This window comes from Christensenella intestinihominis, assembly GCF_001678845.1.
Taxonomy (GTDB): Bacteria; Bacillota; Clostridia; order Christensenellales; family Christensenellaceae; genus Christensenella; species Christensenella intestinihominis.
On record NZ_MAIQ01000001.1, the window covers coordinates 484,517 to 568,150 of the forward strand.

The following is an 83,634-nucleotide window of genomic DNA, read 5'->3' on the forward strand; positions in this document are numbered from 1 at the left end:
CCAGTATACCTATGGCACCTTGATGCAGGAAAACAGTGTCAACATTGTTACGCTATCAAAAACTATGCGCCATTCAAGCGTCAAAATAACCAGTGATCAGTATATTGACAGCACCCTCGTGATCAAGCAAAGGGCAACCGCGGCAATGGATAATATCCTTGGTTTTGCTCCGCAAAAGGCAAATTCAGGAGACGAAAACGTCCTCGAAAAATGAATGCTGGAATACGATCCAGTACACCTCTGGAACACTTACCACTAAAACGTTCCAAAAATCAAGTAGTACGCAGATATGAGAAAAGCCCGCGACCTCCATGGTTACGGGCTTTTCCGTGTTTTCATTAATACAAAACAGAGGCAGACAAAACGGGGCCCCGCTGAACTCGAATGGAGCGTTAGCGAAATGAGTTCGGCGGGGAAAAGGAGCGGCAGTGGAGCATGAAAAAGCCCTCGCTTTGCGAGGGCTTTGAAATCGCGGAACTTGCCGCGACGTGGTGACCCACCGGAGACTCGAACTCCGGACACCTTGATTAAAAGTCAAGTGCTCTACCACCTGAGCTAGTGGGTCATTTCACATGAACCGTGAATTATTATATCATAACTGCAGAAATGTGTATAGCTTTTTTTCATCTGCAAATATTTTTTTGGCTGGGGTAGCAGGATTTGAACCTACGAATGCTGGAATCAAAATCCAGTGCCTTACCGCTTGGCGATACCCCAATGACTAAAGATAAAAGAAAAATGGGGTGAGTAGTGGGATTCGAACCCACGACCTCCAGGGCCACAACCTGGCGCTCTAACCAACTGGGCTATACCCACCATGTTCAATTATCTTTATGGCGCGCCTGAAGGGATTCGAACCCCTGACACACGGCTTAGAAGGCCGTTGCTCTATCCAACTGAGCTACAGGCGCATAGCACTTGTGGCGCAACGTCGTTAAAACATTCCAGCCTCGGCTGACAATTAAAAATTATAGCAAACGCCCCTTGAAAAGTCAATCGATTTTCCATATTTCCATGACAGGAAATCTTTATGGGCCGCTGTTTATTCATATTTTAATTATTCTACCTTCGCAAACGGGGTATCAATCTAGAAATATAGGCAAAATACAAATTGTAATGAAATGTTCAGAATTTACACATGGATTTTGACATACTACTGTGCTATAATCTGAACTTGTGTGAAAAAGACGGTTCATTAAAAAATGGCCGTACATGGCGAAGGAGGGCTTAATTTGTTATCGTTTATCACAAACTTCAATTTAGCAATGTTCATACTTTTCACCGCACTCTATTTTTATCAGGCAATCTATGTTGTGGTCGCGCTTTTCAGGAAGCCGAAAAAACCCGTTCCTGCGGGAAAGAATCATCATTTTGCAGTGCTGATCGCGGCCCGCAATGAAAGCGCAGTGATTGGCCAACTCATCAGCAGTATCAAAAAGCAAAAATATCCGCAGGATAAAATCGATATCTTTGTTGTTGCCGATAACTGCACAGACAATACGGCAGCGGTCGCCGAAAAGGCGGGCGCGCATGTCTACGAGCGCTATAACAAAAAATATGTCGGAAAGGGTTACGCCTTAAGCTATGCCCTGAATGCCATTAAGCGTGACTATGGCAAAAATGCTTTTGAAGGATATTTCGTATTCGACGCCGACAACCTTCTCGACGAAAATTACGTAGCGGAGATGAACAAGCTCTTCGACCAGGGCTACCGTGTGCTCACCTGCTACCGCAATTCCAAAAACTACGGCACCAATTGGATTTCCGCCGGTTATTCCCTGTGGTTCCTCCGCGAATCGAAATACCTCAACAACCCGCGTATGATGCTCAAAACGAGCTGTGCGATTTCCGGAACCGGCTTCCTGATCCATAATGACATAATCCAGAAAAACCATGGTTGGAAGCATCATTTGCTTACGGAAGATATTGAATTTTCCGTTGACAGCATCATCGACGGGGAAACCATCGGCTATTGCGGCGATGCAAAGATTTATGATGAACAGCCGTGCACATGGAAGCAATCCTGGACGCAGCGTTTGCGTTGGTCCAAGGGTTTCTACCAGGTTCTGGGGAAATACACAAAAGGGCTCCTGAAAGGCTTTGCCGTCGAGCGGCGGTTTGCCTGCTATGACATGTTCATCACAATTGCCCCGGCAATCTTCGTATCCCTCGCGAGCATTTTGGTGAACGCATGCTTCCTCATAAACGGCATGATGGGAAGCAGCTTCTATATCCAGCATCTTGTGTTTTCCACCACTACCTCGGCTATTTTTTCGTCGCTGTTCAACTTCTACATTATGCTGTTCCTTGTAGGGCTGATTACCACGGTTACGGAATGGAAGGAAATCCACGACACAAGCGCGGTGAAGAAAATCCTGTATACATTTTCTTTTCCGTTCTTCATCCTCACCTATATCCCGATTTCCATTGCCGCCCTGTTCAAGAAGATCGGCTGGGACCCGATCCCGCACAATATCTCAAAATCAATTGAAGATTTCGAACGCTCATAAAAAAGCGGATGAAAAAGAATCCATCATATTTTGTACGATGGATTCTTTTTATTTATCCGTTTTAGCAGACAGCCTTACGCAGGCGCCCTTTATCCCCTTTCGAGATCGATACGGAATTCGTTGAGGTCTCCCCGATATTTTGCAATCGAATATTCTACGGGCGTGCCATCCTTCGTATAGGAAAGCGTATAGACCACATAGATCGGCGACCCTTCCGGTATTGCAAGCAGCTTGGAGAGTTCCCCGTCCGCCAGCCCCACTTGCAGTCTCCTCGAAACCCGGTGTACCACAATCCCGAATTTTTCCTCCATCGTTTTATAAAGGGAGTGCTTTCCGAGGTCTACCTTCAAAAGCTCCTTGAAGGGCCTCGACGGAAGATAGGTGCGCGCATATACCATCGGATCATTGTTTGCATAACGCACGCGGTTGATATACACGCAGGACGAGCGGCCATCAAGCCCCAGTTGCTCGAGCACTTCCCTGTCGTTCATCGTTCCCGAATCCACAACCATAGAGGACGGCTGCAGGCCCTTTTTCCTCATTTCGTCATTAAAGCTTTCAATCACCTGGAAAAAACGGCCTTCCACTTTGGGCTTTGCGATAAAGGTTCCCTTGGCCTTCTGGCGTTTCAAATGCCCCTCCGTCACCAATTCACTGAATGCCTGGCGGATCGTGGCCCTGCTGATATTGAGAATCTCGCAAAGCTCTTCCTCGGTCGGAACGGCGTCGCCTTCTTTGAGCTTCCCATTTTCGATATTTTGAATCATAAACTGTTTCAGCTGATAGTAAAGCGGAACAGGAATATCACGGTCCAATTTCAGCTGATAATATACAGAATTCATGCTTTGTGACCCTTTCAAATACCATATAAATTTCTATGTAGATAATAATTTATTATACAGCATTTATACCGTCATTTCAAACACACTATAAAAAATTCAGGCGGGGTTTTCAGCCTGCCCGGTCCGGGTATGCCGGGCCTTATATTAATTAAAACAGCTTTCCGTTTTCCCTTATTCGGCGTTCCTTCCCACAAATACCGCCCGCAGTTTGTCAAACCATATCTTCTGGCTGGGATAAATCCCGTAGTAGCCCGAAAAAACATAGCTGACCGCACAAGCCAGCAGGAAAAACAGTCCTGCTCCCGATCCAAATACTTCCAGCCCCAGTACGAACGCGGTCAGCGGGCAGTTCACCGCTCCGCAAAATACAGAGACCAGCCCAATCCCCGCGCCCATCGATGGCGAAAGCCCCAGCAGGTTCCCGGCAAAACCGCCGAAGGTCGCTCCAATCACAAAGGTCGGAACGATTTCCCCTCCTTTATATCCGGCGCCGATCGTGAGGGCGGTAAATACAATTTTCCATAAAAAATCCTGCGGCGCGGAGGTCCCGTTCACCGCCGCGCCAATAAGGCCAATACTGTCTCCATTATACAGGTTATTCCCCGCCAGGTAAGTCAGCCCCACAATAATAAGACCACCCGCTATGATGCGCGGCATTTTACCAGGAAAAACATGTTCGTAAAACTGCTTTGATTTCCGAAGCGCAACGCAAAACAAAATGCTGACGAGTCCGCATAATGCCGCCAGGATAACCACCTGTATAATCGATATGGGGCCGAGGGCCGGAATTCCCTCCAGCATATAACGCGGAAAATCGATGCGGAACGCGGAAGCGATTAAAAAACCCGTAACGGACGACAAGGCGCAGGGCAGGAGGGCCGAATAAAAAACCACGCCGATGCCTGCAAGTTCCAGCGCCAAAACAATTGCGGTGACGGGCGTTCCCACCACCGCTGCAAAACCGGCGCTGATTCCGCACATAATCATAATCTTCTTTTCCTTTGCAGTCATACGGAACAGCCTGCCCAGCGTTGATGCAAGCCCACCGCCAAGCTGGATCGCCGCCCCTTCCGTGCCGACCGATCCGCCGAAGGCACGTGTAAGAAGCGTGCTGATAAAGATAAGGGGCACCATAACGGAAGGAATACGGTCCGTTCTCCGTACGGAAAAAATTACGGTGTCCGTTCCATTGTCGTGGCTTTTTTTGCACCATCGGTACAGCAGAACAATACAAATGCCGCCAACCGGCAGCAACCAGACCAGCCAATTATGTTCCGTGAAAAATTGTGAGCTTTGGTTAATCAGGATACAAAAAACAGAGCCGATTGTTCCCGCTGCGGCCCCCACCGCAACCGAACACAGGACCCATCTTAAAAATGATTTCAAATAAGGTGTGGCTTTACTCCAAAATTTATGCATACCAGCCGACCATCCGTTCCTTTTTATGTTACCCGGCGGCGTATGCATATAAACAAAAAACAGGCCCTGTCCCGGCCTGTCTTTTATACTTTTAATGTTTTCAGCTTGGGGACAACGCCCATCTTGCCAATCAGCATGGTCGCATAACAGATATTCCCGTCATGCGAAGCGCCGGCGCTTCCCGGATTCACCATCCAAAGGCCGTCCTCATACTCGCAGTATTGCCTGTGCGTATGCCCGAACAGTGCGGCCGCCGCGGCGCATTCCCGGGCATGGTAAAACAATCGGTCATACGAATATTTCACCTTGTAAAGATGCCCGTGCGCGAGCAATATCTTCTGTCCCATCAAAACGATTGTATCTTCCGTATTGCCCGCATCGCCCACGTCGCAGTTCCCTTTTACACAAACAACCCTGGCGCGCGTGTTCTGGTCGATATAGCGGGCGTCCCGTATATGATCGCCCAGATGAAAAATGTATTCCACATCACGGTTTTGCCCCAAAACCGCGTCGATTGCCCCTTTATTTCCATGCGTATCGCTTAATACAAGGGCATGTATATACTGTTCCACTTACATCTCCCGTACTTTTTCCTGAAGCTTTGCGAGCGCCTTGGCGCGATGGCTGATTTTGTTTTTCACTTCCGGCGGAATCTCCGCAAAGGTTTGTCCATATTCTTCCACATAAAAAAGAGGATCGTAGCCAAATCCGTTTTGTCCGCGCGGCTCGTCAATAATCTTCCCTTCCGCACGCTCTTCCACATACAGTTTTTCTTTTCCGCCGTTTGCAAGCACCAGGGCGCACACAAACCATGCGCGGCGGTTCTCCTTGTCCTTCACCATAGACAGAAGCTTGGCGTTGTTCTTTTCATCGTTTGCGCCTTCGCCCGAAAAACGCGCCGAATAGATGCCCGGCGCCATATCGAGCGCTTCCACGCACAGGCCGGAATCATCCGCCAGCACATCGCCTTCCACCATTTCACTGATTTCTACGGCTTTTTTCCTCGCGTTTGCATGGAAGCTGTCTCCATCCTCCACCACATCGGCCGCAATCCCGGCGTCTTTTAAAGATTTTATCTCATCGTAAAAATTTCCAAGGATCGCTTTGATCTCCCTGACCTTTCCCTGGTTATTGGTCGCGATAATCAGCTGTCTCATATTATAATTCCCTCTTCCTTCAAAATTTCTTTCTGGCTCGTAATAATCTCCCTGATGCCTTTTTTGCACAGGGCCATCAGCTTCATGAATTCCTTTTCCGTAACCGTGCGCTTTTCCCCGCAGATTTGTATTTCCCCAATGTTCCCGTCATCCGCCGCAATCATATTCATATCCGCCTGTGCGCCGCTGTCCTCCGTATAGCATAAATCAAGCATGGGAACATCGCCTACAATCCCTGCAGATACTGCGGCAATATGCTTTTTAAGCGGGGACTTTTTAATTAACCCCCGTTTCATCGCTTTATCGATGCAAAGCGCCGCGGCAACAAATGCGCCGCTGATTGAGGCGGTACGCGTCCCTCCGTCCGCGTTCAGCACGTCGCAGTCAATGTAAACCGTATATTCGCCCATCCCCTTAAAATCACATACGCTGCGCAAGGAACGGCCAATCAGCCGTTGTATTTCCACGCTCCGCCCATCCTGCTTTGCCCCGTCGCGCTTTTTCCGGTGGGGCGTTGAAGCCGGCATCATGGAATACTCCGCCGTCAGCCATCCGTCGCCCGTTTCCGCAAGGAACGGCGGCACGCCATCTTCGAGCATTGCCGTACATAAAACCAGTGTGTTCCCCGTGCTGATTAACGCGCTCCCCTGCGCATTCTTCAGTATATTTACTTCAATGTCCAAAGGGCGCAGTTCATCCGTTTTTCTTCCGTTGTCTCTCATCATTTTCTCCCGCTTATTTGCTGCGTTCATTTTAACACAATTCCTGTGTTCACACAATCAGATGTGGTATAATAATGAGACGGAGGACGCTTTATGACACTGGACGGTTTGACATTACACGCGTGCGTAGCCGAACTGAAGGAACGGTGCGCCGACGCTAAAATACAAAAGGTGCTGATGCCCGGCAAGGAAGAGGTCGTGCTCCAGCTTTATTCCGCCGGGGAAGGAACGCTCCGGCTGGTGCTGAACGCGGACGCGGGCGACTGCGCCCTATACCTTACGCGCAATACAAAAGAAAATCCAAAGGTGCCGCCGGTATTCTGCATGTTCCTGCGCAAATACCTGACCGGCGCACATATTACAGGCATTGAACAGCGGGGGCTCGACCGCGTCGTCGTCTTTACGCTCGAAACAAAGGACGAACTGCTCCACCCCATTACGCTCAGGCTTATAATCGAAATCATGGGGAAATATTCCAATATTATCCTTACGGATGCGGAGGATAAAATCCTCGACAGCATCCGCCGCGTATCCGTGGATATGAGCAGTAAGCGGCAGGTGCTGCCCGGTGCGCGTTATGAAAACCCGCCCCAGACAAAATTTGATCCCCTCACGCTTTCCCCCACGACGCTTATGGAGGCGCTTACAACGCATAGGGATACCAAAATCGTCAACCATATTGTTTCTGTTTTTGACGGTGTTTCGCTGCAAACTGCGCAGGAAATTTTACACCGTTCCGGGATTGGCGTGTTACTCACATCTGAATTATCCCCAAAGCTTGTGGAGCGGCTTGCCGAAAGCATGCGGGATTTTTTGCAGCGGGCCGTTTCCCATCCTGCGCCATGCGTACAATTTAACGCGGACAAAATGCCCGTTTTCTTTTCGTGCATTCCCTATGAAACCTATCCGGCGGAAACGCGCAGGGCCTTTCCTACGGTCAATGAAACGCTGGATTTCTATTACGGCCGGCGCCTGTTGATCTCGCGTCTAAAACAGCAAAGGGAAGCGCTCTATAAAACGGTTCATAAAATTTACGCAAAGCTGCAAAAGCTGATCGGCGTATATGAAGCCACGCTGCGTGACGCCGCCAAAGAGCAAAAGCTGCAAAAGCGCGCCGATCTCATCACGGCAAATATCTATCGCCTGAAAAAGGGCATGAAGGATTTTGAAGCGGTGGATTATGAAACGGGAGAAACGGTCACGGTTCCCCTCGACGTATCGCGTACGCCGCAGGAAACGGCGCAAAAGCTATATAAAAAAATCGGAAAGCTAAAAACCGCGTCCGCGATCAGCGCGCAAAAGCTCGCGGACGCCCGTGAAGAGCAGGACTTCCTAGAAGGGGTGCTGCACTTCACGGAAAATGCGGAAACTCCCGGGGATATTGCGGATATCCGGCATACGCTTGTACGTGCAGGCTACCTTTCCGCTCCGCCTAAAAGCAAAAAGGAACCGGAAACCCAATCCCGGCCCCTCCGTTTCCTGTCTCCCGGCGGCTATGAAATTTACGTCGGCAAGAATGACAGGCAAAACGACCAGCTTACCATGCGCACCGCCGCAAAGGACGACATCTGGTTTCATACGCAAAAAATTCCCGGGTCGCATGTGCTCCTTGTTACAAACGGCGTACCGCTCGATCATATCGACGACGAAACCGTCGTCATGGCGGCCGAGCTTGCGGCGGCCCATTCGCGCGCCCGCCAGTCCGGAAAAACGCCCGTCGATTATACGCAGCGGAAAAACCTCAGGAAACCGCCGTCCGCCCGCCCGGGCAAGGTCATCTATGACGATTATTTTACGGTCTATGTGGACGCGCATAAGGGCTTGCAATACAAACCCGCGGAGGAAGGCTGATGGACGTCCGGACGGAAATCTACGATTTATTTACAAAAGGGATCAACCGGGATGAAAACCGGAATCTTCCCATTCCCGATCAATACATCATCAAGCGGGGGCATTCCCCCAACGGCTGGTACTCCCTGTCCAATAAAGACCGTATCCGCCTCCAGCTTTCCCCGGTGGCGGGAAACTGGGATTATGTCCAGCTCAACGACCTTATGTTCCTGTGGTACAGCGGGGACGTATTGAAAAAGCTGATTGCGTATTCCGATTATCCGGATGGAAGCACGCGCGCCTATTTTGAGGGCGATTTCCATATCACCTCCATCATCCGCCACAGAATCCCGCCTACCGTGCTGACGCGGAAATATTGCAAAATTTGCGCCGACAACCTGTTGGGGCGGGAAATACGCAGTTTTTACGTCAATCTCGGGCAAAAGGGAGCCGGTGAAGGCTTTTATGACGTACGGCTGTATGATAAGGGGCTTTTCTCCCGTGTTCCTATCCCCGGGAAGGTCGACGCGATCTGGCCTTTTAATAAATGGTTCCAGCACAGCCTGCGGCTTCATGCGCCGCAGTATAAACCTTGCGGAAAAAGCCGCGGATAATTTTTAGGCAGGGAATAAAAGCGCCCTGAAACGTAAAGCATAACCTGTGGCGCCATATCCGCACAAATATTATCAGGAGGATTCGCAGATGGATCACTTTATTGAAACTCTGACATACAACGGAAAAAGCAAGGACCTGCCCGAAGAATATAATTACTTTGGAGGACTGATTGGCAGCTGGAAGCTTGATTATACCGACCACAACATATCCTGTTCGGTTAAAGGGGAATGGCATTTTTCATGGATTCTTGAAGGTATGGCAATACAGGATGTTATTATTTTACCTTCCCGCGATACAAAAACTGAAACCCCGCATCCTGTCGCTGAATACGGCACGACGCTTCGTATCTACAATCCCGGTACGCACGCATGGGATGTTGCCTATGGTTACACAGGAAAAATAATTCGGCTTGAGGCAAGAAAACAAAATGGTATGATCGTTCTTACGAACATTGACGATGACAGGAGAAAATGGGTTTTTGTAAAAATAGAAGAGAATCGTTTCCATTGGCAAAATGTTACCGTAAAAGATGACGGCGAATGGCACATAAATGCCGAAATATATGCCGAGCGTCAATAACAGCCGTGTAGCTGCCGGCCTGCAGCGGCATCATTGTAAAAAATGCGTATTTGTCCTGCCTGCAATTAACCCATCGGCGAAAAGAATTCACTCCAAATAAGAAAATGGCATAGCGGAAACCGTTATGCCGTTTCAAATAGCCATATTGTGAAGCCGCCCCAAATCCGCGGCTTCTATTTTGCCGTTTATTTTACCGGAAGCTTCCTGCTTCCCGGTTTTACGAGCGGAGCGCCTGTTTTACAGATCGGGCATTCGTCCGGCTCATAGGACTTCACTTCCATGGAAAGCACCGCACGGAAAGGCACGCCGAAATCCACTCCGCCAGCGCTGCGGTCGACGACGCTGCCCACCCCGGCAACCTCGGCTCCCATCTCTTTAAGCAGGGCGATAACCTCTTTCACGGACCCGCCCGTCGTAACGACGTCCTCCGTCACAAGCACCCTCGCCCCTTTTTCCACCGCAAACCCGCGGCGCAGGGTCATTTTCCCATTCTCACGCTCCGCAAAAATATTCTTCACACCAAGCTGGCGCGACATTTCATACGCCATAATAATCCCGCCGATTGCAGGCCCAACCACGAGATCGATTTTCATATCGGAAAACTGTTCCGCAAGCTGCGCGCAGATTTTTTCCGATACGTCGGGATATTGAAACAGTTTCGCACACTGCATATACTTATCGGAATGCCTTCCCGACGTCAGCAGGAAATGGCCCTCCAGCATCACTTCTTTTTCCTTGAAAATCGCAATAATTTCTTCTTGTGTCATCATCTCAGGATTCCCCTTTTCATTCTATATTCAGCGAACCGGTCAGCTCGCTCACCCGGTTCAGTCCGGCCTTCTGCGCAAACTGTTCCAGTTCAAAGCCAATTTCTTCCGCTGCCGATGGATTGCGCATCGTCGCGGTCCCTACCATCACGGCGTCCGCCCCGGCAATCATGAATTCCGCAGCGTCCGCCCCCGTCATGATGCCGCCCATGCCAATAATCGGCAGCCCAAGGTTCGCCCGGTAAACTTCCCACACCATCCGCAGTGCAACGGGCTTTACCGCCGGGCCTGAAAGCCCTCCCGTCACATTGGCGAGAAGCGGCCGCCTCGTGACCGCATGAATCGACATCCCGGTGATGGTGTTAATCAGGGACAGGGCGTCCGCGCCGCCGTCCGCCGCTGCTTTCGCCATATCCGCAATATGGGTCACATTGGGCGTCAATTTCACGATAATCGGTTTCCCCGAAACCTTTTTCACTTCCTCCACCACGCCGCGCAGCGTCTTTTCATCCGTCCCGAAGTTCACGCCGCCATGCTTTACGTTGGGGCAGGAAACGTTGACCTCAAACAGGTCGATTTCCGTGCCGCTTAAGCGCTCGGCGACATAAACGTAATCTTCAACGCACGCACCGGCAATATTGGCAATTTTCACCGTGTCGATTCCCTTCACACGGGGCCATATCGTGCGCAGGAATTCATCGACTCCCGGGTTCTGCAGCCCCACGGAATTCAGGACCCCGCTCGCCGTTTCCGCGATGCGTATGGGCGGATTCCCCATCCGCGGCTCCCTTGTAAGCGCCTTCAGCGTAAAAGCTCCGAGTTTTGAGAGGTCCATGTAAAGCCCATATTCCTCCGCAAATCCAAATGTTCCCGATGCGGTAATAATAGGATTTTTCAGCTCTACGCCTGCAATGTTTACACGCATATCAGTCATAAAACGAATCCACCTCCCTGATATCGAAAACAGGCCCCTGCAGGCATACCTTCCTGTATTGCCCGCCAACCTTGCATACGCACGTTGCGCATCCGCCGGTGCCGCATCCCATATGCTGCTCCAATGAGACAAACGTGGGAATATCCCCCACGACTCCCGCAAGGGATTTAAAGAACACATGCGGCCCGCACGCGAGGATCACATCCGGCGTTTCGTTCGCCGCGAGTTCCGCGTGCAGCACATCCGTGCAAAATCCCCGCGTGCAATAGCTGCCGTCGTCTGTCGTGATATGCGTTTTTGCAAACCCTTCAAAATCGTGCGCCTGATAAACGCATTCCCGGTTGCGGTAACCGAGGAACGCGGTATACTCCCTGTCGGGATATTTGCAGTAAAGCGATTTCAGCGGTGCAATCCCAATTCCGCCGCCCACCAGCCACACCTTTTTCATGCCGTCCGTAAGCTGGAAGCCGTTTCCGAGCGGCATCAAAACGTCGAGCGTATCGCCCGCACGCACAAGGGAAAGAAGCCTCGTGCCCCTGCCAATTGCGTTATAGGCCAGATGTACCTCTTTTTTTTCAAAATCCACATAGTTGATACTGATCGGCCGCCGCAGCAAAAGCTCTTTTGCATGCGGGATTTCAATATGCGCAAACTGTCCCGGACGGTAAAGCCGCAGGAAATCCTCCGTACATGTAAGTTTCATCAGGTAGGTATTCTGCGCAATCAGGTCGTTCGAGAGAACCTGCTCGGTAAAGTGCTTTTTAATCATGACCTTCTCTTCCTGTCAATGATCTCGATAAATTCGTCAAACAAATAAGCCGTATCCTCCGGCCCCGGCGCCGCTTCCGGGTGGAATTGAACCGTAAACATCGGATAACCGATGTATTTTACGCCTTCAATTGTCTGGTCGTTCCAGTTCTTATGCGATACCACCGCGCAGGCGGGAAGGGAGCGGCTCATGATCGTGTAACCGTGGTTCTGCGAGGTAATATATACCTTATTTTTCTGCATATCCTTCACGGGATGGTTCGCCCCCCTGTGGCCATATTTCAGTTTTTCCGTATCCGCCCCCATGGCGAGCGCCACAAGCTGGTGGCCAAGGCAAATCCCAAAAATCGGGAGCTTCCCGATCAGTTGTTTCAGGTTCTCAATGATTTCCGTGTTCACCTTCGGGTCTCCCGGGCCGTTCGTCAGCATCAGGCCGTCAAAGCCGCCCGCAAGAATTTCCTGCGGATTTGTCCTCGCCGGGAAAACGGTAAGCGCGCATCCGCGTTTTTCAAGGCTGCGGAGAATGTTGCGCTTAAGGCCAAAATCGAGCACCGCCACCTTGCGCTCTCCCGTGCAATACTGATACTTTTTCGTACAGGTCGTTTCATCCACCGGGCGTTCCACCTCAAACACCTTCATTTTCTCAATCTGGTGGACGGACGGGGGCACCTGCGTAATAATTCCGTGCATCGTCCCCTTATCGCGCAGCTTCCGCGTCAGTTCGCGCGTATCGATCCCTGCAAGTCCAACGATCTGGTAACGCTCCAGATACTCCTGGAGGGTTTCCTTACAATTCCAGTTGGAAGGTTCTTTGCAGAGCTCGCGCATGACAAATGCGCGTACCTGCGGGCCCGCAGACTCCGAGATTGCTTCGTCAATCCCGTAATTTCCAATCATCGGATAGGTCATCGTCACAATCTGGCCGCAGTAAGAAGGGTCGGTCAGAACCTCCTGATAGCCCGTCATGCCCGTGTTGAACACAACTTCCCCCATAATATCCACTTTTGCCCCAAAGGATTCCCCTTTGAAAATCGTTCCGTCTTCCAGTGTCAGATACGCCATTACTTATATGCTCCCTTATTCGTCGTATGAAATTCCATTTTTATCAAAGGTATCGAGAATATCGCGCCGCATTGCGAGCGTCGCCTCCCGCGCTGCCTTGTCGAAGGGCAGCTTTGCATATGCCTCGCTGCGGTAAGCGGTCAGGATTGCGCGTGAATTGTTTACGATTCCTCCAAGGCCCTTTTTGTCAAAGTTCGGAAGCAGGCCTTCCGCGCTGCCGCCCTGCGCCCCATAACCCGGGATCAGTACAAAAATATGCGGATGCGTTTCCCGGATGCGGGCCGCCTGCTGCGGATATGTCGCCCCGATCACCGCCCCTACGGAGGAATAGCCGCAGGCCCCGATGCACTCCCTGCCCCATTCCTGCACGTAATCCGCCATGCGGTCATAAATCGTTTTATGCTCCAGCTCAAGGTCCTGAATCTCGCCCGAGCTTTTGTTGGATGTTTTTACCAGCACGAATATCCCCTTGCCGTACTTTTTGCAATCGTCCACAAACGGAGCGATCCCGTCCGTGCCAAGATAGCCGTTCACCGTCGCAAAATCCGCATCAAATACCGGAAGCTCCTCTTCCCCTATTTTTGTCCTGCCGATATATGCGCTTGAATATGCCGTCGCCGTGGCGCCGATATCATTGCGTTTTACGTCCGCAATCACGATAAGCCCCGCGCTTTTCGCATAGCGGATCGTATCGCGAAAGGCCTTCATCCCTTCGCAGCCGTACATCTCATAATAGGCCGCCTGTACCTTTACCGCCGGCACAATGTCCGCAATCGCATCCACCAGCGCGCAGTTATACTGGAATATATTGTTCGCCGCATAGGTAAGGGCATCCGTCGAAAACTCACGCGACAGGAACTCCTGCGGGATATAATCAAATTTCGTATCAAGCCCCACGCAAATCGGGCTTTTCTTTTCTACAATTTGCTCAATCAGCCTGTCTATCATAGGTAAACTTCCCTTTCCTGATCGTATGGCACACGCGTCCCTTAAGCTCCATACCTAAAAACGGGCTGTTTTTCGCTTTCGAGACAACCATGTCTTTATTATACACGAATTTCTCATTTATGTCGCATATCGTGATATCTGCAAGCGCATTTTTTTTCAGTTTGCCGCCTTCGATTCCCAAAAGCTCGTGCGGCCGTCCGGATAAGAGCCGGGCAATATCCGTAAGCCCGATCACCCCCGGCTCGAGCAGGTTTGTCACGGTAAGTGGGAACGCCGTCTCAAAGCCGATCATCCCAAAGGGCGCTTCCTCGATTTCCCGCGCCTTTTCTTCTTCGCTGTGCGGCGCGTGGTCTGTGGCAATCGCGTCGATCGTCCCGTCCGCAATCCCTTCCCGCACGGCCAGCATATCTCCCTTTTCCCGGAGCGGAGGGTTCACCTTTGCATTCGGATTCCGGTCCAAAATTTTTTCATCGGTAATGGAAAAATAATGGGGCCCCGTCTCGCACGTCACGGGCGCGCCGTTTGCCTTGGCGCGCCGCACAAGTTCCACGCTGCCCGCCGTCGACACATGGCAAATATGGATCGGCGTACCCAGCTTTTCCGCATAGAAAATATCCCGCGCCGTCATGGTCTCTTCAATGGCGCGCGGTATTCCGGGAATTCCCGCCTTCCGCGCGTTTTCCCCATCGTGCACCGCGCCGTTCCCGCGCTTTGCGAGGTCCTCCTCATGCAGCATCAGCAGCGCGTGGAGCTCCCTGGCGCGTTTCATTGCCGCAATAATCATTTCATCTTCGGCGACGGGCATTCCGTCGTCCGAGAACGCCGCGGCGCCAGCCTTTAAGAGTCCTGCAAAATCGGTCAGCTCTTTTCCCCGCATCCCGCGCGTAATCGCTGCGACGGGCAGCACGTCCGCAAAGCCCGCCTTCCCCGCTTTTTCAATGATATACCTTATAACCTCCGGACTGTCCGCCACCGGCTTCGTATTCGGCATACAGCATACGGCGGTATAGCCGCCCGCCGCCGCGGCACGCGTGCCCGTCACGATATCCTCTTTATGTGTCAGCCCCGGGTCGCGCAGGTGGCAATGCAGCTCCAGGAATCCCGGAAATGCGACAAGCCCGGTCCCGTCGATCGTACGGTCCGCTTTTCCGGCAATTCCCGTCCCAAGCTCCGTTATGCGTTCCCCTTCTATCAGGATATTCGCACCTTTTATGATGTCGTCCGCATTCACGGCTGTGATATTTTGAATCAATATCGACATAAGACTCCTTCATAAGGCAGCGGGCGGGATTGCCCCGCCCGCTCCATAGTTTAAATATTTTTCGGAAGTACGATGTTGAGGATAATCCCCGCAAGCGCGCTCAGGAAGATGTTCGAGAGCGTGAACGACTCCGAAAACTGGATGCCGCCGGAAAGGCCAAGGCCAATGACCAGCATCAACGAAACGATAATCAGGTTGCGGCTGTGCGTGAAATCAAGGTTCGCTTCCGCCAGCGTCCGCAGGCCGATCGTCGCAATCATGCCAAAGAGCAGGATGGATACCCCGCCCATAACCGCACCCGGAATGGAGCCGAGGAACGCCGTGAAAACGCCGAAGAAGCTGATAATGATGGCAAATATTGCCGCAATACGCAGCGTAAGCGGGTTATAATTTTTGGTCACCGCCAGCACGCCCGTGTTTTCTCCGTACGTCGTGTTTGCGGGGCCGCCCAGGAAACCGGCGACCATCGTCGCGATCCCGTCGCCCATCAGGGTCCTGTGCAGGCCCGGGTCCTCAAGGAAATTCTTGCCGACCACCGCGCCGTTTGTCGTGATATCGCCGATGTGCTCCATAAAGGTCACAATGGCGATCGGCGCGATAATACTCACCGACGTCAATACGCCCGCAGGCTCGAGCTCGTGCGTCAGGAAAATGTTAAACGGCGGCACCTGAAAGCCAAGGTTGGCGCCGTTCTGAAAACCGGAAAAATCCACCTGCCCCATCAGCGCGGCACAGACATATCCTACCGCAATGGCAATAATAATCGGCACCAGCTTGAAAAAACCTTTTGCAAAAATGGAGATAACCACCATGGTCACCACTACGATCAGCGCGATGACCCAGCGCATCCATAAAATATCCGCAACTCCCTCCGCGGCCGGGGCGGTAATAATGTTGTTGAACGCGGTCGGCGCAAGGGTAAGGCCGATAACCATAATCATCGGGCCCGTTACAATCGGCGGAAAAACCGACATAACGCGTTTTACCCCCACGAGCTTTACCACAAGCGCGAGGATCAGGTATAATGCGCCCGCAGACATGATGCCGATGGCCACATACGGCAGGGCCGCCTGATAGGCCGGGGATGCGAGATATCCCTCCACCGACGGGTCAACGCCGCTGATCTGTGTCGCGACGATCACAATCACGCCGATAAACGCAAAACTCGAGCCAAGGAACACCGGCACTTTTCCCTTGGTAATCAGGTGAAAGATCAGCGTGCCGATCCCCGCGCAGCAAATTGCCACCGCAGGATTGAGCCCAGTTAAAAGGGGAACCAGTACCGTTGCGCCAAACATGGCGAACAGGTGCTGGAACCCGAGAATCAGCTTTTTGCCGATTCCCTGCTGTTGGTCAAGTGAATTTTCCATATGATACCTCCCAATATAATATGAATAATAATTGCTTCTCCCTTACCGCCCCCTTCCGGCAGCAGTAAGGATATGAAAAAACCTTATCGGCAGGATAAGGTTCCGTCACTGTTTTTAAGGTCGCAAATATCGACGCTCTCTTCCCCGTCAAAATCCGTTACCTTGACCGAAATCAGTTCGTGCGCCGCCGTCGGGACATTTTTCCCAACGAAATCGGCCCGGATCGGGAGCTCGCGGTGTCCCCGGTCAACCAGCACCGCAAACTTGATAAAATTCGGCCGCCCCATATCCATAATCGCGTCCATTGCCGCACGCGCCGTCCGTCCCGTATAGAGCACGTCGTCAAACAAAACAATCCTTTTCCCGTTTACATCGAAACCGAGGTTTGACGCCCCCACCACCGGCTGGTCGGAGCCATGCGTAAGGTCGTCGCGGTAAAACGTAATGTCAAGCGTTCCGATGGGGATGTCGACATTTTCAAATTCATGGATATAGCCCGCGATCCGGTGGGCAATGGTCACGCCCCGCCGCGCAATTCCAATAAAGACAAGGTCCTTTGCGCCGTCCGTATTTTCGATGATCTGGTGGGCGATCCGCCGGAGCGTACGCTGCATCGTCTCCCCGTCCATAATCGTCGTTTTCCTGTTGCCTTCCATCCGTTTTCCCCCATCAAAAAAGCCTTCCCGCATCATTTCCGGACGCAGCAAGGCACACAAAAAGCAAGCTTTGATATGTCACCTTACGGCCTCTCAGCGGACCAGTTTAAAGGTATGGTTTTCTTCTTATCCAGTATAGCAAACTTTATCCTGTGGTTCAATCAGTTTTTATATTTTTTTTAATTTACCAAGCACCGCCGTGAAATATTCGGGCAGGGGGGCTTCAAACGCCATTCTTTCGCCTGTCCCGGGGTGCGTCAGCTCCAGTCTCGCCGCATGCAGAAGCTGCCCTTTGAGACCAAACCCGTCCTTCTGCCTGCTATACACCGGATCGCCCACAACAGGATGCCCGATGTGCTTCATATGCACGCGAATCTGGTGGGTCCGCCCCGTTTCGAGCGCGCATTCCACGAGGGTATATTCCCCATAGCGCTCAAGGACCTTGTAATGCGTAACGGCGGTGCGGCCCCCGGTCCGCAATACCGTCATCCTCTTCCGGTCGCGCGGATCACGCCCGATCAAGGTGTCGATCACCCCGTCGTCCGCTTTAATATTGCCATACACAAGCGCGAGGTAGATGCGTTTTGCTTTTTTTTCTGCAATTTGTTCCGAAAGCGACTTGTGCGCCGCATCGTTTTTTGCAATGACCAGAAGGCCCGACGTATCCTTGTCAAGCCGGTGCACAATTCCCGGGCGCAGTTCCCCGTTGATTCCTGAAAGATCGCCGATATGGTACATAAGCGCGTTCACAAGCGTCCCGCTGTAATTGCCCGGCGCAGGGTGCGTCACCATTCCCTGCGGTTTATTGATTACCGCAATGTCGCCGTCCTGGTAAACGATCTCGAGCGGAATATCCTGCGGCTCCGCAGATATTTCCTCCGCCTCCGGAATTTCAAGGACGATTTCGTCCCCTTCCTTTACTTTAGCGCCTGCTTTTGCCCTGCCGCCATTGAGCAGGATATGTTCCTGCTCAATCAGGTTCTTTAAAAAAGAACGCGAAAACTGCGGATATTCCTCCGCCAGATATGCGTCCAGCCGCTGGTTTTTTGAAAGTTTAACCCTGTTCCTTTGTACTGCCATCTTTTGTTTCCGTTTTTTTGTGCCTGTCCCAGAACCACAGCACCCAAATGCCCAGCATAACCGCGCCGAAGGTCACGAAGCAATCGGCGACATTGAAAACCGCAAAGTTGACAAATGAAAACTGCATCATATCCGTAACATAACCCTGCACGATGCGGTCGATCAGGTTGCCGATTGCGCCGCCCGCAATAAACGCCATCGCAATATTGAACAGCTTCGAGTTCGCCTGTTTTTTATATTTGAATAAAAGGAAAATAACGACAACCGCCATCACCGCCGAAAGAAGGGCCAGCAGCCACGTTCCATTGCTGAACAGGCTGAACGCCGCGCCCGTATTCCGGACGTGCGTAAAATCCATAAATCCTGGAATAAACGTGACGCTCCCGCCCACCGGAAGGTTTGTAACCGTAAAATATTTAGCGATCTGGTCCCCAATCACAATCGCGGCGATCAACAGTACATAAATCATATCATGCGCTCCATTTTTCATAGTCAAGGTGTATTATACCATATCCCGCACAAAAAAAATACCGCCTGCCTAAAACAAGCGGTATCTGAAATTCTGCTTCAGTCGTCAATAATCTCGTTTACAATCTCCTGGAGATTTGCGGTGCTCTGTTTAAAATCGTGTTCCGTTTCTTCCCTGGACTGCTTTAAAATTTCGTTCAGGTGAATCGACGTGTTTTGTGAATCGTGATCGATATCCGCCATCTGGCTGGTCAGGTTGCTGATCGACTGGCTGATCTCCGTCGCCTGGTGCTTCAGGATTTCCTCGTCGTCAAGCTTGGATTCCACAAACGCCATCTGTTCGTCCAGGAACAGACGGAACCGTTTTTTATAATCCGCAACCTGCTTCTCATAACGGCGTATCTCCTGCTTGGCCGCTTCCATGCGAAGCTGCGTGCTTTCAATTACGGTTTTGGCGTTCTGGTTCGCAACGTCCATAATCTTCTGGGCCTGGAGCTCCGCTTTTTCAATATACAGCGTTGCATTCCTCTGCGCCGTAATGACCGTGGCCATAAGCTTTTCTTCCACGTTCTCAAGCTTATCCGCCTTCTGTTTAAGCCGCGCGACCTCGGATTTCAATTCTTCGTTCTTTGCAATGACATTTTCATTTTCTTCCAGCAAAGATTCAAATTGCTTGATGATTTCGTCCAGGAATTCATCAACCTGCTCCTGGTCGTAGCCGTTGAATTTTTTTGAAAATTCTTTTTCCAGTATATCCTTTGGTGTGATATTCATCGGTTTACCTCAATTATATTGGTTTAGTCCCGTTCCAGATAGCCGCCAAAGCCAAAATCATCGACCGATTCCGCAGCGTTCGTCGATACGTCGACATTATATGGCGCTACCACAAAAATATTCCTTGCCGCCTTCCGGATATTTCCGTTCAGCGCGTAAACCGCGCCGCTCACAAAATCCAGAATGCGCTGTGCAACATCGGTATCGAGCTCATCCAGATTGATAATAATCGGCTTCTTTTCCTTCAGATTATCGATAATACTCTGGGTGTCTTCATAAGAAACAGGCTTATAAATCAATACGCGCACCTTGCTGGTGTCGGGTATTCCAACCACCTTGCCCGTATCGCCCCTGTGCTCCCTGCTTTTCTTGGCAAATTTCTTTTCTTCTACCGGGGCCGGTTCATAATCGTCCGGCGGGAAGCTCATATCGTCATCCATCATATCCTGATCCTCATATTCGTCTTCATATTCTTCTTCGTCCGTCGGTTCCAGTCCGATGAAAGAAAGTAATTTGTCTCCAATCTTAGCCATGCATCAAGCCTCCTACTTATTTATAAATTCTGCTGCCGAAAATGGCCGTGCCTACGCGCACCATATTCGATCCTTCCAGAATCGCATCCTCATAATCATTGGACATCCCCATAGACAAATACCGGAATCCGGGAAAATCCTTTTTCTTAGCGTCGTACAGCGCTTTTGCCTGTGCGAAAATCTTCCGCAGGTACGCGCGGTCGTCCGTATACGGCGCCACTGTCATAAAGCCCCGCAGGCGGATTCGGTCAAACCCTGCAATCTGGTCCAAAAAAGCATCCACCTGTTCTAAATATAAACCGGATTTGCTTTCCTCTTTCGCAATATTCACTTCAATTAACGCATCGAGATAAGCGTCCTTTTTAACACATTCCTTTTGCAGCTCCTGCGCCAGCGAAAAACGATCCAGGGAATGTAATAAAGCTACTCCATCATTAATTATATACTTAACTTTATTCGTTTGCAACTGCCCAATCAGGTTCCATTCAATATCCTTGGGCAAAACCTCGCTTTTTTTTACAAATTCCTGCACGCGGTTCTCTCCAAAGCACCTCAAGCCTTCACGGTAAGCCGCTTCCACCACTTCCGCACCCACGGTTTTTGATACGGCGACAAGGGTAATATCCTCCGCCTTGCGCCCCGCGCGCTCTGCCGCGGACGCTATTTTTTCCCGCACACTTGCAATGTTTTCCGAAAGTCCCATTTCACTTACACCTCAACATGTTGACGCTCGGCCAGGGGGCTGTCCGCCTCCAGCGGGGTCACGATTGCGTTTCCATCCTTGATAATATCAACCGTTACGGGAACAAAGGTTTTCTCGCGGCCAACCACGACGTTGACGCCCGTAACGCCATCCTTCTCCTTCAGTGCCTTTTCCGGAATCTTAAGCCCCGTAAATTGGGTAAACACCCTCGCATCTGTCCTGCGCACATTCAGGAGTTCCCCAATATCATCCGAAATTTCTATAATATAAAGATAATCATTCTCTTCCTTTACGGTTCCTGAAACAATTCCCTGATACTGCCGCGCTACATAATCATTAAACGCAACGGAAAATTCCCGGTCGTTGGTAAATTCCGGAATTTCTTCTTCAGACCGGATCACCAGGTACCACTTATAGCTGTTGACCAGGCGGTAAACAGGCTGCTCGGCTTCCTCGTCCACAGGCTCCTGCCCGCTTGTCGTCCCATTCAGGATATCTATGATGTCCGAGGACTTAATATTTTCTATATTGGCCGCATTCAGCGCGTCCTCCGCGCCGTCAAAATAATAGCTCACCACGCCTGCCGCTGGCGCCGTCAGCTGCTGCCGCCAATTATCCACGCGCCCCGCGATCTCCGCTTCCTGCGTATAAAAGTCCTGCAGCTGCTGGTCCGGGGTAACGTTCTCTTTCAAATAGTTTTGCAGGTTCGCCATCAGCGACTTTAATTCGCGCTCCGCCGTAACGACGTCGCCTTCCGCCGTCCCGTTTATAATGCCGCGAAGCTCCGCCGCTTTTGCCGTAATTTGATTTTGCAGGTTCGCCAGGTCTTCGGACTGGAAGCCGTTCTCCTGATATTGTTCAATTTTGGTCTGGTAATCGATCAGGTCGTTCATGACCTTTTCATTATAGCCCCATTTATAAACTTCCATCACAGGGGCCTCCGCTTCCACGCGTTCCCCCTCGGAGGCGATGTAATTGGCCTTGCCGTAGTTTTGTGCGGAAACAACCTGCTCGTCCCTTACCACAACCGCTGCGGCTTCCGCCTCAAAAGGAATGGTTCCCTGTTCTACTTCCACAGTCTGTATATTGAAAATAAAAAAGAGAACGACAACTGCAACCACTGCGATAGCGCCAATAAACAGGTAAAATTTAGGGTTTGCGCGTCTTCTCCGTTTTAATGCCATGTTTTGCATCCTTCTTCAAATTGTCCAAGCTCTACCACATTCGGTAGCTTCGGGCATATTATACCACAATTTGATGAATTATCATAGCTTTAATGTCACATCTACGGTATTTCCGGCCTCACTGTAATGGAAGCTGTCGGTCATCATTTTCACAAGGTAAACGCCGCGGCCATTTTCATGCATCAACAGTTCTTCGGTCGTTACGTTCCGCGAAACAACCGGCCCCGTTTCAAATCCGCTTCCATTATCCGCGAGTATAATGTGCAGCCCATCCTTCCCATATTCCGCCTGGAGCTTGACTTCGTTTGCATCGGAATATTTAAATATATTGACCACCAGTTCGCTTAAAACAAGACGGATACGGTATGCTTGCTCGTCGTCGAGCTTTTTCTCCCGTTCCACTCCCATAATAACCGAACGAATCGCTTCATTTAATTCATTCAGGCTGAATAATTTTTTTCTTACCAACAAGATTCCATACCCCTAATGCTTTTTCTAAGGTATTCATACCCCGCTGAAAAAGCAAGTAACGAAACAAATGTAAATTCATTTTGAACATCGTTTCGCAATGCCTCCGCTCTTTCGCGGAGGAGCCTTCCGTTTGCTTATTTTTTGTATACCATCGCCAGCTTGTTGAGGATTTTCCTCTCCATGCGCGATACCTGCATCTGCGAAACGTTCAGCATATCCGCAACCTGCTTCTGGGTCTTGTTCCCAAGATAGCGCTGCTCGATGATTTTCTTTTCCGTATCGTTCAAAAGGCTCATGCAATAATTAATAAAATCATGGTTTTCAACATGCTCGAAGCTCGCATCTTCCTGCCCGAGAACATTGCCCAGGGAAAAATTCTCACTGTCCGCCGCAAGCGCGCTGTCCAGCGACAAAACGTTATCCGCCTGCTGCATTTCCAGCACCTCGAGCACGCGTTCCACGGAAATATCCATTTCCTCCGCGATTTCCTTCGGCGAGGGCTTTTTCCCGTTGCGCGCCATATATTCCTGCGTATACAGCTTGATTTTTTTCAGCTGCTCCGTATCCCGCCTCGGAAGGCGCATTACCCTCGAGGAATCCCGGAAGTAGTTCTTGATTTCACCAATCAGGGACGGCGTCGCATAGCTGGAAAACTTAATTTCACGCTCCGGCTCAAACCGTTCGATCGCCTTTACAAGCGCGAGGCTTGCAACCTGGAAAAGGTCCTCATAGTCTACGCCCCTGCCGGCAAACTTTTTGGCGGCAATTTCCGCAATATACAGATACCGCTCAATCAATATATTCCTGATGTCCACATCATGGTTCTTTACATATAACTTAAACAGCTCATCGCTGTCCATTTTCGTATAATCCGCCACTGGAAAACTCCTCGTTTTTTTAGACCGCCGGTTTCTTTCCAAAGGAAACAGACTTCAGCATTCCATCTTCCTCTTCAAACTCCGCATCGTCGCTCAGAGACTGAATCATCAGTTTGCTGATTTCTTCGCTGAATCCCGTGCACTCGGCACACTCTTCACACAAAACCTGCCGTCCTTCGCCGCGCACCGTAACATATACGCGGTCGCCGCAATCCACAAGGATTTCAAGCGCTTCGCTTTTCTGCCTGCACAGGAATAAAATGCAGGACTCCGCAACGCAGGTTTTCAAATCCTCGATTTCGTCCACATCATACTCGCTGTTGCACGCAATCCCGGCAACCGCAAGGCGGATTGCTTTTAAATATTCCCGCTTTGCCGGGAACTGCATTTTTACCGTCTCAGCCATTATTCAGCCACCTCAATTTTAAAAACGTTCGTAAGGCCCGTCACATCAAAGATTTTAAACAGATATGGTTTTAATTCCTTGATTTCCATCGTGCCGCCATACTCTTTTACTTTTTTCAGAATGCTGACAAGAACGCCCAGCCCCGTGGAATCAATATACCGGAGCTCGCTGCATCCAATGGAAACATCCGTTTTGTGGCCTTCGATCGCCTCGTCCATCCTGCGTTTAAAAGCGCTTACGCTGTTGAGATCGAGGTCTCCGTCCAGGGTCACTAAAATTTTGTTTTTCTGGTCATCGAAATTCACTTGAATATCCAAAGCTACACCTCCAAGATAATAGGTCATTTCTGTACCCGTTATTGATAAACGTCCATCGGTTTCATTAAACGAAAAAAACAGGGAAAATTACTTTTCCCTGTTTTTTATGCTTTCCCGGCTGTGTCAGACAATGCCCTGCGCCATCATTGCATTCGCAACTTTTTTGAAGCCTGCAATGTTTGCGCCCGCAACGAAATTATCCTTGAAGCCGTATTCCGTGCTGGCCTGCTCGCACTGCTTGTAAATATCAATCATAATCTGGTGCAGCTTTTCATCCACCTCTTCAAACGTCCACGGGAGGCGCATGCTGTTCTGCGTCATTTCAAGCGCCGAGGTTGCAACGCCGCCTGCATTCGCAGCTTTTCCGGGGGCGAAGAGAACGCCCGCGGACTGGAACACATTCGTGCCTTCAATCGTCGTCGGCATATTTGCACCCTCGCCAACCGCATAGACTCCATTCTTTACGAGAGCCTTGGCGGATTCCTCGTCGAGCTCGTTTTGCGTTGCGCACGGAAGCGCAATGTCGCACTGAATCGTCCAGATTCCCTTGCAGCCCTCGTGATATTCTGCGCCCTTTACGAGGTCGGCATATTCCTTAATCCGTCCGCGGCGCACTTCCTTGATTTCCTTGACTACGTCAAGCTGGATACCGTTCGGGTCATATACATATCCCGACGAATCCGAAAGGGCGACGACCTTCGCGCCATATTGCTGCGCCTTTTCCGTCGCATAGATCGCAACATTTCCGGAGCCGGAAACAACTACCGTCGCATCCTTGAAGGATTTCCCCTTGGCTTCAATTACTTCCTTCATGAAGTAGACAAGGCCATAGCCGGTCGCTTCCTTGCGGGCAAGGCTGCCGCCGTATTCAAGGCCCTTCCCCGTCAGGATTCCGCTGTATTCATTCCTGATTTTTTTATACATCCCGAACAAATAACCGATTTCGCGTCCCCCTACGCCGATATCGCCTGCCGGAACGTCCGTATCCGCCCCGATGTGGCGGTAAAGCTCCGCCATGAAAGCCTGGCAGAAGCGCATAACCTCATTATCGCTTTTTCCTTTGGGATCGAAGTCGCAGCCGCCCTTGCCGCCGCCGATCGGCGTACCCGTAAGGCTGTTTTTGAATATCTGTTCAAATCCGAGGAACTTGATAATTCCAAGGTTTACCGAAGGATGAAAACGGAGCCCGCCTTTATACGGCCCGATCGCACTGTTAAACTGTACGCGCATTCCGCGGTTTACATGCACGACGCCATTGTCGTCCACCCACGGCACGCGAAACATCACAACCCGCTCCGGTTCGACAAGCCGCTCCAGGAGCGCAGCCTTCTCATACTCAGGGTGCTTCTCAAACACCGGCTCAAGCGTCCCGAGCACTTCGGTAACCGCCTGTATAAATTCCGGTTGGCCTGCATTTTTTTCTTTCACCTGGCTTAATACATTTTGTACGTAAGACATTTCACAAACCTCCATTGCTTTGCTTATTCTTTAATCATTACTTTGACATTATAACAGTAATAAAATTCAAAAACAAGTGATTGCAGACGATTTACAGCCATTATTTTTCATTTTTTTGCAATTTTTCATTTTTTTCTTTCATTTTTTGTTGCAAAATGTGACAATCTTGCGTTTTCCACTGCAATTTGTTACAATGAACCATATTCCATTTGTTATATTGGTGGGGACCAATAAATTGCGGAGGCAGCACTGCTTTAAGCGGTGTTGCTTTTGTATTCCCGGAAAAATTCCCCACCATTTATTCGTTGTCACACCCGCATACGGTAGTGTATAATGAAAATAATCTTTTTATGGAGCGGCTATGAAGGTAGAATGGAATAAAAAATATACAACGATTGCTGTCTATACGGTTATTGTGGCGACCATCGTCACAATGATTGTTTTGTTCTTCCTGAATATCCAGTTTTTCGGAAACGCAATTGGCGCTTTTTTCAAAATACTGATGCCTTTTATCGTGGGCTTTTGTATCGCCTACCTTTTGGTGCGCCCATGCCGTTTTGCAGAAAAGCATTGGTTTGCCTTTGTCGAGCGAAAGCGCCCGCATCCGCGAATGCGCCGTTCCCTTGCTATCCTTACCATAATCCTGATTGCGTTTGCCATTTTTGCGCTGCTCATTTATTTTATTATCCCACAGGTGGTTGCAAGCCTCACCATGCTGTTCAATAATATTCCCATGTACCTCGACCAGCTTCAGGAATCTATTGTCGGCTTGCTCCGTTCCTGGAACCTGTACACGCCGGAAGTCGGCGAGCAAATCGCGAATTTACGCAATACCGTGCTGAACCTTACGTCCTTCTTCGATAAACTGGTGGACGGCCTGCCCGGCATGATTACAAGCGTAGGCACCGGGCTTTTCAACTTCTTTGTCGGCCTGATTGTCAGTATCTATGTTGTTTTCGCCCGGGAAAAATTCAAGCGCCAGGCAAAAAAGCTGACTTATGCGCTTTTTACGCCCGGCTTTGCAGACAGGTTCCTCGGCGTGCTGCGGTATTCCAATAATGTATTTCTTGGCTTCATCAACGGCACCCTGATCGACGCGGCCTTCGTCGGAATTACTACCTTCATTTTCATGACGGTTTGCCAGTTCCCCTATGCCTTGCTGATTGCGGTCATTATTGGGTGTACGAATATCATCCCGTTTTTCGGGCCGTTTTTGGGCGCAATCCCAAGCGCCGTCATCCTGCTGATTGTAGACCCCTGGTACGCCCTTGCATTCGTCGTTTTTATCCTGATCCTGCAACAGATCGACGGAAATATCGTAATGCCAAAAATCGTGGGGCTCAACATCGGTATGTCCGCCTTTTGGGTGCTGTTTGCATTAATCCTGTTCGGCGGTTTGTTCGGCTTCTGGGGCATGCTTCTTGGGGTGCCGGTCTTTACGATCATCTATTCCCTGGTTAAAACCTGCATCAACCGCTCCCTTGAGAAGAAGGGCGTTTCTCCCAAAAAGTATCGCTACCCCAAGGACGTAATTGAAAAAAGCGCCGGGCGGAAACGCAAAAAGGCTCCGGACGAGCAATAAAACAAAAACAAAGCCCGGCGAGGATAAGCTGCCGGGCTTTATTTTTGTTTTATTGAAATGAATAAATCGGGAATCCCCCTCAGGAAATTTTCACTCCCACGATTTCCTGCCCTCGCGTTCCGACCACCAGCATATCCCCAAATACCGCCGGCGACGCTTCAATATTCGCCCCGAAATTCAGGCGCGAAAGCAGCCTTCCGGTACGTGCGTCAAGCAGGTCCATATCCCCCGCTGAATTGCATACCACCAGATACGCGTTTCCGTCTTTATCATAGACGTCCACAGGCGAGCTCCATACGTATTTACCCGTGTGGTACCGCCACGCCTCTTCCCCGGTCTTTTTGTCCAGGGCGACAAGAATTCCCGCGCGAACCTGCGGCGTACGCGCGACAGGAAATATAACAAGGTCGGAGATATTGTGTTTCCCATTGATGCAGGTTGCCTGCACGCCCCCGGAAATGCCCGCTACCGTATTGCAGAGATATGTATGCTTCCACACATATTCGCCCGTAATGGCATTGATCTTAAAAAGGGGCACGTCTCCCAGCTTCAGCCTGCGGCTCGCTGTCCAGTGCAGCGACGTCGCGATATAAATATACGGAACATCCTCTTCCACGCTGAAAACCGGGGAACCGTTCGTATCGTCCACCACGTCCTGCGCCCATACGATTTTCATGGTATTCATATCGATGCACATCAGGTTGCCGCCGTTGTCCGCAATATAAAGGTAATTATTCCACATCACGCCGCTGTCTTCCATTCCCAGCCAATAACTCTGCTCGCTGGAACGGCAGGTTTTATAGCGCAGCTTCACGATCTCCGAAGGATCAATCGAAAGCTCCCCGGTCTCCCGGTCGAATTTCGTGTTCAGCTTCATCGTATAAAGAATCCCGTTCTCACCGGGGGCAATCAGCGTATCCGTCTCTTCCGCGACAAGCACCGAGCTGTCATAGCCGTGGAACTTGCGCAGGGCAAAAGGATCGTTCGCCCCAAATTCATACAGCTTTTTACAATCGATCAGGCTGTAAATAAAGCCGCGCGCCGGTTCGTCGCCGCACGAATCCCCCGGCCCAAGGTACAGCATCGGAATACCGCGCGGATCAAGCGCCCCCGCTCCCTTGAAGGGCAGGCCGACAAACAGGTCGTCGCGCGTCTTTTCCCCATCCTCGATATCGATAAAATAGACGTTTCCGTCCATCGTCGAGTAAATTGCTTCCGTAAGGCCTTCCTTTTGTTTCTTATGCGGATAAATATTCATCAGCTTCCGAAGCTCCGGGGCCCACCGCACAATCAGGGGCTGGCCCGTCCAGCCGCTGCCCGTCCAAAAGCCTTTTCCGTAGCCCTTTTGCAGCCGCCCGGTGGAAACGGACCACGTTTTCTCCAATTTCCGGGGCTGGGCCGAAAGCGTTCCATATGCCGCCCCGCTCCGCAGGTTGTCGCCGCGGAAGGTAACAATGCCTTCCATATCCGTATAGGGCTTTTCCAGCGGGAAGGTAATCTCCTGCGGCCTTTGATATTCCTGCCGGATTACTCCGTCCACCTCGAGGTCGCATTCAATTCCCAAATCTTCCTGCCTCGTCCCCTTTACCGGATGCGGCTGGTCTTTTATATTGCTTCTCTCCAGCGCTTCATAACGGTACACTTTATCAAACCGCCGGAATATCCGCAGGAAAAAGAGCACGACCGTATCCAGAGCCATCATAAATATCCGAAACCAACGACTTGTTTTCATTTATTCTCCCCCGGTGCAAAACCAGCTTATTTCTGCTCGTTCAGCAGCTTTTTCTTCAGGTTGTAAAGCTCGTCCGACAAATCCACCTTATAAAGATGCGGGCGCTTAATCCTTTTGAATTCATCCCAGAAGCTTGCCATATCTTTCCTGGCGTATTCCTGGATATCCTTCAGCGAGGGAGATTCATACACCTGCTTCCCATCCACAAACACCGGCACAAGCAAATCCCTGATTTCATAATCCGTAAGCGTCATTTTCTTCCACGTTTCAATCGGGTCGAAAATCGTGAGGGGCTTTTCGGGGTCTATCGTCTCATTCTCAAGCATAATCAGGTCGGCAATCGCCATGTGGTCTTCTTTGCCGTAAATACGCGCCACCTTCTTGATCCCGGGGTTGGTGATTTTCCATACGTTCTCGCTGACCTTTAGTTTGGGAACGATCTTTCCGTTCTCCACATTCGCGCTCAGTTTGTACACTCCCCCGAGGGCTGGATGGTCGTGCCCCGTAATCAGGCGCGTCCCCACGCCCCAAACGTCAATTTTGGCTCCTTGCTGCTTGAGGTCCGCAATGGTATATTCATCGAGGTCGCTCGAGGCAAAAATCCGCGCATCCGGGAATCCCGCATCGTCGAGCATCTTGCGCGCCTGCTTGGATAGATATGCCAGGTCTCCCGAATCGAGACGCACGCCCACCGGCTCATATCCTTTTTCCCGCAGTTCCTTAAAGACGGTGATTGCATTGGGAATTCCGCTTTTAAGCGTGTCGTAGGTATCTACAAGCAGCATACAGCCCGAAGGGAACGTATTGGCATAAGCGCGGAATGCAGAAAGCTCGTCCGGAAAGCTCATTACCCAGCTGTGGGCATGCGTCCCGGCGGCCGTCGCGCCAAACATCTGCGCCGTGAGGACATTGGACGTAGAGGTGCATCCGCCGATAATCGCCGCGCGCGCGCCATAGATTCCCGCATCCGGCCCCTGTGCGCGCCGGAGCCCGAATTCAAGCACGGGATCGCCCTGCGCCGCATACACGACCCGGCTCGCCTTGGTGGCAATCAGGGTCTGATGGTTCACAAGGTTCAATAGTGCCGTTTCCACAAGCTGGCCCTGGCTGATGGGCGCGCTCACACGCACCAGCGGCTCCATCGGGAATACCACGGTTCCCTCGGGAATCGCGTATATTTCCCCTGTGAACCGGAACTCCCGCAGGTAATCCATGAATTCTTCGTCGAACAGGTCCAGCGAGCGTAAATACCGGATATCCTCTTCCTCAAACCTCAGGTTGTTAATCAGCTCGATTACCTGCTCGAGGCCCGCGCATACCGCATAGTTGGTTTCGTCTCCCTGCCGACGGAAAAAGAGGTCGTATACCGCTTTTTCGTTGTGCTTCCCTGCCTTGAAGTACCCATACATCATTGTCAATTGATACAGGTCCGTCATCATCGTCAAATTTCTCACAACATAATACCTCTTAAATCAAAATTTAAGGGCGGAAAAATCCGCCCGTTTTCGTCACCTTATGCTTCTGCGTTTTTAAAGTCCTTGCAATACCGTCCCTCATAGAGCACATCCGGCTTGTTCCGCTTACGCATCACCAGGATGTATACCACCCCGATAACAACCAAAACCAGCGAAAGAAGCTGCGACACCGGCATCCCGAAACCGGTCTGCAATGTGGATACGCGAATCCCCTCAATCCAGAACCGGCCGATTCCATATCCGATCAGGTACATCGCAAACACATTCCCGTCGTGCTTTGCCCGGCGCGCATACAAAAGGAGCAGGACCATCACGCCAATATCCCACATGCTTTCATAGAAAAAGGTTGCCTGCACCCACTGGTTGATGACCCATTCCGTACCGGTAAACCGCTCCTCAATATACACCGCATACGGGAAAAACTGCAAATTCGGGTCCGTAACAATATTGCCGAACGCTTCCTGGTTGACAAAATTGCCCCAGCGCCCGATGGCCTGCCCCAAAACAAGTCCCGGCGCACAAATGTCAAGCAGCCTGCCGAGGGGGAATTTCCGCCATTTCGAGAGAATAACCGCCGCCACCACGCCGCCGATAATCGCACCATAAATTGCGATTCCGCCGTTCCACACAGCCACGATTTCCTCCGGATGCTGGGAATAATAATCCCATTCAAACGCAACGTAATAAATGCGTGCGCCCACAATCGCCAGCGGCAGCGCCAGGATCATAAAATCCACCAGAAGCTCCGAGGTATAACCGCGGCGCTTCGCCTCACGAACCGCCAAAAGTACGCCCGCGACAATCCCCACAGCAATCAATATTCCATACCAGGCAATATCCAGCCCTTCGATTCCAAATAAATTGTGAATCGCTATCTTATCCGGAGCACCCATTTATATCTCCTCACGCGGTTTCAATTTTCGCCGCATCTTTCAGGTTCAATTCTTCAATCGCCCATTCGCGCATCTTAAATTTCTGTATCTTCATGCTCGCCGTCATCGGGAATTCCTTGACAAACCGGACATAGCGCGGAGCCTTGAAACGGGATAATCCGTTTTTGACAAATTCAATCATTTCTTCCTCCGTCGCTTCCGCGTCTTCTTTCAGAATGATGCACGCCAATACTTCCTCGCCATAGCGCTTATCCGGCACGCCGATCACCTGTACGTCGCGCACCTTGTCGTTCGTGTACAGGAATTCCTCGATCTCCCGCGGATAAATGTTTTCTCCGCCGCGGATAATCATATCCTTCAGGCGTCCCGTAATTTTGAAATATCCGTCCTTATCCATCGTGCCAAGGTCCCCGGTGTGCAGCCATCCATCCTTGTCGATGGCCTGCGCCGTGGCCTCCGGCATTTTGTAGTATCCCTTCATCAAATTATACCCGCGCGCAACGATTTCTCCCTGCGTGTCAAACGGCACGTCCTCGCCGGTTTCCGGGTCAATGATCTTTGCTTCCACATGCGGGATTTTTTTGCCTACCGTCGCAACACGCACCTCGATCGGATCGTCCGTGCTTGTCATCGTGATTGCCGGGGAAGACTCCGTCTGCCCGTATGTAATCGTAATTTCCTGCATATTCATATCCGACATTGCCCGCTTCATAAACTCGATCGGGCACGGCGAACCCGCCATGATTCCCGTCCGCAGCGTTGAAAAGTCATACTTGCTGAAATCCGGATGGTCCAGCATGGAAATAAACATCGTCGGCACGCCGTGTACCGCCGTACATTTCTCGCTTTGGATGGCCCCCATTACCTTTAAAGGGTTGAAATGATCAATCAGTATCATCGAGGCCGCATGGGTGTAGGATGCCATTACCCCAAGCACGCACCCAAAGCAATGGAACAGCGGAACCGGAATACACAGCCTGTCCTCATGCGTCAGTTTCATGCAGTCCCCGATTGCCATTCCGTTATTGACCAGGTTGTAATGCGTCAGCATAACGCCCTTCGGGAATCCTGTCGTCCCGGAGGTGTACTGCATATTGATTACGTCGTGAATGTCAAGCTCCCGCTTTCTGGCCTCGAGCTCTTCCTGGCTTACCTTATCCGCAAACGCAAGGATATCATTCCACTGGTACATCCCCGCCGGCGTCTCCTGATCGAGGAAAATAACATTTTTTAAATACGGCAGGCGTTCCGAGGAAAGCTTTCCCGGCTCGCATTCCTTGAGCTCCGGGCACAGGCCGTAAATATGGTCCACGTAATTGTTGTCCTTTACGCCTTCCATCATAATCAGCGTCATCGTATCGCTTTGCTTCAAAAGGTATTCAAGCTCGAACTGCTTGTAATTTGTATTGACCGTAACCATGACCGCCCCCATTTTGGCGGTGGCAAACTGCGTAATCATCCATTCGGGATAATTGCTCGCCCAGATAGAGACCTTATCTCCCTTCCCGATTCCCATTCCCATGAACGCGCGGGCAAAGAGATCGGTAAGCTCATTAAATTCCTTATAAGAATAACGGACATTCAGATATGGCGAAACCAGGCAATCCTGGTCCGGGTACAACCCCGCTTGCTTTTCCAGCAAATCGCCAATCGTTATTTCCATCAGTGCAGACATATCGGTGCCTCCTTGAAAATTCATTCAAACTTAACTTTTTTATTTTAACAAAAAAGAATTCTTTACGCAACATGCCGCCCCAAAAGATTTTATGTCCTTTGCGGAAAAACGATGCTTGACAACCCGCCGGAACAATGTTACGCTATTTCATGTAATAAAACATTGTTTCGTTACATCGGGCAACCGGAACCCTGTCCCCCCGAAACGGTTTTATTCCATGCAAAACAGTAAAACAGGAATGGAAGTACGAATATGAATATCGATCATTTGATTTCAAAAAAAGATTTGCTGGCAGTGATGGGAATTTCATACGGGCAGCTTTACCGCTGGAAGCGGCAGCGGCTTATTCCGGAGGAATGGTTTTTAAAGCAATCCGCCTATACGGGGCAGGAAACTTTTTTCCCGCGCGAACAGATTTTGAGCCGCATCCAGTCGATTTTAGAGTTAAAGGACAAATACTCGCTGGACGAACTCGCAAGGCTTCTCTCTCCCCAGGCGCCGGGAACCGAATTTTACCGGGAAGAGCTTACGACTTTCGCCGAAATCGATCAAAAAATCCTGGGCGGCCTTCCCGCGGATAAAAAATACACTTATCCGGAACTCGGCTTCCTGTCCGCGCTTTCCTCCCTTCCCCTTTCCGGGGAAGAATTGGCCCTTCTTGTCCAAAAAGGGTTTGCATACGCGGGAATCCGCGAAGCGAAAGGATGCGTCGTCTTTTCCGCCGGAGGAAAAACTTGCCTCGTTTTCACCGATTCGGCAGGAGCCCTTAATTTTGACAAAGACGTACAGGTTCTCGGCGTATTTTCATTGGATGAAGAAACGGCAAAGCTGAAAATGAAATATGAAAACGAGAAAAGACAAAAAGGTTCGCAGGGATAAACAGGAGGATAAAAAATATGCAGGATTTTTCTTTTGACGGCAAAGGCACAATGAACGGAGGGGAATACTCCACAATCATCATTGACGGAATCGCGGAATGCACGGGCGACCTGAAGGCGGAGCACCTTGATATCGACGGAATTTTCAAATGCGCCGGGGCGGTTGACGCCGGCATCGTCGAATGCGACGGCGTCGCCGAATTTGGCGCAGGGGTATCCGCAAAAAAAGTTATTGCGGACGGCGTGGTGAAGCTAAAACGGCTTGAGGCCGACGAAATCGACTGCGACGGTTACATCAAGGCGGAGGGCGAGGTGTCGGCAGATACGATGCAGGTCGACGGCTGTATCCACGCAAAGGAAATCGTGGGTGATAATATCGATATCAATTCCCGTTCCGGAAAAATTTCGGGCTTCCTTACCCGGAAAACGTCGGCTATCGATCTGATTGAAGCGACAACCGTCAGGCTTCGGGGCGTAACCGCGCAGACCGTAAGCGGAAAAGATATTACAATCGGCCCCCATTGCAAAATCAAAACGGTCGATTGCAGCGGAACGCTTTCTATCGACAAAAAAGCAAAGGTCGAAAACATCACCGGAGAGTATACAATTATTGAATAGGCATACTTTCCCATGAATACACGAATCCCTCCACCGCGTTTTTGCGGCGGAGGGATTTCTGTTTTCGTGCCCTGCGAATCCCCTGTCCTAATCAGACGGCGATCCCTTGTGATAAACCGTGAAGCCCGGTTCAGTAAACTTTAAATGCATCTTTCCCCGCATAGACGGCTGCGTCTCCAAGCGCTTCTTCGATCCGCAAAAGCCGGTTATATTTGGCTACGCGGTCCGTTCGTGCAGGAGCGCCGGTTTTAATTTGCCCTACGCCGGACGCCACTGCGATGTCGGCGATGCTGGTATCCTCCGTCTCCCCCGAGCGATGGGAAACAATTGCTTTATATCCCGCATTTCTCGCCGTTTCAATGGCTTCAAAGGTCTCGGTCAGCGTGCCGATCTGGTTTACTTTGACCAGGATCGAATTTCCGGCATGCTCCCTGATTCCTTTTTTGAGGCGCCCGGTGTTGGTAACAAACAGGTCGTCGCCGACAAGCTGCACCGGCACTTCCCGTGTAAGCCTGGTCCATCCCTGCCAGTCGCGGTCGGCAAGGCCGTCTTCAATCGAAAGGATCGGAAACTCATCCGCCAGCTTTTTCAGGTGGCCGATCAATTCCTCCGTGCTTAGCTGCTGCCTGCGCTTTAAAAGCGTATATTTGCCGTCCGCATACCATTCGCTGGCCGCCGCATCAAGCGCAATGCCGATTTCATCCGTGGTGCGTCCCGCCGCTTTGATCGCCTCGAGAATCGTACGTATTGCGGCCTCGTCACTCTCGAGGTCCGGCGCAAAGCCGCCCTCGTCGCCTACGGCCGTCGACAGTCCCCTGCCCTCGAGAATCGCCCCCAAAGCATGATAGACTTCAACGCCCCAGCGAAGCGCTTCATGGAAGCTCCCCGCCCCAAACGGAACAATCATGAATTCCTGGATGTCAATATTATTGGAAGCATGCTTGCCGCCATTCAGAATATTCATCATCGGCACAGGCAAAACACGCGCCATTGCTCCGCCCAAATAGTGATAAAGCGGAATTTGCATTGCTTCCGCAGCCGCGCGGGCATTGGCAAGCGATATGGCAAGGATTGCATTTGCCCCGAATGCCGATTTCGTATCCGTCCCGTCCGCTTCAATCATGACGCGGTCGATAAGAATCTGCCGGGCGGCGTCCAGGCCCGTGAGTATTCCGGCAATCTTTTCGTCGATGTTGCGCACTGCCGTAAGGACTCCCTTGCCGCCAAAACGGTTTTGATCTCCATCGCGCAGCTCATGCGCTTCAAACATTCCCGTCGAAGCGCCCGACGGAACGCTCGCCGTTCCTTTCGCCCCGCAGGCAAGCGTAACTTCGGCCTCAACCGTGGGGTTCCCCCGCGAGTCAATCACCTCCCGGCCGTGTACGGAAACGATTTCAAATCTTTGTTTCATTTTTACGCACTTCCTTTTCTGGATTCTAAAAATAGATAAACACAGGACGATTTTTTATTCCTTTTTCCTTTTAAAAAGCTGATTTTTAATGAAATAAACCGCCGGGCCAAGCGAAAGAATTTAAAAATAATGTCACAAAAATAGGGTTTACAACCAGGAATGATTATGATATTATAATACACGAAAATCAGATATAGTTTTCCTGGAGTGTGCGTTACGCTTTGTATTTTAAACCCACATTCTAAATTCGGGAATCTGGGTTTTGCAGCGGTGAGCAAGTCTGTTACGTGCGGAAAGCCTGAAGCTGTGAACAGGATACCCACCTGCCGTGAGGCGGGTTTTAGAAGCAAGGCGGACGGCACTTTGGGGTCATTTTAAAGAGATAGCGGAATTGTGTAATGGTAGCACAAACGACTCTGACTCGTTTAGTTAAGGTTCGAGCCCTTATTCCGCTGCCACGTCGCAGCAAACTGCGCTGCACTTCAAAGCCTCGCTTTTAGCGAGGCTTTTGCGTATGCTTCGTTGCCGCTCCTTTTCCCCACGCGACCCGCTATGCTGGGCTCGCATGGGGCCCCTTTTTACCTGCATTTATTTTGCATCAATGGCACGGAAGTTGAAAAAGCCTTTGATGAAAGGCTTTTTCTTTTTATACGGAAAAAAGCGGAAGTGTTGAAAAAGGCGTAAATCGTTTGGTCGGTCTTGGACCGCCCTGCCGCCCCGTCCGTACCACAGCTCTATTCCCTTCCCTTGCAACCGCGCTTTGCAGCAGCGGGTATTTGTGTAAATTACCATCCAATGTATACCTGATTATAATTGTATTATTCAGTGTTATATGATATAGTGTTTACGATTAAACCTATTTATTTCGGAGGCTGTATGAAAAAAATATTCGTTCGATTTATTTCCTTTGTTTTACTTACATTTTTTGCGGTGCCCTTCCTGGCCGGATGCGCGCAGGGCGCACAAATGCCCAAGCTTGATCCCTCCAACCCGGTTTCCCTTGAATTATGGCATTACTACAACGGGCCGCAGAAGGTCGCGTTCGATGAAATGATTGCCGAGTTCAACGATACGGTCGGCCTGGAAAAGGGAATTATCGTGGAAGCCTTTAACCAGGGAAGTACAAACGACCTCTTGACAAAGGTCGTCGATGCGGCCAACAAGAAGGTTGGCGCGGATGATATTCCCGACATTTTTGCCGCCTATTCGGATACCGCCTATGAAATCGACCAGCTCGGCCTTGTCGCCGACCTTGACCCGTATTTTACGGAAGAAGAACTCGCCGAATACGTCCCTTCCTATATTGAAGAGGGCCGCTTCGACCAGAATGGTTCGCTGAAAATTTTCCCGATTGCGAAATCTACGGAAGTATTGATGCTCAATAAAACCGATTGGGATAAATTCGCCCAGGCAACCGGTGCGACAACGGAAGACCTTGCGACCATCGAGGGGGTTACAAAAACCGCCAAAAAATATTATGAGTGGACCGACAGCCTGACCGAAACACCCGATGACGGCAAAACCTTTTTCGGCCGCGACGCGGTGGCTAATTACATGATTAGCGGTATGCAGCAGCTCGGCTCGACAATTTTTGATGTAAACAACGGTGAGGTTTCCTTCAACCTCGACGAAGAAGCGCTGCGGAAGCTGTGGGATAATTACTACATTCCCTACATTAACGGATATTTCGGGGCCTACGGAAAATTCCGCTCCGACGATGCCAAAACGGGCGATCTGATTGCGCTTGTTTGCTCTACGACAGGTTCGACCTACTTCCCTTCCGAAGTAACTGTAAACGACAATGAAAGCTACCCGATCGAATCCCTTTCGCTTCCTGCTCCATGCTTTGAAGGAACCGAACGCTACAGCATCCAGCAGGGCGCCGGAATGGTTGTCACCAAGTCCGATGCCAAAACAGAATATGCGGCTGCGGAATTCCTGAAATGGTTTACCGATACGCAGCGCAACCTTGATTTCACGGTTGGCTCCGGATACCTTCCCGTAAAGAAAGCGGCGAATGACGCCGAGCTTGTGAAAAAAACCTTTGACCAGGCAGACGACGTTTCCGTTGCTTTGAAGGACTCCGTGCTGGTTTCCATTGACGAGGTAAACAACGATACCCTGTACACCAATAAGGCCTTTAAAAATGGCTTTGACGCCAGGAATGTTTTGGAATATTCCCTTTCCGATAAGGCGCAGGCCGATTACCAGGCAATTCAATCCGCTGTCGCAGGCGGAATACCGAAGGCCGACGCCATTGCCAAATATGATACGGATGGAAATTTTGCCGCCTGGGTTTCAGAGCTTACTTTCTCCCTGAATGATACGCAAAAATAATTGGAGCACACCGGCATGCGTAAACGAATCAAGGACAGGTCTATTATGCATAAATTCATGATCCCCATTTTGGCGATCATGTTGGCGCAGACTGTCCTTTTCGCATGTATTTTTTTGTTCAGCGGCGCGGTGAGCCGCCTCAACGACAATTCTTTTGATATCCTGACGGAGCGGACGCAGAGCCGGAAAAATTACCTGCAGAATGAAATGGTACAGAAGTGGTCTAATCTCGGTTCCACCGAAATTGCCATAAATACGGCCGTTGATGACCTGCTTGCTTCCCGGGGGCTTTCCGCCGCGCAAATTGACCAGAAAACCGGAACGGCTATTTTAAGTGCGGTGTCGGATGACCTGATTTCCCTTTTGCGCACAAGCGCTGTCACAGAGGCGTTTGTCATCCTGGACGGTGCGGAAGGCAGCGAAATAAAACAGGGGCTTTATCTCCGGGACCTTGACCCGACAACCAATTCCGGCGATAACTCCGATCTCCAGATCGAGCGCGCTCCTTCCTCCGTAACAAAACAGCTTGGCATCTCGCTCTCCAGCACATGGTCCTCCAATTTTGAACTTCCCGCCGCGGATGAAAACAGCAAATTCTATTATCTCCCCCTCGGCGCCGCCGCCGATTATCCCGAGGCGGAAAATACCGATCTTGGTTATTGGAGCCATCCTTTTTCGACATTTCCGAATTCCGGCAGCCTGATCGTAACCTATACGATCCCCCTGCGTGCTGCGGACGGCACGGTATATGGCGTCCTCGGCACAGGAATTACGACGGATTACCTTGCAAGCACGCTTCCTTACAGTGAAATTGATATCAATAAAAAAGGCTCATACCTGCTTGGAATTCGTGAAGACGGGTCGAACGAACTTGCAACGGTCGCTACCAGCGGGCCAATGGCAAAGATGTATCTCGGGACCTCCGGTTCGGCCTCCCTCGTGCCATATTCTTCTTACGATGATATTTATACCCTGGATAAAAATGACCGTGTAACGCAGGATGTATATGTAAGCGCACAGCCGCTGCGGCTGTACAACACCAATACCCCGTTTGAGAACGAACAGTGGGTTCTCTCCGGCGTCATTGAGAGCAGGTACCTGCTCGATTCCTCTTACCATGTCATTTTTATGATCCTGATTTCGTTTGTAATTTCTATTGTGTTCGGCATTATCTCCGCCGTCATTGTCGGCCGGGTTCTAACCGCGCCGATTACCGGGCTTGGCCATACGCTCCGTTCCAGCACTGCAGAAACGCCGCTTCATTTTTCCAAAACACATATCACGGAGATCGACAGCCTTGCCGATGCCGTCCAGATTTTGAACCGCGACGTCGAGCGGACTGCTTCCCGTTTTTCGCAGATTATCCAGGCGGCGGATATTTCCATGGGGGCCTATGAATATAATCCGGTCACCAACCAGGTACTCATCAGCGGGAAATTCCTGTCCCTCTTCGGGCTGCCCGAGCGCACCCATATGTCCAGCGAAGAATTCTCTGCTGAACTAAAGCGTTTCTCCGCTTCCCGGGAAGAAGGTGTTGAACAGGATACGTACATCTATCAGATTCCATCCCGGGAAGAAGGAATCCGTTGGCTGCGCCTTCGCCTGATCGGCGGCGACAAGCCTTATATGGGCGTCCTTTCCGATGTAACGCGCGAAATCCTTGAAAAACGCAAAATCGAATATGAACGCGATTATGACGCGCTGACAAGCCTTCTCAACCGCCGTGCGTTCCATTCCGCTATGAAGAAGGCTTTCATCTGCCCCGAAAAATTGAAGGTTGCCGCATTTATGATGTGGGACCTTGATAACCTCAAATATATCAACGACACCTACGGCCATGATTACGGCGACGAATATATTCGCAGTACGGCAAATGTGCTGAAGCGTTTTATTCCGTATAATAACGCCATTGTCTCGCGCATATCCGGCGATGAATTTTATGTTTTCCTGTATGGTTATGACAACAAGGACGACGTAATGGACATTATCCATACCATCAAAGCGGAAATGGACGCCTCCCCCTTCCAGCTCACGCAGGCAAAGCAAACGCGGCTGCGCGCATCCGTTGGCGTCGCATGGTACCCGGATGATGCAACGAATTATTTCGATTTGATTAAATATGCGGATTTTGCAATGTACACCGTAAAAAATACCGAAAAAGGGCAAATTGCGGAATTTGACAGCAAGCTTTATCACCGGGATTCTTTCCTGCTGCACAGCAAGGAGGAGCTGAACAAACTCATTGAAGAGGAGGCCGTCCATTATGTATTCCAGCCTATCGTCGATGCGCGTACCGGGGATATCTTTGCCTATGAGGCGCTTATGCGGCCTGTTTCGCTTCATCTTACCTCTCCCGCGGATGTCCTGCGCATTGCGGAAACGCAATCACGGCTGCGCCAGATCGAACGCCTGACGTTATTTAAATCAACGCGGACCTTCCTGCAATATCCCGAGGTGGCAGCAACCCATAAGCTGTTCATCAACACCCTGCCCGGCCAGATGATTTCCGGCCGCGATGCGAATGAGTTTGAATATGAATTCCGCAGTTTCCTGGATCATATTGTGTTTGAGGTTATGGAAACGGAAAAGCTGGACGGCGAATTAACGCGGGATAAATTGGATTACAGCACAAAATGGAATTGCCAGGTTGCGCTCGACGATTATGGCACGGGCTATAACAACGATTCCATCCTACTGCGCCTGCATCCCGATTATGTAAAAATCGATATGTCTATCATACACAATATAGATACCGATCAAAACAGGCAGCTTATGCTCCAGAACCTGCTTTCTTACCTGAAATACCAGCATATCCTGGTGATTGCCGAAGGTGTGGAAACATCAGAGGAAATGAAAACGCTCATTTCCTATGGGATTGATTATTTGCAGGGTTACTATACCGGAAGGCCCGAGGCCACGCCCGCAAAGCTTTGCGTTTGCGCAGAAGAAATCCGTTCCTGCCAGCCGCATCCCGGCCTTTAAACAAGCGCGCAAGGGAATTTTTCCGGCAAAGAAAAACGGAACAAAGCTTACTTTGTTCCGACGTGGTGGGACTGATTGGATTCGAACCAACGACCCCCTCGATGTCAACGAGATACTCTAACCAACTGAGCTACAGTCCCACATTTTCTAATTTCGTTATTGGCAGTCAACCGGCACGCATTGGCCTGAGCGGTCAGGCCATAACCCGATTATTTGTTACCTTTACTATTATACATGAATTCATATAAATTTCAAGCGTTCCTTCCGAAAGATTTCCCCATATGATATAATGGGTAACGGAGGGAGCGTTCCTATGAAAGTAAAACCAAAACAAACCATGGCGCACAACAAATTGCTGCTGCTTTATCTCCTCGAAAAAAGCGGAATGGCGCTTTCGGAATTACAGCTTGTGCGTATTATGACCGAGCTTTCGTTCATGGGATATTTTGATCTCAAGGAATGCATTTTTGAGCTTGAGCAGGGCGGACACATTTATTCCCGGACAACCCCGCAAAATACGGTCTATGGAATTACGGACGCAGGAATTAACATGCTCGACGTGCTTGTGAACGACCTGCGCTTGTCGTTTCGCGAAACAGTCGACGCCTACTTAAAGGAGCACCGCAGCGAACTGGAGCTGGAGTCACAGCTCGTGGGCGAATATATTAAACTGGCCCAAAACGAATACCGGGTCATTTTAAAGGTTTTGGAGCACGACCGTACAATCTTTGAAATCAACAGCATCGTATACTCCAAGCAGGAAGCGCAGAAAATCGTAGACAACTGGCGCAAGAATGCCGTCAGCATTTATAAGGACGTGGTCCTCCGCCTAGGATAACCGGCGAAGCGCATGGGATGCCAGATAAAAAGAGCCGCATACGACAAGTATGCCTTTTTTTTGCCCTGCCAGGCGCTGGGCCTCCTGGAATGCGTAATCCGGGTCTTCTATCGCGACGGCATGGTCAAAATAAGGAGCCAATTCCCTTGCGGGCAGTCCCCTCTTTTTTTCCGCGCAGGTGCACACCACACGGTTTGCAAAGCTGCCGATTCCTTCCGCGATTCCTTCGATATCCTTGTCCCGCATAATTGCGGTAAGCACCGTGATATCCTCGTGCGGGTAATACTTTTTCATGGTCCTGGCAAGCTCGGCAACCGCATCTGTGTTATGCGCGCCGTCAATCACAACGCTTCCGCTCGCCTGGGCGCGCGCGGGAATAATTGCTCCCGAAAGCCCGCTGCGGATAGACGCTTCGTCCATTCCAAGCTCCACGGCGGCCATCAGCGCCACACATGCATTTTCCACCTGCATCGGTGATATGGCCCTTATTTCAAGATTTTTATAGTGCTTCCCTTCATAAGTAAAATCAAACCGCTGCCCCGTAACGGCACTTTCCTTGACGCTGATCTTTTTTTCATCGAGTACAATCAGCCGCGCGTTCCTTCCCTTGCATGTCTGCCGGATCACCCGCATGGCCTCTTCTTTCTGCGGATGCGAAATAACAACCGAATCCCGCTTGATGATTCCGCATTTCTCGCGTGCAATTTCCGTCAGCGTATTTCCAAGAATCTCCATATGGTCATAGCCGATGGGTGTCAGAATCTGCATTTCAGAGGGAACGATGTTCGTCGGATCAAGCCTTCCGCCGAGACCCGTTTCAATCACGGCATATTCCACGCCGCGGTCCTCAAACCATGCAAGCGCGGCATGCGTCCAAACGCAAAAGAGGTGCATTTCCCGTTCACCTCTTATACGCTGCATATATTCATCATATTCTGTTTTGGAAATTTCTTCCCCGTTGATTTTCATTCGCTCGCATGGGGATAAAATATGGGGCGAAGTGAATAAACCGCAGGAATGCTCCTTTGAAATAATATCGGCGATATACTGCGCCGTGGAGCCCTTGGCGTTTGTCCCCGCCAAATGCACATATTGCATCTTATTTCATACCTTCCAGGAACGCAATGCGTTCAGAGAGCTTTCCGCGCATTTCAAGGTATGTATCCAGTTTTGCGCGCTCCTCGTCCACAACCTTCGCAGGCGCTTTTTCAGTAAACCCTTTATTGTTCAGTTTTCCTTCCGCACGCTTGATCTCGCCTTCGTTCTTTTCCGCTTCCTTCTTCAGGCGGGCAAGCTCTTTTTCCACATCGATGAGTTCCGCCAGCGGCATGAACGCCTCGCCCACCGCGCACACCGCGGATACGCTGTTTTGCGGGATATCAGCCTTTTCGCTGATAACCTCCACCTCATTTGCATAAGCAAGCCGTTTCAAATACTCCGCACACGCATGGATTGCATCCGCATGCTTTGTCAGCACGGTAATTTTAACTTTTACGCTCGGCGGAACGTTCATTTCCGCACGTACATTACGGATAGAGCGAATAAGGTCCATCACGCCGTTCATCATATCCGCCTGCTCTTTTCCGCCTTCATACGCGGGCTTCGGCCACGGGCCCAGCATAATTGTCTCCGCCGCATCCGGCAGGCTGGTATAGATATCCTCCGTAATAAAGGGCATAAACGGATGCAGCAGCTTCAATGTGTTTTCCAGCACATACACAAGCACGCTGACGGTCGACGCCTTGACTTCCTCGTCCTCGCCGTACAGGCGCGGCTTTGCCATTTCGATATACCAGTCGCACAGCTCGCTCCACGAAAAATCATAAATTTTCTGCGCCGCAAGCCCAAGGTCGTATTTTTCGATATTATCGGTACACTCGCGGATCGCGTCGTTCAGCTTCGCGAGAATCCAGCGGTCCGCAATATCCAGCTTGTCCTCCTCAATCGGGGCCACCTTCTCCTCGCCGGCATTCATCAGCACAAAGCGGGATGCATTCCAGATTTTGTTTGCAAAGTTGCGCGCGGCTTCCACCTTTTCCCAGTAAAAACGCATATCGTTTCCCGGGCTGTTGCCTACCGCAAGCGAGAAGCGCAGCGCATCCGCACCGTATTTCCCGATCACTTCCAGCGGATCGATGCCGTTGCCAAGGGATTTAGACATCTTGCGCCCCTCGCTGTCGCGCACGATGCCATGGATATCCACCGTGTGAAAGGGCACGTCGCCCATAATCTCGATTCCGAAAATAATCATCCGGGCAACCCAGAAGAAAATAATGTCATATCCTGTCACGAGCACGTCCGTCGGATAGAAATAGTCGAGCTCCGGCTTTTTGTCCGGCCAGCCCAGCGTTGAAAAGGGCCACAGGCCGGAGGAAAACCACGTATCGAGCACGTCCTCGTCCTGTGTGAATTCCGCACATCCGCATTCCGGGCACGCGGACGGTTCTTCCACCGCCACGACGAGCTTTCCGCAGCCTTTGCACGTATAGGCCGGGATACGGTGTCCCCACCAAAGCTGGCGCGAGATGCACCAGTCGCGGATATTATACAGCCAGTTGAAATAGATTTTGGAAAACCGCTCGGGCACAAATTTCACCTTGCCTGTTTCCACCGCTTCGATTGCCGGCTGTGCAAGTTCTTTCATCTTCACAAACCACTGGCGCGAGATAATCGGCTCAATCACCGTATGGCAGCGGTAGCAGTGCCCGACGTTATGCTTATAATCCTCGATTTTCACAAGCGCGCCGCAGGCCTTCAGGTCCTCCACAATTCGCTTGCGGGCCTCGTCCCTGTCCAGTCCCGCATATTTCCCGGCGTTATCCGCCATCGTCCCGTCGTCGTTCATCACCCGCACCATGGGCAGGTTATGACGCTCGCCCACCTCGTAATCGTTCGGATCATGCGCGGGCGTAATTTTCACCGCACCGGTGCCGAATTCCATGTCCACGTATTCATCCGCCACGACGGGAATCGGTTTATTAAGCAGCGGCAGAATCACATTTTTCCCCACCAGGCCTTTATAACGTTCGTCCGCCGGATTCACGGCAACCGCCGTATCGCCGAGCATCGTTTCCGGCCGGGTGGTCGCAACGACGATTCCCTCTCCGCCGTCTTCCGCACGGTAGCGCATATGCCACAGGTGGGAATCCTGCTCCTCATATTCCACCTCCGCATCCGAAAGCGCGGTCATACATTCCGGGCACCAGTTGATAATACGGTTTCCCTGGTAAATCAGGCCTTTTTCATACAGGCGCACAAACACCTCGCGCACCGCGCGGTTACACCCCTCGTCCATCGTAAAACGCTCGCGGTCCCAGTCAAGGGAGGAGCCGAGTTTTTTCAATTGCCGGGTAATCCTTCCGCCAAATTCCTCACGCCACTGCCACGCGCGTTCCAGGAACTTTTCCCGTCCTAATTCTTCCTTGGACGTTCCTTCCCCGCGCAAGGCGTCTACAATTTTGACTTCTGTCGCTATGCTGGCATGATCGGTGCCCGGCATCCATAACGTGGAATAGCCCTGCATCCGTTTGGTACGTATAATCGCATCCTGCATCATATTATCAAGCGCATGCCCCATATGAAGCTGTCCTGTAATATTCGGCGGCGGAATCACGATCGTAAAGGGTTTTTTATCATGATCCACTTCCGCATGGAAATATCCTTTTTCGAGCCATCTCTGGTACAGCTTTTCCTCCGTCTGTTTCGGATCATATGTTTTGCTCAGCTCTTTGCGCATCCTTTTGCCTCCAACCACTCTAAATAAAAATCATCAGGAATCCCGCGATTACAATGCCAAGACCCAGGAGTTTCGTGACAAAATCAGCATTCCGGTAATGAAAATGCTTCGCAATGCGCTTTGCCGTAAAACTCAAAACAGCGCCCGCCGCAAGCAGGGCCAGCCCGATAATCTGTAACGTTGTAATATTCGCAAAAAATTCCATAATTTCTCCCATTTACATACTTTTCTATTATACCGTCAATCCCTCGCATTATCAAGGGAATCGCCTATTGTAAAATTTTTGTATGACTATGTTTTTAGGCTCCATTTAGAGTATAATAGTATATAATATTGTATTTCGGGAGTGCGTTATGGCTGAAAATAAATACAAACATCTGATTAACCGCGATTTGAGCTGGCTGAAATTCAACGAACGGGTATTAGAGGAAGCGGAAGACCCTTCCAATCCCTTATTTGAACGCCTTAATTTTATGGCGATCTATCATAGTAACCTGAGTGAATTCCTTATGGTTCGCGTGGGCAGCCTTCATGACCGGCTTTTGCTCAAAAAGGATGAAATCGATCCGCGGTCGGGTATGACAACGCTCGAGCAGCTTCGTGCCATCAACAGCAAAATCCACGACCTCACTCCCCGCAAGAACCGTGCATTAATCGAAATTTTGAGCGAGCTCGAAGATTACCATATTTTTTACAAAGCCGGCGTACACCTCACCAAATATGAGGAGCGTTTTCTCGAACGTTATTTTGAACGCAACGTACTTCCCCTGCTTTCCCCGCATATCCTGGATAAGCACCATCCTTTTCCGTTTTTGCAGAACAACACCGTGTATATTGCGGTACTGTTAAAATCCAAGGATGGAAAAAACCAGCTTGGCATTATCCCGGCCAGCGGTTATTTTGAACGCCTGCTTCTCCTGCCCAGCAAATATATTAAGTTTACCTTAATCGAAGATTTGATTTACCGCTTTGCTTCGAGGGTATTTCCAAAACACAAGGTGGAAGCGCGCAGTATTTTTTCAATTACGCGCAATGCGGATATCGATGCGGATGAAGCGTTTTTCGACTATGATATGTCATACCGTGACATTATGGAAATTATTGTCAAAAAGCGTAAAAAGCTGGAACCTGTCAGGCTGGATATTTGCCGCAGCCAGAGTGACGAGATTACCAGGCGTTTGATGAAAAATTTAAACTTAACGCAGGATGAGGTATTCTTCAATGAAATGCCCACCGTGCTTTCTTTTGTTTCCGACCTCCGGGACCAGCTCACGGACGAAAAGTATAAGCCCCTCTTTTATCCGCCGCTTGTTTCGCAGCCGTCCGGCAAAGTGAACCTGAATAAAAAGTTGATTCCTCAAATCCAGAAAAAGGATTTGCTGCTTTCCTATCCCTATCAGGATATGAAAACCTTTGTGCGCCTGCTGGAGGAAGCGGCCACGAATCCCAATGTGATGTCCATCAAAATTACGCTGTACCGCGTAGCGCGTAATTCCAAGGTGATTGACGCGTTGATCCGCGCCGCCGAAAACGGCAAGGAGGTCATTACCGTGGTGGAACTCCGCGCGCGTTTCGACGAGGAAAATAATATCGACTGGTCAAAGCGCCTCCAGGAAGCGGGCGCTTCCCTGATTTATGGGATTGAAGACTATAAGGTCCATTCCAAGCTGCTGCTGATTACAATGAAAAAGAAAGACGGGGAACTTGGATTTATCACGCAGGTTGGAACAGGCAATTATAACGAGAGCACCGCGAAGCTGTATACGGACCTGTCGCTCATTACCGCCAACGAGGATATTGCAATCAATGCGCAGGATGTGTTCAAAAACCTCTGCATGGGAAGCCTCGTGGAAAATTCCGATATCCTGATGGTGTCCCCGCTGACGCTCAAGCAATCTGTCCTGCGGTATATTGACCAGGAAATCCTGATGGCAAAATCGGGAGCGCCTGCGGAACTGACGTTCAAGGTCAATTCGCTGAATGATACCGATATCATCAAAAAGCTGATTGCCGCTTCCGACGCAGGCGTGAAAATCCGGATGATTATCCGGGGGATATGCTGCCTCAATGTGGAGGAAACCGGAAAAACACGCAATATTCAAATTTCCAGTATTGTCGGGCGCTACCTCGAGCACTCGCGCGTCTATATATTCGGGCCGAAGGAACGCCAGAAAATCTATATTTCCTCCGCCGATTTTATGTCGCGCAATACGGAGCGCCGGGTGGAGGTTGCCGTTCCGATTCTTGATCCGGATTTGAAACGCGAAATCAACGACCTGATCGATATTCAACTGAGGGACAACGTGAAGGCGCGCCACCAGGTTGGCAAGGGCGTTTACCGCAAGCTACCCGTTCCCAAGGGCGCGCCGCGGCTCGACAGCCAGGTTGAACTATTCAGGCGCGCCTACCTCGAGGCCGGAACTCCGCTCCCCGAATGGCTGCAGGAAAAAAGTTTCCGGTGAATCCGTGATATGCATTGACATCCGCGGTAAAAAAAGAGTAAAGTTATATTACTGATTTGCAATATTTCTCATGCGGCAGTCCCTTACTTCTGCCGCATCCATATTGATGGGAAGAGGCCATTTGCGCCTCTTTCTTTTTTACTTTTTTGGCGGAGTATTTGTCACGCAATACACTTGACAAGTCAACCGTTTTGCATTATCCTATTACTTGACTTATCAATCATCCAGGAGGCTTGTATGCAAAATTCAGAATATGTCGAACGGATTGGGCGCTATATTTCCGTCCTGCACCGTGCGGGGCAAAAATACATCAACAGGAGAATGCAGCCTTTCGGTTTTACGTCCTCCGACCATATGTTCCTGATTCACATTTCCCAAAACGAAGGAATCAACCAGCGCAACCTCGCGCGGATACTGTCCATTGACGAAGCCGCGGTGACGCGGGCCGTAAAAAAACTGATCGACGGCGGCTTTGTACTGCGCAAAAAGGACCTTGGGGATATGCGTTCCTTTTCCCTCTACCTTACGGAGCGCGGCCGCGACGCGATTCCTTCCCTGATCCGGACCTTCCGGGAATGGGATGAAATTTTATCGGAAGGGTTTTCGAGGGAGGAATTGACATCCCTTCGCGGCCAGCTGCAAAAAATGGCCGAAAATACGGCGGCATTAACAGAGGAGGCGCGGTAGTATGGAACAGGCAATGAAGAATCCGCTGGGCGTGGAAAAACCGGGAAAGCTGCTTGTAAGGTTCGCGGTTCCCAGCATTATTGCGATGCTGGTGAGCGCGCTTTACAATATCGTAGACCAGATTTTTATCGGCCAGAGCGTCGGCATGCTCGGCAACGCGGCAACCAATGTCGCCTTTCCGCTGACGACGGTTTGTACGGCTATCGCCCTGCTGCTCGGAATCGGCGGCGCGGCAAACTTTAACCTTTCGATGGGGGCAAGGGAGGAAAAACGGGCTTCCGGCTTTATTGGCAGCGCGATCTTCCTGCTGATTGCGTGCGGAGTCGTGCTGATGATTGTGGTACGCTGCTTCCTCGACCCGATGATGCACGCTTTTGGCGCGACCCCCGATGTCCTTGAATATGCGCTTACCTACACGGGAATTACATCGTTTGGGTTCCCCTTCCTGATTTTTTCAACGGGCGCGAGCAATCTGATCCGCGCGGACGGCAGCCCGAAATTTTCCATGGCCTGCGTCCTTGTCGGGGCGGTGGTCAACACCATACTCGATCCCCTTTTTATCTTTGGATTCCATATGGGGATGGCCGGCGCGGCGCTGGCGACGATCCTCGGCCAGATTGTATCCGCGCTGCTGGCGGCTTATTACCTGATTTTCCGGTTCAAAACCATCAAGCTCCATAAAGACGCATTCCGTGTCACGTGGAAAGGGAGCCGCGCCATCATGGGGCTTGGCGCTGCGGCCTGCTTTAACCAGCTTGCTATGATGGTCGTACAGATTGCCCTCAACAATGTGCTTACCTATTACGGCGCCCTGTCCGTATACGGCAGTGAAATTCCGCTTGCGGTCGTGGGCATTATCATGAAGGTAAACATGATTTTTATGTCCGTTATTATTGGCATTGCGCAGGGGCTCCAGCCAATTTCAAGCTTTAACTACGGCGCCCGGCAGTACGGCCGCGTCCGTGAAACCTACCGGAAAGCAATTACCGCCGCAACGATTATCTCGGTGTGCGCGTTCCTTGCATTCCAGCTGTTCCCGCGCCAGATTATCGGAATATTCGGCACGGGAAGCGAGGAATATTTCCATTTCGCGGAACGCTGTTTCCGCATATTCCTGATGTTTACTTTCGTGAACGGCATCCAGCCCGTGACCTCGAACTTCTTTTCCTCGATCGGGAAAGCGACCAAGGGAATCTGGCTGTCCCTTACGAGGCAGATTATTTTCCTGCTCCCGCTTGTGCTGATCCTGCCCGTTTTCCTCGGGATCGACGGCGTAATGTATGCGGGGCCCGTTGCGGACGGTATGGCGGCGCTGGTTGCAATCCTTCTCGTAACAAAGGAAATAAGAAGCATGCGGCAGCTGGAGCATACGCAAATATCTGCGGAGGCCTGATTCATACCAATCAAACGGCATCAAAAAGCGGTGGAACCCACCGCTTTTGCTTGCCCGTTATTTTCTTACAGCGCTTTCCCCACGCTGCCGAAATCCGTCATTTTTTGTATGGCCACCTTTTTGACCGCTTCCCGCATACGCGGGCTGATTTCATTGATGGTCGGCCCGTACTGCTTTACATATTCATAGGCCGCTTCACTTGCCGCAATGCTGATATCCGTGAAAATGTTGATTTTCTGTATCCCATACCGGATACACGCCTGTAAATCCCCCACCGAAAGGCCCGAGCCGCCGTGCAGCACCAGGTTCGTATCGGTTGCGCCGCGTATTTCCTTTAAGCGCCCGATATCCAGGACCGGCTTCGTTTTATATACGCCATGCTCCGTCCCGATGGCAATCGCCAGCGCGTCTATCCCCGTCCTTTCGACGAATTCCTTTACATCCGTTGGTTCCGTATAGGCATATCCTTTGCCGTCCCCTGCGCCGCCTTCATCGAACGATACATGCCCGAGCTCTCCCTCCACCGAAACGCCTCTCTCGTGTGCGTAGGAGGCCATTTCGGCGCATAAGGCAATATTTTCCCCGAACGGCCTGGTCGAACAGTCGTACATTACGGAGGTGAAGCCTGCCCCGATTGCATGCTTCAGGGTTTCCTCCGTATAGCCATGATCCAGATGAAGCACCACGGGCACGCTTGCGTTCCTTGCCATTGGAATCAAAAAAGAAGCGGCGGTATCGATGTCACAGCAATCGAGCAGCGCCTCCGCCGTCCCGAAAATAACGGGGGATTTTGTTTCTTCGGCTGCTTCCAGCACGCCCAGGGCCAGCTCAATATTAAAGGTGTTGAACATTCCCACCCCGTATTTGCGCGCGCGTGCATCGTCGAGTATTTCTTTCAGGTTTACTAACATGTAAATTCTCCTTTAATCGATTATTTTCCTTAAAATTATTATAAATCGGAGAATTTTTTTTGAACAGGCGTGGCGGAAAACATGCGTTTTGTGCATTTTCAGTCATAATTTGTGCTATAATATGACTGATATCAATCATCGGAGTGTGAATTATGAATCCCCGCCACAATCAATTACTGGAAATTATTAAAAATAAAAAATTTGTTACGGTATCGGCCTTAAGCAAAATGCTTTTTACAAGCGAATCCACAATCCGCAGGGATTTAATCCGGCTGGAAGAAAGCGGCCTGATCCAGCGCACACGCGGCGGCGCAATTTATTTGGAGGCAACACAGCTTGAATGGCCCCTGACCTTCAAACGGCAGGCGAATACGGAAAAAAAGCAAACCATTGCCGACCTGGCAATCGATTTCATAAAAGACCGCCAAACGGTTTTCCTGGACTCGAGCAGCACCTGTATGATGCTGGCAAAACGGCTGGCGGAAAAAAAGAACCTGACGCTCCTGACAAATGGTATTATGACATCCAGCATCCTTTCGGAGACAACCGACGCGGACGTATATTGCGCATGCGGGAAGGTCTATTCGAGGCGTTCCAGCATCAGCGGAACCGATACCTGCGATTATATCTCACATTTTTCAGCCGATGCGGCGTTCGTATCCTGCCGCGGCGTTGCAGCCGATATGGCGGTGACCGATTTCAGCGCGGGAGCCTCGATGGTGAAACGCACGTACCGGAAATATGCGCGTAAACTGATCCTGCTGGTGGACAGCACAAAATTTGGCCAGATATTTTTTCACCGGACCTTCGATTTTCCGGAGGTCGATACCGTAATTTCCGACCGTGCTTTTCCCGCGGATATTTCCGGTAAATTTGCCGCATGCGGCACGGAAATGATATTCCCCGGCCTGTAACGGGCCGGCTTTCCAATATATTATGCCTCCCCGCGCGCCGTATGAAAAAGGAATACGGATTCCTATTCCATGTTGTCCCGCTTAAACTCCCGCAGCCTTTCGTTCATCGCTTTCCATTTTTTGCGGTTTATATTCCAGCATACCAGCCAGATAACAATATAGGCCGCTATGAACCCCGCATAATATATGGCGACCCATCCGCTTGGGGGCAACCAGCCAAACCAGAGCATCAGCAGCGTACAGCCCGTAAGCAATATGACGAAATGGACGATCGTACGCATAATATAGGTCTTATTGTTCCTGTCGGAGCCAATCCATATAAGCTGCACGCAAGCAATAAAGAGGCCGAAAAGGAAATCGTTTCGCAGTTCGACAAGGGGCAGGGCGTCGACGCCGAGGGCAATTGCGATGACCGTACTGATTGCCAGCGCGATCAGGAAAGCGGCGATAAATACCGTTAAAAACAAATTGAATTTTTTCTTCATCTCCATTACCTCCCCAGCCCCAGTTTTTCTTTGAGCATCGGGGCATATTGCCGCGATATTACCTGCTTTTCCCCATTTTCAAGCTCTACCTCTATTTTTCCGTTCAGGATCGGGTTCAGGGCGCGAACCTTAGCCAAATTGATAATTGTCGATTTATTAACGCGCAGGAAATTCGTCCCGCGGAATTTCTCCTCGATTTCATACAGCCGAAGCGCACAGTCGTATACCTTATCATCCGTATAGATAAAAACCTTATCATCCACGCTCTCAAAATAGTATACGTCGCCCGGCTGCAGCAGGAAGGTCTGGCGCCCCAGGCTGCCGACAACCTTTTTCTGCGAGCTGTTTGCAAGGGATACGATTTTCAGCAGGTCGTCGTTCATCTCCGCGCAACGGATGATAATTTCATCCGCTGTGCAGGCCGGATCAATGTCTAGCGTTACCTTCATGGTCCATTTCCCTCCCCGCTTTCCAGTATAGCAAACGAAAAACGCGCGTCAATGCATTTTCCGTAAGATGCATTGCGCGCGCCGCAAGCTGCGTTCCACAGCCGTATTATTTCAATAAAAACCGTTCAAGCGCGGGGACGTCCTGCGCAATGTAACGGCAGGTGAATTGCGCCGCATCCTCCATTTTGTCAAAACCGAACCCCCACAGTACGGCGCAGAAATCGACGCCCGCCCCCTGCGCGCCCTTTGCGTCATAGTCGCTGTCCCCGACCAGCAGGCAATCCGCCGGGGCGGAGTTGGTCCGCGAGACCGCTTCCCTTACAATCGCTTCCTTGCCCTTGATATTGATGTCCTGCGGCGCGCCGCAAATTGCATCGAAATAATCTGTCAGCTTGAAATGCGCAAGCGTTTTGCGCACGATTGTCTCCATTTTTACGGAAGCGACCGCACACGTTACCCCCGCGCCGTCGAGGTCCTGCAGCAGTTTTTCCATTCCGGGATAGATATCCGCTTCCAGCATTCCCTCTTCCGCATACCGTTCCCGGTAATGCTGCACCGCTTTTGTCGCCTGTTCGTCACTCATACCGCATACGCCTACAAAAGACAGCTTCAGCGGCGGACCGATAAATTTCCTGAGCGCCGTATCGTCCGGCAGCGCAAAGCCCATATCCTCTATGGTGCGCTTCGCGCAATATAAAATTCCCCTGCTTGTATCCATCAGTGTTCCATCGAAATCAAACAATACCGTCTTATACTTCATATCCATTCTATCTCCAAAATCCTGATGCTTTCCGGCGGGACTGTCGCCTGAACCAAACCTTCATTGACCGGATAAACCTCATCTGTCAGCCTGCATACCGCCCGTTCAAACTCGAATTCGCGTAAGGAGGACGTGTGCGCCGCAGGCATCAGTTCTTCGTGGGCGAACAGGTCTACAGCGATGTTATGCGGCTCTTTCCCCCGGTTTACAAGCGTCAGGTACATTCCGTCCTGTGCGAGGGTTCCGAAGGCATCCTTCCCGTCGATACAATAGCGCAGGACGCCGAGCACATCTTCTCCCTGCTCGTAAAATACGCAATTTCCCGTTTTGAGGGCGTCCGTATCGCGGCGCAGCAGCGCGAGCTTCTTATAATATTCCCGCATCTCCCGGTCGCGTTCCTTATATGGCCCGCGGTTAAACGGATCGAGCAGTCCGTGCATTCCCGTTTCGTCGCCATAATAGATACACGGCATTCCCGGCAGCGCAAACTGGAGACCCGCGGCGATTTTTTGCAACTTTGCCCCGCAGGCATCCTGTTCATCCGATACAATGAAGTGCGCCTGTTGCTCCCGCGTGAGGGAGTGTGGATCGATCCTGGTTCCAAGCACGGTGCGGATGCGCGCAATGTCGTGGCTCGAAAGCAGGTTCATCAGGCAATAGTACATATCCTTCGGATAGTTCTGGCTTTGCCCGACCAGGAATTGCTTAAGCTTCGCGGCGTTTTTTTTGCCCTGTAAAAAATCCGTCACCGCGGCGGCAAAGGGATAATTCATGACCGAATCAAGTCCGCGCCCCAGCGCATAGGTCCTGTGTTTTCCATAGCTTTGTTTGGTTGTCGCGTCTTCCCACACCTCGCCGAGCAGGAAATTATCCTGCGAAATATGCTTGATTTTCGCCCGCATCTTTTCAATCGTCTCGTCGGGCAGTTCGTCGGCAACATCCAGCCGGAAACCGTTTGCGCCGCGGGAAAGCCAAGTGGAAAGCACGCCCTGCTCCCCTTCAATGACAAAATCCACCCATTCGGGCTGTGTTTCGTCTACCTCCGGCAATGTGGTGAAGCCCCACCAGCTTTGATACTGGTCCGGATATTCGGTAAATCGATACCACTTGTAGTAGGGCGATTCCTGGCTTTGATATGCCCCCAGTGAATCATAGCGCCCATACTTATTGAAATATACGCTGTCGTCTCCCGTGTGGGAATATACCCCGTCAAGGATAATGCGGATGCCGCGTTCCCGCGCCTCACGCATGAGGAGGGCAAAATCCTCTTCCGTCCCGAGGATCGGATCGACGCGCAGGTAATCGCCGGTGTTATAGCGGTGGTTGGACGCCGCCTCCACAATGGGGTTCAGGTACAGCGCCGTGACCCCCATATCGCGCAGGTCGTCGAGCGCACCGATGATTCCCGGCAGCGTACCGCCGTAATAGTCGCACGGTTCATAATGCTCCATACCTTCCGCCGCTTCATAGAGCACGGGCTCGTCCCACGATTCATGCACGAGGATAGTCCTTCCGCGATCCCTATGGTAAGCGACGCCTTTTTCAAAGGTATCGCTGCCGTCCCGGGCGAAGCGGTCGGGAAATATCTGGTAAAGGTTTGCGCCCTTTGCCCACCCCGGCGTGGTAAACGCTTCGTCATATACGGTAAGCTGGAACGGCGGCGGCGGGTCCCAGTGGACCTCTCCTACGCCGCTTGTCTGCCCTGAATGCGCGCCGTAATAAATGCTGGTATCTTCATCCATCCGGATGCAAAACCAATACCACAGGACGCACGGCGTTTTAGGCGTTTCACATTCCGCCCACCAAACGCCGTTTTCGCCTTCCTGCATTTGGATATTCTCTTCCGCTCCATCCGTTACCAGCGTAAGATACATTTTTTTGAAATAGAGATCACGCACCGCAAGCGAAAGCCGCACGCGGGTTCCGGCGGGCACCGCGCCCATAGGGCTCCTGTATTCTTCCTTGGCGGAATCGTGCATCAATTGTTTTGAAAAATCAATCTGCATTTTTATCCTCCGGTCAGGTCATTTCCCGCAAGTGCCAGATTTTATCGTTGTATTCATGTATCGTGCGGTCGGACGAAAAGACACCCGATTTTGCCGTATTGGTCGCGGCCATGCGCTTCCACCGCGCTGCGTCCTGATAGGCGCTTACCGCGCGTTCATACCCCTGTGAATAGGAAGCAAAATCATACAGCAGGTAATATTTATCCGCACGGTCCATATCGCCGAAAAGCAGCGAATGGTAAAGGTCGGAAAACTGCCTGTCGTTCGCAACGGGAAGCGTCCCGTCGATCAGGCGGTTGAGCGCCTGGCGGAGGTCTGTGTTCTGTTCGTAATATTCGCCCGGCTTATACGTTCCGTAACGCTCCATCCTGCTGATCTCACGTTCCGTCGCGCCGAAGATAAAAATGTTATCTTCCCCGACCGCCTCATAAATCTCCACGTTCGCGCCGTCCATTGTTCCAAGCGTCACCGCGCCGTTCATCATAAACTTCATATTGCCCGTGCCGGATGCCTCAAGGCCGGCGGTCGAAATCTGTTCGCTGATATCCGCCGCCGGGATCATGATTTCCGCCTCGGACACGCTGTAGTTTTCAATAAACACAACCTGCAGCACACCCTTTGTGTCGGGATCATTGTTTACGAGGTCCGCCACCGCGAGGATCAGGCGGATAATATTTTTGGCCCTTGCATACCCTGGCGAGGCCTTTGCCGCAAAAATAAACGTACACGGCTCGATCCGTATCGAGGGATTCTCTTTTTTCAGGTTATAAAGATGCAGGATATGAAGCACCTTTAAAAGCTGCCGCTTATATTCGTGCAGCCGTTTGGCATGCACGTCAAAAATCGTATTTTCATTGATTTCGATGCCCTGCGTCTTTTTGAGGTGATCGCGCAGCCTGATTTTATTCCGGTGCTTGACCTCCATGAAGTCATCGAGGAACGCCGGGTCGTCGAGCAGGTCTGCCACCCGGTCAAGCTCTTTATAATCCTTCAAAAAGCCGTCGCCAATGTGGTCCGCCAGCAGCCGTGTAAGCGGCTGGTTGGCCTTGGCAAGCCAGCGCCTGTGCGTAATGCCGTTTGTGATGCCGAGGAACTTATCCGGGAACACCACATAAAAATCCCGGAAGGTACGCGACTTGATGATTTCCCCATGCAGCTTGGAAACGCCGTTTACCTTATGGCATACCGCAATGCACAGGTTTGCCATACGTATTTCCTTATAGGCGATGATTGACATTTTACTGATTTTATCCCACTCGCCCGGATAAACCTCCCAAAGCTGGCTGCAGAATTTATCGTTGATGACTTTGATAATTTCATAAATCCGCGGGAGCAGCTCTTTAAACATATCTTCTTCCCAGCGCTCAAGCGCTTCGGACATGATCGTATGGTTGGTATAGTTGAACATCCTGCCGCAAATGTCGAACGCTTCCTCCCATCCCATGCCTTCTTCATCCATCAGGATACGCATCAGTTCGGGAATCGCGAGCGTTGGATGCGTGTCGTTGATCTGCACCGTGAAATAATTGGGCAGCGTATGCAGGTCGCCGTAATTTTCCTTATGCTTTTTCACCATATGCTGCATGGTCGCGGACGTAAAGAAATAAAACTGCTTCAAACGCAGCTGCCGCCCCTGCTCGTGGTTATCCTCCGGGTACAGCACCTTTGAAATTACCTCCGCGAGTTCCCGCTCCTGCATGGCGCGGGCATAATCCCCCCGGTTGAAATAGTGCATATCAAGACCTGTTTTCGCTTTTGCACTCCACAACCGCAGGGTTGCGGGCATCTTGCTCATGTACCCGATGACCGGATAATCGTACGGAATTGCAAGCACGCTGTAATAATTTTTATGGTTGATTTTCAGCCCCTGGTCTGTCCAGACTTCTTCAAGCTCTCCGCCGTAACGGACCTCCACCTGTTCTTCCGGGCGCGGAATTTCCCACACGTTGCCCGCTTCCAGCCAGTTATCGTCCACTTCCACCTGTTCGCCGTCAAGGATGCGCTGGCGGAATAACCCGAATTCATAGCGGATGCTGCAACCGGTTACGGGCAGGTCGAGCGTGGAAAGGGAGTCAAGGAAGCATGCGGCAAGGCGTCCGAGCCCGCCGTTTCCAAGGCCTGCATCCCGCTCCTGCTCTTCGATATCGTCGAGGCTGATGCCCATATCGGAAAGCACCTCCTGATAATCCTTCAGGAGATGGAGATTTATCATATTGTTTACAAGCGCGCGGCCCATCAGGAATTCCGCGGATAAATAGTAAAGGCGTTTTAAACCCTGGTTTAAAACCTGCTTATTTGCGTCCGTCCATTTTTCTACAATTACGTCCCGAATGGAGAGGGCGCAGGATTTATAAATCTGATCCTTGGTTGCCTCTTCGAGTGTCTTTCCGAAATGCCGTTTCAGCTTTCCAAGGATTTGATCTTTAATTTCTTCTTTTTTCGCGATATTATCGGCCATTGCATGAACCTCCTGTTTGCCCGATTTTCGGCTATATGCCTATTATATCATATCCCCGCCGCACTTTTGCGCTTATTCATAAGAATTTTACTTGACGCCATAAAAAAACTGCCGCACAAAAATGTACGGCAGTTTTGGATTGCTTTACTTATTCAACGCTGAGCGTAAGATCGAGAAGCTTGCCTGCGGCATTCGCTTTGGCAAATACCTCTTCCGTGATTTCCGTCCCCTGCGCGACAAGGATTGCCCCGTCATCGTCCAGGACGTCTGTCACAACCGTGCGGCCAATCAGGAAATCGTGCTGTTCCCGCTCTACTGCGGAAGGCTGGTTTACTTCTTCCGCCTGCACCTCCGGCTCTACAGCCGCCTCGTCCGCCGTTTCCTCTTCTGCGGGTTCCTCTGCGGCTATGGATTCCTCTTCCGCTGCGGCCTCGTCTGCGCCTATTTCATCTACGAATACAAGCTCCCGCGAAAGGGAAGCAATTTTATCTCCCGATATTTCGATTCCGTTTTCAAGGAAAATCATGACAATATCGCCCGTTTTTTCATCGAAAGCAAAGTCTGCGACAGACCCCAGCGCATCGCCGCCGCACGAGACCACATTCGCATCAAGTATGAAAAAACCGTTGTCCCCCATATCCTTCGTATCTTTTGACTGGAACAATTTTTCGCTGTTTGTAATTGTAGAGGTAACAATATAATCGTTACCGATTCCCTTTACCTTTGAAACCGGGAGCGCGGAATAACCGAAATATCCCTGGGAGCCCTGGAATACGATATAACGCACTTTCTTCTCGGCAGCGTCAATGATAAAATCGGATGCGTTGCCAAGCTCCGTTCCTTCCCTGACCCCAATGAGAGGTAATCCGATCACCTGCGATGATTTCTTCATTTGCTTTTTTCCTCCTTAAAAACAGAACAACGTTTTGATCATTTCGCTTTTGCGTTGGAACCTTCCAGTATCACGCCCTGTATTTCATGAAAGTAATCGTCTGAAATAAGCTCACTTTTAATCAATTTATCGTTCTCATAATAATCACGATAAGCTTTCACTTTATAGCTCTTACGCGCGGTTACTTTCACCTGGCGCTCCCCGTTGGGAAGGTCGTCCGTATAAATGATATCCGGCTTGGGCGGATCAATCTCTTCCAGCATTTCTGTCCTTATCTCTAATTCTATCCCTTCTGGGAGCGGTTGTCCATATATTTTTACCACACATTCGCCGGACACCAGTTCCGCCGAAATGTAAATGGGCCATTCCGAAGTGTTTTTAATTTTCAGGTCTTTATCGTCCCAATTGAGCGTCGCATCGAGACCGATTGGCAAATAGGTGGACGGCCATGTGTGATGGACCCGTTCCACAATCTCCATATTCGCCTTGAGCGCGGCGTTATAAAGCGTTCCCGAAAGCTGGCAGATTCCCCCGCCCATATCGTCCACAAGCTTTGTGCCATCCATGATTGCGGGCGCGCTTTTAAAGCCCTTTTCGGCAGTACGCTCTCCGACAAGGTCGTTGATGGACAGCGTCTGGCCCGGGTCAAGCTTCAGGCCGTCCACCGCCTCGCACATCAGCCTGATGTTGGTGTTCCGGTTTTCGTTTGCCGTTATTTTCGTGTTGCATGAGCCGATCAGCGCCGTATTTTCTTTCAGTTCGTCTGTGGAGACCTCCGGCAGGACAACTTTTCCGAGCACGCTGATGTCTGAAAAATCTTCCTCCGCAATTTTCTGCTTCAGCTGTTCATATAAGGACTCCGCATCAATTTTGCGGCCGTTTTCGCTCTGCGTATAAATGAATTTATCCGCATGCTTATCAAATTTTGCGGTTGCCTCCTTTGCGCGAAGCTGCGTATCGTCCGAGTACTTTTTTACCGTATTGTGAAGCTTGGTATCATCCAGCTCAAGCTGAATAGAAAAATCCTTTCCCTCTGTCATTTCGATGATATCGTCATACTTTTGGTCGAGCGGCTTAGCCTGCGCGCCCTCTGTAAAGGCATTTTTCAGGATGCTGTCAAGATTGGTCGAAATTCCGAGTTCTTCCGCATCCATTGTTGTCTTTTGGTCGTCGTAGCTCACGGTAATCCGTGCGTCCATGAGCAATTCCTCTTCCCTGCTGCGAAGCGCATTTTTCGCTTCATCGTAGGTCATGCCGCCAATTACAATTCCATCCACGGATACGCCGTCATAAAAAGTATTGACATGGATTGCCTGGTAAATACCAATTCCCGCCGCCGCGACAACCATCGCAAGCGCGGTAACCAAAATCACGACGAAGCTGACTATTTTGTTTTTTAACGTATATTCCTGCCTTCTTGCCATAGTCCCTTATCTTTCCCTACTTCATTGCCCTTTTCAGCATAGTCATCAGCATCTTCGCCCGTTGCTGTTCCTCGTAGGTAAGCAAATAATTCCCACGAAGGATATCCAGCGATTTTTTCAGCGCAGGTTCATATTCCCGCGCGCGTGCAAGGCATTCCATTGTTTCTATATCAAAACGCTTTTGCTCCCCGATATCGTCCGTATCGGCCCTGCATCTTTCAAACAGCTGCGCGGCGAGCATCCATTTCCCGGCCTTCTTGAATTCGTATGCCCGCTCCTTTGCAAGCGTCTTTTTATCCATGAACTTTGCAAGCTTCGCTTCCTCGGCCAGTCGCGCCTCTTCGGCTAAACGTGCCTCTTCGGCTAAACGTGCTTCTTCGGCCAAACGCGCTTCTTCGGCCAGCCGTGCCTCTTCGGCCAAACGTGCCTCTTCAGCCAAACGTGCTTCTTCAGCCAAACGTGCTTCTTCGGCCAGTCGTGCCTCTTCGGCCAAACGCGCTTCTTCGGCCAGTCGCGCTTCTTCGGCCAGTCGCGCTTCCTCGGCCAAACGTGCCTCTTCAGCCAAACGTGCTTCTTCGGCCAGTCGTGCCTCTTCGGCCAAACGTGCCTCTTCGGCCAAACGCGCTTCTTCGGCCAAACGCGCTTCCTCGGCCAGTCGCGCCTCTTCGGCCAGGCGTGCCTCTTCGGCTAAACGTGCTTCTTCAGCCAGTCGTGCTTCTTCAGCCAGTCGCGCTTCCTCGGCCAGTCGGGCTTCTTCAGCCAAGCGCGCTTCTTCGGCCAAACGTGCTTCCTCAGCCAAACGTGCCTCTTCGGCCAAACGCGCTTCCTCGGCCAAACGCGCTTCCTCGGCCAGTCGCGCCTCTTCGGCCAGGCGTTCTTCTTCCAAGCGTGCTTCTTCAGCTAAGCGTGCCTCTTCAGCCAGACGTGCTTCTTCGGCCAAACGTGCTTCCTCAGCCAAGCGTGCTTCTTCGGCCAGTCGTGCCTCTTCTGCTAAACGTGCCTCTTCAGCCAGACGTGCTTCCTCGGCCAAACGCGCTTCTTCCGCCAGACGTTCCTCTTCGGCCAAACGTGCTTCTTCAGCCAAACGTGCTTCTTCAGCCAGTCGCGCTTCTTCAGCCAGTCGCGCTTCTTCGACCAAGCGTGCTTCTTCAGCCAGTCGTTCTTCTTCCAAGCGCGCTTCTTCGGCTAAGCGTGCTTCCTCAGCTAAGCGTGCCTCTTCGGCCAAACGCGCTTCCTCGGCCAAACGGGCTTCCTCGGCCAGTCGTTCTTCTTCCAAGCGCGCTTCTTCCGCTAAACGGGCTTCTTCCGCCAGGCGGACTTCCTCAGCCAAGCGCTCTTCTTCCAAAATGATCTCTTCATCATCTTTATCAGTATAAGACGCAGCTTCATCATCCCTTAATACAGTAAAGGGCTCTTCTTCCTCCGCCTCCGGTACTTCGTTGGTATCTTCCTCCAGAACCGCAAAAATTTCCTCCGGTTCTTCGGGCATTGCTTCGTTCGCCGGTTCCGGATTCAACTCAGGTTCTTCCGGCACCGTATAATCATCCACATGGATCGCTTCGTCCATGACAACCTCTTCAGGTTGCTGCTCCAGCTCCTGCGCAATTTCTGTGATCGCTTCCTGCCCACTGCGGTTCAAGCCGGATTGAAAAGCAGTTTTCTCTTCGCCGGCAAACGATTCCGCGGACGCCGTTTTTTTTGAGGGCCGAACCCTGCCCGCCGCACGCACGGTTTTTTTCTTTTTTGGCCGCTCGGATTTTTCGGGCTTTTCGGGCCCGGGAAATGCCGTATCTATGCTTCGCAGGCGTTCCGCCGCGCGCTTTCCCTGAACCTTTTCCGCCAAAGTGGCTACGATAAAGTTCGTTAAGAAATAAATGCCGACCAGGGCAGCGATGCCGACGGCGGCAATAATTAGAAGCGTATAGAAATTCGGGAATTTAAGAATATTAAAAAATAAAAAAAGTGCAAAAACGCACCCAATCAGTATCGTTACAATCAGGCCGACACGGTATTGAGGCGCTTTTCTGCTAAACATCAAAGAAGCTACAATTCCTAGAATTGCAATAGCAATAACGATGGCAAACAATCCGCTTCTCCTTTTCCTTTATCCAAACAATTAAATCTACTATCAATTAAGTATAAGTTAGGATCACTCATAAATTGTAGTAGAAAATTTTCGTTTCGTCAACAGCAAAGAGGAAACAAGCACACGGAAGCACACGTTATCCGTTATATTTTTTATACCGCATCAGGCAATTGACCGGTATAAAGAAATATACTCCTTTGCCGATTTTTCAAAGCTGTTATCGAGGGCCATGGCCGCATCGATCAGCCGCGACAGATTGGTTTTGTCCTGGTAAACATTGAGCGCAAACCAGATTGTATTCAGCATATCGTGTGCGTTATAGTTGCTGAACGAAAACCCGTTTCCCTCCTGTGTATAAATATTGTACGGCTGCACGGTATCCCGAAGACCGCCCGTTTCCCGCACAATCGGCAGTGTGCCGTAGCGCTGCGCAATCATCTGGGAAATCCCGCACGGCTCAAACATGGAGGGCATCAGGAAAAAGTCGCTGCCCGCGTAAATCCGGTGTGCAAGCGGGTCGCTGTACCCAAGGCAGACCGCCGTTTTGTCCGGGTATTTATCCGCGATATATTTGAAGAAATTCTCGTACTGCTCTTCCCCGCTTCCGAGGAGCACGAACGCCACGTTTTCATAAAGGAGCTCTTCAAGGACCGCGCGCACGAGGTCGAGTCCTTTCTGCTCCGTCATCCGCGTCACCATGCCGATCAGGGGCGTGCCGGGACGTACGGTAATATCAAGTTCCTGCATCAGCTGCTCTTTATCGTAATATTTTCCGGTAAGGTCTTCCGCCGTATAACCGCATTTCAGGTTCGGGTCTTTCTCCGGATCAAACTCCTTCGTGTCAATTCCGTTGAGGATGCCCACGAGATCGTTTTTGCGCGCGTTCAAAATTCCTTCGAGGCCGCGGCCGTAATACGGGTCAAGAATCTCCTGGGCATAGCTCGGGCTCACCGTTGTGATTTTATCCGCGAACACAAGCCCCGCCTTCATCATGTTGGCGCTGCCGTAGGCCTCCATATATTCCGCGGTGAAATACCTGTCTTCCACACCCAGGATGTCTTTGGCAAATTCAAAGGAGGTTTGCCCCTGGTATTGCAGGTTATGGATGGTGAGCACCGTTTTGGCACGGCCCTGCGGGCGGTCCTGGTACTGCGTGCGCAGCAGGAGCGGAATCATGGCGGTGTGCCAGTCGTTTACATGGATAATATCCGGGTCGAAATCAAGGAACGGAATTGCTTCCAGGACTGCGCGGCAAAAATACGCGTATTGCTCTGTTTCCGCCTCTCCGCCCTTATAGATACACCAGCCGAAATAATATTCGTTGTCGATAAAGTAATAGGTGACGCCGTCGAGCTTCATCGTCTCGATACCCATATACAGGTTCCGCCAGCCCATTTGCAGGTTCATTGTCGCGATCACACGGAGACGATCGCCATAGCGTTCCTTGACCGACTTATGCTTCGGCAGGATGACGCGCGCGTCCACCCCCTGCGCGGCGAGCGCCCGCGGGAGTGCGCCGATTACATCGGCGAGGCCGCCTGTTTTTGCAAACGGGGTCGCTTCCGCGCCCGCAATCAGAACTTTCAGCTTGCTCATACAATTGCCCCCTTGCGGATAATGACAGGAAATACCTCGTCTCCAATGAGCCGCCTTCCCTGCCGGATGTTTACCGATTTATCGAGGATGACATATTCGAGGTCCGAATTATTATAAATCTCACTGTTCTGCATAATGATGCTGTTCTTGATTTTCGCTCCCTTCCCGACATATACGCCGCGGAAAAGGATGCTGTTTTCCACCTCGCCCTCAATGATACAGCCGTTTGCCACCAGGGAATTTTTGACATTGGAGGTTTTGGCGTATTTGGCGGGAACCTCGTCCTTGATTTTCGTATAAATCTGGTTTTCACTGTTGAACAGGTGGTCCTGTACGTCCCTGTTCAGGAAATCCATATTAATTTTGTAGTAGGAAGCAACGGAATGCAGGCGTCCCACATACCCCTTGTGCTCATAGCCCATGATTTTAATGCGGTTCAGGTTCCCCATCAAAAGGTCGCTGACAAAATTATATTTGCCGCGCGACATACAGTCTTCGACCAGATATTCCAGGAGGTCTTTGCGCATGACGTAGGTATCCATGCCCACCTTTTTGGAATCGCTGGTGGTGGCGTTGATCTCGAGGTCTACCACGCGTCCTTCATCATTTGTGTGCAGGCGCACGTCGTTATACCGCTCTCCCTTGAAGAAATTGGCTTCCTCTTCGTCATACAGCATTGTGATATCCGCACCGCTGTCCATATGGTATTCCACCATATCGTCAAAGGTACGGTTATAAATGGTATACGACCCGGAGAGGATGCAGTATTGCTGCTTGGACCGGCTGATGTAGCCCATTACGCCCTTGATCGCATCGACGAGGCCGCGGTAGGTTCCCATATTTTCCGCGCTGGAAAAAGGCGGCAGGATAAACAGGCCGTCATTCTTCCGGGACAAATCCCATTCCTTTCCCGAACCAAGATGATCCATCAGGGAATGGTAGGAACGCTGGGCAATGACCCCGATATTGCGAATGCCCGAGTTTACCATGTTGGATAAAATAAAATCGATCGCGCGGTAGCGCCCTCCCACCGGGAGCGCCCCCACCGTACGGAGGTACACAAGCTCGCGCAGGTTGATATTTTGTTCTCCCGCATAAATCAGTCCGAATGTATTCCTAAGCATTATAAGGCACCTCCCGTCGTGTTCTTTACAATTCGCTTGGCAGGCACGCTTTCCCCGGCCGCAACCGTCGCCCCGGCCCGGATGACAGCCTTATTTCCGATCACGGCAATTTCGCCCTTGCCGCCTACGGCCGCGCCCTGTTCCACGACGACTTCTTCATCCACAATGCTTTTTAACACCTTGCCCTTTTCCCGGATGACCGTATCCTGCATGATAATGCTGTCGCGCACAACCGCGTCCTTTTCCACGGTGACACCCGCCGACAGGATGCTGTTTTCCACAGTCCCGTATATATAGCAGCCTTCCGATACCAGGGAATTCCTGATTTTTGCCCCCCGGTCTACAAAGTGGGGCGGCTTGTTCGGATTGCGGGAAAAAATACGCCACGCATCGTCGTACAGGTTGAGCCCCGGTTCTTCCTGAAGCAGCTCCATATTCGCGTCCCACAGGGAATTGATTGTGCCGACGTCCTTCCAATAGCCTTTATAAGGATAGGCAAACAGCCGCTCTCCGTTCACAAGCATTTCCGGGATAATATTTTTTCCGAAATCATTGCTCGATTTTTCGTTTTTGGAATCCGCGATCAGGTATTCTTTTACCTTTTTCCAGTTGAATACATAAACCCCCATCGAGGCCATATTGCTCTTCGGCCTTTTCGGCTTTTCCTCAAATTCCTCGATGCGGAGCGATTCGTCCGTATTCATGATCCCGAACCGCGGCGCTTCCTCCATGGGAACCTCGATTACCGCGATTGTTGCGTCGGCCTTATTATCCTCGTGCGCTTCGATCATCTGGCTGTAATCCATCTTGTAAATATGGTCGCCCGATAATACGAGAATATAATCCGGATTGTATTGCTCGATAAAGTAAATATTCTGGTAAATGGCATTCGCCGTACCCGTGTACCACTCCCCGCGTTCTCCTTTGACATAAGGCGGGAGCACAAACGCGCCGCCCGTAATTCCGTCAAGGTCCCACGGCGATCCCGTTCCAATATACGCATTCAGTTCAAGCGGTTCGTACTGCGTCAGGACCCCCACCGTATCAATTCCCGAATGAATACAGTTTGAAAGCGGAAAATCAATAATGCGGTATTTTCCACCATAGGTAACAGCCGGCTTCGCACGGTGCTTCGTCAAAACCCCGAGCCGGCTGCCCTGGCCCCCGGCCAGCAGCATCGCTACACATTTTTTCTTTTTAACCATTCTTCCCATCCCCTTTGCTTTTCAAAGTGAATCTATAATACACCGCGCCAAGCGGCGGCAGTGTCATCACTGCACTGTGTTCCATGCCGTTGAGGCCCTTGTGCTGGGTTTTCACCTTTTTTTCCGGCACCACGCCGGAACCGCCGTATTGGGCTTCGTCGCTGCAAAGCAGGCGCTCAAGCGTTCCTTCCTGCGGCATTGCAATCCAATAATCCTCCCGCACGACGGGCGTAAAGTTTACAGCGCAGACAACGGCCTCTTCCCCATTGGTGCGCATAAACGCAAAGACGCTTTGCTCCTTGTCTTCCACATTCAGCCACTGGAACCCGTCCCAGCTGTCGTCTACTTCATATAAGGCGGGGTGCGCCGTATAGACATGGTTGAGGGCTTTCACAAAACGCTGCATCCCGGCGTGGGAATCATATTCCAGAAGGAACCAATCAAGCTGTTTTTTATAATTCCACTCGATAAACTGCGCAAATTCGTCGCCCATAAACATCAGCTTTTTCCCCGGGTGCGCAAACATAAAGGAATACAAAGCCCGCAGGGACGCAAACTTCTGCCAGTAATCCCCGAACATCTTATCAACCATGGACTTTTTCCCATGCACCACCTCGTCATGCGAATAAGCCAGAATATAATTCTCGGAAAACGCATAATACATCGAAAAGCTCATTTTGTTATGCTCAAACTGGCGGAAATAGTGATCCATCTTCATATACGCGAGGGTATCGTGCATAAAGCCCATATTCCATTTGAACGTAAAACCAAGGCCGCCGTCGTACGGCGGTTTGGTAATCATGGGATATGCGGTGCTCTCCTCGGCGATGGTCATTGTGCCCGCATAATTGGTAAGCACGACGCTGTTTACCCGGCGCAGCATTTCCACGGCGTGGTTATCGATATTCCCGCCGTCCTCGTTGGGCACGAAATAGCCGTCGCGCGCATAATCGAGGTACAGGATGGACGTAACGGCATCCACACGCAGCCCGTCGATATGGTAGCGGTCCATAAAAAACATGGCGTTTGAAACAAGGAAGCTGATGACCTCCGGCCGCCCGTAGTTAAAAATCAGCGTGCCCCACTGCGGATGCTCGCGCTGCAGGATATTTTCATGCTCATAGAGGTGGGTTCCGTCGAATTTGGCTAGCCCGTGTTCGTCCTTTGGAAAATGCCCGGGAACCCAGTCCATAATGACGCCGATCCCCCGGGAATGGAGCTTATCCACAAAATACATGAAATCCTGCGGCGTGCCATAACGGGAAGTGACCGCATAAAAGCCTGTGACCTGGTATCCCCAGGAGCCGTCGTACGGATGCTCGGCTATGGGCATGATTTCCACATGCGTATAGCCCATTTCGCTCGCATAATCCGCAAGCTCGTCCGCTACCTCACGGAAGCTGGGAAAACGGTAGCCCTCTTTTGTGCGCCACGAACCGATGTGCATTTCATAGATGGAAACAGCGTCCTTGAGCACATTCCGTTTCATACGGCGCCTCAGGTAGGAATCGTCATGCCATTCATATCCGCCGATATCCCATACCTTGGAAGCGGTTTGCGGCCTGACCTCTGCATGGAAGGCGAACGGGTCGGCCTTCATGACCCTGCTGTCGTCGTAGCCGTGCACAAAATACTTGTAGTTATCGCCATCCGCAAGCCCGGGGACAAAGGCGGCCCATACGCCGTTTTTGTAAAGCTCCATAGGGGTTTTTTCGACATCCCAGCCGTTAAAATCCCCCACGACGCTTACTTCCCGCGCATTCGGCGCCCACACGCAGAAGCGGTGCATTTTCAGTTCCGGAATATAATGGCACCCGAAAAGCTCATAAGCCTTCTGCGCTTCGCCGATATTGTACAGGTAGATGTCATTCTCCGGTAAGTACTTCTGATAAGATTCCTTCATCGTGCCCACCGTCCTTTTTTCAATATCCAAACCGTTTCCTTATACCTGATAAACGAATTTTCCGTCCTTTCCCTGGGCCGCATTGAGTTCCGCTGCCTTTTCCCCGTAGCCTTCGCGCCCCATAAGGGCAAAGGTTGCGATCTTGCCCGCTTCCACACCCGGCTGGCCGAACGCGTCGATCTCGAGGAATTCCCCGGCCGCCGCCGTCGCCATTTCGAGGAAGAAGAAGAGCGCGCCGATTTCCTTGGCATTCATTTCCGGCAGCGTAATGCGCATGTTCATTTTGCCCGCCTGCGTGACGGCATATTCCGTTGCGCGCATTTCGGAGGCGATCAGCTTATTGATTGTCTGCCCCTGCAAATACGCCGCGTCCATCATGTCGATCGGCGCCTGCGGGATTTTAAGCTCCGTATGGAAATTTTCCACATCGATGAAGGAAATGATCTTATCGAAGGGGCCTTCCGTATACAATTGTATCTGCGAATGCTGGTCCGTCACGCCGAGGGCGCGCACCGGCGTCTGGCCTTTATTGACGATGTTGCCGTCGTTGCCATAGCGTTTGCCGAGGGATTCCGCCCACAGCTGCGCATACCATTCGGCCATGTTGAGAAGGCCGTCCGCATAGGGCATCATTACGGAAATATTAGCGCCCATGCCCATTGCCGTGCAATAGAGAAGCGCGTACATATAGGCTGGGTTTTCCCACAGGTCTTCCTTGGTGCAGGCCCCGTCCATCTCCTTCGCGCCCGCGAAAAGGGCGTCGATATCGATATTAAGGACCGCCGCGGAAAGAAGGCCCACCGGGCACAGCACGGAGAAACGGCCGCCTACGCCGTCCGGGACGGTAAAGGTCTTGAACCCGTACTGGTTGGAAATCTTTTTCAGGATTCCCTTCTCCTTATCCGTTGTGAGCACAATATTTTCTTTGAAGTTTTCACCCAGGGCTTCCTTTAGCTTTCCGAGGACGATCATAAACTGGGACATGGTTTCCACGGTGTTGCCGCTCTTCGTAATGACATGGAAGCAGGTTTTTTTCACATCGATTACGTCAAACAGGGCGTTAATTCCGTCCGGGTCAACGTTGTCGACCACGTAAAACCGTGCCCCGCCGCGTTTTTCACGCGGTATTTCGTTATACTTCAGGTGCTTTGTGCCGGTGAAAAGGGCCTTGGAGCCAAGCGCGCTCCCGCCGATTCCCAGCACCACGAAATTTTCAAAGCCGGCATTGATCCGCTCCGCTTCCTTTTTGATATCCGCAACGACCTCCGCCTGGTTATAGGGCAGGCTGCGCCACGCCATCGCATCCTTTTTCGCGCACATGTTTTTGTGCACCTGCGGAATTTTCCGCGCCATTTCCTGTATGTCCTGATCCGAGATGCCGTGCTCTCCGATGCTTTTTTGCAGCATATTGTTAAAATCGATCTTCATATCCTGATCCTCCACTTTGTTATTTTAAATATTATGACCATATATGGCCTGACCTTTCAGCAATTGTTTCCCGCCCTGCCATAAATTTCTGTTTCGGTACGCAGCCACTCGACCTGCTTCCTGCCGAACGCGCCTTTCTTCATACGCCATTTCCAATTTCCAAGCGCCTTTGACGGATAGTTCATACGCGCTTCCCCGCCGAGCCCCAGGAGGTCCTGCATGGGAATGATGGAGATATCCGCGACGCTCATCATGGCGAGACGGATCAGCTTTCCGACCACATCGCCTTCGTTTGTTTTCCCAATATAATCCTCCAGGAACTTTCTCGTTTCCGGCCTGATTGTCTGGAACCAGTGCAGCGTCGTATCGTTATCGTGCGTGCCCGTATAGACCACGCTGTTGCGCGGATAATTATGCGGCAAATAGAAGCTGTCCTGCTCGTCAAACGCAAATTGCAGCACCTTAAGCCCCGGAAAGCCGCAATAATCGAGGAACCCCTTCACGTTATCGTCAATCGCGCCAAGGTCTTCCGCTATGATGGGCGGCATCGGGAGCGCCGTTTTGATGGCGTCGAAAAGCGCCCCGCCCGGGCCCTTTACCCATTCCCCGTCCTTAGGCGACCCGCCCCTGGGAATCCTGAAATATGCTTCAAAGCCACGAAAATGATCGATGCGCAGGATGTCATACAAATGCAGGCTGCGCTGCATGCGCCGCACCCACCATTCATAATCATGCTCGCGCATATAATCCCAATCGTAAAGCGGATTGCCCCAAAGCTGCCCTTCGTCACAAAAATAATCGGGCGGCGTGCCCGCTATGCTCCCGTCTTTCACGAAATATTCGGGGTGCGCCCAGGTTTCCGCGGAGTCGGCCGACACATAGATGGGGATATCGCCGATAAGCTGGATTCCCTTCCCGTTCGCATAATCCTTCAGCGCAAACCATTGCCGTTCATATAAAAACTGCGTAAACTGGACAATCTCTATCTCGCGTTCGTATTTGCGGGTCACTTCCATGATTGCGGCCGGTTCGCGTTCCACAATGCACTGGTCCCACTGCCGGTAGGGTAGGTAGTGAAAATGCTTTTTCAGCACCACAAACAGTGCATAGTCAAACAGCCAGCCCGAATTTTCAAATTTAAAGGCCGCGAACTCATGCGGGTATTTTTCAAGTCCGGCCGGATAAGCTTTTTTCAGCACATCATTTTTGAGATGAAAAAGCGCCTCGTAATCGACGCACGTTTTATCCTGCCCGAAATTCAGATGGGAATAGTCGCTCTTTTTCAGGAGGCCGTCTTCCGTAAGAAGATCAAAATCAATGAAATAAGGATTATAGGCAAAGGCGCTCGTGCCCGAATAGGGGCTGTCGGCATAACCCGTGGGCATACAGGGAAGGACCTGCCAGTAGGACTGCTTTGCCGCGTAAAGACTATCTACGAAATCATACGCCGCCTTTCCAAGCGTCCCGATCCCATAAGGAGATGGTAAGGATGATATATGCAATAGTATCCCGCTTCCCCGTTTCATAGACTTGTCTCCATAATTTTTATTACACCTTCATTATATATTTTTTCTAATGAAAAGTATAGCGCTTTCCAAAATTTGCTTCCCTTTGTTTATCCGTCCTGCAGAGGCAATTGAAACATTTTTATTCTTTTTCCCCTCTTTCGCCGGAATCTGCCGTATACGCGGGGCGCTTCCCCGTTCGCCCGGCCCGTTTGACGCTGCCGCCGTTTGATGCTAAAATTTTAAAAAATGGAAAAGAGCGGTATTATGGCAAAACGGAGCACTGGAGAACGCAGAAAAGAGCTGGCTGAATTTCTTGTAACCGAGGGCAAGGTGAAAGTTGGCGCACTTGCGGAACGCTTCGGCGTTTCGACCGAAACGATCCGCAAAGACCTTATTTTCCTGGACGCCGAAGGGATCGTTCGCAAGCGGCACGGCAGCGCCACGATTGCCAGCGGGCTTGTGGAGCGCTCTTATGCGCAAAAAGCGCAGCACAACCGAAGGGAAAAAAGCGCGGTCGCGAAGGCGGCGGTGCGGATGATTCCCCTGAAAGGCGCCGTGATACTCGATTCGGGCAGCACCACTTATGAGATTGCAAAACTGCTGACGCTCCAAAGCGGCCTCACTATTTTTACCAACTCGATTGCAATCATACAGCTTTTGCACGCATCCCATAACCGCGTCTTTATGTTCGGCGGGGAAATTCGTCCAAGCAGCATGGCGCTTGTCGGCGGATGGACGGTTGACGCGCTGCGCCTGGTGGAAGCCGACATCGCTTTTTTGGGAACAGACGGCTTCGCGGGCCGCGAGGGCCCTTGCTCCGCTTCCTTTGAGGAAGTCGAGGTGAAGCGCGCCATCGTCGGGAGCGGCAGGAAAAAAATACTGGTATGCGACCACTCCAAATTCCTGCGCAGCGATATGTTCCTCTATTGCGGGTTTGATGAAATCGACTGTGTCGTAACCGATGAAAAAGCCCCCGCGCGGGAAATTGCAAACCTGCGTCGGCACACCGAGGTTATAACCGCAGATTTGAAATAGAAAAGGACCCTTGCAGGTCCTTTTTTGTATGCCCCGGAAAATTCCTATGCAAGTTCCTCGAAAATGCCGGTAAGCGCCTCGTAAGTGTGATCGAATATCTCCAGCGCCCGGTTGTATCTTTCGCTGTTTTCCCCACCGGGAACAAAGCCTGCCGCCGGTTTCGTAAAGCGCTTTACCTCGGCAAAGCTTTCCAGAGCGCCAACCGCTACTCCCGCGGCTGCCGCCGCCCCGATGGACGTCGCCTCGTCGGGATGGTCGAGGGGCAGGAGCTCCGTTCCATAGATATCCGCAAGAATTTGGCAGACTTCCTTCGATTTTGCCAGCCCGCCCAGCACAAAAATCCGTTCCACCCGGTAATGGCCGCGCAGTACGTCAAGGATGAGCCTCAGGTTAAGGCCGATTCCTTCCACCACGCTGCGCACCATGTCTTCGTGCGTATGGCTCATTGTGAGCCCCACGAACGCCCCCTTTGCCCTTGGATTCCAGCGCGGCGAGCGCTCTCCCAAAAGATAGGGAAGGTATATCAGGCCCTTCGCCCCTGCGGGCGACTTTCCAATCGCCGTATCAATCAAGCTGTAAATATCCTTTCCCTGCAAGCCTGCCGTTTCCCGCTCATACCCGCAAAGCTGTTCTTTCATCCATTCATAGGAAGCGCCTGCCGCCTGCATCGTCCCGCAGGGGCATATATATCCCGGAATAAGGTGTGCAAAATTGAACGTCCGCATTTGCGCATCCAGTATCTGTTTTTTTGAAGTGGTCGATATCCACGAGGAGGAACCCAGGCAGTTATAAGTCGTTCCCTCTGAAACCGCCCCCGCCCCGACCGTCGCGCAGGCGCCGTCCCCTCCGCCGAGCACAACCAGCGTCTTCCGGGAAAGGCCGCATTCCTCCGCCGCGCCGCGCAGCAGCCCGCCCGCCACATAGGTGGAAGGCCGGACGTCAGGAAGGAGGTCCGGGGCGATTCCGGCGGCGTCGATAATTTCTTCCGACCAGCGAAAGGAATTGAGGTCAAACGCATTGGTTTCCGAAGCGTCCGAATAATCCGTCAGGAATTTTCCCGTCATACGGAGCACAATATAATCTTTTGCGTTCAGCATCTTATAAGTGTTCCGGTAAACCTCCGGACGGTTGTTTTTGATCCATAGCAATTTTTCGAGGGAGCATCCGGCGTTCGCCTGCTGCCCGGTGATCGAATAAATGCGGAACGGCTCTATTTTCTCCTTCAGGAAGCGTTCTTCCGCCACACTGCGCGTATCCGCCCAGATCATGGAATCGTGGAGCGGCAGGCCGTTTTTGTCCACACACAGGCACCCCATCATTTGCCCGCTGAAAGAGACCGCGAGAATATCCTCCTTCCGGACCTCCGCAGCCAGCTCCCGCGTTGTCGTGACAACAGCCTTCCACCAGTCCTCCGGGTTCTGTTCCGCCCTTCCCTGCCCGGCAAACCGGGTGGAATACCGATATGTTTTTGACTTGATGCGCGCGCCCCGCGTCGTAAAAAGCGTCGCTTTATTCCCCGACGTCCCCAAATCATGCGCAAGCAGGTATTTCGGCATTATCCGTTTACCGCACGGTAGTCCGCCGTAAAGCTTTCAATTCCCATTTGCGTAAGCGGATGTTCAAACAATTGGTTGAATACTTCATAGGTTACCGCAACCGCGTCGGCCCCGGCAATAATCGACTGGACCGCGTCATAGCAATTTTTAATGGACGCGGAAATCACCACAGACTTGATGTCATAAAAATCGTATATTTTACGCACCTCCGAAAAAAGCTCCATCCCGTTATGGCCGATTGCATTTACCCGGTTAATAAAGGGACTGATGAAGGGAGAGCCTGCGCGCCCCGCCACGAGCGCCTGCCCCGGGTTGCAGATGAGCGTGCTGTTGGTAACGATTCCCATAGGCACCAGTTTGCTGATTGCCTTGACGCCTTCCTTATTGGTGGGAATTTTGATTACCATATTTTTAGCAAGGTTGGAAAGCCGCTGTGCTTCCTCAATGATATCCTCCGCTTTCGTGGTGACCGCTTCCACCGCGACCGGGCCGTCGAAAAAAGAACGTATATCCCGGATTACCTCTTCGTATTTCCGGCCCACCTGCGCCATTTTGTTGGGATTGGTTGCGATTCCGTCGACAATCCCGGTTTGCACCGCGTCCTCGATTTCTTTTACATCCGCCGTATCCAAAAAAATTCGATAATCCATATTGCATTTCCTTTCATTTTCGCAATTTATAATTGCGTTTATATTCTATATCGCAATATTATCATTGTGGTATATATTTGTCAACGTATGTTCCGCCAAAACACCGGCAGCCGTAAAAATTCCCGGGAAAAGAAAAAACCCTGCCGGAAACCGGCAGGGTGCAAATTCTGATCGGACGGTCAGACGTTCTTTCCGCAGCATTTTTTATATTTTTTCCCGGAACCGCATGGGCACGGATCGTTCCTGCCCACCGTCTTTTCACTGACGGCTTGCTTTGACGCGCGCCATTCGCGGGTAATTTCGTCCCGCCGTTCCGCAGGCAAAACGCCGTCCCACCCCGGAAGCGTATACAGCCATTTCGCCTTTGCCTCATGCATATTGAAATACAGCTTTTCAAAATCAATATCAAGCTTGACGGCGGTATCTTCCTCCAGCGTATCAAGGTCGATCTCTTTTTTGAGGCTGGTGTTGATGCCGTCAATGAAGCCGCAGAATACGACGGGTTCCATCCCCACCTTTTCCGCAACCTCCTTGAGCGTTCCTTCATAGGAGGCAGAGGGATCGGCCAGTATCTGCTCGTAGACATCCGTTTCCATCGAAAAATAATCGTCCCAAAACGCCTGCTGCTGCGCGGGCGTTTGCGCCATCTGCGCAAGGTTTTTCCATTGTTCGTACAGCGCCATCACAGAACCTCCTGAAGCTCTTTATCCAACCGCTTCGCGATTTCGCAAATAAATCCATGGGTATCGACGACCGTTTTATCGCCCTTTTCCCACAAAAGCGCGAGGTCTTTGGTCATTACGCCTTCCTCAATCGTGCGGATCGAGGCCCTTTCGAGGGCTTCCGCAAATTTCACGAGCGCGTCGTTTTTATCCAGCTCTCCGCGTTTTTTGAGCGCCCCCGACCACGCGAAAATCGTCGCCATGGAATTTGTGGAGGTTTCTTCGCCTGCCTGGTGCTTGTAGAAATGGCGCGTTACCGTGCCGTGCGCCGCTTCGTATTCATAATTGCCGTCCGGCGAAACGAGCACGGACGTCATCATGGCGAGGCTGCCGAACGCCGTGGCGACCATATCGCTCATGACGTCGCCGTCGTAATTTTTGCATGCCCAGATATACCCGCCTTCGGAGCGGATCACGCGGGCCACCGCGTCGTCGATCAGCGTATAGAAATATTCGATGCCGAGCTGTTCAAATTTTTCCTTATATTCCGCATCATAGATTTCCTGGAAGATATCCTTGAAGGTATGGTCGTAAATTTTTGAAATCGTGTCCTTGGTTGCAAACCACAGGTCCTGCCTGGTGTCGATCGCGTAATTGAAACAGCTGCGCGCAAAGCTGCCGATGGATTTATCGGTGTTATACATGCCCTGGGCAACGCCGCCGCCCTCGTAGTCAAACACGGGAAGCTTTGTTTCCGTCCCGTCCTGCGCGGTGAACACCATTTCAAATTTTGTATTCGCCGGTACGCGGTATTCCGTATTGCGGTATACGTCGCCATAGGCGTGACGCGCAATTGTAATCGGTTTTTTCCACGTTTTTACCGACGGGGAAATGCCGTCTACGACGATTGGCGCGCGGAACACCGTTCCGTCCAGGATCGCACGGATGGTGCCGTTGGGGCTCTTGTACATCTCTTTGAGGTTGTATTCCTCTACGCGCTGCGCATTCGGTGTGATTGTGGCGCATTTTACGCCGACACCGTATTTCTTGATCGCGTTCGCCGCGTCGTACGTCACCTTGTCGTTTGTTTCATCCCGATAGGGAAGTCCGAGGTCGTAATATTCGGTGTTGAGCTCAATATATGGCAAAAGCAGGTCCTGCTTAATCATGTCCCATATAATCCTCGTCATTTCGTCCCCGTCCATCTCGACAAGGGGCACCGGCATCTTGATTTTCTGCATATCCTTTCCTCCTCAAAGCTTATTCCACGCAAAGCGCGCGATTTTTACAGTGCTTCCAAGCCCGGGCCGCGCTCCGTCCACATCACGTACGCGTCTTCCCCGTTGTTGGAATAATAACGTTTCCTGATCCCGTGGATCGAGAACCCACATTTTTTGTATAGCTTAAGCGCGGCTTTATTGGACACCCGCACCTCGAGCGACATTGCATCCGCCCCGTGCTCTTTGGCGGTTTTGTTCAGCGCCTGCATCAGCGCGTAGGCATAACCCCTGCCGCGGTATGCGGGCAGGATGCACACATTTGTGATATGCGCCTCGTCAAAAATAATCCACATGCCGCCGTAACCAATAATCCGGCCGCCCTTTTCCACGACGAGATACACCGTGTTTTCATTTTCGATAATATCGTCATACAGCATTGCATACGACCACGGAAGATCAAAACTGCTGTTTTCGCAATAATGGATGTCTTCCAGGTCTCCGCGTTCCGCACGCCTGATGACTACATCATTCAAAGTCCTCAACGCTTCTTCAACCTTTCCGCCTGACTTTCCCGCAAATAATGCGGCTCCAGTTCGTCATACCGGAGAAATTCCCCACGGCAATACATTCTTTCCGCAACCGCGCATACCGACGACGCACGCTGCAAAATAAACTGCTGCGGCAGGAACAGGCTGTCCGGCCTGTGTTCCAGTATCCTGTTTTGAAAGCGTTCCGCCGCGTCTCCCGCAAAGACCGCCGGCCCCGCCGGAAGCAGCTCCTTAAGAAGCGTTACGAGCGGCACCGCGCATTCGCGGACGACTGTTTCCCCGCCGCATTTTGCCATTGTATAAACCTCGCCCCGGCGCGCGTCCATAACCGCGCACACGGTGCGTTTTTCAGCGCCCGCATTTTCGATCAGCGCATCCAGCGTGTTCACTGCGACGACCGGTTTTCCCGCCCCGTGCGCCATTGCCGCGCATGCCGCAGTGCCGATACGGATTCCCGTGAACGACCCCGGCCCCGACGCCACCGCCAGCGCGTCCATATCGTCCGGTCTGTATCCGGCCGCCCGGAGTGCCCCGTCCACCGCCAGCATGAGGGTCCGGGAATGCTTTTTCCCGGCATCAAGATAGATTTCCGAAAGCAGCCTCCCATCCTCGCTGACCGCGGCGGAAAGCGTATTTCCCGTCGTATCTATTCCAAGCAGTTTCACTTCAGCACCTCTTGCAGGGTTATTTTCCGGCTGTTTTCGCCCGTGCGCTCAATCGTTACATCGTAGCGCGGCACCGGCAGTGCATCGGGGATGAGGTCCGCCCATTCGCACACGCATATGCCGTCCCCTGCCGCATATTCGTCGAAGCCCGTCTCATAGAGTTCGTCTTCGTCCGCAATGCGGTATACGTCAAAATGATAGAGCGGAAGCCGCCCGCTTTCATAAGCGCGAAGGATGGTATAAGTGGGACTTACGATTCCCTCCGTGACTCCCAGACCCTCCGCAAGGCCCTGCACAAAAGCGGTTTTCCCCGCGCCAAGGTCCCCGTAAACGGCAAGAAAGCTGCCTTGTACCAGACGGGAAGCCAGCTTTTTTGCAAACTCTTTTGTTTTGGATTCATGATCGCTTAAAAATTCCTGCATCTGCGCCCGGTTCCTCATCGCTTATGTGCGTCTGCACATTTTCCTATTATAAAGGAAAAGCGCCGCTTATGCAAGGTTTCATGCGGGAAAGCCAGCCCCGGTGCTTATTTTTCCGCGGGGCATTCCTTAACGCTTTTGACTTCCTTAAGGCCAAACAGGCGGCCGACAGATTTGTATAATGCAAAAGTCAGCACTGAGTTAATACCTGCCTTAATCAGGTTGAAGGGCAAAATCGCCGGGACGACAAGCCCGATGACCTGTTCGCGCGGGACGCCCATGTAGAGCGGCGTTACGATAATATTCCAAACCACCATCGCCGCCGTCCACGCGGCGACCCCGACCGCAAGGGCGACCACCGCATTTTTACGCGTCTTTTTCCTCTTGTAGATATTCCCGGCCACAAGCACAAACACGCCTGTCGCCACGATATGCATCATAATCCCTATGGGGCCTGCGGACGCGCTTACCGTTATTCCCTGGAGAACCGCTACAATAACCGTAAGGATGAAGCCGACCAGCGGCCCGAAGGCAAACGTCGTGATGAAAATCGGGATATCGGCAGGATCGTATTCCAGGAAGGGCAGGAACATCGGGATGTGGATAAAGGCCACCAGGATGACGGACAGGGCCGCCATAACCGCGATGGAAGTGATGTTGCGCGTCGTGAAGCGCGGCTTTGAAAGACTGTTCATGAGATGATACCTCCATATTAAAAAATTTCCGTGAATCGAAATCCCCGGAAATCAATATGTGGCCATATCGCTCTTCTCTCATCCAGACTATACTGTCGGCTGCGGAATTCCACCGCATCGGCCCCGTTTAAGGGGTTCGCAGGCTATACTGCCGGTAGGGAATTTCACCCTGCCCCGAAGACTCATTCACTTTTCTGACATTTATTATAAGCCCCCCGCAATTTTCTGTCAACACCTCCATTTGACAGGAAAATCGTTTTTGTTTAATATAGACAAGTATTCTTCGGGCGTTCCGGCGCTTATTTCCGAGCATTTTTCAATTACAGGGGTATGGTGGTTATGGATTTTGATTTGTTTATGTCCCGGTTTTCCGGGATTCTCAGCAATGTAAATGATTTTGTATGGGGTCCTGTTATGCTCGTCCTGCTGGTCGGCACGGGCGTATTTTTGATGATCCGCCTGAAATTCCGCCCGCTGCGCAATTTGGGGTATGCGCTGCGGCAGGTCTTTTCCAAGCACAGCATCAGGAAAGAACACAACGACGACGCGGGCGATATCTCCCCATTCCAGTCGCTCATGACCGCCCTTGCCGCAACCATCGGCACCGGGAATATCGTGGGCGTGGCGACAGCCATGACGCTGGGCGGCCCGGGCGCGCTTTTTTGGATGTGGGTTTCGGCGGTGTTCGGCCTTGCGACAAAATATGGCGAATCCGTCCTTGCCGTTTATTACCGCGAGAAAGACCAGCGGGGCGAAATGTCGGGCGGGCCCATGTTTTCTATTAAAAACGGATTTAAGGTGAAGTGGCTCGGGACCATCCTTGCGGGCGCGTTTGCGGTATTCGCGGTCATCGCTTCGTTTGGAATCGGTAATTTAACGCAAATCAATTCCATTGCGGACGCCGTTTTGGGCACATTCAATATTCCTACATGGGTCACTGGCCTTGTGATCGCGGTGCTTGTGGGAATTGTGCTTTTGGGCGGGATTCAATCCATCGGAAAGGTTTCTTCCAAAATTGTGCCGGTGATGGCTGTTTTTTACGCGATCGGCTGCCTTATCGTAATTATTATGAATTTCGATTCCCTTCCCTCGGGCGTGGGACAGATTATGAACAGCGCCTTTTCCCCCACCTCCATCCTTGGCGGGGTCGCCGGTTTCACCTTTGCCAGCGCCCTTCGTTTCGGCGTTGCCCGGGGGGTTTTCTCCAACGAGGCCGGGCTTGGAAGCGCGCCGATTGCCGCGGCCGCGGCAAAGACCGACCATCCCTGCCGGCAGGGCTATATCAATATGACGGGCACGTTTTTCGATACGATCATCGTATGCACCCTTACCGGACTCGCCATTGCCGGGTCGGGCGTGCTCGGAAGCCTTGACGCGGGTGGCGAGCTCGTAACCGGCGCATCCCTTACCATTGCCGCTTTTGGCAGCGTTATGGGGCCGGTGGGAAGCTATATCGTAACGATAGGCCTCATTTTGTTCGCGTTTTCCACGATTCTCGGCTGGAGTTATTACGGCGAAAAAAGCCTTGAGTACCTCACCCACTCGATCAGGGCACGGTATATTTACCGCGCAATTTTTGCATGTGTTGTTTTCGTGGGCGCGATTACGTCGCTTAAAATTGTATGGAATTTTTCGGATACGGCAAACGGCCTGATGGCGATTCCCAACCTCATTTGCCTGCTGGTGCTGAGCAAGGTGATTGTCCGGCAAACGGACGACTTCGACGCAAAATTCCTGAAGCGCGAAAAAATGATGCGCAGGCGGGTAAAGCACATTTGAATCCCGCGCAAACGGTATGGCGAAATGCGATACCGTTTTTCTTTTGGCAATTGTAGGCCCCCGGTCCGGATTTCATTGAAAATCTCTTGCTGTTATTATATAATAGCAACAAGCTGCAAGCATGAACGCAACCCAACATAATGGAGGGACTGTTTTGAAAAAGCTGATACCGATCCTTACGTTTATCCTGATAATGTCCGTATCCGTATGCGCATTTGCCCTGCCTTACGCGGACCAGACGTATCATTACAATATCGACCTTCCCGAGGGTGAGGCCGCTTATTATTATACGCAGGAAGGCTCGAACATGCCCGAAGACCTCCTTTCCGTTGCGCAAGGAAAAACGCCTCCCGTATCTTTTTTGGCTGCGGCTTATGAAAACGGAACGACGCTTTCCTATTCGGTCGATATGACGGCAACGCCCATCACAGGACTTTTGCCCGATCTTGCGTCGGGGACAACGGTCATGGATTTATCTATGCTCACAGCGGAGCAGCTGGATTCAATTGCACAGAATAAGAAAGCGGAATATGGTTCTGTTTATGTGTTTGATGCGGATACAACGGAAACGCTTGCGGGAAAAACCGCGCTTGTACTGACCGGCCGCCATGCGGAGGACAACGGTTATACGACAAAGATTTATTTGCTCGCGGACAATAATAATTTATTTGTGGTTACGATGCTCTATAAAAACGACGCGTCGAACGCCTACCTTACCCCGGCCGAGGCCATTTTATCTACGCTGCAATTCGACAGCACCCCCGTTTCCGCCCAGCAAACAGCGGCGCCGACCGTTACGCCCGCGCCCACACCGGCCGCAACCGTTTCGGCAGTCCCCACCGCCACCCCCGCGCCACAGCCATCCGCGACAGCCGGAGCATCCGGTGCGGCGGGAATACAGCAATTTTTTCAAAATACCGGCCAGCGGATTTCCGACGCTTACTATAACGACCCGTATTTCCCGTTATATGTTGCCGGAATTTGTGTTGTTGCGGCTCTTATCATTATAATTATCGTGCTTATCCGGGCAAGCCGGAGAAGGAATATTCCCGATGATGTCTCCGGCGTCCTTGTTGAAACAAAAACGGATTCTGCGGATACCACTTCGGAAAAAACCGGAGAGGATCGCTTGTCCAAGGAACCCGAACCTGCCAAACCTTCAACCGAAACGCCTATGGAACCCGCAGGGAAAACCGGCGCCGCTTACGATCTCAGTAAATATACGCGTTCGCCGCGCGGCTATGACGTAGGCAGCCCTATCACCCGGCCTACCATTGCGGAAGAGTCCCTTTCGCGCCGGAGGTCCTCTGCGCAAAAGACGGCGGCTGACGATGTGCCGAAGCAGGCGGCTCCCGCCAAAAAGGCTGCGCCGCAGCCTGTCCGGGACAGTGCGCGGCCCAAGGTTGGGTCCCGTGTTGAACGGAACAAGGGGAAATACAAAAAAAGAAAATAGTTCCTTTTTTGCAGGAAAAAATAAATCTATTTCTTGACTTCACCTCTTCCGTATAATATAATATTTTGTGTTGCTCGCGGTAGTGCTGGAATCGGCAGACAGGCACGTTTGAGGGGCGTGTGTCCATGACGTATGGGTTCAAGTCCCATCTACCGCACCACGTCGAAAAATCGCTTAACCAATAGGTTTGAGCGATTTTTCTTTTGTATTGCGGTTTGTAAGCATTTCCAACTTTCTGCTCTGTCTCTGCAAATTCTAATATTTCGCATGAAAATACAACACAAAAGAATAAAATGCAACACGAAATTTGCCCACAAACCCACTCCGCTTCGCTTCGTTGGGTTTTGCCGGGGCCCCGCTTTGCCTGCATCTATTTTGTGTTGCGTATGCAATTAAAGGGACTTGAAATTACAATTAAATCCTATTTTCTTCAATCGGAATACGAACTAAAGCCTATATATTTTTCTTGAAACAAACATCGTTACACTATATAATAAATTTAATGAATTATATACATTTCGTGATTAAATCAAATAAGAAAGCGAGCGGCAAATGAAAAAATTCTATTTAATGATTGTGCTTGTTTTGTTACTATTCATATTTGTTGGATGCGTCACTATATACACAACAGGTCCAACAGAGTCGCCTGCTGCTACAGCACCTATGGAGTCTGATGCAGAAACGGATGTTTCAGCCTCTATTGCATCTGTTGTGCCTTCTCAAGGCGAGGTTGATCTTGATCCTGCAGAAATAATATCCTCTGGCATACTTGGAAAAGATGAATCCTTTCTATCCTCTGATGATATGTTAACGAGAAAGGAAGTGGCTTCCAGCACAGAATCAGAACCAATTGTTGCTTATGAGAAACAATTTGAATTTTTGCGGAACAACTGTATATTAAGATATATGATAGATGATGAAAAAATTGTCAGTGGATCATATACAATTTCTGGTGAAATAAATGAATCGAATAAAGAGGATATAGTGAATTTATTTTTTGATATTTCTTCTCAGATGGAATCAAAATATGGTTTGGCGAATGAAGCGTATATTGTTGGTTCTGGTTCAGTTGATACCAATCTGGAATTAAAACCTGATACAGTCAATGAACTAATTGATTTTAATGCTACTGAGAATATAGTATTTAATGGAGTCTTTACATTTCGCAATAGTGATTTCGTTGCACATGATACCTTTACTTATGTTGGAGGAACGAATCAGTATACTATTTCTGTGATGTATACCATGTAAGTAAATAGCGATGAGTATATGATTATTAAATATCACTTCTGTGTTAACCGCTGTTCAACTGCGCAAAAAAAGGCCGCAGCGTAGAATATGGCAGCGTTTCAAATTTTGTGTATTCTCAGAAATGAGAAGTAGAATATCGAA

The 83,634-nt window shown here is 51.1% G+C and carries 74 protein-coding genes, 7 tRNA genes, 1 other RNA gene and 1 riboswitch; of the genes, 21 read left to right on the forward strand and 61 right to left on the reverse strand.

The annotated features are described in order from the left end of the window. Positions 1-489 precede the first annotated feature (489 nt). From BBD38_RS02295 to BBD38_RS02310, 4 genes are all read right to left on the reverse strand, one after another. Positions 490-565 (reverse strand) — tRNA-Lys (locus tag BBD38_RS02295). 77 nt (positions 566-642) lie between these two features. After that, a tRNA-Gln gene (locus BBD38_RS02300) sits at positions 643-717 on the reverse strand. A gap of 22 nt (positions 718-739) precedes the next feature. After that, positions 740-816, reverse strand: a tRNA-His gene (locus BBD38_RS02305). 18 nt (positions 817-834) lie between these two features. Then, a tRNA-Arg gene (locus BBD38_RS02310) sits at positions 835-911 on the reverse strand. 321 nt (positions 912-1,232) lie between these two features. On the opposite strand from BBD38_RS02310, the gene BBD38_RS02315 reads away from it, so the two are divergent. Beyond that, positions 1,233-2,510 (forward strand): glycosyltransferase family 2 protein, encoded by a 1,278-nt coding sequence (locus tag BBD38_RS02315; protein WP_235829077.1) that lies wholly within the window; start codon positions 1,233-1,235, stop codon positions 2,508-2,510. A gap of 89 nt (positions 2,511-2,599) precedes the next feature. Here the strand turns inward: BBD38_RS02315 and BBD38_RS02320 are convergent, their stop codons facing one another. The 5 genes from BBD38_RS02320 to rph form a co-directional block, all read right to left on the reverse strand. Then, positions 2,600-3,352 carry a GntR family transcriptional regulator gene (locus BBD38_RS02320; protein WP_066684023.1) on the reverse strand — a complete coding sequence of 251 codons (753 nt, stop codon included), beginning with the start codon at positions 3,350-3,352 and terminating at the stop codon, positions 2,600-2,602. A gap of 171 nt (positions 3,353-3,523) precedes the next feature. After that, entirely contained in the window at positions 3,524-4,738 is a 1,215-nt protein-coding gene (locus BBD38_RS02325) for a chloride channel protein (RefSeq protein WP_172807735.1), read from the reverse strand. A 116-nt stretch (positions 4,739-4,854) separates the two neighbouring features. Next, positions 4,855-5,343, reverse strand: coding sequence for a metallophosphoesterase family protein (locus BBD38_RS02330; protein WP_066684027.1), 489 nt, complete (start codon positions 5,341-5,343; stop codon positions 4,855-4,857). Then, positions 5,344-5,928: an XTP/dITP diphosphatase gene (locus BBD38_RS02335; protein WP_066684029.1), complete on the reverse strand. Its 585-nt coding sequence runs from the start codon at positions 5,926-5,928 to the stop codon at positions 5,344-5,346. Beyond that, positions 5,925-6,650 carry a ribonuclease PH gene (rph, locus tag BBD38_RS02340; RefSeq protein WP_066684241.1) on the reverse strand — a complete coding sequence of 242 codons (726 nt, stop codon included), beginning with the start codon at positions 6,648-6,650 and terminating at the stop codon, positions 5,925-5,927. The genes BBD38_RS02335 and rph overlap by 4 nt, the downstream gene beginning before the upstream one ends. A gap of 93 nt (positions 6,651-6,743) precedes the next feature. Here rph and BBD38_RS02345 point away from each other — a divergent pair, with 93 nt between their 5' ends. The 3 genes from BBD38_RS02345 to BBD38_RS02355 all read left to right on the forward strand — a co-directional run bounded on the left by BBD38_RS02345 (position 6,744) and on the right by BBD38_RS02355 (position 9,674). After that, entirely contained in the window at positions 6,744-8,501 is a 1,758-nt protein-coding gene (locus tag BBD38_RS02345) for an Rqc2 family fibronectin-binding protein (protein WP_066684031.1), read from the forward strand. After that, the gene (locus tag BBD38_RS02350) at positions 8,501-9,094 is read left to right on the forward strand and encodes a hypothetical protein (protein WP_066684036.1); all 594 of its coding nucleotides are present in this window, start codon (positions 8,501-8,503) and stop codon (positions 9,092-9,094) included. The genes BBD38_RS02345 and BBD38_RS02350 overlap by 1 nt, the downstream gene beginning before the upstream one ends. A gap of 88 nt (positions 9,095-9,182) precedes the next feature. Further along, positions 9,183-9,674, forward strand: coding sequence for a hypothetical protein (locus tag BBD38_RS02355; RefSeq protein WP_066684037.1), 492 nt, complete (start codon positions 9,183-9,185; stop codon positions 9,672-9,674). A 185-nt stretch (positions 9,675-9,859) separates the two neighbouring features. On the opposite strand, the gene pyrE is transcribed toward BBD38_RS02355, so the two are convergent. From pyrE to BBD38_RS14635, 20 genes are all read right to left on the reverse strand, one after another. Then, entirely contained in the window at positions 9,860-10,441 is a 582-nt protein-coding gene (pyrE, locus tag BBD38_RS02360; protein ID WP_172807743.1) for an orotate phosphoribosyltransferase, read from the reverse strand. Between the two features lie 19 nt (positions 10,442-10,460). Then, the gene (locus tag BBD38_RS02365; RefSeq protein ID WP_066684040.1) at positions 10,461-11,375 is read right to left on the reverse strand and encodes a dihydroorotate dehydrogenase; all 915 of its coding nucleotides are present in this window, start codon (positions 11,373-11,375) and stop codon (positions 10,461-10,463) included. Beyond that, positions 11,368-12,144, reverse strand: coding sequence for a dihydroorotate dehydrogenase electron transfer subunit (locus BBD38_RS02370; RefSeq protein ID WP_066684041.1), 777 nt, complete (start codon positions 12,142-12,144; stop codon positions 11,368-11,370). The genes BBD38_RS02365 and BBD38_RS02370 overlap by 8 nt, the downstream gene beginning before the upstream one ends. Then, on the reverse strand, positions 12,141-13,205 hold the full coding sequence (locus BBD38_RS02375) for a carbamoyl phosphate synthase small subunit (RefSeq protein ID WP_066684042.1): 1,065 nt from the start codon (positions 13,203-13,205) through the stop codon (positions 12,141-12,143). The genes BBD38_RS02370 and BBD38_RS02375 overlap by 4 nt, the downstream gene beginning before the upstream one ends. A 15-nt stretch (positions 13,206-13,220) precedes the next feature. Continuing rightward, complete coding sequence (gene pyrF / locus BBD38_RS02380) at positions 13,221-14,153, reverse strand: orotidine-5'-phosphate decarboxylase (protein ID WP_066684043.1); 933 nt, start codon at positions 14,151-14,153, stop codon at positions 13,221-13,223. Continuing rightward, on the reverse strand, positions 14,134-15,414 hold the full coding sequence (locus BBD38_RS02385) for a dihydroorotase (RefSeq protein ID WP_066684044.1): 1,281 nt from the start codon (positions 15,412-15,414) through the stop codon (positions 14,134-14,136). The genes pyrF and BBD38_RS02385 overlap by 20 nt, the downstream gene beginning before the upstream one ends. Positions 15,415-15,464: 50 nt before the next feature. Further along, positions 15,465-16,784: a uracil-xanthine permease family protein gene (locus BBD38_RS02390; protein ID WP_066684046.1), complete on the reverse strand. Its 1,320-nt coding sequence runs from the start codon at positions 16,782-16,784 to the stop codon at positions 15,465-15,467. A gap of 83 nt (positions 16,785-16,867) precedes the next feature. Next, the gene (gene pyrR / locus BBD38_RS02395) at positions 16,868-17,440 is read right to left on the reverse strand and encodes a bifunctional pyr operon transcriptional regulator/uracil phosphoribosyltransferase PyrR (protein WP_066684242.1); all 573 of its coding nucleotides are present in this window, start codon (positions 17,438-17,440) and stop codon (positions 16,868-16,870) included. 168 nt (positions 17,441-17,608) lie between these two features. After that, the gene (locus BBD38_RS02400) at positions 17,609-18,520 is read right to left on the reverse strand and encodes an RluA family pseudouridine synthase (protein WP_066684049.1); all 912 of its coding nucleotides are present in this window, start codon (positions 18,518-18,520) and stop codon (positions 17,609-17,611) included. Beyond that, positions 18,495-18,989, reverse strand: a complete 495-nt coding sequence (lspA, locus tag BBD38_RS02405) for a signal peptidase II (protein WP_066684051.1) — start codon at positions 18,987-18,989, stop codon at positions 18,495-18,497. Before lspA ends, BBD38_RS02400 begins: the two co-directional genes overlap by 26 nt. Before the next feature lie 98 nt (positions 18,990-19,087). Further along, complete coding sequence (locus BBD38_RS02410) at positions 19,088-19,762, reverse strand: DivIVA domain-containing protein (protein ID WP_066684052.1); 675 nt, start codon at positions 19,760-19,762, stop codon at positions 19,088-19,090. A gap of 23 nt (positions 19,763-19,785) precedes the next feature. Next, on the reverse strand, positions 19,786-20,295 hold the full coding sequence (locus BBD38_RS02415) for a cell division protein SepF (RefSeq protein WP_082989425.1): 510 nt from the start codon (positions 20,293-20,295) through the stop codon (positions 19,786-19,788). Positions 20,296-20,311: 16 nt separating this feature from the next. After that, on the reverse strand, positions 20,312-20,998 hold the full coding sequence (locus tag BBD38_RS02420) for a YggS family pyridoxal phosphate-dependent enzyme (protein WP_066684055.1): 687 nt from the start codon (positions 20,996-20,998) through the stop codon (positions 20,312-20,314). 5 nt (positions 20,999-21,003) lie between these two features. Beyond that, the gene (locus BBD38_RS02425; RefSeq protein WP_066684057.1) at positions 21,004-22,182 is read right to left on the reverse strand and encodes an HlyD family efflux transporter periplasmic adaptor subunit; all 1,179 of its coding nucleotides are present in this window, start codon (positions 22,180-22,182) and stop codon (positions 21,004-21,006) included. Positions 22,183-22,263: 81 nt separating this feature from the next. After that, positions 22,264-22,653, reverse strand: a complete 390-nt coding sequence (locus BBD38_RS02430; protein ID WP_066684063.1) for an ATP-binding protein — start codon at positions 22,651-22,653, stop codon at positions 22,264-22,266. 134 nt (positions 22,654-22,787) lie between these two features. Next, positions 22,788-23,531 (reverse strand): sigma-70 family RNA polymerase sigma factor, encoded by a 744-nt coding sequence (locus BBD38_RS02435; RefSeq protein ID WP_082989426.1) that lies wholly within the window; start codon positions 23,529-23,531, stop codon positions 22,788-22,790. Between the two features lie 19 nt (positions 23,532-23,550). Then, positions 23,551-23,937: an ATP-binding protein gene (locus BBD38_RS02440; RefSeq protein ID WP_066684065.1), complete on the reverse strand. Its 387-nt coding sequence runs from the start codon at positions 23,935-23,937 to the stop codon at positions 23,551-23,553. Beyond that, positions 23,937-24,254, reverse strand: coding sequence for an STAS domain-containing protein (locus BBD38_RS02445; RefSeq protein ID WP_172807736.1), 318 nt, complete (start codon positions 24,252-24,254; stop codon positions 23,937-23,939). Before BBD38_RS02445 ends, BBD38_RS02440 begins: the two co-directional genes overlap by 1 nt. A 123-nt stretch (positions 24,255-24,377) precedes the next feature. Further along, a complete protein-coding gene (gene gdhA, locus BBD38_RS02450) occupies positions 24,378-25,712 on the reverse strand; it encodes an NADP-specific glutamate dehydrogenase (RefSeq protein WP_066684071.1) in 1,335 nt (444 codons plus the stop codon). 100 nt (positions 25,713-25,812) lie between these two features. Next, positions 25,813-26,010 (reverse strand): hypothetical protein, encoded by a 198-nt coding sequence (locus BBD38_RS14635; RefSeq protein WP_066684072.1) that lies wholly within the window; start codon positions 26,008-26,010, stop codon positions 25,813-25,815. A gap of 63 nt (positions 26,011-26,073) precedes the next feature. On the opposite strand from BBD38_RS14635, the gene BBD38_RS02460 reads away from it, so the two are divergent. Continuing rightward, positions 26,074-27,294 carry an AI-2E family transporter gene (locus BBD38_RS02460; protein ID WP_066684073.1) on the forward strand — a complete coding sequence of 407 codons (1,221 nt, stop codon included), beginning with the start codon at positions 26,074-26,076 and terminating at the stop codon, positions 27,292-27,294. 79 nt (positions 27,295-27,373) lie between these two features. On the opposite strand, the gene BBD38_RS02465 is transcribed toward BBD38_RS02460, so the two are convergent. The 4 genes from BBD38_RS02465 to BBD38_RS02480 all read right to left on the reverse strand — a co-directional run bounded on the left by BBD38_RS02465 (position 27,374) and on the right by BBD38_RS02480 (position 33,069). Then, positions 27,374-29,026: an outer membrane protein assembly factor BamB family protein gene (locus BBD38_RS02465; protein ID WP_082989427.1), complete on the reverse strand. Its 1,653-nt coding sequence runs from the start codon at positions 29,024-29,026 to the stop codon at positions 27,374-27,376. A gap of 26 nt (positions 29,027-29,052) precedes the next feature. Further along, positions 29,053-30,465, reverse strand: a complete 1,413-nt coding sequence (locus BBD38_RS02470; RefSeq protein WP_066684076.1) for a nicotinate phosphoribosyltransferase — start codon at positions 30,463-30,465, stop codon at positions 29,053-29,055. Between the two features lie 74 nt (positions 30,466-30,539). Next, positions 30,540-31,394 carry a prolipoprotein diacylglyceryl transferase gene (gene lgt, locus BBD38_RS02475; protein ID WP_066684078.1) on the reverse strand — a complete coding sequence of 285 codons (855 nt, stop codon included), beginning with the start codon at positions 31,392-31,394 and terminating at the stop codon, positions 30,540-30,542. A 10-nt stretch (positions 31,395-31,404) separates the two neighbouring features. After that, positions 31,405-33,069, reverse strand: a complete 1,665-nt coding sequence (locus tag BBD38_RS02480) for an AMP-binding protein (RefSeq protein WP_066684079.1) — start codon at positions 33,067-33,069, stop codon at positions 31,405-31,407. A 252-nt stretch (positions 33,070-33,321) separates the two neighbouring features. Here BBD38_RS02480 and BBD38_RS02485 point away from each other — a divergent pair, with 252 nt between their 5' ends. Then, a complete protein-coding gene (locus tag BBD38_RS02485; RefSeq protein ID WP_066684080.1) occupies positions 33,322-33,948 on the forward strand; it encodes a DUF4004 family protein in 627 nt (208 codons plus the stop codon). 17 nt (positions 33,949-33,965) lie between these two features. Further along, the gene (locus tag BBD38_RS02490) at positions 33,966-34,565 is read left to right on the forward strand and encodes a hypothetical protein (protein WP_066684081.1); all 600 of its coding nucleotides are present in this window, start codon (positions 33,966-33,968) and stop codon (positions 34,563-34,565) included. A gap of 130 nt (positions 34,566-34,695) precedes the next feature. Here BBD38_RS02490 and eno read toward each other — a convergent pair whose 3' ends face one another. Beyond that, entirely contained in the window at positions 34,696-35,976 is a 1,281-nt protein-coding gene (gene eno, locus BBD38_RS02495; protein WP_066684082.1) for a phosphopyruvate hydratase, read from the reverse strand. Between the two features lie 196 nt (positions 35,977-36,172). Between eno and ssrS the strand changes: the two genes are divergently transcribed. The 4 genes from ssrS (at position 36,173) to BBD38_RS02515 (ending at position 41,295) form a co-directional block, all read left to right on the forward strand. Further along, a non-coding RNA gene (gene ssrS, locus BBD38_RS02500) (6S RNA) lies at positions 36,173-36,350 on the forward strand. Positions 36,351-36,360: 10 nt separating this feature from the next. After that, positions 36,361-36,434 (forward strand) — tRNA-Gln (locus tag BBD38_RS02505). 418 nt (positions 36,435-36,852) lie between these two features. Beyond that, positions 36,853-38,313, forward strand: a complete 1,461-nt coding sequence (locus BBD38_RS02510) for an extracellular solute-binding protein (RefSeq protein ID WP_066684084.1) — start codon at positions 36,853-36,855, stop codon at positions 38,311-38,313. 15 nt (positions 38,314-38,328) lie between these two features. Then, entirely contained in the window at positions 38,329-41,295 is a 2,967-nt protein-coding gene (locus BBD38_RS02515; protein ID WP_066684086.1) for a bifunctional diguanylate cyclase/phosphodiesterase, read from the forward strand. A gap of 63 nt (positions 41,296-41,358) precedes the next feature. On the opposite strand, the gene BBD38_RS02520 is transcribed toward BBD38_RS02515, so the two are convergent. Next, positions 41,359-41,435: transfer RNA gene (locus tag BBD38_RS02520), tRNA-Val, on the reverse strand. A 173-nt stretch (positions 41,436-41,608) separates the two neighbouring features. On the opposite strand from BBD38_RS02520, the gene BBD38_RS02525 reads away from it, so the two are divergent. Further along, positions 41,609-42,133 carry a DUF4364 family protein gene (locus BBD38_RS02525; RefSeq protein ID WP_066684088.1) on the forward strand — a complete coding sequence of 175 codons (525 nt, stop codon included), beginning with the start codon at positions 41,609-41,611 and terminating at the stop codon, positions 42,131-42,133. On the opposite strand, the gene BBD38_RS02530 is transcribed toward BBD38_RS02525, so the two are convergent. The 3 genes from BBD38_RS02530 to BBD38_RS02540 are packed head-to-tail and all read right to left on the reverse strand — an operon-like array spanning position 42,125 to position 46,086. Next, positions 42,125-43,231, reverse strand: coding sequence for a bifunctional folylpolyglutamate synthase/dihydrofolate synthase (locus tag BBD38_RS02530; protein ID WP_066684090.1), 1,107 nt, complete (start codon positions 43,229-43,231; stop codon positions 42,125-42,127). The genes BBD38_RS02525 and BBD38_RS02530 overlap by 9 nt on opposite strands. A gap of 1 nt (position 43,232) precedes the next feature. Then, positions 43,233-45,869: a valine--tRNA ligase gene (locus BBD38_RS02535; protein WP_066684092.1), complete on the reverse strand. Its 2,637-nt coding sequence runs from the start codon at positions 45,867-45,869 to the stop codon at positions 43,233-43,235. A 19-nt stretch (positions 45,870-45,888) separates the two neighbouring features. Next, positions 45,889-46,086, reverse strand: coding sequence for a hypothetical protein (locus BBD38_RS02540; protein WP_172807737.1), 198 nt, complete (start codon positions 46,084-46,086; stop codon positions 45,889-45,891). 136 nt (positions 46,087-46,222) lie between these two features. Between BBD38_RS02540 and ppk1 the strand changes: the two genes are divergently transcribed. The 3 genes from ppk1 (at position 46,223) to BBD38_RS02555 (ending at position 50,411) form a co-directional block, all read left to right on the forward strand. After that, the gene (gene ppk1 / locus BBD38_RS02545) at positions 46,223-48,331 is read left to right on the forward strand and encodes a polyphosphate kinase 1 (protein ID WP_066684096.1); all 2,109 of its coding nucleotides are present in this window, start codon (positions 46,223-46,225) and stop codon (positions 48,329-48,331) included. Between the two features lie 237 nt (positions 48,332-48,568). Next, positions 48,569-49,018: a MarR family winged helix-turn-helix transcriptional regulator gene (locus BBD38_RS02550; protein ID WP_066684098.1), complete on the forward strand. Its 450-nt coding sequence runs from the start codon at positions 48,569-48,571 to the stop codon at positions 49,016-49,018. A gap of 1 nt (position 49,019) precedes the next feature. Beyond that, entirely contained in the window at positions 49,020-50,411 is a 1,392-nt protein-coding gene (locus BBD38_RS02555; RefSeq protein ID WP_066684100.1) for an MATE family efflux transporter, read from the forward strand. Positions 50,412-50,476: 65 nt separating this feature from the next. Here BBD38_RS02555 and BBD38_RS02560 read toward each other — a convergent pair whose 3' ends face one another. Further along, positions 50,477-51,322: a class II fructose-bisphosphate aldolase gene (locus tag BBD38_RS02560; protein ID WP_066684101.1), complete on the reverse strand. Its 846-nt coding sequence runs from the start codon at positions 51,320-51,322 to the stop codon at positions 50,477-50,479. Positions 51,323-51,474: 152 nt separating this feature from the next. On the opposite strand from BBD38_RS02560, the gene BBD38_RS02565 reads away from it, so the two are divergent. Then, positions 51,475-52,236: a DeoR/GlpR family DNA-binding transcription regulator gene (locus tag BBD38_RS02565; RefSeq protein ID WP_066684103.1), complete on the forward strand. Its 762-nt coding sequence runs from the start codon at positions 51,475-51,477 to the stop codon at positions 52,234-52,236. Positions 52,237-52,298: 62 nt separating this feature from the next. Here the strand turns inward: BBD38_RS02565 and BBD38_RS02570 are convergent, their stop codons facing one another. The 14 genes from BBD38_RS02570 to malQ form a co-directional block, all read right to left on the reverse strand. Beyond that, on the reverse strand, positions 52,299-52,721 hold the full coding sequence (locus BBD38_RS02570; RefSeq protein WP_066684105.1) for a DUF3021 domain-containing protein: 423 nt from the start codon (positions 52,719-52,721) through the stop codon (positions 52,299-52,301). Between the two features lie 5 nt (positions 52,722-52,726). After that, positions 52,727-53,170, reverse strand: a complete 444-nt coding sequence (locus BBD38_RS02575; RefSeq protein ID WP_066684107.1) for a LytTR family DNA-binding domain-containing protein — start codon at positions 53,168-53,170, stop codon at positions 52,727-52,729. A gap of 106 nt (positions 53,171-53,276) precedes the next feature. Then, a complete protein-coding gene (locus BBD38_RS02580; RefSeq protein ID WP_172807738.1) occupies positions 53,277-53,930 on the reverse strand; it encodes an HAD hydrolase-like protein in 654 nt (217 codons plus the stop codon). After that, the gene (locus BBD38_RS02585) at positions 53,927-55,936 is read right to left on the reverse strand and encodes a glycoside hydrolase family 13 protein (RefSeq protein ID WP_066684111.1); all 2,010 of its coding nucleotides are present in this window, start codon (positions 55,934-55,936) and stop codon (positions 53,927-53,929) included. Before BBD38_RS02585 ends, BBD38_RS02580 begins: the two co-directional genes overlap by 4 nt. A gap of 13 nt (positions 55,937-55,949) precedes the next feature. Further along, positions 55,950-58,394, reverse strand: coding sequence for a glycogen/starch/alpha-glucan phosphorylase (locus BBD38_RS02590; RefSeq protein ID WP_066684116.1), 2,445 nt, complete (start codon positions 58,392-58,394; stop codon positions 55,950-55,952). 148 nt (positions 58,395-58,542) lie between these two features. After that, positions 58,543-59,286 (reverse strand): PRC-barrel domain-containing protein, encoded by a 744-nt coding sequence (locus BBD38_RS02595; protein WP_066684117.1) that lies wholly within the window; start codon positions 59,284-59,286, stop codon positions 58,543-58,545. A 38-nt stretch (positions 59,287-59,324) separates the two neighbouring features. Then, a complete protein-coding gene (locus BBD38_RS02600) occupies positions 59,325-60,710 on the reverse strand; it encodes a VanW family protein (protein WP_066684119.1) in 1,386 nt (461 codons plus the stop codon). Between the two features lie 16 nt (positions 60,711-60,726). After that, positions 60,727-62,796 (reverse strand): DUF998 domain-containing protein, encoded by a 2,070-nt coding sequence (locus BBD38_RS14800; protein ID WP_066684121.1) that lies wholly within the window; start codon positions 62,794-62,796, stop codon positions 60,727-60,729. 162 nt (positions 62,797-62,958) lie between these two features. After that, on the reverse strand, positions 62,959-64,383 hold the full coding sequence (glgA, locus tag BBD38_RS02610; protein ID WP_066684248.1) for a glycogen synthase GlgA: 1,425 nt from the start codon (positions 64,381-64,383) through the stop codon (positions 62,959-62,961). 5 nt (positions 64,384-64,388) lie between these two features. After that, a complete protein-coding gene (glgD, locus tag BBD38_RS02615) occupies positions 64,389-65,516 on the reverse strand; it encodes a glucose-1-phosphate adenylyltransferase subunit GlgD (protein ID WP_066684123.1) in 1,128 nt (375 codons plus the stop codon). After that, positions 65,516-66,721: a glucose-1-phosphate adenylyltransferase gene (locus BBD38_RS02620; RefSeq protein ID WP_066684125.1), complete on the reverse strand. Its 1,206-nt coding sequence runs from the start codon at positions 66,719-66,721 to the stop codon at positions 65,516-65,518. The genes glgD and BBD38_RS02620 overlap by 1 nt, the downstream gene beginning before the upstream one ends. Then, on the reverse strand, positions 66,714-68,654 hold the full coding sequence (gene glgB / locus BBD38_RS02625) for a 1,4-alpha-glucan branching protein GlgB (protein ID WP_066684126.1): 1,941 nt from the start codon (positions 68,652-68,654) through the stop codon (positions 66,714-66,716). Before glgB ends, BBD38_RS02620 begins: the two co-directional genes overlap by 8 nt. Positions 68,655-68,663: 9 nt before the next feature. Continuing rightward, a complete protein-coding gene (locus BBD38_RS02630) occupies positions 68,664-70,052 on the reverse strand; it encodes a glucose-6-phosphate isomerase (RefSeq protein WP_235829078.1) in 1,389 nt (462 codons plus the stop codon). A gap of 56 nt (positions 70,053-70,108) precedes the next feature. Continuing rightward, positions 70,109-71,578, reverse strand: coding sequence for a 4-alpha-glucanotransferase (gene malQ, locus BBD38_RS02635; RefSeq protein WP_066684129.1), 1,470 nt, complete (start codon positions 71,576-71,578; stop codon positions 70,109-70,111). Between the two features lie 228 nt (positions 71,579-71,806). Here malQ and BBD38_RS02640 point away from each other — a divergent pair, with 228 nt between their 5' ends. Beyond that, a complete protein-coding gene (locus BBD38_RS02640; RefSeq protein ID WP_082989430.1) occupies positions 71,807-72,595 on the forward strand; it encodes a DeoR/GlpR family DNA-binding transcription regulator in 789 nt (262 codons plus the stop codon). A 44-nt stretch (positions 72,596-72,639) separates the two neighbouring features. Here BBD38_RS02640 and BBD38_RS02645 read toward each other — a convergent pair whose 3' ends face one another. The 8 genes from BBD38_RS02645 to BBD38_RS02680 form a co-directional block, all read right to left on the reverse strand. Further along, positions 72,640-74,151, reverse strand: coding sequence for a xylulokinase (locus BBD38_RS02645; RefSeq protein WP_066684138.1), 1,512 nt, complete (start codon positions 74,149-74,151; stop codon positions 72,640-72,642). Beyond that, the gene (locus tag BBD38_RS02650; protein ID WP_066684140.1) at positions 74,151-74,801 is read right to left on the reverse strand and encodes a transaldolase family protein; all 651 of its coding nucleotides are present in this window, start codon (positions 74,799-74,801) and stop codon (positions 74,151-74,153) included. The genes BBD38_RS02645 and BBD38_RS02650 overlap by 1 nt, the downstream gene beginning before the upstream one ends. Positions 74,802-74,980: 179 nt before the next feature. Beyond that, complete coding sequence (locus BBD38_RS02655; RefSeq protein WP_066684142.1) at positions 74,981-75,484, reverse strand: SEC-C metal-binding domain-containing protein; 504 nt, start codon at positions 75,482-75,484, stop codon at positions 74,981-74,983. Next, positions 75,484-76,704, reverse strand: coding sequence for an NADP-dependent isocitrate dehydrogenase (locus BBD38_RS02660; RefSeq protein WP_066684143.1), 1,221 nt, complete (start codon positions 76,702-76,704; stop codon positions 75,484-75,486). Before BBD38_RS02660 ends, BBD38_RS02655 begins: the two co-directional genes overlap by 1 nt. 44 nt (positions 76,705-76,748) lie before the next feature. Further along, a complete protein-coding gene (rimI, locus tag BBD38_RS02665; RefSeq protein WP_066684145.1) occupies positions 76,749-77,216 on the reverse strand; it encodes a ribosomal protein S18-alanine N-acetyltransferase in 468 nt (155 codons plus the stop codon). Positions 77,217-77,221: 5 nt separating this feature from the next. Then, complete coding sequence (tsaB, locus tag BBD38_RS02670; RefSeq protein ID WP_066684149.1) at positions 77,222-77,896, reverse strand: tRNA (adenosine(37)-N6)-threonylcarbamoyltransferase complex dimerization subunit type 1 TsaB; 675 nt, start codon at positions 77,894-77,896, stop codon at positions 77,222-77,224. Continuing rightward, positions 77,893-78,318, reverse strand: a complete 426-nt coding sequence (gene tsaE, locus BBD38_RS02675; protein WP_066684249.1) for a tRNA (adenosine(37)-N6)-threonylcarbamoyltransferase complex ATPase subunit type 1 TsaE — start codon at positions 78,316-78,318, stop codon at positions 77,893-77,895. Before tsaE ends, tsaB begins: the two co-directional genes overlap by 4 nt. A gap of 104 nt (positions 78,319-78,422) precedes the next feature. After that, on the reverse strand, positions 78,423-79,010 hold the full coding sequence (locus tag BBD38_RS02680; RefSeq protein ID WP_066684150.1) for an ECF transporter S component: 588 nt from the start codon (positions 79,008-79,010) through the stop codon (positions 78,423-78,425). Positions 79,011-79,076: 66 nt separating this feature from the next. After that, positions 79,077-79,196: riboswitch (FMN riboswitch) on the reverse strand. Between the two features lie 171 nt (positions 79,197-79,367). Here BBD38_RS02680 and BBD38_RS02685 point away from each other — a divergent pair. From BBD38_RS02685 to BBD38_RS02700, 4 genes are all read left to right on the forward strand, one after another. After that, entirely contained in the window at positions 79,368-80,789 is a 1,422-nt protein-coding gene (locus BBD38_RS02685) for an alanine/glycine:cation symporter family protein (protein WP_066684250.1), read from the forward strand. Positions 80,790-80,943: 154 nt separating this feature from the next. Then, positions 80,944-82,242, forward strand: coding sequence for a hypothetical protein (locus tag BBD38_RS02690; RefSeq protein ID WP_066684151.1), 1,299 nt, complete (start codon positions 80,944-80,946; stop codon positions 82,240-82,242). A gap of 76 nt (positions 82,243-82,318) precedes the next feature. Continuing rightward, positions 82,319-82,402, forward strand: a tRNA-Leu gene (locus tag BBD38_RS02695). 392 nt (positions 82,403-82,794) lie between these two features. Next, positions 82,795-83,493 carry a hypothetical protein gene (locus BBD38_RS02700; RefSeq protein WP_066684154.1) on the forward strand — a complete coding sequence of 233 codons (699 nt, stop codon included), beginning with the start codon at positions 82,795-82,797 and terminating at the stop codon, positions 83,491-83,493. Positions 83,494-83,634 lie beyond the last annotated feature (141 nt).

Bases quoted from the DNA above. Each gene is read 5' to 3' on its own strand.
- BBD38_RS02320 (WP_066684023.1), bottom strand. From the start codon at position 3,352: ATGAATTCTGTATATTATCAGCTGAAATTGGACCGTGATATTCCTGTT.
- BBD38_RS02335 (WP_066684029.1), bottom strand. From the start codon at position 5,928: ATGAGACAGCTGATTATCGCGACCAATAACCAGGGAAAGGTCAGGGAG.
- rph (WP_066684241.1), bottom strand. From the start codon at position 6,650: ATGAGAGACAACGGAAGAAAAACGGATGAACTGCGCCCTTTGGACATT.
- BBD38_RS02345 (WP_066684031.1), top strand. From the start codon at position 6,744: ATGACACTGGACGGTTTGACATTACACGCGTGCGTAGCCGAACTGAAG.
- BBD38_RS02350 (WP_066684036.1), top strand. From the start codon at position 8,501: ATGGACGTCCGGACGGAAATCTACGATTTATTTACAAAAGGGATCAAC.
- BBD38_RS02355 (WP_066684037.1), top strand. From the start codon at position 9,183: ATGGATCACTTTATTGAAACTCTGACATACAACGGAAAAAGCAAGGAC.
- pyrE (WP_172807743.1), bottom strand. From the start codon at position 10,441: ATGACACAAGAAGAAATTATTGCGATTTTCAAGGAAAAAGAAGTGATG.
- BBD38_RS02365 (WP_066684040.1), bottom strand. From the start codon at position 11,375: ATGACTGATATGCGTGTAAACATTGCAGGCGTAGAGCTGAAAAATCCT.
- BBD38_RS02370 (WP_066684041.1), bottom strand. From the start codon at position 12,144: ATGATTAAAAAGCACTTTACCGAGCAGGTTCTCTCGAACGACCTGATT.
- BBD38_RS02375 (WP_066684042.1), bottom strand. From the start codon at position 13,205: ATGGCGTATCTGACACTGGAAGACGGAACGATTTTCAAAGGGGAATCC.
- pyrF (WP_066684043.1), bottom strand. From the start codon at position 14,153: ATGATAGACAGGCTGATTGAGCAAATTGTAGAAAAGAAAAGCCCGATT.
- BBD38_RS02385 (WP_066684044.1), bottom strand. From the start codon at position 15,414: ATGTCGATATTGATTCAAAATATCACAGCCGTGAATGCGGACGACATC.
- BBD38_RS02390 (WP_066684046.1), bottom strand. From the start codon at position 16,784: ATGGAAAATTCACTTGACCAACAGCAGGGAATCGGCAAAAAGCTGATT.
- pyrR (WP_066684242.1), bottom strand. From the start codon at position 17,440: ATGGAAGGCAACAGGAAAACGACGATTATGGACGGGGAGACGATGCAG.
- BBD38_RS02400 (WP_066684049.1), bottom strand. From the start codon at position 18,520: ATGGCAGTACAAAGGAACAGGGTTAAACTTTCAAAAAACCAGCGGCTG.
- lspA (WP_066684051.1), bottom strand. From the start codon at position 18,989: ATGATTTATGTACTGTTGATCGCCGCGATTGTGATTGGGGACCAGATC.
- BBD38_RS02410 (WP_066684052.1), bottom strand. From the start codon at position 19,762: ATGAATATCACACCAAAGGATATACTGGAAAAAGAATTTTCAAAAAAA.
- BBD38_RS02415 (WP_082989425.1), bottom strand. From the start codon at position 20,295: ATGGCTAAGATTGGAGACAAATTACTTTCTTTCATCGGACTGGAACCG.
- BBD38_RS02420 (WP_066684055.1), bottom strand. From the start codon at position 20,998: ATGGGACTTTCGGAAAACATTGCAAGTGTGCGGGAAAAAATAGCGTCC.
- BBD38_RS02425 (WP_066684057.1), bottom strand. From the start codon at position 22,182: ATGGCATTAAAACGGAGAAGACGCGCAAACCCTAAATTTTACCTGTTT.
- BBD38_RS02440 (WP_066684065.1), bottom strand. From the start codon at position 23,937: ATGGCTGAGACGGTAAAAATGCAGTTCCCGGCAAAGCGGGAATATTTA.
- gdhA (WP_066684071.1), bottom strand. From the start codon at position 25,712: ATGTCTTACGTACAAAATGTATTAAGCCAGGTGAAAGAAAAAAATGCA.
- BBD38_RS14635 (WP_066684072.1), bottom strand. From the start codon at position 26,010: ATGGTGGGGAATTTTTCCGGGAATACAAAAGCAACACCGCTTAAAGCA.
- BBD38_RS02460 (WP_066684073.1), top strand. From the start codon at position 26,074: ATGAAGGTAGAATGGAATAAAAAATATACAACGATTGCTGTCTATACG.
- BBD38_RS02465 (WP_082989427.1), bottom strand. From the start codon at position 29,026: ATGAAAACAAGTCGTTGGTTTCGGATATTTATGATGGCTCTGGATACG.
- BBD38_RS02470 (WP_066684076.1), bottom strand. From the start codon at position 30,465: ATGATGACGGACCTGTATCAATTGACAATGATGTATGGGTACTTCAAG.
- lgt (WP_066684078.1), bottom strand. From the start codon at position 31,394: ATGGGTGCTCCGGATAAGATAGCGATTCACAATTTATTTGGAATCGAA.
- BBD38_RS02480 (WP_066684079.1), bottom strand. From the start codon at position 33,069: ATGTCTGCACTGATGGAAATAACGATTGGCGATTTGCTGGAAAAGCAA.
- BBD38_RS02485 (WP_066684080.1), top strand. From the start codon at position 33,322: ATGAATATCGATCATTTGATTTCAAAAAAAGATTTGCTGGCAGTGATG.
- BBD38_RS02490 (WP_066684081.1), top strand. From the start codon at position 33,966: ATGCAGGATTTTTCTTTTGACGGCAAAGGCACAATGAACGGAGGGGAA.
- eno (WP_066684082.1), bottom strand. From the start codon at position 35,976: ATGAAACAAAGATTTGAAATCGTTTCCGTACACGGCCGGGAGGTGATT.
- BBD38_RS02510 (WP_066684084.1), top strand. From the start codon at position 36,853: ATGAAAAAAATATTCGTTCGATTTATTTCCTTTGTTTTACTTACATTT.
- BBD38_RS02515 (WP_066684086.1), top strand. From the start codon at position 38,329: ATGCGTAAACGAATCAAGGACAGGTCTATTATGCATAAATTCATGATC.
- BBD38_RS02525 (WP_066684088.1), top strand. From the start codon at position 41,609: ATGAAAGTAAAACCAAAACAAACCATGGCGCACAACAAATTGCTGCTG.
- BBD38_RS02530 (WP_066684090.1), bottom strand. From the start codon at position 43,231: ATGCAATATGTGCATTTGGCGGGGACAAACGCCAAGGGCTCCACGGCG.
- BBD38_RS02535 (WP_066684092.1), bottom strand. From the start codon at position 45,869: ATGCGCAAAGAGCTGAGCAAAACATATGATCCGAAACAGACGGAGGAA.
- BBD38_RS02540 (WP_172807737.1), bottom strand. From the start codon at position 46,086: ATGGGAGAAATTATGGAATTTTTTGCGAATATTACAACGTTACAGATT.
- ppk1 (WP_066684096.1), top strand. From the start codon at position 46,223: ATGGCTGAAAATAAATACAAACATCTGATTAACCGCGATTTGAGCTGG.
- BBD38_RS02550 (WP_066684098.1), top strand. From the start codon at position 48,569: ATGCAAAATTCAGAATATGTCGAACGGATTGGGCGCTATATTTCCGTC.
- BBD38_RS02555 (WP_066684100.1), top strand. From the start codon at position 49,020: ATGGAACAGGCAATGAAGAATCCGCTGGGCGTGGAAAAACCGGGAAAG.
- BBD38_RS02560 (WP_066684101.1), bottom strand. From the start codon at position 51,322: ATGTTAGTAAACCTGAAAGAAATACTCGACGATGCACGCGCGCGCAAA.
- BBD38_RS02565 (WP_066684103.1), top strand. From the start codon at position 51,475: ATGAATCCCCGCCACAATCAATTACTGGAAATTATTAAAAATAAAAAA.
- BBD38_RS02570 (WP_066684105.1), bottom strand. From the start codon at position 52,721: ATGAAGAAAAAATTCAATTTGTTTTTAACGGTATTTATCGCCGCTTTC.
- BBD38_RS02575 (WP_066684107.1), bottom strand. From the start codon at position 53,170: ATGAAGGTAACGCTAGACATTGATCCGGCCTGCACAGCGGATGAAATT.
- BBD38_RS02580 (WP_172807738.1), bottom strand. From the start codon at position 53,930: ATGAAGTATAAGACGGTATTGTTTGATTTCGATGGAACACTGATGGAT.
- BBD38_RS02585 (WP_066684111.1), bottom strand. From the start codon at position 55,936: ATGCAGATTGATTTTTCAAAACAATTGATGCACGATTCCGCCAAGGAA.
- BBD38_RS02590 (WP_066684116.1), bottom strand. From the start codon at position 58,394: ATGGCCGATAATATCGCGAAAAAAGAAGAAATTAAAGATCAAATCCTT.
- BBD38_RS02595 (WP_066684117.1), bottom strand. From the start codon at position 59,286: ATGAAGAAATCATCGCAGGTGATCGGATTACCTCTCATTGGGGTCAGG.
- BBD38_RS02600 (WP_066684119.1), bottom strand. From the start codon at position 60,710: ATGGCAAGAAGGCAGGAATATACGTTAAAAAACAAAATAGTCAGCTTC.
- glgD (WP_066684123.1), bottom strand. From the start codon at position 65,516: ATGCTTAGGAATACATTCGGACTGATTTATGCGGGAGAACAAAATATC.
- BBD38_RS02620 (WP_066684125.1), bottom strand. From the start codon at position 66,721: ATGGTTAAAAAGAAAAAATGTGTAGCGATGCTGCTGGCCGGGGGCCAG.
- BBD38_RS02630 (WP_235829078.1), bottom strand. From the start codon at position 70,052: ATGAAGATCGATTTTAACAATATGCTGCAAAAAAGCATCGGAGAGCAC.
- malQ (WP_066684129.1), bottom strand. From the start codon at position 71,578: ATGAAACGGGGAAGCGGGATACTATTGCATATATCATCCTTACCATCT.
- BBD38_RS02640 (WP_082989430.1), top strand. From the start codon at position 71,807: ATGGAAAAGAGCGGTATTATGGCAAAACGGAGCACTGGAGAACGCAGA.
- BBD38_RS02645 (WP_066684138.1), bottom strand. From the start codon at position 74,151: ATGCCGAAATACCTGCTTGCGCATGATTTGGGGACGTCGGGGAATAAA.
- BBD38_RS02650 (WP_066684140.1), bottom strand. From the start codon at position 74,801: ATGGATTATCGAATTTTTTTGGATACGGCGGATGTAAAAGAAATCGAG.
- BBD38_RS02655 (WP_066684142.1), bottom strand. From the start codon at position 75,484: ATGGCGCTGTACGAACAATGGAAAAACCTTGCGCAGATGGCGCAAACG.
- BBD38_RS02660 (WP_066684143.1), bottom strand. From the start codon at position 76,704: ATGCAGAAAATCAAGATGCCGGTGCCCCTTGTCGAGATGGACGGGGAC.
- tsaE (WP_066684249.1), bottom strand. From the start codon at position 78,318: ATGCAGGAATTTTTAAGCGATCATGAATCCAAAACAAAAGAGTTTGCA.
- BBD38_RS02680 (WP_066684150.1), bottom strand. From the start codon at position 79,010: ATGAACAGTCTTTCAAAGCCGCGCTTCACGACGCGCAACATCACTTCC.
- BBD38_RS02685 (WP_066684250.1), top strand. From the start codon at position 79,368: ATGTCCCGGTTTTCCGGGATTCTCAGCAATGTAAATGATTTTGTATGG.
- BBD38_RS02700 (WP_066684154.1), top strand. From the start codon at position 82,795: ATGAAAAAATTCTATTTAATGATTGTGCTTGTTTTGTTACTATTCATA.